The organism is Janthinobacterium sp. GW821-FHT03A03 (genome assembly GCF_059421435.1).
In genome coordinates, this window is record NZ_JBWKUZ010000011.1 from 69,302 (window position 1) to 162,550 (window position 93,249).

At 64.8% G+C, this 93,249-nt stretch carries 80 protein-coding genes and 1 pseudogene (1 of these 81 running past the window's edge); 32 read left to right on the forward strand and 49 right to left on the reverse strand.

The genetic code is table 11. From position 1 onward, the window contains the following. From AC07VI_RS19360 to AC07VI_RS19375, 4 genes are all read right to left on the reverse strand, one after another. A protein-coding gene (locus AC07VI_RS19360) for an ABC transporter ATP-binding protein (RefSeq protein ID WP_076571170.1) crosses the window boundary here: on the reverse strand, window positions 1–157 show its 5' portion. It extends 566 nt beyond the left edge of the window; the window shows 157 of its 723 coding nt (coding positions 1–157); its start codon is at window positions 155–157; its stop codon lies off the left edge, out of view. Between the two features lie 10 nt (window positions 158–167). Beyond that, window positions 168–2,111: a branched-chain amino acid ABC transporter ATP-binding protein/permease gene (locus AC07VI_RS19365; RefSeq protein ID WP_086148051.1), complete on the reverse strand. Its 1,944-nt coding sequence runs from the start codon at window positions 2,109–2,111 to the stop codon at window positions 168–170. A gap of 7 nt (window positions 2,112–2,118) precedes the next feature. Next, entirely contained in the window at window positions 2,119–3,009 is an 891-nt protein-coding gene (locus tag AC07VI_RS19370) for a branched-chain amino acid ABC transporter permease (protein ID WP_086148052.1), read from the reverse strand. 85 nt (window positions 3,010–3,094) lie between these two features. Beyond that, on the reverse strand, window positions 3,095–4,252 hold the full coding sequence (locus AC07VI_RS19375; protein WP_076571165.1) for an ABC transporter substrate-binding protein: 1,158 nt from the start codon (window positions 4,250–4,252) through the stop codon (window positions 3,095–3,097). A gap of 379 nt (window positions 4,253–4,631) precedes the next feature. On the opposite strand from AC07VI_RS19375, the gene AC07VI_RS19380 reads away from it, so the two are divergent. Both AC07VI_RS19380 and AC07VI_RS19385 read left to right on the forward strand, forming a co-directional pair. Continuing rightward, on the forward strand, window positions 4,632–5,540 hold the full coding sequence (locus AC07VI_RS19380; RefSeq protein WP_492994646.1) for a hypothetical protein: 909 nt from the start codon (window positions 4,632–4,634) through the stop codon (window positions 5,538–5,540). A gap of 24 nt (window positions 5,541–5,564) precedes the next feature. Continuing rightward, entirely contained in the window at window positions 5,565–5,978 is a 414-nt protein-coding gene (locus AC07VI_RS19385) for a hypothetical protein (RefSeq protein ID WP_086148054.1), read from the forward strand. Between the two features lie 9 nt (window positions 5,979–5,987). Here AC07VI_RS19385 and AC07VI_RS19390 read toward each other — a convergent pair whose 3' ends face one another. Together AC07VI_RS19390 and AC07VI_RS19395 are read right to left on the reverse strand one after the other, a co-directional pair. Beyond that, complete coding sequence (locus AC07VI_RS19390) at window positions 5,988–6,476, reverse strand: tetratricopeptide repeat protein (protein ID WP_492994648.1); 489 nt, start codon at window positions 6,474–6,476, stop codon at window positions 5,988–5,990. Then, window positions 6,473–8,515 carry a bifunctional 2',3'-cyclic-nucleotide 2'-phosphodiesterase/3'-nucleotidase gene (locus AC07VI_RS19395; RefSeq protein ID WP_492994650.1) on the reverse strand — a complete coding sequence of 681 codons (2,043 nt, stop codon included), beginning with the start codon at window positions 8,513–8,515 and terminating at the stop codon, window positions 6,473–6,475. The genes AC07VI_RS19390 and AC07VI_RS19395 overlap by 4 nt, the downstream gene beginning before the upstream one ends. Here AC07VI_RS19395 and AC07VI_RS19400 point away from each other — a divergent pair. The 4 genes from AC07VI_RS19400 to lysS all read left to right on the forward strand — a co-directional run bounded on the left by AC07VI_RS19400 (window position 8,510) and on the right by lysS (window position 12,089). Then, window positions 8,510–8,800 (forward strand): hypothetical protein, encoded by a 291-nt coding sequence (locus AC07VI_RS19400; protein ID WP_492996399.1) that lies wholly within the window; start codon window positions 8,510–8,512, stop codon window positions 8,798–8,800. The two genes, AC07VI_RS19395 and AC07VI_RS19400, sit on opposite strands and share 6 nt — an antisense overlap. Next, window positions 8,717–9,821, forward strand: a protein-coding gene (gene prfB / locus AC07VI_RS19405; RefSeq protein ID WP_139143151.1) for a peptide chain release factor 2 whose coding sequence is annotated in 2 segments (ribosomal slippage) — window positions 8,717–8,797 and window positions 8,799–9,821 — 1,104 coding nt in all. Because the reading frame shifts where the segments join, the coding sequence is not laid out codon by codon here. The genes AC07VI_RS19400 and prfB overlap by 84 nt, the downstream gene beginning before the upstream one ends. 2 nt (window positions 9,822–9,823) lie before the next feature. Continuing rightward, window positions 9,824–10,531, forward strand: a complete 708-nt coding sequence (locus AC07VI_RS19410; protein WP_086148384.1) for an HAD family hydrolase — start codon at window positions 9,824–9,826, stop codon at window positions 10,529–10,531. 28 nt (window positions 10,532–10,559) lie between these two features. Continuing rightward, window positions 10,560–12,089, forward strand: a complete 1,530-nt coding sequence (lysS, locus tag AC07VI_RS19415) for a lysine--tRNA ligase (protein ID WP_086148385.1) — start codon at window positions 10,560–10,562, stop codon at window positions 12,087–12,089. A 243-nt stretch (window positions 12,090–12,332) separates the two neighbouring features. Here the strand turns inward: lysS and ppnN are convergent, their stop codons facing one another. After that, on the reverse strand, window positions 12,333–13,703 hold the full coding sequence (gene ppnN / locus AC07VI_RS19420) for a nucleotide 5'-monophosphate nucleosidase PpnN (RefSeq protein ID WP_086148386.1): 1,371 nt from the start codon (window positions 13,701–13,703) through the stop codon (window positions 12,333–12,335). A gap of 367 nt (window positions 13,704–14,070) precedes the next feature. Between ppnN and AC07VI_RS19425 the strand changes: the two genes are divergently transcribed. The 4 genes from AC07VI_RS19425 (at window position 14,071) to AC07VI_RS19440 (ending at window position 18,432) form a co-directional block, all read left to right on the forward strand. After that, window positions 14,071–15,519 carry a peptide MFS transporter gene (locus tag AC07VI_RS19425; RefSeq protein WP_436543773.1) on the forward strand — a complete coding sequence of 483 codons (1,449 nt, stop codon included), beginning with the start codon at window positions 14,071–14,073 and terminating at the stop codon, window positions 15,517–15,519. A 131-nt stretch (window positions 15,520–15,650) separates the two neighbouring features. Next, window positions 15,651–16,328, forward strand: coding sequence for a UPF0149 family protein (locus tag AC07VI_RS19430; RefSeq protein WP_492994653.1), 678 nt, complete (start codon window positions 15,651–15,653; stop codon window positions 16,326–16,328). A 12-nt stretch (window positions 16,329–16,340) separates the two neighbouring features. Then, a complete protein-coding gene (locus AC07VI_RS19435) occupies window positions 16,341–18,035 on the forward strand; it encodes a hypothetical protein (RefSeq protein WP_492994655.1) in 1,695 nt (564 codons plus the stop codon). A 13-nt stretch (window positions 18,036–18,048) separates the two neighbouring features. Then, entirely contained in the window at window positions 18,049–18,432 is a 384-nt protein-coding gene (locus AC07VI_RS19440) for a hypothetical protein (RefSeq protein WP_099375638.1), read from the forward strand. A gap of 9 nt (window positions 18,433–18,441) precedes the next feature. Here the strand turns inward: AC07VI_RS19440 and AC07VI_RS19445 are convergent, their stop codons facing one another. From AC07VI_RS19445 to AC07VI_RS19465, 5 genes are all read right to left on the reverse strand, one after another. Next, complete coding sequence (locus tag AC07VI_RS19445) at window positions 18,442–20,946, reverse strand: TonB-dependent siderophore receptor (protein WP_086148391.1); 2,505 nt, start codon at window positions 20,944–20,946, stop codon at window positions 18,442–18,444. 99 nt (window positions 20,947–21,045) lie between these two features. Further along, entirely contained in the window at window positions 21,046–22,047 is a 1,002-nt protein-coding gene (locus AC07VI_RS19450) for a FecR domain-containing protein (protein WP_492994658.1), read from the reverse strand. Continuing rightward, the gene (locus tag AC07VI_RS19455) at window positions 22,040–22,561 is read right to left on the reverse strand and encodes a sigma-70 family RNA polymerase sigma factor (protein ID WP_492994660.1); all 522 of its coding nucleotides are present in this window, start codon (window positions 22,559–22,561) and stop codon (window positions 22,040–22,042) included. The genes AC07VI_RS19450 and AC07VI_RS19455 overlap by 8 nt, the downstream gene beginning before the upstream one ends. A 109-nt stretch (window positions 22,562–22,670) precedes the next feature. Further along, window positions 22,671–23,171 carry a GNAT family N-acetyltransferase gene (locus tag AC07VI_RS19460; RefSeq protein WP_157792268.1) on the reverse strand — a complete coding sequence of 167 codons (501 nt, stop codon included), beginning with the start codon at window positions 23,169–23,171 and terminating at the stop codon, window positions 22,671–22,673. 98 nt (window positions 23,172–23,269) lie between these two features. After that, a complete protein-coding gene (locus AC07VI_RS19465; protein WP_086148268.1) occupies window positions 23,270–23,497 on the reverse strand; it encodes a hypothetical protein in 228 nt (75 codons plus the stop codon). A 185-nt stretch (window positions 23,498–23,682) separates the two neighbouring features. Here AC07VI_RS19465 and AC07VI_RS19470 point away from each other — a divergent pair, with 185 nt between their 5' ends. Both AC07VI_RS19470 and AC07VI_RS19475 read left to right on the forward strand, forming a co-directional pair. After that, the gene (locus AC07VI_RS19470; protein WP_492994663.1) at window positions 23,683–24,828 is read left to right on the forward strand and encodes a prenyltransferase/squalene oxidase repeat-containing protein; all 1,146 of its coding nucleotides are present in this window, start codon (window positions 23,683–23,685) and stop codon (window positions 24,826–24,828) included. Beyond that, entirely contained in the window at window positions 24,821–25,768 is a 948-nt protein-coding gene (locus tag AC07VI_RS19475) for an AAC(3) family N-acetyltransferase (RefSeq protein ID WP_157792270.1), read from the forward strand. Before AC07VI_RS19470 ends, AC07VI_RS19475 begins: the two co-directional genes overlap by 8 nt. On the opposite strand, the gene hepB is transcribed toward AC07VI_RS19475, so the two are convergent. Both hepB and AC07VI_RS19485 read right to left on the reverse strand, forming a co-directional pair. Next, window positions 25,751–28,627 carry a heparin/heparin-sulfate lyase HepB gene (gene hepB, locus AC07VI_RS19480; RefSeq protein ID WP_492994665.1) on the reverse strand — a complete coding sequence of 959 codons (2,877 nt, stop codon included), beginning with the start codon at window positions 28,625–28,627 and terminating at the stop codon, window positions 25,751–25,753. The two genes, AC07VI_RS19475 and hepB, sit on opposite strands and share 18 nt — an antisense overlap. Before the next feature lie 171 nt (window positions 28,628–28,798). After that, window positions 28,799–31,060, reverse strand: a complete 2,262-nt coding sequence (locus tag AC07VI_RS19485; RefSeq protein WP_099375643.1) for an OPT family oligopeptide transporter — start codon at window positions 31,058–31,060, stop codon at window positions 28,799–28,801. A gap of 212 nt (window positions 31,061–31,272) precedes the next feature. On the opposite strand from AC07VI_RS19485, the gene AC07VI_RS19490 reads away from it, so the two are divergent. After that, a complete protein-coding gene (locus tag AC07VI_RS19490) occupies window positions 31,273–33,597 on the forward strand; it encodes a penicillin-binding protein 1A (RefSeq protein WP_492994668.1) in 2,325 nt (774 codons plus the stop codon). A 44-nt stretch (window positions 33,598–33,641) separates the two neighbouring features. Here AC07VI_RS19490 and AC07VI_RS19495 read toward each other — a convergent pair whose 3' ends face one another. After that, entirely contained in the window at window positions 33,642–34,298 is a 657-nt protein-coding gene (locus AC07VI_RS19495) for a TetR/AcrR family transcriptional regulator (protein ID WP_226935932.1), read from the reverse strand. Window positions 34,299–34,661: 363 nt separating this feature from the next. Here AC07VI_RS19495 and AC07VI_RS19500 point away from each other — a divergent pair, with 363 nt between their 5' ends. After that, window positions 34,662–35,576 carry a lipase family alpha/beta hydrolase gene (locus AC07VI_RS19500; RefSeq protein WP_492994670.1) on the forward strand — a complete coding sequence of 305 codons (915 nt, stop codon included), beginning with the start codon at window positions 34,662–34,664 and terminating at the stop codon, window positions 35,574–35,576. A 10-nt stretch (window positions 35,577–35,586) separates the two neighbouring features. Beyond that, window positions 35,587–36,507 carry a lipase secretion chaperone gene (locus tag AC07VI_RS19505; protein WP_492994672.1) on the forward strand — a complete coding sequence of 307 codons (921 nt, stop codon included), beginning with the start codon at window positions 35,587–35,589 and terminating at the stop codon, window positions 36,505–36,507. Window positions 36,508–36,510: 3 nt separating this feature from the next. On the opposite strand, the gene AC07VI_RS19510 is transcribed toward AC07VI_RS19505, so the two are convergent. The 4 genes from AC07VI_RS19510 to AC07VI_RS19525 form a co-directional block, all read right to left on the reverse strand. Continuing rightward, window positions 36,511–39,276 carry an ATP-binding protein gene (locus tag AC07VI_RS19510; RefSeq protein WP_492994674.1) on the reverse strand — a complete coding sequence of 922 codons (2,766 nt, stop codon included), beginning with the start codon at window positions 39,274–39,276 and terminating at the stop codon, window positions 36,511–36,513. A 51-nt stretch (window positions 39,277–39,327) separates the two neighbouring features. Beyond that, a complete protein-coding gene (locus tag AC07VI_RS19515; protein ID WP_099375648.1) occupies window positions 39,328–40,374 on the reverse strand; it encodes a putative bifunctional diguanylate cyclase/phosphodiesterase in 1,047 nt (348 codons plus the stop codon). Then, on the reverse strand, window positions 40,374–40,595 hold the full coding sequence (locus AC07VI_RS19520; RefSeq protein WP_099420110.1) for a hypothetical protein: 222 nt from the start codon (window positions 40,593–40,595) through the stop codon (window positions 40,374–40,376). Before AC07VI_RS19520 ends, AC07VI_RS19515 begins: the two co-directional genes overlap by 1 nt. A gap of 344 nt (window positions 40,596–40,939) precedes the next feature. After that, window positions 40,940–42,703 carry a methyl-accepting chemotaxis protein gene (locus AC07VI_RS19525; RefSeq protein WP_492994677.1) on the reverse strand — a complete coding sequence of 588 codons (1,764 nt, stop codon included), beginning with the start codon at window positions 42,701–42,703 and terminating at the stop codon, window positions 40,940–40,942. Between the two features lie 340 nt (window positions 42,704–43,043). On the opposite strand from AC07VI_RS19525, the gene AC07VI_RS19530 reads away from it, so the two are divergent. From AC07VI_RS19530 to AC07VI_RS19560, 7 genes are all read left to right on the forward strand, one after another. Further along, window positions 43,044–43,988: a 5'-nucleotidase gene (locus AC07VI_RS19530; RefSeq protein ID WP_492994678.1), complete on the forward strand. Its 945-nt coding sequence runs from the start codon at window positions 43,044–43,046 to the stop codon at window positions 43,986–43,988. A gap of 87 nt (window positions 43,989–44,075) precedes the next feature. Then, window positions 44,076–47,519 carry a transcription-repair coupling factor gene (gene mfd, locus AC07VI_RS19535; RefSeq protein WP_086147847.1) on the forward strand — a complete coding sequence of 1,148 codons (3,444 nt, stop codon included), beginning with the start codon at window positions 44,076–44,078 and terminating at the stop codon, window positions 47,517–47,519. 55 nt (window positions 47,520–47,574) lie between these two features. Further along, on the forward strand, window positions 47,575–48,417 hold the full coding sequence (serB, locus tag AC07VI_RS19540) for a phosphoserine phosphatase SerB (RefSeq protein ID WP_492996346.1): 843 nt from the start codon (window positions 47,575–47,577) through the stop codon (window positions 48,415–48,417). A gap of 121 nt (window positions 48,418–48,538) precedes the next feature. Further along, window positions 48,539–49,267, forward strand: coding sequence for a nucleotidyltransferase domain-containing protein (locus tag AC07VI_RS19545; RefSeq protein ID WP_139842615.1), 729 nt, complete (start codon window positions 48,539–48,541; stop codon window positions 49,265–49,267). After that, window positions 49,264–50,187, forward strand: a complete 924-nt coding sequence (locus tag AC07VI_RS19550; protein ID WP_086147845.1) for a TIGR04222 domain-containing membrane protein — start codon at window positions 49,264–49,266, stop codon at window positions 50,185–50,187. Before AC07VI_RS19545 ends, AC07VI_RS19550 begins: the two co-directional genes overlap by 4 nt. 1 nt (window position 50,188) lies before the next feature. Beyond that, a complete protein-coding gene (locus tag AC07VI_RS19555; RefSeq protein WP_157792271.1) occupies window positions 50,189–51,031 on the forward strand; it encodes an MbnB/TglH/ChrH family RiPP precursor modification enzyme in 843 nt (280 codons plus the stop codon). Then, window positions 51,028–51,285: a hypothetical protein gene (locus tag AC07VI_RS19560; protein ID WP_492994681.1), complete on the forward strand. Its 258-nt coding sequence runs from the start codon at window positions 51,028–51,030 to the stop codon at window positions 51,283–51,285. The genes AC07VI_RS19555 and AC07VI_RS19560 overlap by 4 nt, the downstream gene beginning before the upstream one ends. 10 nt (window positions 51,286–51,295) lie before the next feature. Here AC07VI_RS19560 and AC07VI_RS19565 read toward each other — a convergent pair whose 3' ends face one another. After that, window positions 51,296–53,167 (reverse strand): serine hydrolase domain-containing protein, encoded by a 1,872-nt coding sequence (locus tag AC07VI_RS19565; RefSeq protein WP_492994683.1) that lies wholly within the window; start codon window positions 53,165–53,167, stop codon window positions 51,296–51,298. A gap of 84 nt (window positions 53,168–53,251) precedes the next feature. On the opposite strand from AC07VI_RS19565, the gene AC07VI_RS19570 reads away from it, so the two are divergent. Further along, window positions 53,252–53,614, forward strand: coding sequence for a DUF4870 family protein (locus AC07VI_RS19570; protein ID WP_492994685.1), 363 nt, complete (start codon window positions 53,252–53,254; stop codon window positions 53,612–53,614). 48 nt (window positions 53,615–53,662) lie between these two features. Here the strand turns inward: AC07VI_RS19570 and AC07VI_RS19575 are convergent, their stop codons facing one another. The 4 genes from AC07VI_RS19575 to phaC all read right to left on the reverse strand — a co-directional run bounded on the left by AC07VI_RS19575 (window position 53,663) and on the right by phaC (window position 59,025). Then, entirely contained in the window at window positions 53,663–54,829 is a 1,167-nt protein-coding gene (locus AC07VI_RS19575; protein ID WP_086147840.1) for a cystathionine beta-lyase, read from the reverse strand. Between the two features lie 115 nt (window positions 54,830–54,944). Further along, window positions 54,945–56,300, reverse strand: coding sequence for a 30S ribosomal protein S12 methylthiotransferase RimO (rimO, locus tag AC07VI_RS19580; protein WP_172404871.1), 1,356 nt, complete (start codon window positions 56,298–56,300; stop codon window positions 54,945–54,947). Between the two features lie 212 nt (window positions 56,301–56,512). Then, a complete protein-coding gene (phaR, locus tag AC07VI_RS19585) occupies window positions 56,513–57,076 on the reverse strand; it encodes a polyhydroxyalkanoate synthesis repressor PhaR (protein ID WP_071323205.1) in 564 nt (187 codons plus the stop codon). Window positions 57,077–57,300: 224 nt separating this feature from the next. Continuing rightward, a complete protein-coding gene (phaC, locus tag AC07VI_RS19590) occupies window positions 57,301–59,025 on the reverse strand; it encodes a class I poly(R)-hydroxyalkanoic acid synthase (RefSeq protein WP_099375657.1) in 1,725 nt (574 codons plus the stop codon). 164 nt (window positions 59,026–59,189) lie between these two features. Between phaC and AC07VI_RS19595 the strand changes: the two genes are divergently transcribed. Beyond that, entirely contained in the window at window positions 59,190–59,423 is a 234-nt protein-coding gene (locus AC07VI_RS19595; protein ID WP_319017179.1) for a hypothetical protein, read from the forward strand. A gap of 16 nt (window positions 59,424–59,439) precedes the next feature. Here the strand turns inward: AC07VI_RS19595 and pgeF are convergent, their stop codons facing one another. Together pgeF and AC07VI_RS19605 are read right to left on the reverse strand one after the other, a co-directional pair. Further along, entirely contained in the window at window positions 59,440–60,225 is a 786-nt protein-coding gene (gene pgeF / locus AC07VI_RS19600) for a peptidoglycan editing factor PgeF (RefSeq protein WP_086147837.1), read from the reverse strand. Next, window positions 60,225–61,250 carry an RluA family pseudouridine synthase gene (locus AC07VI_RS19605; protein ID WP_034781141.1) on the reverse strand — a complete coding sequence of 342 codons (1,026 nt, stop codon included), beginning with the start codon at window positions 61,248–61,250 and terminating at the stop codon, window positions 60,225–60,227. Before AC07VI_RS19605 ends, pgeF begins: the two co-directional genes overlap by 1 nt. 89 nt (window positions 61,251–61,339) lie before the next feature. On the opposite strand from AC07VI_RS19605, the gene AC07VI_RS19610 reads away from it, so the two are divergent. Further along, entirely contained in the window at window positions 61,340–62,143 is an 804-nt protein-coding gene (locus tag AC07VI_RS19610) for an outer membrane protein assembly factor BamD (protein WP_086147836.1), read from the forward strand. 142 nt (window positions 62,144–62,285) lie between these two features. Here AC07VI_RS19610 and yaaA read toward each other — a convergent pair whose 3' ends face one another. Next, on the reverse strand, window positions 62,286–63,056 hold the full coding sequence (yaaA, locus tag AC07VI_RS19615) for a peroxide stress protein YaaA (RefSeq protein WP_086147835.1): 771 nt from the start codon (window positions 63,054–63,056) through the stop codon (window positions 62,286–62,288). Between the two features lie 30 nt (window positions 63,057–63,086). Between yaaA and AC07VI_RS19620 the strand changes: the two genes are divergently transcribed. From AC07VI_RS19620 to AC07VI_RS19630, 3 genes are all read left to right on the forward strand, one after another. Beyond that, the gene (locus tag AC07VI_RS19620) at window positions 63,087–63,521 is read left to right on the forward strand and encodes a putative toxin-antitoxin system toxin component, PIN family (protein WP_086147834.1); all 435 of its coding nucleotides are present in this window, start codon (window positions 63,087–63,089) and stop codon (window positions 63,519–63,521) included. A gap of 83 nt (window positions 63,522–63,604) precedes the next feature. Continuing rightward, window positions 63,605–64,783 carry a pyridoxal phosphate-dependent aminotransferase gene (locus AC07VI_RS19625; RefSeq protein WP_492994689.1) on the forward strand — a complete coding sequence of 393 codons (1,179 nt, stop codon included), beginning with the start codon at window positions 63,605–63,607 and terminating at the stop codon, window positions 64,781–64,783. Between the two features lie 41 nt (window positions 64,784–64,824). Further along, window positions 64,825–65,928: an HD-GYP domain-containing protein gene (locus AC07VI_RS19630; protein ID WP_086147832.1), complete on the forward strand. Its 1,104-nt coding sequence runs from the start codon at window positions 64,825–64,827 to the stop codon at window positions 65,926–65,928. A 42-nt stretch (window positions 65,929–65,970) separates the two neighbouring features. On the opposite strand, the gene AC07VI_RS19635 is transcribed toward AC07VI_RS19630, so the two are convergent. From AC07VI_RS19635 to AC07VI_RS19740, 22 genes are all read right to left on the reverse strand, one after another. Continuing rightward, entirely contained in the window at window positions 65,971–66,429 is a 459-nt protein-coding gene (locus tag AC07VI_RS19635; RefSeq protein ID WP_492994691.1) for a nuclear transport factor 2 family protein, read from the reverse strand. Window positions 66,430–66,656: 227 nt separating this feature from the next. Continuing rightward, window positions 66,657–67,328 (reverse strand): DUF2625 family protein, encoded by a 672-nt coding sequence (locus tag AC07VI_RS19640; RefSeq protein ID WP_086147830.1) that lies wholly within the window; start codon window positions 67,326–67,328, stop codon window positions 66,657–66,659. Between the two features lie 171 nt (window positions 67,329–67,499). Next, window positions 67,500–68,597 (reverse strand): serine hydrolase domain-containing protein, encoded by a 1,098-nt coding sequence (locus AC07VI_RS19645; protein ID WP_216356404.1) that lies wholly within the window; start codon window positions 68,595–68,597, stop codon window positions 67,500–67,502. A 43-nt stretch (window positions 68,598–68,640) separates the two neighbouring features. Next, complete coding sequence (locus tag AC07VI_RS19650; RefSeq protein ID WP_086147829.1) at window positions 68,641–69,543, reverse strand: alpha/beta hydrolase; 903 nt, start codon at window positions 69,541–69,543, stop codon at window positions 68,641–68,643. A 103-nt stretch (window positions 69,544–69,646) separates the two neighbouring features. After that, window positions 69,647–70,063: a hypothetical protein gene (locus tag AC07VI_RS19655; RefSeq protein ID WP_086147828.1), complete on the reverse strand. Its 417-nt coding sequence runs from the start codon at window positions 70,061–70,063 to the stop codon at window positions 69,647–69,649. 133 nt (window positions 70,064–70,196) lie between these two features. Next, window positions 70,197–70,691 carry a hypothetical protein gene (locus AC07VI_RS19660; protein WP_492994695.1) on the reverse strand — a complete coding sequence of 165 codons (495 nt, stop codon included), beginning with the start codon at window positions 70,689–70,691 and terminating at the stop codon, window positions 70,197–70,199. Between the two features lie 134 nt (window positions 70,692–70,825). Further along, window positions 70,826–71,926 (reverse strand): tetratricopeptide repeat protein, encoded by a 1,101-nt coding sequence (locus AC07VI_RS19665; protein ID WP_492994697.1) that lies wholly within the window; start codon window positions 71,924–71,926, stop codon window positions 70,826–70,828. A 17-nt stretch (window positions 71,927–71,943) separates the two neighbouring features. Then, a complete protein-coding gene (locus tag AC07VI_RS19670) occupies window positions 71,944–72,858 on the reverse strand; it encodes an ExeA family protein (protein WP_099420123.1) in 915 nt (304 codons plus the stop codon). Next, complete coding sequence (mshL, locus tag AC07VI_RS19675) at window positions 72,859–74,646, reverse strand: pilus (MSHA type) biogenesis protein MshL (protein ID WP_086147824.1); 1,788 nt, start codon at window positions 74,644–74,646, stop codon at window positions 72,859–72,861. It abuts the gene before it with no gap. Window positions 74,647–74,659: 13 nt separating this feature from the next. Beyond that, a complete protein-coding gene (locus AC07VI_RS19680; protein WP_226935929.1) occupies window positions 74,660–75,058 on the reverse strand; it encodes an MSHA biogenesis protein MshK in 399 nt (132 codons plus the stop codon). Continuing rightward, window positions 75,043–75,777, reverse strand: a complete 735-nt coding sequence (locus AC07VI_RS19685) for a type II secretion system protein M (protein WP_099420124.1) — start codon at window positions 75,775–75,777, stop codon at window positions 75,043–75,045. Before AC07VI_RS19685 ends, AC07VI_RS19680 begins: the two co-directional genes overlap by 16 nt. Continuing rightward, entirely contained in the window at window positions 75,774–76,490 is a 717-nt protein-coding gene (locus tag AC07VI_RS19690; RefSeq protein WP_492994700.1) for an MSHA biogenesis protein MshA, read from the reverse strand. Before AC07VI_RS19690 ends, AC07VI_RS19685 begins: the two co-directional genes overlap by 4 nt. Further along, window positions 76,487–77,431 (reverse strand): type IV pilus biogenesis protein PilM, encoded by a 945-nt coding sequence (gene pilM / locus AC07VI_RS19695; protein WP_086147820.1) that lies wholly within the window; start codon window positions 77,429–77,431, stop codon window positions 76,487–76,489. The genes AC07VI_RS19690 and pilM overlap by 4 nt, the downstream gene beginning before the upstream one ends. Window positions 77,432–77,599: 168 nt before the next feature. Further along, window positions 77,600–81,337 (reverse strand): LamG-like jellyroll fold domain-containing protein, encoded by a 3,738-nt coding sequence (locus tag AC07VI_RS19700; protein WP_492994703.1) that lies wholly within the window; start codon window positions 81,335–81,337, stop codon window positions 77,600–77,602. Between the two features lie 23 nt (window positions 81,338–81,360). Further along, a complete protein-coding gene (locus AC07VI_RS19705) occupies window positions 81,361–81,816 on the reverse strand; it encodes an agglutinin biogenesis protein MshP (protein ID WP_226935927.1) in 456 nt (151 codons plus the stop codon). Next, complete coding sequence (locus tag AC07VI_RS19710) at window positions 81,813–82,712, reverse strand: prepilin-type N-terminal cleavage/methylation domain-containing protein (RefSeq protein ID WP_492994705.1); 900 nt, start codon at window positions 82,710–82,712, stop codon at window positions 81,813–81,815. The genes AC07VI_RS19705 and AC07VI_RS19710 overlap by 4 nt, the downstream gene beginning before the upstream one ends. Beyond that, complete coding sequence (locus tag AC07VI_RS19715; protein WP_086147817.1) at window positions 82,709–83,329, reverse strand: prepilin-type N-terminal cleavage/methylation domain-containing protein; 621 nt, start codon at window positions 83,327–83,329, stop codon at window positions 82,709–82,711. The genes AC07VI_RS19710 and AC07VI_RS19715 overlap by 4 nt, the downstream gene beginning before the upstream one ends. Next, on the reverse strand, window positions 83,316–83,894 hold the full coding sequence (locus tag AC07VI_RS19720) for a pilus assembly FimT family protein (protein WP_099375663.1): 579 nt from the start codon (window positions 83,892–83,894) through the stop codon (window positions 83,316–83,318). The genes AC07VI_RS19715 and AC07VI_RS19720 overlap by 14 nt, the downstream gene beginning before the upstream one ends. 126 nt (window positions 83,895–84,020) lie before the next feature. Beyond that, window positions 84,021–84,488 carry a type II secretion system protein gene (locus AC07VI_RS19725; protein ID WP_086147851.1) on the reverse strand — a complete coding sequence of 156 codons (468 nt, stop codon included), beginning with the start codon at window positions 84,486–84,488 and terminating at the stop codon, window positions 84,021–84,023. Window positions 84,489–84,547: 59 nt separating this feature from the next. Next, window positions 84,548–85,066 carry a type IV pilin protein gene (locus AC07VI_RS19730; protein ID WP_492994708.1) on the reverse strand — a complete coding sequence of 173 codons (519 nt, stop codon included), beginning with the start codon at window positions 85,064–85,066 and terminating at the stop codon, window positions 84,548–84,550. 29 nt (window positions 85,067–85,095) lie between these two features. Then, window positions 85,096–86,328 (reverse strand): type II secretion system F family protein, encoded by a 1,233-nt coding sequence (locus AC07VI_RS19735; RefSeq protein WP_099375664.1) that lies wholly within the window; start codon window positions 86,326–86,328, stop codon window positions 85,096–85,098. Between the two features lies 1 nt (window position 86,329). Further along, entirely contained in the window at window positions 86,330–88,033 is a 1,704-nt protein-coding gene (locus AC07VI_RS19740; RefSeq protein WP_086147813.1) for a GspE/PulE family protein, read from the reverse strand. 171 nt (window positions 88,034–88,204) lie between these two features. Between AC07VI_RS19740 and AC07VI_RS19745 the strand changes: the two genes are divergently transcribed. The 4 genes and pseudogenes from AC07VI_RS19745 to AC07VI_RS19760 form a co-directional block, all read left to right on the forward strand. Continuing rightward, window positions 88,205–88,972: an ABC transporter ATP-binding protein gene (locus tag AC07VI_RS19745; RefSeq protein ID WP_492994711.1), complete on the forward strand. Its 768-nt coding sequence runs from the start codon at window positions 88,205–88,207 to the stop codon at window positions 88,970–88,972. After that, window positions 88,969–90,573, forward strand: coding sequence for an ExeA family protein (locus AC07VI_RS19750; protein WP_492994713.1), 1,605 nt, complete (start codon window positions 88,969–88,971; stop codon window positions 90,571–90,573). The genes AC07VI_RS19745 and AC07VI_RS19750 overlap by 4 nt, the downstream gene beginning before the upstream one ends. A 122-nt stretch (window positions 90,574–90,695) precedes the next feature. Next, window positions 90,696–92,663, forward strand: coding sequence for a type II secretion system protein GspD (locus tag AC07VI_RS19755; protein ID WP_099375666.1), 1,968 nt, complete (start codon window positions 90,696–90,698; stop codon window positions 92,661–92,663). Then, window positions 92,660–93,249, forward strand: a pseudogene (locus AC07VI_RS19760) (hypothetical protein); the annotation flags it as partial. The gene AC07VI_RS19755 and the pseudogene AC07VI_RS19760, both read left to right, overlap by 4 nt.

The window sequence follows — 93,249 nt, forward strand, 5'->3', positions numbered from 1 at the left end:
GTTTGAGCATGCCGGAAATGGCGCGCATGGTGGTGGTCTTGCCGGCGCCGTTCGAGCCGATCAGGGTCACCAGCTTGCCTTTCGGGACTTCCAGCGAAATGCCGTGCAGGACTTCGACTTTGCCGTAGGCGGCGTGCAGATTGTTAATGGTCAGCATGGTCTTCCTCTCAGTGGGCCGCAGGGCTCAGGGTGTCGGCGCTGCCGCCCAGGTAGGCTTCGATCACTTTCGGATCGCTCTGGACAAGCGCGGGCGCGCCTTCGGCGATCTTCTGGCCGAAATCGAGCACCGTCACCACGTCCGACAGGGCCATCACCACGTCCATGTGGTGCTCGATCAGGATGATGGTGATGCCGTGCTCGCGGATCTTGCGGATGATGGCCATCAGCTCCTTGATGTCGGGCGCCGTCAGGCCCGCCGCCGGCTCGTCGAGCAGCAGCAGGCGCGGGTTGAGGCCCAGCGCGCGGCCGATTTCCAGCAGCCGCTGCTTGCCGTACGGCAAATTGCGCGCCTCTTCGTTGGCCAGGTCGGCCAGGCCGACGAACTCGAGGATGCTGGCGGCCCGCTCGCGCGCGGCCGCCTCTTCGCGCTTATAGCGCGGCGTGTGCAGCATCACGTCCAGCATGGTCGATCTGAAGGTGTTGTGCAGGCCCACCAGCACGTTTTCGGTGGCCGTCATCTCGCCGAACAGCTGCACGTTCTGGAAGGTGCGCGCCACGCCGCCCAGGGCGATTTCGGACGGCGTGCGGCCGGAAATGACGGCGCCCGCAAATTCGACCTTGCCCGCCGTCGGCTTGTAGATGCCCGTGAGCACATTCATCATCGTGCTCTTGCCCGAGCCGTTCGGCCCGATCAAGCCGTGCACGGAGCCTTGCGTGACGTTCAGGTCCACCTGGTTCAGCGCTTTCAGGCCGCCGAACTGCATCAGGGCCTGGTCCACGCGCAGCAGGGTCGCACCCTGCGCTCCCCCTTGCGCATGATCAAATGGCGCCACGCCGTGCGAAGCGACGGCCTGCACATGGCCCCGGCCCTTGCCGATAAAGCTCATCAAAAAGCCGACGATGCCGTCCTGCAGGTAGTAGACGACGAACAAGGTCATCAGGCCGAAGATGGTCAAACGCCAGTCGACCATGTTGTCGAGCTTGTAAGAATACGCGGCCAGGCCGATGGTGGCGACCAGCGGCACGAGCACGCCGCGCACGGTGGAGCGCTTTTTCGCCAGCATGAAGGCGGAGCCGATCACGCCCAGCACGGCGGCGGCCACGGCGATCTTGCGGAACAGCTCGATGTCGGCCAGCAGGCTGGGCAGCATGACGACGATCAAAGCGCCGATCAGCGCGCCCGAGCGCGTCTTGCGCCCGCCCATGATGACGGCCAGCAGGAACAAGATCGTCAGTTCGAAGTTGTAGGTATTGGGCGAGATGTATTCTTCCGAATACGCATACAGGCTGCCGGCCAGGCCCGCGAAGCCGGCGCTGATGACGAAGGCGTAGACCTTGTAGCGGTAGACGGACACGCCCATGCAGTCCGAGGCGATGGGGCTGTCGCGCAGCGCCTCGAAGGCGCGTCCCAGGTTCGACTTCAGGATGCGGTGCACGACGACGAGCGAAATGACCATCAGCGCGGCCACCATGTAGTAGTACTCGATTTCCGTCAGCTTGTGGCCGAACAGCACGGGTTTGTGGATCTTGATGCCCATCGGGCCTTCCGTCAGGAAGCTCATCTCGTTGATCAGGATTTGCACGATGGTGCCAAAGGCCAGCGTGACCATGGCCAGGTAGGGTCCCGTCACGCGCAGGGCCGGCAAGGCCAGGATGGCGCCGAACAGGGCCGCGCCCGCGATGCTGGCGGGGATGGCCAGCCAGAACGACACGCCCAGCTTGAACACCAGCACGCCCGTGGCATACGAGCCGATGCCGAACAGGCCGGCGTGGCCCAGCGACACCTGTCCCGTGTAGCCGACGACGATGTCCAGGCCGAACAGCAATATGGCGTAGATCAGGATGGTCTCGGCCAGGTGGATGTAGTAGGGATTCGGAATGACGACGGGGAACAGCACCAGCGCGGCCAGTCCCGCCGCGCTCAGCGCCAGCATGGTGATTTTCTTGTTCATGTGGTCCTCAGACTTTCTTGATCGCGGCTTTGCCGAACAGGCCGGACGGCTTGACGGCCAGCACCAGCAGCAACAGCAGCAGGCCTGGCACTTCCTTGTAGCCCGTGGAGATGTAATAGCCGGTGGTCGTCTCGGCGATGCCCAGTATCAGGCCGCCGACGATGGCGCCCACGCCCGAGGTCAGCCCGCCGATGATGGCCACGGCGAAGGCCTTCAGGCCCAGCGAGGCGCCCATGGTGGCCCCCGTCAGGGTCAGCGGCGCCACCAGCACGCCCGCGAAGGCGGCCGTGGCCGACGACAGCGCATAGGAAAAGGTGATGACCATGCCCGTATTGATGCCCATCAAACCGGCCGCGTCGCGGTCATTGGCCGTCGCCACGACGGCCTTGCCGTAGATGGACTTGCGGTTGAAGAGCTCGACAGCCAGCATGATGGCCAGCGCGCCGACGATGACGGCCACCTGCATCGGCTGCACGTTCGCGCCCAGCACCTTGAACGGCGCGGCCGACAGCGGCGACGGGAAGGTCAGGTCATCCTTGCCCCAGATGTTTTCCGCCACGTTCTTGAAGATGATGGCCAGCGCGATGGTCGACATGATCCAGCCGAATTCGGACTTGATCTTGATGGCCGGCCGCACGCCTATCCACTCGACGAACACGCCCTGCAGGGCGCCGAAGGCGATGACGATGGGGATCATCAGCAGGTAGCTCATGTAGGGGCCGCCATGGATGGTGCCCACCAGGGACAGGCCCACGAGCGCGCCCAGCATCAGCGATTCGCCCTGGCCGAAGTTGAGGGTGCCGGACGTGGCAAAGGTCAGCTGGTAGCCGAAGGCGATGACGGCATAGATCATGCCCAGCGCGATGCCGCTGAAGACGAGCTGCAGGAAGATTTCCATGGTATTCCCCGGAAGACGGTCGATAAAAAAATGGCCAGTCCTGATTCCTCAAGGCTGGCCATGGCGCGGCAGGTATCGGCCGGGATTATTTGGCGAGGACGACCTTGCCGTCCTTGACTTCGCCAAACACGGTCAGCTCGGCCGTGATCGCCTCATGGTTGGTCTTGCTGAACGGCTTGTTGTAGGTGGTGACGGCGCCTTCCACCTTCTCATTCAGGTTTTCCAGCGCGGCGCGCACTTTCGGGCCATCCGTGCCGCCCGCCTGCTTGAAGGCCGCGGCCAGCAGGTAGATGGAATCGTAGCCCTGCGCGGCCGAGACGGCCGACGGCATGCGGCCGCCCGACGGCTTGTAGGCGGCCACATAGGCGTCGATGAAGGCCTTGCGCTTGGGCGTGCTGGCGTCCTGGATGAAGGTTTGCGGCATGCGCGTGCCATTGCCGTTCTTGCCCGCGTTGTCGATGAAATTGCCCATGGCCAGGGTCCAGCTGCCGATCAGCGGCACTTTCCAGCCCAGTTTTTCCATGCCGTTGGCGATCTGCGCCAGTTCCGGGCCGATGCCGTAGGTCAGCACCACTTCCGCACCCGCCTGCTTGGCTTTCAGCAGCTGGGCCGTCATGTCGACGTCCTTGATGTTGTATTTTTCAACGGCGACGGGCTTGATGCCCTTCTTGTCGAGCGCCTTCTCCAGGTCTTCGCGGCCCAGCTGGCCGTAATTGGTGGAATCGGCCAGGATCGCCACTTTCTTGAACTTGCGGTTCTCGATCGCCTCATGCACGATCATGCCGGACTGGATAGTGTCATTGGCCGCATTGCGGAAAATGTAGTTTTCCGGCTGGTCGGCGAACTGCTTGGTGACGATGGAGCCCGTCGCCACATTGTTCATGACGGGAATCTTGGCTTCCTGGTAGAAGCGCTGCGAAGCGAGGGCCACGCCCGTATTGATGTAGCCGACGGTGGCGGCGACCTTTTCCTTGTTGATCAGTTCCTGCGCGATCTGCACGCCGCGTTCATTCTTCGCTTCGTCATCGCGCTCGATCAGCAGCAAGGAACGGCCCAGCACGCCGCCCTTGGCATTGATTTCCGCGACGGCCAGCTTGACGCCGTCGCGCATCGACACGCCCATCGGCGCGGAACCGCCCGTGAACGGACCGGACACGCCGATCTTGATGGGGTCGGCTGCGACTGCCGCTTGCGAGAAACCCAAAACCAAACTTGCCACGAGCAATTTCTGTTTCAAATTCATTGTCATCTCCTCTGTTACAACGTTTTTAATGCCACTTATTTTTATAGTCGTACGCTGGATAACCGCCCCATCGATAAATCATTGTAGGTGAGTAAACATGCCCCAGCAACAACTACATATGACGCGTCGCAACATGCATAAAAGCCCCGATTGCTTGCGCGCTGTCAGTCTTTTGTAAGGAAAATATGCGGAAAATTGACGCCCCCCTGTTTCATCGGGCAACAATCCTGTGGCAAAACGCGACAGGCAAACTGGCGGGCCCGGCAATTGCGCGGCCCGCTGATCTGGCGCAATACCGACACTGTCCAGAATGCTATGGTCAGCAATGCCGGCGCGTGCGCGCGGGTCCAATCAGCCACTGCTACCGCATGGAGGCCATATGCAGCGCCCGTCGAACCCGTCCATTTCCACCCTGTTTCTTTGCACCAGCACCAGCCTGCTGCTGGGCGGCTGCGCCACCAATCTGGCGCCCGTGCGCAGCTTCGCCGAGCAGACGCAAAAGATGTCGCTCCACTTCGAACCCATGCTCGCGGGCGGCGTGCACAGCTGCATGGACAAGGCCATGCGCAAGCGTTTGATCCTGGCCGAGCGTTTCGATGCGCAAGCCAGTGAACAGGCGGCGCGCGCCGATTGCGCCGCGATCGCGCAGGCGAGCATGTCGATTGCCGGCCTGAACGACGTCCTGCTGCGCTATGCGCACACGCTGGCGGCGCTGGCCGATGACAAGCTGCCCGTCTACAAGGAAGAGTTTGCCGGGCTCGGCGATTCACTGGGCGGCCTGGCGCAGCCCGGCGCCGGCGCGCCCCTGCTCGATGCGGACAAGCTGTCCAGGGTCGTCAAGCTCAGCGAGCACCTGAGCCGCCTGGCCACCCAGCGCCTGCAGAAGTCGGCCCTGCGCGAACTGCTCGACGAGCAGGAAGCCGTCAACATCGTCAGCGATGCGCTCAAGGAATACGCGCAGCGCAGCTACCGCGCCGGCTTGCAGGATGAATTGCGCGACCTGGCGCAGCTGCGCGGCGCCGTCGACAACGCCGCGCCGCGTGAGCCGCTGGCCGCCAACTACATCCGCACGCACTTGCACCTGGAAGGCCGGCAGCTGCAGGACCGAGAAAAGATCGTCGCCGCATACGTGGCCGCCGTCGACGCGCTGCAAGCGAGCGTGGCCGCGCTGCGGGCCAATCTCGACCAGCCGCAGGCGCCGGAACTGGCGCGGCAGCTGGCGCTGTTCTCGCAGCACGTCGAGACGCTGCAAAAACAGGCTGTCTTCTACGGTCCAGCCCGCTGGTAAGCGGCGCGCACACAGGAGTATCCCATGGCCCCACTGACCGAACTGACAAAAGACCAAAGCTACGCCATCGCCGACAGCCTGGCGCAGGCGTCGAGCCTGGTGCTGGAATTGCGCATCCGCGAACGCGAGGCGCTGGCGCCGGACGAGCGCGCGTTGCTGGAGCAATATGAAAATCACCTGGACCAGATGGTGGCCCTGTTCCGCGCGTATGGCATTTATCTGACGGCCGAAGGGGCGCAGCAGGCGCGCGGCGATATCGAGGCCGCCATTGCCAGGGGCAAGCAACAGCTCAAGCGCGTCGCCGACATCAAGGCCGCCATCGGTGCGGCGGCCAGGCTGGTCGACCTGGGCGCGGCCATCCTGTCGCGCGACCCGTTTGCCATCGGCGAGGCGGCTGCCAGCCTGCGGGCCAGGCCGAAAAAGGACGAAGCGGCGTAGCCGCCTGCCTCAGGGTTCGGGCGGGCGGTGCCCCATCGCGTGCGTGGCCATCTTCAGGTACAGGAAAGACTGCGCCTCGTTGTGCGCATAGCCCATCCGCCCTTCGGCCAGGGCCACGGATTTCTGCTGCAGCGCTTCCGGGTATGCCAGGTCGCAGGCGGCGTCGAGCCAGCGGCGCGCCCGGGCTTCATCTGTATCGGCCAGCATGTTCGCCACGATGAACATGGCCGGCGCCACGCCCCGTTGCGCGGCCAGTTCCAGCCAGCGCAGCGCGGCGGCGCCGTCCTGCGGGCCGCCCATGCCGTTCTTGTACATCAGGCCCAGGTAGTACGCGGCCGCACCGCTGCCCTGCCCCGCCTCCCGTTCAAACAGGATGCGTGCCTGCGGCTGGGTCGCGGCTCCCGCGCGCATCAGGACCTTGGCCTGGGCCGTGAGGTCCGGCCCTGCCGCTGCCAGCGGCGATACGGCCAGGGCGATGGCAAACAACCATGCCTTCATTTCGACAGGTCGAGCTGATACAGCGCAAAGCCCTTGCCCGCGCCATCATCAAGCTTGAGCTGCGTCACGTTATCGATGCCGGCCGCCCTGGCCAGGTCGATCACGTTCGGCGCCGAGTGGAACACCACCGGGCCCTTGGTGGCGGCTTTGGCGAAGGTCCAGCTGCGCGCCGCGCCGTTCTTCGCCCGCGTCAGGTTTTTTTCTTGCGTCACATAGGCGATCAAGAGTTCTCGGTTGTTGTCGGGCGAAGCCACCACCGTCTTGCTGCCGTCGAGGCCGGGGAAATTGCCGCCGCCGCTGGCGCGGTAGTTATTTGTCGCGATGAGGAATTCCTGGCTGGCATCGACCGGCTTGCCCTTGTAGCTCAGCGCCTGGATGCGCCGGCCCGGCGGCTGCGTGACGTCGATCTGGTAGCGCACGTCGGCGCTGGTGAGCGTATCGAAGTTGTAGCTCGGGTGGGCCGTGTTGACCAGTTCCTGCGGCTCGGTCTTGTTGACATCGATGGTATTGAAGCGCCGCGCCGACTGCTCCAGCCAGGCCTGCAGTTCCGCGCCGTTCATCTTCACGCCGTACAGCGCGTTCGGATACAGATACAGGTCGGCCGCGTTGTTCAGCGCCACATTGCCCGCCTTGACGTCCGTGTAGTCGGACACGCCGGCCGAGCCGCTCTTGAATGGCGACGACATCGACAGCACGGGCAAGTGCGCGTATTGGGGCAGGTTCGCCTTCACATACGCGGCGAGATAGCTCGATTGCGCCTGGTTCACCACTTCGATGGCGCTGACGTCGCCCACGTCGGCAAAATACGTCGACATGCGGAAATCCGTGGCGCCGACCGGTGTCTGCACATAGGCGATCGTGGCAGCATGTTCTTCCGCCACAAGTGTGGCGATGGCTGGATCGGGAGTGACATAACTTTTGTCCGCGTTCTGGATGCCGCGCGCTTCCACCGTCGTGGCGCTCTTGTCGATCACCCACCGCGTGCCGTCGTGGCGCAGGGAGAAGCCGATCACGCCCAGGTGCTTGCCCCACAGGTTGGCCATCACGGTGGGCACGCCGTTGACCAGGCCACGGGCCTTGTCGACGCCGGGCAGATTAAACTGCGGCACCGTGCTGGCCGCGTTCGGGAACAGCTGGTGCGAATGGCCGATCAGCATGGCGTCCACGCCCGGCACTTGCGCCAGGTAGTAATTGCCGTTTTCCATGGTGGGCGAGTACGGGCTGTCATCGAGGCCGCCGTGCGAAATGGCCACCACCAGCTCGGCGCCTTTCGCGCGCATCTCAGGAATGAATTTTTCCGCCGTCTCGCGCACGCCTTGCGTGTAGACGCGCCCTTCCAGCCAGCGCTTGTCCCAGGCCATGATGGTGGGCGGCGCGAAGCTGATGATGCCCACCTTCACCGTGGCGGCGATGGCCTTGCCATCGGGGCCGGTGGCCGTGATCTGCTTGTCGATGATGTGGTATGGCGCAAACAGGGGCTTGCCCGTCCTGACGCTGTAGACGTTGGCCAGCACTTGCGGGAACGCGGGACCGGCGCAGCGCGGCTTGCCGGCATCGACGCTGTCGACGTCAAAGCGGTTGCCCGTCACCTGGCTCAAAAACGCCAGGCCGTAGTTGAATTCGTGGTTGCCGATGCCGCCGCCGTCGACCTTCAGCAGGTTCATCGCCTTGTAGATGGCCAGGGTCTGGTCGCAGGCCAGCGGTTTGACCAAGGCCTGGTAGTCGGCCAGGGCCGTGCCCTGGATGGTGTCGCCGTTGTCGAGCAAAAGATTGTTCGGAAATTGCGCGCGCGCCTGGGCGATCAGGGCCGCCGTGCGTTCCAGGCCGATCGACGGCTCCGCCTGCAGCTTGTAGTAATCATAACTGAGCACGTTCGCATGCAAGTCCGTCGTCTCCAGCAGGGCCAGGGTGGCGCTGCTGCCCGCCGGCGCGGCCAGCGGCCGGGCCGGGCCGGTGGCCGCGGGCGGCAAGGCGCCGCAGCCGGCCAGCAGCAGCGGCAGCAGGGCGAGACGGGGGAGTTGGCGCAAGGGTTGGTGCATGAGAATTCCTCTGGAAAGACAATATCGCCAGCATCATACGCAGCGCTCTCGCCATCATCAAGGCAAAAATATTGTCGCAAATACAGCAAAAACGTCATTTTATTACCCCGCGCGGCGGCAATTGCGCCGCGGCGGCAGCGGAAACGCGCCGCGCTCGCGTATAATTCAGGGTTTGATTTCACCATAGAAGACCAGAACATTATGGAAGCCGAACGCATCAATATCATCTCCGCCCTGCTCAACGACCTGACGGTCCGCGAAGCCGAACTTCGGAGGTATCTTTGACTTCACTGTCAAGTCGGAGAAACTAGAGCAAGTCAACGAAGAGCTGGAAGACCCTACCGTCTGGAACGATCCCAAGCGCGCTCAGGACCTCGGTAAAGAGAAGAAGGCGCTGGAAGCCATCGTCTTCACGCTCGCCAAGGCCGATGCCGACCTGCGCGACACCCGCGACCTGTTCGACATGGCCCGCGAAGAAGGCGATGACGAGACGCTCGAAGCGATCGAGCAGGACGTGCAGGAAATCCGCAAGGTCATCGAAAGCATGGAATTCCGCCGGATGTTCAACAATCCGATGGACCCGAACAACTGCTTCATCGATATCCAGGCAGGCGCCGGCGGCACGGAAGCCCAGGACTGGGCTTCGATGCTGCTGCGCCAGTACCTGCGCTATTGCGAACGCAAGGGTTTTAAAGTTGAAATCCTCGAGCAGTCCGACGGCGAGGTAGCCGGCATCAAGACGGCCACCCTGAAGGTCGAGGGCGACCACGCCTACGGCTTCCTGCGCACGGAAACGGGCGTGCACCGCCTGGTGCGCAAGTCGCCGTTCGACTCGGCCAACGGCCGCCATACGTCGTTTACGTCGCTGTTCGTGTATCCGGAAGTCGACGATTCGATCGAGATCGACGTCAACCCGGCCGATATCCGCGTCGATACCTACCGCGCGTCGGGCGCCGGCGGTCAGCACATCAACAAGACCGACTCCGCCGTCCGCATGACCCACGCGCCGACCGGCATCGTGGTGCAGTGCCAGAACGACCGTTCGCAGCACCGCAACCGCGCCGAAGCGATGGAAATGCTGAAAGCGAAACTGTACGAGCATGAACTGCGCAAGCGCATGAGCGAGCAGCAAAAGCTGGAAGACTCGAAGACGGACGTGGGCTGGGGTCACCAGATCCGCTCCTACGTGCTGGACCAGTCGCGCATCAAGGACTTGCGCACCGGTTTCGAGACGGGCAATACCAAGGGCGTGCTCGATGGCGACATCGACGACTTCATCTCCGCCTCGCTCAAGCAAGGCGTGTAAGGATGAACGCCTCCGCTCCGGCTCCGGCGCAGCGTGCCTTCCTGTTCGACATGGATGGCACGATCGTCGACAACATGGCCTTCCACACGCGCTCGTGGCTGGCGTTCTTTGAACGCCAGGGCCGGACGCTGGACGCGGACGCCTTTTTCCGCGACACGGCCGGGCGCCATGGCCGCGAAATCATCGCCAAATACCTGGGCGAGGATGCCGACCACGTCACCCTGCTGGCCGAAAAGGAAGTCGTTTACCGCGACATGTATGGCCCGCACCTGGCCACCGTCGCCGGTTTCGACGCCCTGACGGCCAGCGCGCGCGACAATCAGGTGGCGCTGGTGGTCGGTTCGGCGGCGCCGACGGAAAACATCGACTTCACGCTCGACGGCCTGGACCTGCGCCGGCGTTTCGACGCCATCGTCGGCGCCTCGGATGTGGAGCGGGGCAAGCCGCATCCCGACGTATTTCTCAAGGGCGCGCGGCTGGCCGGCGCCCTGCCCGAGCACTGCATCGTCTTCGAAGACGCGCCGCTGGGCGTGGAAGCGGCGCGCCGCGCCGGCATGCGGGCGGTGGTGCTGACCACCACCCTGCCGGCCGCAGCATTTGCCGGCTTCGACAACGTCATCTGCATCGCACCGGATTTCAGCCAACTCGATGTCGAGGCGCTGTTCGCCAGCCAGCCGGCAGCGTTTGCCGCCGGCACGCCAACGACATAACCATCAATCATCAATCAAGAAGAACACCATGACTACGGATATCCAAGAACAAGCCGCCGCCCCCGATGAAAACAAGATCATCGCCGAGCGCCGCGCCAAGCTGGCCGCACTGCGCGAACAAGGCGTCGCCTTCCCGAACGATTTCCGCCCCGAGCACAAGGCGGCCGACCTGCACGCGCAATACGACGGCAAGTCGCGCGAGGAACTGGAAGAAAACCCCGTACACGTGGTGCTGGCCGGCCGCATGATGCTCAAGCGCGAAGCGGGCAAGAAAGCCGCCTTCGCCACCCTGCAGGACGCTTCCGGCCCGAAGGCCGACGGCCGCATCCAGATCTACGCCACGCTCGACCTCACCGGCGAAGCGGCCATGGCCGCCCTGCACCACTATGACCTGGGCGATATCCTGGGCGTGCAAGGCACGCTGTTCAAGACCAAGACGGACGAACTGACCATCAAGGTCACCGAACTGCGCCTGATCACCAAGTCGCTGCGCCCGCTGCCGGACAAATTCCACGGCCTGGCCGACCAGGAAACGAAGTACCGCCAGCGCTACGTCGACCTGATCATGAACGAAGAGACGCGCCGCACCTTCAAGGCCCGTACCGCCGCCATCTCGTCGATCCGCCGCTTCATGGAAAAGAACGAGTTCATGGAAGTGGAAACGCCGATGCTGCACACGATTCCCGGCGGCGCCGCAGCCAAGCCGTTCATCACGCACCACAATGCGCTCGACATGCAGATGTTCCTGCGCATCGCGCCCGAACTGTACCTGAAGCGCCTGGTCGTGGGCGGCTTCGACCGCGTGTTCGAGATCAACCGCAACTTCCGCAATGAAGGCGTGTCGATCCGTCACAACCCTGAATTCACGATGATGGAATTCTACGCGGCCTACACCGACTACAAATGGCTGATGGACTTCACCGAAGCCGTCATCCGCCAGGCCGCCATCGACGCGCACGGCACCGCCACCCTGACCTACGGCGGCCGCGAGCTGGACCTGGCAAAACCGTTCCACCGCCTGACCATCGTCGAAGCGATCAACAAGTACGCTCCAGGCTACACCGCCGTGCAGCTGAACGATGCCGAATTCATCAAGGAAGAGCTGAAAAAATTCGGCGTCAAGCCGTTCGCCACGGCCGGCCTGGGCGCGCTGCAACTGGCGCTGTTCGAAGAGACGGCTGAAGCGCAGCTGTGGGAACCGACCTACATCATCGACTACCCGGTCGAAGTGTCGCCGCTGGCGCGCGCTTCCGACACGGTGGCCGGCATCACGGAACGCTTCGAGCTGTTCATGGTGGGCCGCGAAATCGCCAACGGCTTCTCCGAGTTGAACGACGCGGAAGACCAGTCGGCCCGCTTCCTGGCGCAAGTGGCCGCCAAGGATGCCGGCGATGAAGAGGCGATGTTCTACGACGCCGACTACATCCGCGCGCTGGAATACGGCATGCCGCCAGCCGGCGGCTGCGGCATCGGCATCGACCGTTTGATGATGATCATCACCGATTCGCCGAACATCCGCGACGTATTGCTGTTCCCGCACCTGCGCCGCGAAGAATGATGAACACCTGAAAAATCTGCTGCGCGTCGCGATTTGCGGGCTGCGATGCTCACTGCCTCGGCGGCCCCGTGCCCAGCACAGTTGCGCTTCTTAGCCGCAACTCCCATTTGCTCGCGACGACTTTTCAGGCGTTCGATGCTTCAAGGCAAAAAAAGCCGCCTGATCTTGCGATCAGGCGGCTTTTTTTAACCCCAACGGCAAAACCCGGGGTCAGACCCGGCGGGTCTGATCCCGGCAGTCACATTACTGTACAACCGTATAACACGGCACATACGCCGTGCCTGCCAATTTCATGCGGTGCTGCGCCACGAACGACGCCAGCAGCGCATCCATCGGGCCCATGATGTCCTTGTCGCCGTGGATTTCGAAGTTGCCGTGTTCCTCGATCGAGCGGATGCCGTCATCCTTGACGTTGCCCGCCACCACGCCCGAAAACGCGCGGCGCAGCTGGGCCGCCAGCAAGTGCGTGGCCTGGTTCTTGTGCAGGCTCAGGTTGCGCATGTTTTCATGCGTGGGCTGGAACGGCTTCTGGAATTCGTGGTCGATTCTCAAGAGCCAATTGAAATAATAGGCGTCGCTGTGGGCCTTGCGGAATTCGCGCACCTGGCGTATGCCGTCGAGCATTTCACGCGCCACCAGTTCCGGGTCGTCGATGATGATCTTATAGCGCTGCTGCGCTTCCGGCCCCAGCGTATCGCTGATGAACTGGTTAATCTGCACGAAATACTCGCGCGACGTTTCCGGGCCCGTGAAGATCAGCGGGAATGGAATTTCCGCATTGTCCGGGTGCAACAAAATGCCGAGGATATACAAAATCTCTTCGGCCGTGCCCGCGCCGCCGGGGAAGACGACGATGCCGTGGCCGGCGCGCACGAACGCTTCCAGCCGTTTTTCGATGTCCGGCATGATGACGAGGTCATTGACGATGGGGTTGGGCGACTCGGCGGCGATGATGCCCGGCTCGGTGATGCCCAGGTAGCGTCCATTGTGCAGGCGCTGCTTGGCGTGGCCGATGGTGGCGCCCTTCATGGGGCCCTTCATGGCGCCGGGGCCGCAGCCCGTGCAGATGTCGAGGCCGCGCAAGCCCAGCTGGTAGCCCACTTCCTTCGAATAATTGTATTCGGCGCGGTTGATCGAGTGACCGCCCCAGCACACCACCAGATTCGGGTTGAGCTGGGTTTGCAGCACGTTGGCGTTGCGCAGGATGTGGAAGACGGCGTCCGTCACGCCTTCCGTGCTCTGCAAATCGAATTTCGGGTTGCCCGTCACTTCATCGCTGACGAAGATAATGTCGCGCAAGACGGCAAACAGATGCTCATGGATGCCCTTGATCATCTTGCCGTCGACAAAGGCGATGGCCGGCGCACCCTTGATGTCGAGCTTGATGCCGCGCTCGCGCTGGATGATGGAGATTTCAAACGATTGATATCGCTCAAGCAGGGCGCGCCCATCGTCGATGGTGCTGCCGCAATTCAAGACCGCCAGCGCGCAGCGGCGGAAGGTGTTGTACAGGCCGCCCTGGCTGGTGTCGAGCAGTTTATTGACTTCCGTCTTGGAGAGCACGTCCAGGCGGCCTTCCGGTGAAACCAGAGTATCGATAACGTCGTGTTCCATAATGCGAAAAATCCTTTAAAAATCGATCCTCGAAGATGTTGCACCCTCAATATACGACAAGTCAGGCAAGTTGTGCTGTGCCGCCGCAAAATCGCCGGGGCCGTCCTTGCCCGCAAACCGGTTTGACCAATATGAAACAGTCATTCTTGCTAATGCGAATCGAAATCTTCGCTCAGCGCAATTTGTAGATTAGAATGCCAGCCTATTGGAATTCCCGTGCGTGAGGTTCTTCATGAGAGTCCCCGCCGCCCGCAGGCTTCCATAAGTTTGTTTTATCGATCGACTATAATAATTTTTCAGGAGGAACCGCATGAGCGGTGCGACTACGCCCAACAAGGAAGCCGTTATTCCCGAGTTCAAGCAGATTATGGGCCATCCGAGCCCATTGTGGATGTTGTTCATGACTGAATTCTGGGAACGCTTCGCGTTCTACGGAGTTCGCTGGGCGCTGGTACTGTACATCGTGGCCCAGTTCCACGGCGGCGACGGTTCGGGACAGGCAGCGGCCAACCTGACCTACGGTTCCTTCCTCGCGCTGGTGTACGCCGGCGCCCTGTTCGGCGGCTACATCGCCGACCGCGTCATCGGCTACCAGCGCTCCATCCTGCTGGGCGCCATCTTCATGGCTGCCGGCCTGTTCTGCATCTCCGTGCCGAACCAGGACATCTTCAACCTGGGCCTGGCCACGATGATCGTCGGTAACGGCATGTTCAAGCCGAACATCTCGACCATGGTCGGCAAGCTGTACACGACCGCCGATCCGCGCCGCGACAGCGGCTTCACGATCTTCTACATGGGCATCAACATGGGCGCCATGGTCGCGCCCGTCTTTACCCAGTGGCTGGCCGAGTCGATCTTCGGCACCAGCGCCATGCCGTCGTACAAGATGGTGTTCATGGCGTCCGGTTTCGGCATGCTGATCAGCCTGGTATGGTTCTTCATCGGCCGCCGCGCCCTGAAGGGCATCGGCGCGCCGGAAGCCGGTTCCGGCAGCCCGATGCGCGTCGTCTGGGTGGCCGTCGGTTCCCTGTGCGTGATCCCGCTGATGTACTTCCTGCTGACCGTCGGCGCTGAAAAGCTGCAAATCGTCCTGACCGTGCTGTTCGTCGGCCTGGCCGTCATGCTGATGATCGAAGGCATACGCAACGGTAAAATTGCGCGCGACCGCGTCATCGCCATGCTGCTGATCTTTGTCTTCAACATCCTGTTCTGGATGTTCTTCGAACAGGCAGGCAGCTCGTTTACCTTCCTGGCAGACAAGATCGTCAACCGCGACCTGGGCTTCTGGATCTTCCCGACCGCCTACTTCCAGACCGTCAACTCGGTCGCCATCATCGTCTTCGCGCCCATCATCGCCGCCGTCTGGGTCTTCCTGGCGCGCCACAACGTCAATCCGTCGATCCCGCGCAAATTCGGCCTGGGCTTGCTGGGCAATGCGCTGGCCTTCGGCCTGCTGATCTTCGCTCTGTCGAGCTTGGTTGGCGCCGACAACAAGATCCCGTTCTGGACCCTGACCACCGTCTACGTGCTGCAATCGATCGGCGAGCTGTGCCTGTCGCCTATCGGCCTGTCGATGGTCACCAAGCTGGCGCCGGTGCGCCTGGTGGGCCTGGGCATGGGCGGCTGGTTCCTGTCGACCGGTATCGGCAACAACCTGTCGGGCATCTTCGCCAGCCACGTCAGCGGCGAAAGCGGCATGTCGGTGCAGTCGGCCCTGTCCGGCTACACCTTCGGCTTTTGGTCCCTGCTGGGCGCCGGCGTCGTGCTGTTCCTGATCGCACCGCTGATCAACAAACTGATGCACGGCGTGAAGTAAGCGTCTTGTTGTAGATCAGAACGGCGGCCCGCGGGCCGCCGTTTTTCATTGCGGCGCCGGTTTTTGCCCTGGCGGGCGGTACAATACTGCCATGGCCAGCGGCCACCCGACCAACACCGAAAAAGAATCCCATGTCCAGCATTTCCACCACCACGCCCCTCTCCGACGACGAATACGCCGAACTCGACACCCTGCTGGCCGCGCCCGCGCTGGCCAGCCGCGCCATGGACGTGTCGATGCTGGAAGGTTTTCTGACCGCCGTCGCCCTGAGCCCGAAACAAATTGCAGTTGAGCAATGGTTACCCTGGGTCTGGGACAAGGCGGCGGGCAGCGCCGCGCCCGCGCCCGACGCCGCCAGCGAACGGGCGGCCGGCCTGGCGCAGCGCCACCACGCCTACATGGTCGAATGGCTGGCGAAGGACCCGGACAGCTTCGAGCCCATCTACGTCTGCGGCCCCGAATGGAGCGTGCCCGCCTGGTGCGCCGGTTTTGTCCTTGGCACGGCCCTGGACAAGCCCCAGTGGGCGGCCCTGGCCGTGAGCCACCCGCAGTACCTGGCGCCCATCCAGCACCTGGCCACGGCCGCCGAACTCGATGACGACGCGGCCGAAACGGCCATGGATGGCGTCATTCCCGCCGTCATCGCCATCAACGCCGCCTGGGCGCGCCAGCGCCACCTGAAACAAAGCCAGCCCGGCGCCACCGTCTTGCGTGAACTGCCGAAAACGGGCCGCAACGACCCCTGCCACTGCGGCAGCGGCAAAAAGTACAAGAAATGCTGTGCCGACGCCGATAGCGCGGCCGGCTAAGGACGCATCTCCTTGCGCCAGCTGCTGACGGCCGTCCTGCGCTTCCTGCTGCGCCACGCGCTGCAGTTCGCCCTGTTCATCGTCATCCTGCTGGCCGGCCGCCTGCTGCTGGCCGACTGGCGCGCCTACAGCGCCGGCAGCGAGGCTGTCGCCGCGCTCGGGCTGGCCGCCGATAACGCCGATAGCCACGGCACTGGTCTGGCCGAGGCGGCCACGGCCAGGGTCAACGCCCTGGCGCACGCCTCGCACGCGGCCGTCGCCGCCCGCCGGACAGAAGTGCAGGCGCAACTGGCGGCCTTGCGCGCGCGCCAGCAAGCGTCGCTGTTCACCCTCCCCCTGCCCGCGCCCGATACGCTGGCCCGCCATGCGCAGGACGAAGCGGCGCGCCGCGTGGAAATCGAAGTGCTGGCGCAGGAGGCGCGTTACTTGAGCGCCCTGCAGGCGGCGATCAGCGGCGAGGATGCGCGCCAGACGCTGGCGCGCCTGCATGCGCAACACGTCAGCGCGTATGCGGCGCTGCAAGGAAATCTACGTCAGCGCCGGCAGCTGGAAGCGCTGCATCCTGTCGCGGCGCGCCTGCCCGGCAGCGACGCCCATGCGCAGCTGTCGCGTCTCGAAGGGGAAGGCCAGCGCTTGCGCGAGATCAACCTGCAAGCCTATCAAGCCTGGCTGGCACAGCGCGCGCGCACCAGCAATGCTGCCCGACCCGCCCCGTTTGCCATCGACGAGCAAGCCTTGAGCGGCGTGCTGGCGCCCGTACAAAAGGCGATTGCGGCAAGCGAGGAACAACTGGCGCGCAACTGGATCGCCCGCTGGCGCGCTCCCGTCATGGACGTGGCGCCCACGGCCGCCCTGCTGGTGCTGTCGGCCATCCTGCTGCCCGTGGCCATCAAGGCCTTCTTTTACTTCGTGCTGGCGCCCGTCGCTTCGCGCCTGGAACCCTTGTCCATCGCGCGCGCGCTGAACGTCACGGCCAGCGCGCCCCCCTCGCCGCCCGATGGCCAGTCGCGCATCTCCGCCGTCTCGCAGGCATTGCAACTGCAGCCGGGCCAGCGGATGCTGATCCATCCCGAATACCTGCAATCGTCGCCCGTCGGCACGCATAAACGCACGCAGTGGCTGCTGGACTGGCGCTTTCCATTGACGAGTCTGGCCGCCGGCATGGCGGCGCTGACGCGGCTGGAAAGCGATACGGCGGCATCCGTGACGATATCCGCCAGCGACGACCCGCTGCTGGAAGTGGCCGTCGTGCGCCTGCCTGCCGGCAGCGCCCTCGTATTCCAGCCAAGGGGACTCGTGGGCCTGGTCTGCGACGCGGACCAGCCGCTGGCGATATCGAGCCACTGGCGCCTGGGCAGCCTGCATGCCTGGCTCACCCTGCAGCTGCGCTTCATCGTCTTTCGCGGCCCCGTCACCCTGATCGTGCGCGGCTGCCGCGGCGTGCGTCTGGAACGGGCCGGCCAGGGCCGCTCCATCAGCCAGTCCGCCACCCTGGGCTTTACTACCGGCGTGCTGTACTCGACGATGCGCAGCGAAACCTTCCTGCCCTACCTGCGCGGCCGGCAGGCGCTGCTCAACGACCGCTTCGACGGCGACAACGGCGTCTACCTGTACGAAGAAACCCCGCGCCACGGCAAGCAGCCGGGCAAGGCGGGCAGCTGGTTCGAGGGTTTTACGGACGCCATCTTGAAAGTGTTCGGCATCTAGCCGAGGAAACCTTATGAACGACTTTCTGTTTGCCGATTTTCTCGAGGACCACGCCGTGTATGCGGCGGTTGAGGCGTACTGGCAGGCGCGCCTGGCCTTCCTCGACGGCCGGTGCGCGCCGTATCTGCGCACCGCGTTTGCCAACGGCCAGCCGTTTTATGACGGCAATCCCATCGTCAACCTGGCCGACCGCGACGCCGGCAAGGCGGCGCGCATCGTGCAGCAGTGCCCGCAGGAGTTCGGCGCCTGCTACACGAGCTTCGGGCAAGCCATCGAGCTGGCCGGCAGCGATGGGCACCTTCGTCCGGCGCGGGAAAAGGTCATCGTGCTGACCTTGACGCAGGCGACGGCGCAGCGCGCCGGGGATGAACTGCGCGCCTGGTTTGATGCGGCGTAAGGCTGCGCGCTACCAGAGGTAGGCTACGCGCACACCGACATTGCGCTGCTCGCCATAGTTACAGGCGCGCGCCGAGAAACACGAGGCGACATGGTATTTGTCGAACAGGTTCTTCACCGTCATGCTCACGCTCAGGCCGCGCCAGCCGCTGCGCGCCTGCCCCAGGTCATAGCGCAGCGACAGGTCGGCCAAGGTGAACGCCGGCGCCTGGAAGGTGTTCTCCGCGTCGCCCCAGCTGGCGCCCACGTGGCGCACGCCGGCGCCGGCCGACAGGCCGCGCAAGCTGCCGGCGAAGGCGTAGTCGGCCCAGGCGGATGCCATCTGCCTGGGCACTTCATAGGGCGACTTGCCCTGCACGTTCGTGCCCCACATGTCCGGATTCGCCTTCGTCACTTTCAGGGGATTGTAGGTGAGGGACGCCAGCAGTTTCAGCTGGCTGTTCGGCTGCGCCGCCACTTCCAGTTCGATGCCGCGCGAGCGCACCTCCCCCTGCTGGATCGAGAAATTCGGATCGTCCGGGTCCGTCGTCAGCACGTTCTGGCGGCGCAGTTCGAATGCGGCGGCCGTCACGGACAAATGCGCGCCAGGCGCGTATTTCACGCCGACTTCCACTTGCCGGGCCGTTTCCGGCTCGAACGGACGCTCAAGGCGGTCGGCGCCGGAGACGGGCGAGAACGATTCGCTGTAGCTGGCGTAAGGCGCCAGGCCGTTCGCCGCCAGGTAAGTGACGCCGGCGCGGCCCGTGAATGCCCCGGGCTTGCGCAAAGTCGTGCTCGACGGCGATACCAGCAGATTGCGCTGTTCCTGGCGCGTCCAGTCCTGGCGCCCGCCCACGGTGAAGACCCAGTTGCGGTACTGCGCACGGTCTTGCAGGTAGGCGCCCAGCTGACGGTTACGCTCGCGGCGCAGGGCATCGGGCGCCAGCGCCGCCAGGTCCAGCGCGCCGCCGTAAACGGGGCGGTAGATAGCGATCTGCGGCCCGTCGGCGATATACGAACTGAACGAAGTACTGCTGCGGCTGTAGTCGATGCCGGCAACGACCTCATGGCGCAGCGCGCCCGTCGCCACCTGGCCCGTCACGCTGGTGTCGAGCGAGTACACGCTGCCCTTGCCGTCGCGCGTATCGATCTCGCGGTTGCTGATCGCATGGTCGATTAAATTGCCATAACGAAACATATACTGTTCATGATTATCCGCATGCAGGTAGCGGAAATTCTGCCGGAGCGTCCACCCGCCGTCAAACGTGTGGCGCGCCGCGTAGCCGGCAGAGGCGACGCTTGTCTCCTCGTGGTCGAAGCCGGGTTCCCCCAGGAAGCGCGTCAGCGGCAGGCGGCCATTCGGATTGCTGCCATTCAAGGCCTCCCACTGCACGTTCGACGATTGCATGGCGCGATTCTTCTGGAAAAAGCCCAGCAAGGTGACGCTGGTGCGGGCGCTTGGCGCCCACGTCAGGCTGGGCGCCAGATAATAGCGGTCGTCCTTCATGTAGTCGATCTGCTGGTCCGCCTGGCGCGCCAGCCCCACCAGGCGGTACTGCAGGCTGCCGTCGTCGGCCAGCTGGCCGCCCACGTCGAGGGCCAGCTGCCTGCGGGCGTAACTGCCGAGCGACACTTCGACCTGGTTCACTTGGTCCGCCGCGGGGCGCTTGGCAACGAAATTGACGATGCCGCCCGGCGCATTCTGGCCGTACAACACGGACGAGGGCCCCTTGAGCACTTCCACGCGCTCGGCGCCATACGGCTCCACGCCGAAGAAGCCCAGCGTCCCCATGGGCATCAGGCGCATGCCGTCAAGGTAGAACGCCCCCGAAAACTGGCTGAAGCCGCGCACCGACAGGCTGTCGTCGGCGGGATTGGCGCCTGCCGTGTTGCTGCGCAAGCCGGCCGTGTACTGGATGGCGTCGTTCAGGGTGCGCACGCCCTGGTCATCCATGCGGTCGCGCGTGATGACGGACACCGATTGCGGCACTTCCAGCAAGGATGCATCGGTCTTGGTGGCGGTGCTGGCCCGCCGCGCCACATAGCCGCTGACCTTGCCCCAGGGGTTTTCCGCTTCCCCCTGCGCGCTGACGGTCACGGGCGCCATCGTCTGCACGCCATCGGCCGCCGCGCCGGTAGCGGACGCGGTGGCGGCGCGCAAGGCATAGCCGCCTCCGGCCGTGCGCACGGCGGCGAGTCCCGTGCCGGCCAGCGCCCGCGCCAGCGCGTCGTCCACCGTATAACTGCCGCTGACGCCGCCGCTGCGCAGCCCTTCCGTTGCCGCCGAGCCAAAGGCGAGCAGCAAACCCGCTTCACGCCCGAGCCGATTCAATGTCGCTTCCAGCGGCCCGGCCGGGATGGCATAGCGGCGCAGGACCTCGGCCTGCCCGGCCGTTTGCGCCAGCGCCGGCGCGCCGGCCAGGCCGGCCAGTGCGCCCAGGCACAGCGCATGCACCAGGTGGGCGAGCGGTTTCATGGCCAACAGGCCCGGTGCGCGCAAGCGCGTGGAGGGATGGAATGTGCTGCGATCGTTCATGGCATGCCTTCGTATCATGGATGGGTGGAACGGGCCAAAACCTGGGCCCTCACTTCCCTTGACAAGACAGCGGGCAAAAACAGTCCATGTATTTTCAGTTTATTTTTTCGCGGCGCGCGGCCGCACCGTGACCCAGTAGCGCGTCAGATAATGGAGTTCGACGGGCAAGGCTTGCGTCAGCGCCAGCAGTACCTTGTCGGTATCGGCCAGCGGATAGACGCCCGACACCAGCAGATGCGCGAGCGCCGGGTCGCATCCCAGGTGGCCGCGCCGGTGGCGCGACAACTCCAGCAGGAAGGCGTCCAGGCGCATGTGCGCGGCGACCAGCATGCCGTCAACCCAGGCGCCCGCGCCGGCGTCGAGCGCCTGCGCCGCGCCCGCGCCGGCGCGGCTAAAACTGCCCTCCTCGCCCGCCTGCAGCACGCGCGGCTGGCCCTGGGCCGCGGCGGGCCGCAGCTCGACGGCCCCTTCCAGCACGCCGACCCGCACGAAGCCGTCGTGCTGGCGCACGATGAAACGCGTGCCCAGCGCCCGCGCCGCGCCATCGACGGTGTGCACGAAGAAGGGCCGCCGCTGCGCATCGGGCGCCGTCTGCAGCAGTACCTCGCCGCGCAGCAGCCGCACCGCGCGCGCGCCGGCGTCATAGTGCAGTTTGATGGCGCTATCGGTATTGAGCACCAGCGTGCCGCCGTCCGGCAGGCGCACCGTGCGCCGCTCGCCCGTGGCCGTGCTGGCGTCGGCGTGCCACGACTGCCAGGCGGGTGCCTGGCGCAACAGGGCGGCGCTGCCGCCCACGACCACCAGCGCCGTCAGCAGGCGCACCGCGCGGCGCCGCCGCGCGCCCGCAGGCGCGGCCAGGGCGGCGCTGGCCAACGGCAGCGGAATGCCGGCCAACTGGCCGCTGACCGCCTCGATGCGCTGCCAGGCCCGTTCATGTTCGGCGTCCTCGGCGCGCCAGCGCTGCCACGCACTGAGCTGTGCGGCAGTGGCGTCGCCGCCGTGCAGCGCCAGCCACCACTGCACGGCCCGCCGCGCCACGGCAGGCGCCACGCGGGCGGCCGCAGCCGCGCCGCCCAGCGGAACCGGCATCTCGTCATCCATCGTGCTGCTCCGGGAAAAAGCAGCGCAGGGCCGCCCTGGCCAGATGGCGCTTGACGGTGGACAGGGAAATGCCCAGTTCGGCCGCGACCTCCTGCTGCCCCATGCCGTCGAGCTGCACCAGCAGGAAGGCTTGCCTGGCCTGTGCGGGCAAAGCGGCCAGGCGCCGGTCCAGCTCCACCAGCCGTTCGAGGAACATCAAACGCACCTCGGGCGGCGGCGCCACCGGTTCCGGCATCAGGGCAAGGGCATCGAGGTAGGCTTGCTCGATGGCGCGCCGGCGCACATGGTTGATCAGCAGGTTGCGGGCGATGGTCGTCAGGTAAGCACGCGGCTCCTGCACGCCCTGCATGCCCTGCGGCGCGAGCACGCGCAGGAAGGTGGCCTGCGCCAGGTCGGCCGCGTCGAAAGCGTTGCCCACCTTGCGCTGCAGCCAGCCGCGCAGCCAGCCGTGGTGCTGGCGATACAGCATGGCGATGTCATCGTATGCATGCAAAGAAAAGTGGTCGGCGGACATGGAGCGGCGAGTCTGGCGCATAGCGCAAACTTAATGAGAATTATTCTCAATTATAGGCAGAAGTGGGCAGCTCGGCAAGATAGCGGCTGCAGCGGCCACGGCAAGCGGCTCAATCCGGTCTGAAGTCAGCCTGCAGCAAGCCATAGACGTGCAGGTCGACAAATACGCCATTCAAGCATTCCGCCTGCCGCAACACGCCTTCATGCATAAATCCCAGCCGTTCGGCCAGCGCCCTGCTGGCGTGATTGGCGGCCGCGCACTGCAATTCGATGCGGTGCAATTGCAGCGCGCCAAACGCGTGCGCGAGGACGGCGCGCACCGCCGCGCCGGCGATGCCCCGGCCCTGGAACTGCTGCCCCAGGTAATAGCCGATGCGGGCATTGCGCTGCGCCGTGTCGATGTCTTTCAGGCGGATGCTGCCGCACAAGGCCGTGCCGGAGAAAACATGCCATTCCAGTACCCCGCCGCTGGCGGCGCGGGCGGCGGCGGCCTGCAGATAGGCCAGCGCCTCGCCGAATGCGTCGAGCTGCGCCACGGCGGGCAGGTAAGCTTTCAAGTGCGCGCGGTTGCGCGCCACCAGTTCGGCGAGGGCTTCGGCGTGTTCAGGCAAAGTTGGAACAATAGAAATATCAGGAAATGCTGAAGGAGTCAGATGCATATGTCCCCGGCGGGCCGGTAAAGTGAAAGAAGAAGCACGCAGCGGTATCGCTACGCCGCAATCGAATGCGATACGCTCAGCCACTCGCCCGGTTGCAGATTCGCCGCCGCCTCGCGCGTGGCCAGCACGCTGTCGGGATCCAGGTCGGAGCGTTTCAACTTATAGGAATAGGCAAAATCGTCGGCATCGAATGCCTGCCCCGCCTTGACATAGTACTTGAAGCCGACGAAGGAGTCGGGATTGGTGACGACTGTGTATGCAAGCGTGACGCTGTTCATGGCGGGCCTCGTCGACGGTGGTGAGGCATCCATTATGCGCCTATGCTGGCCGCGGCGGTCGATGGAAGAACCTTGCGGCAAGTCAATGGCCATGCCGGCCGCCGGCGCTACAGTAGCGTGAGTCCACTCCTACCGCACTTCCCGCCGCCATGCGCACACTGCTCAGTACCATCAGGAACACCGTGATGCCGCCAGTCAGGCTCACGGCGGCGGCGCGCGCCGAGCGCCTGGCGGACCGGCGCGGGCTGCCCGCCAGCGATCCCGGGCCGCAAGCCGTCATCGACGCCTGCACGGCCTGGCTGGGCGCGGCGCAGGACCATTCCAGCTCAAACGACGGCGGCGTGGCCCGCGACTACAGCCTGCTGACGGGCTGGTCGAGCTCCTACCCGGAGACCACCGGCTACATCATCCCCACCATGATCGCCGTGGCCCGGCGCACCGGCGACGCCGCCCTGCACGAACGGGCGCGCCGCATGCTCGATTGGTGCGTGGCCATCCAGTTCCCCGCAGGCGGCTTCCAGGGCGGCAAGATCGATTCGACGCCGCGCGTGCCCGTCACCTTCAACACGGGCCAGATCCTGCTGGGCCTGGCGGCGGGCGTGGCGGCGTACGGCGCGGCCTACGAGGACGCCCTGCACCGCGCGGCACGCTGGCTGCGCGACAGCCAGGACGCCGACGGCTGCTGGCGCCGGCATCCCACGCCGTTCGCCAGGCCCGGCGACAAGGCCTACGAAACCCACGTGGCGTGGGGCCTGTTCGAGGCAGACCGCGCCGCGCCCGGCCACGGCTACGGCGCGGCCGGCCTGCGCCAGGTCGACTGGGCACTGACCCGCCAGCAGCCGAACGGCTGGTTCGCATCGAACTGCCTGGACGAGCCGCTCAAGCCCCTGAGCCATACCATCGGCTACGTCTTGCGCGGCCTGCTCGAAGCGCAGCGCTTTTCCGCGCGCGCCGACCTGCTGGACGCCGCCGTGCGCACCGGTACGGGCGTGGCCAATGCCGTGGCCGATGATGGCTACCTGCCCGGCCGGCTCGACCACGCGTTTCTGCCCGGCGCCGACTTCGCCTGTCTCACGGGTTCGGCGCAAAACGCGCATTGTTTGTTCCTGCTGTATCAGCGCACGGGCGAGCGCCGCTTTCTCGACGCGGCGCGCCGCCTGAACGGCTTCGTGCGGCGCACGGTCGTCATCGACGGCCCGGCGCACGTGCGCGGCGGCGTGAAGGGCGCGTTTCCCGTCGACGGCGATTACGGCGCCTGGGCTTACCTGAATTGGGCCGCCAAGTTCTGCATCGATGCCAACCTGCTGGAACTGGAAGTTGGCGATGCTTGAGCGGGCCAGGCGCGCCGCCAGGACTGCGCTGGAAACGTGGCGCCGCGCCGTCAGCGCCCGGCACGTGCGCCACGGCGCTCGCCATGTGACGCGCGCCGGCCTGGCGGCCGATCTGGCGCGGCTGGGCGTCGCGCCGGGCGACACCCTGTTCATCCATTCATCCTTGCGCAGCCTCGGTTACGTGGAAGGCGGCGCGGCGGCCGTGATAGGCGCCCTGCAGGACGCCGTCGGTGCGCAAGGCACCTTGCTGCTGCCCACCTATTATCTGCCCGGCGGCACGGTGCGCGCCACCTGCGCCATGAAAGAGTATGTGTTCGACCCGCGCCGTCACGGCACCAGCATGGGCCGCCTGCCCGAAGCCTTCCTCGCCAGCGCCGGCATCCACCGCAGCATCCACCCGACCCATTCCGTGTCCGCGTGGGGCCGCCATGCGGCCGGCCTCACCGAGGGGCATCACCGCGCGCCGTCGATCTTCGGCGCAGGCTCGCCATGGCAGCGCTTCATCGGCTGCACCCAGGCGAAAGTGCTGGGCCTGGGCATTTCCATGGGCCCGGTGACGTTCTATCACGCGCTGGAAGACGCCATGGGCGACGCCTTTCCCGTGCCCGTATGGGAAGACGAGACAAAGCTGCTGGCCTGCCTGGATCACGCCGGCCGGCGCTGCGAGGTGCCCGTGCGCCCCTTCGATCCCGCCATCGCCCGGCGCCGCATCGACCAGCCGGGCCGCGGCGACTTGCGCGACTATTTTGCGCGCGAATTCGACGCCGCCGGCTTGCGCGTCAACGGGCAAGTGGGCGAGGCGGCGTCGTGGGCCATTCCGGCGCAGGCGTTTCATGAGCACCTGCGCCAGCTGGCATCCGAACACGTGACGATCTACGCCACAGCCGGTGAACTGGCGGCGCGGCCCGTCGCCGATGGCGCCTTACGGCACGGCCGGTGAGGCTGGCAAGGCCGCCGCGCGCGCCGCGCCCGTCCCGCTGCGCTGCAAATCGTATACGCCTGCGCCGCTGGCGATGAAGTACAGGGTGCCCGCCTCGGCATTGACCTCATCCTCGATGGGAGCGCCCGTGCCGCGCTTGCGGACAGTCCAGCGCCCCTCCTGCAAATCCGTCACCAGCACCTGCATGGACGCCGCTTGCGCCGGCAACTCGACTGTGACAAGCCCGCCGAGCGGCAGGCCGCTCCGGGAAAACAGCACCACGCGGTCCTTGATCTGCACGCCGGCCAGCAGCGGCGAGGCGATGGCCGTCGTGGGCAGCGCTGGCAGCGCGCTGCCGGCATCCATCACCTGCATGACATTGAGGAACAAGTCCGTTTCGCCGGCGGCCGGCGGCGACACTTCCAGCCGCCAGGCGCCCGCTTCCTCGGTCGAATAGTCCGCTTCGGGCTGGATAGGATAATTGGTGCCGCCGACGCTGAACTCATTGCCGCTGCCGCCCACCTTGGCCAGCACGGCATTCGCCGGCAGCAGGGTGCGGTTGATCAGCTTGCCGTTGTACTGGTAGCGATGGTTGTAGTCCCACTCCGTGCGGCGGACCACCGCGGTGTCGCCGGCGATCTCGGGCTCGGACTGGCTGTGCAGCAGCCAGGTCTTCCTGAATCCCGCATCGCTGGCGCTGACCCTGTCGAAGACGACCAGGGCGGCCGGGTGATCCCCGTCCTTGAGATTGAGGAACACGAACGAGCGCTGGAACTGGCGCACCTTGCTGCTGTACGCGGCCGTCAGGTCGCCCTTGATGTAGCTGAAGTCCGGCGCCTGCGCCTGGGGGCCGGACTGGTGCCGGAGGACCGTGGCCACCTTGTAGCCGTTGGCCAGTTCCGCCAGGGTTTGCGGCTCCTCGCCAGGAAAGCGCTGTCCGCCGTCATTGGCATAACCGTCAAAACTCTCGCTGGGGTCATACACCAGCATCGTGTTATGCGCGATGCTGCGCTTGTGATAGTTCATGTCGTGCGCGCTGCCGTATTCCAGGACAATGGCGGGATCGGCGACATCCCTGCCGCTGTAAATGCCCGAATCGATGGCCAGGCCGCCCTTGTAGTAAATCTGGAAATGCCCGGCGTCGTAATGCTCGTGGTTGCCGAACCAGTCGCCGCCCAGCTTCATCGTGGCCACCACATGGCCGGACTGCGCCTGCATGCCATCGGTCCAGCCCGTGCGGGCGATCATCAGGCCGGCCGGGTCCGGAAAATACTTGGTCAACGGCAAGGTGGCGGGACTGGGCGTGCTGTCCATGGCCGTGTTGCCCAGCAGCACAGGCCACAGGCTGTCCCGGGGATGGATAAAGCTGGTCGACTGCTGCGACGACTGCGTCAGGTACTCGTGCTTCAGGGTGGGATTGTTGTAATAGGCCGCCGGCAGCAGGAAGGCCAGCGGTTCGCTCCAGTATTGCGTGCTGTTGGTGTACGAGGAATGGTAGACGTCGCCATCGCGCATCCATTGCCCGTCGGGGCGGCGCGCATACAGCCAATGATACGGCGTCATCTGCTGCACGGGATCGAACACGGGAGCGGCGCCCATGCGCCGGAACAGCCATGCGGCGTACATGTCCGCCAGGAAGCGCACCGTGCCGTAGGATGCCCCCTGATGAAAGGCTTGCGCCGCGTAGGCATAGTTGCGCGGCGCAATATAGTCGGCAAAGAAGCGCCCGGCAACAATGTTGTAGACCAGCGGCGCCTCGTCATAAAAGGCGATGGCGGCCGACAGCTGGTCGCGCAGCAGCTGGTTGTCGCTGCCATGGCCCACGACGACGCCCTGGCGCGAGGGCGGAAAGCCGATTTCCATCGTCGCGGCGATCTGCGTGAAGCGCGTGACGACATAGGCGCGCTGCTGCGCGCTCATCAGCCTGTAGCACCAGTCATACACCATGGCGCTGGCCAGGATGATGTCGCCTTTTTCGTTCGGGTGGCTATCCCCGGGCGAAAAGCGTACGGCCGCCAGGTAGTCGAGCAGCATTTGCACGGCTTCGCCGCCCCGCTGCGCCGACGCCGGCGCGCCACCGCCTTCATACAGCAGCGAGAACAGCGCCTTCGCCTTGATCCGGCTCACGACTTCGGTCTGGTGGTTCGTCGCGGCCGGGCCGCCTGGCACGAACGGCGGCAGCGCAACCACGGCCGGCGCCTGGATAAACGCATGCAGGACCGTGCGGTGCTGCACCATCTCGGCCGCATTCGACTCGAAACGGCCGCGTATGGCGGCCAGGTCTCCCACCCGGGCAAACAGGCGCGGATGCTCGCCTGGCGGCGGCAGCACGGCGGGCAGCGGGTACGCGCCATAGCCTTGCGGGACAAAGTCGGCGAGCGCCGTCACCAGCAGGCAATCGATGCCCACGCCGCCGTCACGGTACTTGAGCTTGAGTTCGCGCGCGCCGGCCGCCAGCCAGCGCGTGACGGGCACCCAGGTCCACTGCGCGGCCTGGCCGGCGATGAACGGCACCGCTACGCTGGCATAGGCGCCGTTGTCGAGCGCCAGGTACAGCGAGGCGGCGTCCGCCGCCGGCGCCAGCACGCGCAGCCAGACCGTGTAGTTGCCGGCGCGGGGCACGGCCACGCTGTACGACAGCTCGGCCGCCGCGCCCGGCGTATCGGCGCGCGCCAGGTCCGCCGGCGTGGACAGGTAGCTGCCGCCGGAAACCACATTGCTGCCGAGATACTCTTGCGTCCACGGACCGCCTGGCGCCCCGGCTTCCGCCTCGAACATGGCTTCGACGGGAAAAGACGCCGCCTGCAGCGCGGGACTGGCCGCCAGCAAGGCGACATGGATCAAATATTGCAACTTGTGACGGTATCGCAGCTTGAACATTCCTGGCACCCCATTTTGTTGTATTTTAAATATCAGCAACAATACACCATGCGGCGTCAGTCCGATTGTATTTTTACAACAAATACCGGCGGCGGCCCGCCGCGCGCATAAAAAAAACCGCCCGGTATCACCCCCGGGCGGTTTTGGCTGGCAATGCGGACCGGCCGCGCGCTATGCCTGCGGCGCCTTCTTCTCGCGCGCCACGAGGTACAGCAGCACGATGATGGCCGCATACGGCAGCAGCGACAGCGCATCCGCATTCAAGCCCGCGTAGAAAGGGTTGCCGTGCTCGGCCCAGTCGGCCATCATCTGGTCGAAGTGCGTCAGCACGCCCGCCGTGATGGCGATGATGATGCCGGCCAGCGCGCCGCCGGCGATGTAGCCGGAGGCCAGCAGCACGCCCGAACTGCGGTCGCCCGCCAGCTGGCGCTCTTCTTCATTGAGCTTGGCGTTGTGTTCCAGCTTGTTGTTGCGGCGGTCCGCCAGCCAGCGCACCAGGCCGCCCACGAAGATCGGCAGGGTCGAGGACAGCGGCAGGTACACGCCCACCGAAAACGCCAGCGACGGGATGCCGGCCATTTCCAGCACCACGGCGATCATCACGCCGAACAGCACCAGGGTCCACGGCAGCTGCTGGTCGAGGATGCCCTTGATGATGTAGGACATCAGCACGGCCTTGGGCGCATCGTACTTTTTCACTTCCGAGCCGTCCGGACGCTTGCTGTAGTGGCCATTGATGCCCGGGTCCACCAGGTAAGCCAGCTGGCCGTCTTCCTTGACGAAGTACTTGCCGGCCGGGCCGCCCACGGTGTCCGTCTTTTGCCAGACTTTATATGTATTGTGGTCGGCCTCGGCTTGCGGGCCATGCAGCTCGCCCGTCACCGTCAGCTTCGATGCGTCCACCGTCAGGCCGGGCGCCACCTGCGCGGCCGGCACGTAGACGGTGCTCGCCTCGTTCAGCTTGAGCAGGATCGGACCGAGGATCAGCGCCGACGACAAGGCGCCGGCCAGGATCGCGTACTGCTGCAGGCGCGGCGTGGCGCCCACCAGGTAGCCGGTTTTCAAGTCTTGCGACGTGGTGCCCGCATTGCTGGCGGCGATGCAGACGATGGCGCCCACCGACAGGGCAGTCACATAGTAACGCCCGCCCGTCCAGCCCATGATGAGGAAGATCAAACAGGTAAACAGCAAGGTGGCCACGGCCATGCCGGAGATCGGATTCGACGAGGAGCCGATTTCACCCGTCAGGCGCGACGACACGGTGGCGAACAGGAAGCCGAAGACGAGGATCAGCAGCGCGCCGAGGAAGTTCATGTGCAGCGGCGTGGCGAAGGTGATCACGGCGATGATGGACAGGCAGCCGATGACGACCCATTTCAGGGGGATATCCTGGTCTGTGCGCAGGGTGGAGTCGCTCTTGACGCCCTTGCCGATGCCCTTCAGGCCGGCCGACAGGCTGCGCCAGATCATGGGCATGGCGCGCACCAGGGAAATGAGGCCGCCGGCGGCCACGGCGCCCGCGCCGATGTACAGCACGTAGGCGCTGCGCACGTCGTCGGCGCCCATTTCGCTGATCAATTTGGTGCCCGGCGAGAGCACGGTGGTCAGGCTGTCGCCGAAGAACTTGATCATCGGGATCAAGAGCAGGTAGGACAGCACGCCGCCGGCCGCCATGGTGGCGGCGATGCGCGGGCCGATGATGTAGCCCACGCCCAGGAGCTCCGGCGAAATCTCGGCGCCGATGGAGCCGCCCTTGAGCGGCGCGGCAAATTCCACGCCCGGCGTGTCCTTCCAGCCCTTGAACGAGATATTGAAGACTTTATACAGCAAGCCGACGGCAAAACCGCCGAAGATGATCTTGGCGCGGCGCTTGGCGTCCAGCGCGGCGGCCGAATCCTTCTCGATGCTTTCGCCGGCGGCGATGCGCGATTCTTCCGTGGCGGCCGCCTTGAGCACTTCCGCGCACGCCGTCCCCTCGGGGAACTTGAGTTCCTTGTGCTGGTCGACGATCATGGTGCGGCGCATGGGGATCATCATCAGGATGCCCAGCAGGCCGCCGAGGACACCGACCAGCATGACTCTGGAGATTTCCAGGTCGAAGCCGAGGATCAAAATGGCGGGCATGGTCACGCCCAGGCCGAAGGCCAGCGATTCGCCGGCCGAACCGGCCGTTTGCGTGATGCTGTTTTCCAGGATCGAGGAATCCTTGCCGCCCACCTTCTTGGCCAGGCCGAACAGGGTGATGGCGATCACGGCGACGGGAATCGAGGCGCTGACGGTCAGGCCCACCTTCAGCACCAGGTAGAGCGAGGAGGCGCCAAAGACCATCCCCAGGATGACGCCCATGAACAGCGCGCGGAAAGTCATTTCGGGCAATTTGGCGTCGGCCGGAATATACGGCTTCATGGCGCTCGGTGTTGCATCTTTTGCCATATAAAGTTCCTTAGTCTTGTAAAATAAACAGCCCGGATCGACGTCCGGGCTATTTTCTTGAAGCCGTGACTATCGCACAGCCGCGTTTCGATGAAAAGGTTTTTTGCTCCCGGTCCCGGCGCCTGGCCCCGCCGCCCGGCCCGCATGGGAAGCGCCGGCGCATTGGTCTATAATCGCTGCCACCGTGCCCTGCACGCTACCGTGAGACTGCCTTGACTGCCCAACGATCCGGATTTCCCTGGCCTTCGCGCCGCGCCACCGTGCGCGGCTTCATCATCGCCGGCTGCGCCGCGCTGGCCGCCGCCGTGCTGCTGGCAGCTTATCTGTTCCTGTACGTGCGCCCGCGCCTGCCCGAGCTGGGCGTCATCACCGATTACCAGCCGAAGATCCCGCTGCGCGTGTACACGGCCGACAAGGTGCTGATCGGCGAATTCGGCGAGGAGCACCGCGACTTCGTGCCGATTGCGCAAGTGCCCGACATGATGAAAAAAGCCCTGCTGGCCATCGAGGACAGCCGCTTCTACGAACACCACGGCATCGACTTCGTGCGCGCCGGCGGCGCCGTGCTGTCGAACCTGCGCCACGGCTTCGGCCACGGCGGCGGCTCCACCATCACCATGCAGGTGGCGCGCAATTTCTTCCTGACGCGCGAAAAAGTCGCCTCGCGCAAGCTCAATGAAATCATGCTGGCCCTGAAAATCGAAGCGGCCCTGTCGAAAGAGCAGATTCTCGAGCTGTACATGAACCAGATGTACCTGGGCCAGCGCTCGTTCGGCTTTGGCAGCGCGGCGCAGACGTATTTCGGCAAGCCGCTGAATGAATTGTCGATCGCGGAAATGGCCATGCTGGCCGGTTTGCCGCAAAACCCATCGCGCCACAACCCGATCAGCAATCCGAAAAAGGCCCATGCGCGCCAGAAGCTGGTATTGAAACGCATGCGCGAACTCGATTACATCAGCGAAGGCCAGTACCAGCAGGCGCTGGCGCAGCCGCTGCATTTCAACAGCCGCGGCAAGCAGGGTTTCGACACGCACGCCGAATACGTGGCCGAACTGGCGCGCCAGGCCGTCTACGCGCAGTTCAAGGAAGACAGCTACACCAAGGGCATCAGCGTCTATACGACGATACTGAAAGCCGACCAGGACGCGGCCTACGCCTCGACGCGCCGCAACGTCATCGCCTACGACCAGCGCCACGGCTACCGCGGCCCGGAAACCTTCATCGACCTGCCGGCGGACGCAGAACAGCGCGACGACGCCATCGATGCTGCGCTGCAAAAACGCCCGGACAGCGACGGCCTGATCGCCGCCGTCGTCACGGAAGTGGCCAGCGGCAAGGTGGTGGCCGACACGGGCGACGGCGACGCCAAGGCCATCACGGGCGAAGGCTTGCGCTTCGCCGCCCCTGCCCTATCGAGCAAGGCGAGCGCCGGCATCAGGCTGCGCCCGGGCGCCGTGATCCGCATCAGCCAGGATGGCAAGGGCAACTGGGCCATCACGCAAGTGCCGCTGGTGGCCGCCGCCTTCGTCTCGCTCGACGCGGACACGGGCGCCTACCACGCCATGGTGGGCGGCTTCGATTACAACCTGCAAAAGTTCAACCACGTCACGCAGGCCTGGCGCCAGCCCGGTTCGGCCATGAAGCCCTTCGTGTATTCGGCGGCGCTGGAAAAAGGCTTTTCGCCGGCCACCCTGATCAACGACGTGCCTTTGGAGATGCAGGCGGGCGGCAAGGTGTGGGCGCCGCAGAATGACGACTTCAAGTTCGACGGCCCCATCACCATGCGCTATGCGCTGGCGCAATCGAAGAACGTGGCCTCCGTGCGCATCCTGCGCGCGCTGGGCGTGGCGTACACGCATGACTTCCTGGAAAAATTCGGCTTCGACCCGGCCCGCCAGCCGAACAATCTGACCATGGCGCTGGGCACCGGTTCCGTCACGCCCGTGCAGATGGCGGGCGCCTACGCCCTGTTCGCCAATGGCGGGCACCAGGTGGAACCGTATTTGATCGACCGCATCGTCGACGCCAGGGGCACGGTATTGGTGCAGACCAAGCCGCCCACGCCGAACGACGACAAGACCCTGGCGCTGGACCCGCGCAACGCCTTCGTCATGGACAGCATGCTGCGCGAAGTGGCGCGCACGGGCACGGGCGCGGCGGCGACGAAAAGACTGGGCCGCAGCGACATCGCCGGCAAGACCGGCACCACCAGCGACGCCGTCGACGGCTGGTTCGCCGGCTACAGCGGCGGCATCGTGGCGGTGGCATGGATGGGCTATGACGAGCCCAAGTCCTTGGGCGGGCGCGAATTCGGCGCCACCCTGGCCATGCCGATCTGGATCGACTACATGCGCACGGCCCTGGCGACGCGCCCGCCAATCGCGCGCGCCGTGCCGGCCGGGCTGAGCCAGGTCGACGGCGAGTGGCTGTACGACGAATTCATCGACATGAACGGCGTGAAAACGCTGGACATGGATGTGGAGACGCCGACGGATCCGGCGGCGCTGCCGGAGACGGTGCCGGTGGAAACCAACTAGTGAAAAAGCCAGGAGCGATCCTGGCTTTTTTTACGGCGGCGTTTTTACGGCGCCTTGAGCATGCTCAAATATCCGCGCACCGTCTGCACCGTGCTGTCGGCAAAATCGTCGACGTTGACCTTCGCCGCGCGGTACTTCCAGCGTTTCACGTACCAGTCCTGGAACAGGGCCAGGCAGTGGGCAGCCAGCAAGGTGGGGTCGCCCTGCGGCTTCGGCTCGATTTCGGCGATGGTGGCGGCGATCAGGGTCTGCACGTACAGCTCGGAATTTTTCGCCATGCTGCGCTGCTCCACCTGGAGCACGCGCGAATCCATGAAGACAAAATAAAACCACGGCTGCAGCACTTCAGACAGATAGATCGACGAGCGTATCATCGCTTCCAGACGGTCCAGCGGCGACTTCACGTCGGCAAACAGCAGCGGCAAGGCTTGCGTGGCGTGGCGCACCACGTCCTCGATCATTTCGGCCAGTTGATCCTTGCTGGTGATGTAGCCATACAGGCCGCCCATCGACAACCCCGTTTCGCGGCACAGGTCGCGCAAGCTCATGGCGCGGAAACCCACGTCATTGGCCAGGCGGAAAGTGGCGACGAAGATGCGTTCGAGATTTTCCAGCGCCGGCTTGCGGCGCTTGACGCCGATGCGCTCCGCGTGGCGGTCAAGAATATATTCCCAGATGTTTTCGCCATTTAAGGGCGTCATCTGCTGAAACTGTTCAAAATTAAAATGGGTCGACAAGTGCATTCCCAAGTAACGGTATATGAGCAATGTCAATGCAGGTTCAGCAAGCGGCGCTGCACGACGGCGGGACTGGTGATGCGGGCCGATTATAGCTCAGGAAAACAACTATTTGACTTTTCAACTATACGACGGGCGCACAAGCAACGCCAAATTCCCCTATATATTGCGCTGCATCATGCAATTCGAATGCAATTTAAATGCAGCAATGCTACATTTCAAAAACCGAGCGCTCGCTATATTTAATGCATCGATAGAATGTGCAGCAGGCACCCGGTAATCGCTACAGCATCGACATTTCCACTATTCAATAATAACGGAGACAAAATGAAGACTCGCTTCTGGCAACTGCTATCGACCCTGCTGCTCGCTCTCGCCGTCCTGCCCGCCAGCGCCGGCGCCGCCGGCTACACGCAAACCAAATACCCTATCGTGCTCGTGCACGGCCTGTTCGGCTTCGACAAGCTGGGACCCGTCGACTATTTCTATGGCATCCCCGCCGCCCTGCGCAGCGGCGGCGCGCAGGTGTATGTGACCACCGTCTCGGCCGCCAACAGCACGGAAGTGCGCGGCGAGCAGCTGCTGTCGCAGGTGCGGCAAATCCTCGCCGCCACGGGAGCAAGCAAAGTCAACTTGATCGGCCACAGCCACGGCGGCCCCACGGCGCGCTATGTCGCGTCCGTGCGGCCCGACCTGGTGGCCTCCGTCACCAGCGTGGCCGGCGTCAACAAGGGTTCGACAGTCGCCGATATCCTCGTCGGCGCCATCCCCAACACCAGCGGCGCGCTGGGCAATGCGCTCGCCTCCCTGATCGGCATTTTGTCGGGCAACAAGGGCTTGCCGCAAAATGCGGGCGCCTCGCTCGCATCCCTGTCCACGGCCGGCTCGCTGGCTTTTAACCGCCGCCACCCGCAAGGCATCCCCACCACCGCTTGCGGCGAAGGCGCCTACCAGGTGCAAGGCGTGTACTATTTTTCGTGGAGCGGCGCGCAACCGTACACGAACGTGCTCGACGTGGGCGACCCGCTGCTGGCCGCCATCAGCCTGGCCTTCGGCGGCGTCAGGAACGATGGCCTGGTCAGCAGCTGCTCCAGCCACCTGGGCAAGGTGATCCGCGACGACTACGCCATGAACCACCTCGATGAAGTCAATCAGTTCGTCGGCATCGTCAACCTGTTCGAAACGAACCCCGTCACCGTCTTCCGCCAGCAGGCCAACCGCCTGCAAGGCCTGGGACTGTAAGGAGCGGCGCATGCACGCGAAATGGATCATCGGCGGCGGCCTGGCGGCCCTGGCACTGTATCTGGCGCTGCGGCCGGGAGAACCGCCCGCCCCGCCGCCGGAAAAGGCGGAGCCGGACCTGTTCGCGTTCGTGCGCTCGATGCAAGGCACGCGGCCCGACGGCAACGTGACGGTGGCCCCCGGCGACAAGCTGGTGGTCGACGCGGAACTGGGCCACCTGTTCGACTACTACCTGGCGGGCCTCGGCGAAAAGCCGCTGGCCGCCGTCCGCAGCCAGATCGAGGCGGAACTGGACCGGCGCCTGGCGCCCGTCCCTGCCCGCGAAGCGAAGCGCCTGCTGGGCGCGTACCTGGCCTACCGGCAGGCGCTGGCTGGCGCCGAGCAGGCCTTGCCCCCCCAGCCCGATGCGGCCCTGGCCGCCAGCGCGCGTCTGCAAGCGATGCGCGCGCTGCGCGGCAATTATTTTACGCCCGAGGAAAGCGCGGGCCTGTTCGGCGCCAGCGACGCCTATGACGACGACGCCGTGGCGCGCATGGCGATCCTCGGCGACACCTCGCTCGACGAGGCGCAGCGCCAGGCAAAACTGGCCGCGCTGGATCAGAAAATGCCGCCGGCCCAGCGCGCTGCGCGCGACGCGCCGCTGCAGGTGGCCAGGCTGGATGAATCGGTCAAAGCGCTGCGCGCCCAGGGCGGCGGCGAAAATGAAGTCTACCGCCTGCGCGCCGGCACCTTCACGCCGGCAGCGGCGGCGCGGCTGGCGGAACTGGACCGCGAGGAATCGCAGTGGCAGCAGCGCATCATCGCCTATCAGGCGCAAAAGGCGCAGCAGGCCGGCCTGCACGGCGGCGCACAGGATGCGGCGGCCCTGCAGCAGCTGCGCGACGCCAGCTTCACGCCGGAGGAACAGCGCCGTCTGGGTGCCTACGAATAGCGCTCAAGCCAGCTGCGCCAGCAAAGCTGCCGCCGCCATCACGTCCGTGGTGTCGCGCCCCTGCCGGAAGCCGGCATGGACCGGGGCCAGCACGGCATGCGCGGCGGCGGCGAGGCCCTGCGCCTGCATCACGGCCGCCAGGCTGGTGGCGCAGCGCAGCTCCCAGCCCGGCGCCTGCTGGCCCCGGGCCAGCTGCAGCGCTTCTTCCAGCTGCCTGCGCACCGCTTCCAGGCCGGCCGCATCGTCTTGCGCCAGCGCCCGCCAGCGGTGGTGCGCGTCGCGGCGCAGTACTTCCGGCGCGCTCCATGGCGCCATGCCCGTGCGCGCGCGCCGCAGCGCCTGGCTATCGGCGGCGGCGTCGTGCAGGGTGGCCATCAAATCGATCTGTATCGGCCAGCTGCGCACGCAAGGCCAGGGAAATTCCGTCACCGTATCGCCCGCATCGAGCAGCCGCTGGTAGGCGGCGCCCCAGGCGCTCCAGTACAGCAAGCCATAGCGGGCCGCATGCTCGCAGAGCAGGCAGGTCCAGGCATGCGCCAGCCCCCGCTGCCCGCACCACAGGGCGACGGGAATGGCATTGATGGCCAGCGCGACGCACAGGGTGACGCCATTGTGCCCGAAGCCCACCGTCACCGCCTCGCGCACCAGCGCCAGGGCGTCGTCGGGGCAGCCCTGCATCCACAGGCAGCGCGCCAGCGTGCCGCGCAGGCAGACCTGGTGATCAGCCAGCAAGGCATTGTTGAAGCCGCGCTGTCCGGCGCCGTCGGGATGCGCGAGCACCATGCGCGCCAGCGCCGCCGACCGCGCGTACCGTCCGCGCAAATATTCGCCCGCCGAACGCATGCGCGCCAGCACCAGGCCGTCGCGCGCTTCGCATAGGGCGGCCAGCTGTTCCACATAACTGTCGGCGCGCTGGAAATCGGCCAGCTTCAGGCTGCAGACCCACATGCCGCAAATCGCATCAAAGCGGCGGCGGCCATCGTCCGTGCGCATGGCCAGCGCATAACCGCGCTGGAACGAACGCAGCATGGTGCCGGTAACGCCCTGCGTATGCAGCAGCAGGTGCGCCAGCGAGGCATGCAGCTGCATCTCGCTGCCGGGGTCGTCCAGTGCATGCGCGGCCATGCGCTCGAGCGCCCGCTCGACGCGCACGCGGTATTCATCCATCAGCGACAGCTGATAGAACAGGGTTTGCGCGGCCAGCGTCAGGGCCACGCCCAGCGCCACGTCGCCCTCCTCGCCGAAAGCCCAGTCGATGGCGGCGCGCAGGTCATCGACATGGCGGCCGTAGCGCGCGCTCCAGTGCTCCGGCGGCATGCTCTCCCAGTCGGCGGCGATGCATCCGGCCAGGCCCAGGCAGTGGCGCGCATGGCGCAGCAGCACGGCGCCGGCATTCCCGCCCGCCGCCAGCTGCGCCGCGGCATAGGCGCGCGTGGTGTCGAGCAGCCGGTAATACACGTGCTGGCAGCAAAATTCGATGCTGACGAGGGACTTGGCCGCCAGGTCGGCCAGCGTGTCGAACACATCGCAGCCCGCCACGGCGCTGGCCGACCCCAGGCGGAAGCGGCTCTTGAACACGCTCAGCGCCTGCAGCACCTGGCGCTCTTGCGCGTCGAGCAAGCCATAGCTCCAGTCCAGGGTGGCGCGCAGGGTCTGGTGGCGCAAGGGCATGTTGCGCGCGCCGCGCGTGAGCAGGCGAAAACGGTCGTCGAGCTGGCGGCGCAATTCGTGCAAGCCGAAATGGCCGATGCGCCCGGCCGCCAGCTCCAGCGCCAGCGGGATGCCGTCAAGGCGCCGGCAGATGTCCACCACCACGGGCACATCGGCGTCGGCCAGCACGAAAGCATCGTCGACAGCCGCGCAGCGTTCGCAGAACAGCTGCACCGCGGCGAAATGGCGGGCCGCCGCCGCGTCGGGCACGGCATCGGCCGGCGGCAATTCCAGCGCGGGCAGGCGCTGCAGCTGCTCGCTGGTGATGCGCAGCGGCTCGCGGCTGGTGGCCAGCAGGTGCAGCAGCGGCGCGCCCTTGAGCAAGGCGTCGGCCAGCGTGGCGGCCGCGCCGATCACGTGCTCGCAGTTATCGAGCACGATCAGCATGTGGCGCGGGCGCAGGTAGGCCAGCAAGACCGGCATGGCGTCGCCGGCCGGCACCGCCACCCCCAGCGCCGTGGCCAGCGCCAGCGGCACCAGGCGGCCTTCTTCCAGCGGCGACAGGTCGACGAAGCACGCGCCATCGGCATAGCGGCGCAGCACGCGCGTGGCCAGGACGACGGCCAGGGTGGTCTTGCCGATGCCACCCGGGCCGGCAATGCACAGCAGGCGCAATTGCAGCAGCTGGTTGGCCATCGTTTGCAGCACCTCGGCGCGGCCCAGCATGCGCGTCAGCACGACGGGCAGGTTATGCCGCGGCTCGGCACCCGCCGCACCGGGCGCCGGCCGGCCCGTGTTCGCCAGCGGCGCCAGGAAGCCGTAGCCGCGCCCGGGAATGGTGGTGATGTAGCGCTGGCCATCGCGGCCATCGCCCAGCGCCTTGCGCAACGCCGCCAGGTGCACGCGCAAGGTCGCGTCGTCGACCACGGCATTGGGCCAGACTATGCTCACCAGTTCATGCTTGTCGACGATGTCGCCGGCGCGTTCCAGCAGGGCCAGCAGCAAGTCCATGGCCCGGCTGCCCAGGCGCAGCGCGCGATCGCCCTCGAACAGCACGCGTTCAAGCGGCAAAAGGCGAAACGGGCCGAAGACATAGGCCGGGACGGGACTGTTTATCATTCTTGCGTGGGGAAGAAAGTGTTAAAGCATGCGGCTTGCAGTGGCCATATTCTACTGAGCATCCACGCCAGGCCCCATGGCCCCATGTTTCGGCGCTGTTACATGGCCGGCCGGCACGCCAGCGGCCAGCAATGCGGCCACCTCGGCCGCGGATGCCGGGCGGTGCAGGAAATAGCCTTGAACCTGCGGGCAGCCCAGCCGCCGCAGCCGCGCCAGCTGCCGGGCGTTTTCCACGCCTTCGGCCAACACCTGCAAGCCCAGGCCGCGCGCCAGCGCAATGGTCGAGGCGACGATCACGGTGTCACTATCTGCGCTGCCTGCGCTGCCCAGGTCGCGGATGAAGCAGCGGTCGATCTTGATGGTGTGAATCGGCAGCATCCTGACATGGCTGAGTCCCGAATGGCCGGTGCCATAGTCATCGAGCGAAATGGCCAGGCCCAGCGCACGCAGCCGGCGCAAGCCCTGCGTCGCCTGCGCCATGTCGTCAATGCAGCAGCTTTCCGTCACCTCCAGCTCCAGCAGGCCGGGCGCGATGGCGTGGCGCTGCAGGCAGCCAAAGACGAAGTCCGGCAAGTGCGGCTGGCACAGCTGGCGCGCCGAGATATTCACCGCGACTGGCACCAAAGGCAGGCCCGCCGCGCGCCACTGCGCCAGCTGGCGGCAAGCCGCATCGATGCCCCAGTTGCCCAGCGCGACGATGGCGTCAGTCTGCTCGGCCAGGCCGATGAATTCGTTCGGGTAGACCAGGCCGTGGCGCGGATGCTCCCAGCGCAGCAGCGCTTCCAGGCCGACCAGGCGCAGCTGCGCCGTGTCGAACTTGCCCTGGTAGTGAAAGCGGAATTCGCCGTCGGCGATGGCGCCGTCCAGGCGCGCCCGCAATTGCCGGCTGCGCGCCGATGCCGGGGGTTGGCCGCTGCGCCCATCCTGCGCCCGCCACGGCACGGCGCAGCCCAGCGCCAGCGCCGCCAGTGCCACCGGCGCCACATGGCGCGGCTGCGCGCCGTCCAGCCAGATGCCCAGCAGCAAGCAGGCGGCCAGCGCGGCGCACAGCAGCGCGCGCGCGCGCGGGCCGCGCCAGAACCTTGCCAGGCGCGCCACTAGGCCAGCTGGCGCGGCACGGCCGGCGCGCTCCGGCGCGGCACGGCGTCAGCCGGCCCCTGGCGCAGGCGAAATACGCTGACCACCTGCAGCAGGTTCGCCGCCTCGATTTTCGGATGTTTATCATCGATCACGTCGCGCATGCCCAGTGCGGCGGTCGCCAGCAGCAGCAAGGTCAACAAGGAGCAGCGCAGGCGCGTGCCGATTTTCATATTTGCCATCTGTATTCGCATCCTTCAATGTGGTGCATCGGCCATCGCGCCGCTCTCGCATGCAAGGCTGACGGCAATGGCTGCCGCCTGCCACGAATGGCCGGACGCAGCAGGCGGAAGGGTCAGCCGGGATGTGGCCGAGGCGGGAACAAGGGTGGTACGGCAGGCAGTGTGAGTTATCTCACAAGCAATGTCGCGTTAAGTTTTGAAAAGATTTGCTTAGATGGCAAAACAGCTATTTATATAACGCTGTTTTTTTAATAAGGATGAGCCGCAGTGCGAGCCTGCGCGCACATGCAAAAACGGCCGCGCATGGCGGCCGTCCGAAAGCGTGCGCTGACGCCGTCAAGCCGTCAGAACACTTCCCACTCGTCGTCGCGCGGCGCGCTCTGGCGCTGGGACGGCACGGCGTGCAGGGCCGGGCGGCCAGCGGGGCGGCGCGATGCCGGACGCTTCGGCGCCGCGCCGGCCAGCACGGCGCGCGGCGCGGCCGGCTTGGCATTCGCGTTTGCGCGCGCGGCAGGCGCCTGCGCGCCATCGAGCTTGAAGACGCTGACCACGCCGGCCAGCTGGCCCGATTGCTCCTGCAGCGATTCAGCGGCCGCCGCCGCCTCTTCCACCAGGGCCGCATTTTGCTGCGTCACCTGGTCCATCTGGCCGATGGCCTGGTTGATCTGGTCGATGCCCGAGCTCTGCTCCTGCGTGGCCAGGCTGATTTCCGCCATGATGTCCGTCACGCGCTGCACGCTGGTGACGATTTCCGCCATCGTGCTGCCCGCCTCGGCCACCAGCTTGCTGCCCGCGTCCACCGCTTCCACCGAGTCGCCGATCAGCGTCTTGATTTCTTTCGCCGCGCCAGCGGATCGTTGGGCCAGATTACGCACTTCGGAGGCCACGACGGCAAAGCCGCGCCCCTGTTCGCCCGCCCGCGCCGCTTCCACGGCTGCATTCAGGGCCAAAATGTTCGTCTGGAAGGCGATGCCGTCGATGACGGAGATGATGTCGACGATCTTGCGCGAGGAATCGTTGATGGCGTCCATGGTGTCGACCACCTTGCCCACCACCTCGCCGCCCTTGACGGCCACGCCCGAGGCGCTGCGCGCCAGCTGGTTGGCCTGCTGGGCGTTATCGGCGTTCTGCCGCACGGTGGAGGTCAGTTCCTCCATCGACGACGCCGTCTCTTCCAGCGAACTGGCCTGTTCTTCCGTGCGCGAGGACAGGTCCAGGTTGCCGCTGGCAATTTCCGACGACGCCGTGGCGATCGTCTCCGTGCCGCTGCGCACCTGGCTGACGATATTCACCAGGCTGGCGTTCATGTCTTTCAGCGCCTGCAGCAGCTGGCCCGTTTCTTCCGTCGTGTGCACCTCGATATGGCTCGTCAGGTCGCCCGACGCCACCGTCTGCGCCACTTTCACGGCCGAATTGATCGGCTGCGTGATGGCCCGCGTGATGTAGGCGGCGCAGCCGATGCCCAGCGCCGAAGCCAGCAGCCCGAGGATCAGCATCAGGCTTTCCGAACGGATCACGGCCGCGCTGCCTTCCTTGACGCTGGCGTCGGCCACGCCGTTATTGAGCTTGATGATTTCATTGAGCGAGGCCTCGGCCTTGCCGAACAGGCCGCGCGAATCCAGGTAGGTCTTGTAGAAGGCCACGAACAGCTCTTTCTGCCGTTGCTCGTCGCGGTTATCGGCCAGCTGGCGCAGGATGGCGCGCACCTTGTCGTCCTCGCCCTTCCAGGCGGCCCATTCCTCCAGGAAACGCTTCCACAGCACGGCTTCCTCGGGCGTTTGCGGCAGCGGTTCGTACAGCTTGCGGCCCGCCTCGATATTGCTCCAGGCCTTGGTGCGCAGCTGCAGCGCTTCCGCGAACTTGTCTTGCGACTGGTAATTGTTTTCATAGATGGCGGCCGTCAGGGTGGCGGCAGCGACGGCCGTCTGACCCTCGTTCATCATCATCAGGCCCTGGATCGACGGCAGGCGCACCACGCCGATTTCATTGACGGCGTTGCCCACGGTGGCGATGCCCGTGTAGCCGCAGACGCCAACCACGAGCAGGGCCGCCATCATCACGGCGACGAGGGTCGCCAACTTCCACTTGATCAGTAAATTCTTAAACATCGCGGTATCCTTTATTAGTCAAAACGGCTGCTGGCAAGGTTGAGGCTGGCATGTTCGGGTAGAACGGCTGACACTTGTATAAAGGTGGCGGGGTTGGGGCGTACGCTTCGTTACAATTGGCGAGAATTCATAACTGGAAGCATAGTGGAAAATACGCGCGCTGGCTGCTACATACTTGATACAAGACAAGATTTCTTTCTTTACTGTGGCGCGCCTTGTACAGAAGCATCCCAGATTGCCGCAATGTCATGCTTTAACAGGAAAAAATCGCCGCGCGCCCCTATTGGCTACGCAGTTGATAGTCGTATAAGATGAGCAGCAGGCAAACAACAGGCAGACCATGGCTTATCCTATCGAACACAAACTGGTGATCGGCGTCGCGTCCAGCGCGCTGTTCGACCTGTCCGAATCGCACCAGGTCTACCTCGACAGCGGCCCCGAGGAATACCGCAAGTACCAGGAAACGCACATCGACACGGTACTGCCGCGCGGCGTGGCCTTCCCCTTCATCCGCCGCTTCCTGGCCATCAACAAGCACTATCCGCGCCAGTCGCCCGTGGAAGTGGTGCTGTTTTCGCGCAATTCACCGGAAACGGGCTTGCGCGTCATGCACTCGATCGCCCATTACGGCCTCGATATCTCGCGCGCCGCCTTCATGACGGGCAAGCCGCCCTACCCCTACCTGCCCGCCTTCAACGCCTCGCTGTTCCTCAGCGCGAATGAGGACGACGTGCGCAGCGCCCTGGCCTGCGACTATCCGGCCGGGCTGGTGCTGCCGTCGCGCACGGAGGACGACGAAAGCGACGAGGAGCTGCGCGTGGCCTTCGACTTCGACGGCGTGATCGCCGACGACGAGGCGGAAACCGTGTTCAAGCGCAACAATGACGTCGATGAATTCCACGCCCATGAAACGCTGAACGTGGGCACGCCGCACCGCCCCGGTCCGCTGGCCGGCCTGTTCCAGAAGCTGGCCGCCATGCAGCGCCTGGAAGAGAAGGCGCAGCGGCGCGACCCCGGCTACAAGAAGATCCTGCGCATCGCCATCATCACGGCGCGCAACGCGCCCTCGCACGAACGGGTCGTGACGACCCTGAAAAGCTGGGGCGTGGCGGCCGACGAGACGTTTTTCCTCGGCGGCATGGACAAGTCGCGCGTGCTGGCCGTGTTCAAGCCGCATATCTTCTTCGACGACCAGTTGAGCCACCTCAAATCGGCGGGCGGCACGATACCGATGGTGCATGTCCCGTTCGGCATTGCGAATAGGCGCGCGGGCGATGGTCTATAATCTCGCCTGTCAGCGCCGTCACTGGCGGCGCGGCGCGCACCACAGCTGTTCCACTCAACTGCCTCTGCCACTAGTGTCATCGCCTGCATGTCCTTAGACTTAACAAAAGCCCTCCCCAAGCCCGGCAACCGCTATGCGCTGCCCGCCCTGTATGGTTCATCCGACGCCCATGCCCTGGCGCTGGCCGCGCTGGCACTGAAAGCGCGTGGCCAGATGCTGGCCGTGGTGGTGGCGCAGGCCAGCGACGGCCAGCGCCTGCTCGATGAAATTCCGTGGTTTGGCGGCACGCAGCTGCGCTGCCATCTGCTGCCGGACTGGGAAACCCTGCCCTATGACGCCTTTTCGCCGCACCAGGACCTGGTCTCCGAACGCCTGGCCACCCTGCACGAAATCCAGACGCGCCAGTGCGACGTGCTGATCGTGCCGGCCACCACGGCGCTGGTGCGCCTGGCGCCGCCGTCCTTTTTGGCCGCCTACACCTTCTTCTTCAAGAAGGGCGAAACGCTGGACGAGGCGCGCCTGAAGTCGCAGCTGACACTGGCCGGCTACAGCCACGTGTCGCAAGTGATGTCGCCGGGCGAATACTCGGTGCGCGGCGGCCTGCTCGACCTGTTCCCCATGGGGTCCGCCCTGCCCTACCGGCTCGACCTGTTCGGCGACACCATCGAAACCATCCGCACGTTTGACGCCGACACCCAGCGCTCGCTGTATCCCGTGCACGAAGTGCGGCTGCTGCCGGGCCGCGAATTTCCCATGGACGAGGCGGCCCGCACCACCTTCCGCAACCGCTGGCGCGAACAGTTCGAGGGCGACCCGTCGCGCTCGGTCGTCTACAAGGACATCAGCAGCGGCATCGCCTCGGCCGGCATCGAATATTATTTACCGCTGTTCTTCGAGCAGACGGCCACCCTGTTCGACTACCTGCCGCCGGACGCCTCGCTGGCCCTGGTGGGCGAGATCGACGCCGCCATCGGGCGCTTCTGGACCGATACGCAGTCGCGCTACCGCTTTTTAAAAGCCGACCGCGAGCGGCCGATTTTGCCGCCCGAAGCGCTGTTCCTGTCCGACGAGCAGTTCTTCGGCCTGGCCAAGCCGTACCCGCGCCTGGCCATCACGAAATCGAACGACGCGCTGGCGTCCGAACTGTCGGCGCCGATTCCCAACATCGCCGTCAACCGCCGCGCCGACGACCCGCTGGCCAACCTGCGCAGCTACCTGCTGCAAGCGGGCCGCCGCGTGATGATCTGCGCCGAATCGAACGGCCGCCGCGAAACCCTGCAGCAGTACTTCAGCGAATACGATCTGCACCTGGCGCCCGTGGAAGGCAGCGACGGCTTTTTGCAATCAAGCGCCAAGCTGATGCTGGGCGTGGCGCCGCTGCATGCCGGCTTTGAACTGTTCACGCCGGACGGCAATCTGGCCTTCATCACGGAGACGGAGCTGTATGCCGGTTCCGGCCGCCGCGTCGGCAGCAAGAAACAGGAAGGCGTGACGCAGGTCGAGTCGATGGTGCGCGACCTGTCGGAACTCAAGATCGGCGACCCCGTCGTGCACATCAACCACGGCATCGGGCGCTACATGGGCCTGACCAGCATGGACCTGGGCGAAGGCGAGACGGAATTTTTGCACCTCGAATACGCCAAGGACACCAAGCTGTACGTGCCCGTGTCGCAGCTGCACGTCATTTCCCGCTATTCGGGCGCCTCGCCGGAAGACGCGCCGCTGCACTCGCTCGGCTCGGGCCAGTGGGAAAAAGCCAAGAAACGCGCGGCCGAACAGGTGCGCGACACGGCCGCCGAGCTGCTCAACCTGTATGCGCGCCGCGCGCTGCGCCAGGGCCACTCGTTCGAATTCTCGTCGCACGACTACCAGCGCTTCGCCGACAGCTTCGGCTTCGACGAAACGCCGGACCAGGCCGAAGCCATCCGCAACGTCATCAAGGACATGACCTCCGGCAAACCGATGGACCGCCTCGTATGCGGCGACGTCGGCTTCGGCAAGACGGAAGTAGCCTTGCGCGCCGCCTTCATCGCCGTCATGGGCGGCAAACAGGTGGCGATACTGGCGCCCACCACCCTGCTGGCCGAGCAGCACGCGCAAACCTTCGCCGACCGCTTCGCCGACTGGCCCGTGCGCATCGCGGAATTGTCGCGCTTTCGCAGCGGCAAGGAGATCACGCAGGCGTTCAAGGGCATGGCCGACGGCACCATCGACATCGTCATCGGCACGCACAAGCTGCTGTCCGATGATGTGAAGTTTACCCGTCTGGGCCTGGTCATCATTGACGAAGAACACAGGTTCGGCGTGCGCCAGAAGGAAGCCTTGAAGGCCTTGCGCGCGGAAGTGGACGTGCTGACCCTGACGGCCACGCCGATCCCGCGCACCCTGGGCATGGCGCTGGAAGGCTTGCGCGACTTTTCCATCATCGCCACGGCGCCACAAAAGCGCCTGGCCATCAAGACGTTTGTCCGCAGCGAGGGCGAAGCCATCATCCGCGAAGCGTGTTTGCGCGAACTCAAGCGCGGTGGCCAGATCTACTTCCTGCACAACGAGGTGGAAACCATCCAGAACCGCCTGGCCATGCTGACCGAACTGCTGCCCGAGGCGCGCATCGCCGTGGCGCACGGCCAGATGCACGAGCGCGACCTGGAAAAGGTCATGCGCGACTTCGTCGCCCAGCGCTTCAATATTTTGCTGTGCACGACGATCATCGAGACGGGCATCGACGTGCCGACGGCGAACACCATCATCATGCACCGCGCCGACAAGTTCGGCCTGGCGCAGCTGCACCAGCTGCGCGGCCGCGTGGGCCGCTCGCATCACCAGGCCTACGCCTACCTGCTGGTGCACGACGTGCAGGGCCTGTCGAAGCTGGCGCAGCGCCGCCTGGACGCCATCCAGCAGATGGAAGAACTGGGCAGCGGCTTTTACCTGGCCATGCACGACCTGGAAATCCGCGGCGCCGGCGAGGTGCTGGGCGAGAGCCAGTCGGGCGAGATGACGGAAATCGGCTTCCAGCTGTATTCGGACATGCTCAACGAAGCCGTGCGCTCGCTGAAGGCCGGCAAGGAGCCGGACCTGGCCGCGCCGCTGGCGTCGACCACCGAGATCAACCTGCACGTGCCGGCCCTGCTGCCGGCCGACTTCTGCGGCGACGTGCACGAGCGCCTGTCGATCTACAAGCGCCTGGCCAACTGCGCCACGCAAGAGAAGATCGACGATATCCAGGAAGAGCTGATCGACCGCTTCGGCAAGCTGCCCGACGCCGTCAAGGCGCTGGTCGAGACGCACCGATTGCGCATCGCGGCGAAAACCGTGGGCATCGTCAAGATCGACGTGCATGGCGAGGCGGCCACCCTGCAATTCATGGCCAAGCCGCCCATCGATCCGATGCGCATCATCGGCCTGATCCAGAAAAACCGCCACATCAAGCTGCATGGCCAGGACAAGCTGAAAATCACGGCCGCCATGCCGGACCTGGCCGCGCGCGTGACGCAGATCAAGACCACCATCAAGCAATTGACGGTGTAGACCATTCATATCATTTATGCAGGCCTGACCCATGACCAACACGACTTCCATCACCATGAACCTGATCCTGCAGGGCCTGGGCGGCGACAGCGCCCGCCTCGAGCGCATCGCGGCCCTGGCCGCGCCGACCTCCGTCACGCGCCTGGGGCCGAACGCCGTGCGCTGCGAGCAGATCGCCTATTCGCCCGCGCTGCGCCCCACCATCGAAGTGGCGGCGCAGGCGGCGCAGCTGGACGCCACCTACATGATGGGCCAGCGCGAACTGAGTGAATTCAAGCTGGTGGCGATGGACATGGATTCGACCCTGATCACCATCGAGTGCATCGATGAAATCGCCGACATGCAGGGCCTCAAACCGCAGGTGGCGGCCATCACGGAAGCGGCCATGCGGGGCGAACTCGATTTCGCCGCCAGTTTGAAGCAGCGCGTGGCCCTGCTCGAAGGCCTGGACGCGTCGGCCCTGCAGCGCGTCTACGATGAACGCCTGCAGCTGTCGCCGGGCGCCGAAACCATGCTGGCGGCCGTGCAAAAGGCAGGCCTGAAGACGCTGCTGGTGTCGGGCGGCTTTACTTTCTTCACGCAGCGCCTGAAGGAGCGCCTGGGCCTCGATTACACGCATGCGAACGAACTGGAAATCGTCGACGGCAAGCTGACGGGCAAGGTGTTGGGCGGCATCGTCGACGCCGAGGAAAAGCAGCGCACCGTGGAGCGCGTATGCGCCGAGATGGGTATTGCGCCATCGCAAGCCATCGTCATGGGCGACGGCGCCAACGATTTGAAAATGATGGGCATCGCCGGCCTGTCCGTGGCCTTCCGCGCCAAGCCCGTGGTGCGCTCGCAGGCGGACGTGGCGCTGAACTTTGTGGGCCTTGACGGCTTGCTCAACGTATTGAGCTAAACCGGGCTGGCCTGGGCCGGCGCTCTCTGGCGCGGGAACGGACGGTGCGCGCACGATGGCATAAGTTTGCTATATTGCAAACTTATGCGCATCGCGCCAGCCCTCCGTGAAAGAACACCGCATGCCGCCACCGCTGCCAGAAGAAATACAACGCCACCTGGATGTGTTCGTCGCCGCTGCGCAAAACGCTTTTGGCGCCAACCTGGCCGCCGCCGTGCTGTTTGGCTCGGCCGCCGATGGCCAGCTGCGCGCCACGTCCGACGTCAACCTGCTGTTGCTGCTCAAGCGCTTTACGCCGCAGGCGGCCGACGCGCTGCGCAGCCCCTTGCGCCTGGCACACGCCGCCATCGATTTGCAGGTGATGTTCTTGCAAGAAAACGAACTGGCCGATGCCGCCGACGCCTTCGCCGTCAAATTTGCCGACATCATCGCGCGCCACCGGGTCTTGCTGGGCAATAATCCTTTCGCCAGCCTGCACACCAGCCGCGACGCCGTGCTGCGCCGGCTGCGGCAAGTGCTGCTGAACCAGCAACTGCGCATGCGCGAACGCTATCTGCTCCTGAGCGTGAACGAAGAACAGCTGGCCGGCGCCATCGCCGACGCGGCCGGCCCCTTGCGCTCGGCCGCCGCCTCGCTGGCGCAGCTGGAGGGCAAGCCCGCGCTGTCCGGCAAGCAGGCGCTCGAAGCGTTTGTCGACCAGCTGGGCGAACCATCGCTGCACGCAGCCCTGCAAGCGATGTCGACGGCGCGCGAAACGGCGCGCCTGGCGCCGGGGCAGGCGCTGCCCGCCTTCACGGGCCTGATGACGATTACCGAACACCTGCGCGAACACGCGGAGACCATGCGGTGAGCGGCGTCAATCCGTTCGACTGGAGCGGGCCCTGGTTCCTGCTGGCCTACCTGATCTTCGGCCTGCTCGTGTACTACGGCGTGCGCGAACTGCTGATCCGCATCGAATTGCGCAATCCGCATGCCCGGCTGGCGCTGGCCGACGATCCCTACCGCATCGCCTTCCTGCGCGGCGGCGCCCTCGAAGCCGTGAAAATCGCCGCCATCGTGCTGGTCGACCGGGGCTTGCTGCGCGCCGACGGCCCGCTGCTGGAAACGGCCAGCGCCGACAGCCTGCGCTTCGCCAGCCACGACATCGAACGCGACGTGCTGCGGCTGTACCTGGGCCGCCAGGGCCACAGCCGGGAACTGGCCGTGCAGGCCGGGACGCTGCCCGCGTGCCGCGCCTACCAGGAGACCCTGACGCAGCAGGAATTGCTGGTCGGCCCGCCGCTGCTGCGCCGGCGCGAACGCCTCACCCGGCCCGCGCACTGGCTGCTGCTGACGGTGGCCGTCACCAAGGCCGTCATCGCCATCGGCCGCCAGCACTACAAGCTGCTGTTCCTGGCGCTGCTGCTGGCGATATTCCTGCTGATGCTGCGCGGCTTGCGCACCCAGGCGACCAGCTGGAGCGCGCAGCGGCTGCTGAGCGACTTGCGCATGCTGTTTGGCCGCCTGAACATGCGCGCGTCGCGCCTGCAGGCGGGCAGCAACAGCGCCGACATGGCGCTGCTGGCCGCCATCTTCGGCATCGGCGCCCTGCCCCCGTCCGTGTATGCCTACGTCGCCGGGCTGTATCCGGTACCGCGGCAAGGCACCGGCGGCGACTCCTCGTCCGGCGGCTCGGGCGACTCGGGCGGCTCCTCATCGGGCGATGGCGGCGGCGATGGCGGCGGCAGCGGCTGCGGCGGTTGCGGCGGTGGCGGCGGCTGTGGCAGTTGAGTTGAGGGCAGCGCGCGACCGCGTCGGCCTGGGCTGGCGCGGCGAACTGGCTGCCGGTATTTTGTCCAACCTGGCGCGGATCGACGTGCTGGAAGTGATCGCCGACGATTATTACCGCGCCTCGCGCGCCGGCATCGCCGCCCTGGGCAGCCTGGCGCGCCAGGTGCCGCTCAGCCTGCACGGCGTCGGCATGGGGCTGGCCTCGACGATACCCGCCGAGCCGCGCCGGCTGCACGCGATGGCGCGCCTGATGAAGATGGTGCAGGCAGAGTCGTGGTCCGAGCACCTGAGCTTCGTGCGCGCCGGCGGCGTCGAGATCGGCCACCTGGCCGCGCCGCCGCGCACGCCGCACAGCGCGGCCGGCGCCATCGCCAATATCGCGCTGGCCACGCGCATCGTCGGCAGCGCGCCGCTGATGGAAAACATCGCCACCCTGGTCCAGCCGCCCGCCAGCACGCTGGACGAAGCGCAGTGGCTGGCGCGCATCCTTGACGGCGCGCAAGTGCCGCTGCTGCTGGACCTGCATAATCTGTATGCGAACGCCGTCAATTTTGGCGAAGAGCCGGAGCAGATGCTGCTGCGCCTGCCCCTGGCCAGGGTCGGCGCCGTGCACCTGAGCGGCGGGCACTGGATCGATGCGCCGGGCGGCGGCCAGCGGCTGCTGGACGACCATCTGCACGATGTGCCGCCCGCCGTCTTCGAGCTGTTGACCGTGCTGGCGCGCCACGCGCCGCAACCGTTGACGGTGATCGTCGAACGCGACGGCAATTACCCGTCATTCGAGCATGTGCTGGACCAGCTGGAACTGGCGCGCGCGGCCTTGCGCGCGGGGCGCAGCGCATGAGTTCTCCCGCCCTGGAAACCTATCTGGCCAGGCTGTACACGGACGACGCCGTGCGTGACGCCTTCCTGCTCGAACCCCGTGCGCAAGCGCTGCTGCATGGCTTGTCGCCGCAGGAAGCGGACGCGCTGGCCGCGATGGACCGCGTCGGCCTGCGGCTGGCGGCGGCCAGCTACGGCGCCAAGCGCGCCGCGCGCGGCACGCTGGAAAAGCCGGCGCAACGCTGGTGGCGCCGCCTGCTGCGAGTGCGGCGCTGAGCGCCCGCGGCTACAGATGCCACAAACGCAGCGGCAGCAAGCCCCACCAGGCCAGCACCAGCAGCAGTTGCAGCGCCGCCAGCAAGGCCAGCCAATCCCATGTCGCCAATGTGCCCGATTCGGCCGCCGCGCCGCGGCTGCGCCAGCAGCGCGCCAGGCCGAACGCCATGGCCAGCGGCAGCGCGCCCGTCGCCAGCGCCAGCAGCACGCTGGCGACCGTCACGTCGCCCAGGCGCAGGAAGGACTGGAAATAGAAAAACGGCAGCGGCAGGAGCAGCGCCAGCAGCGACAGCAAGGGCGCGAACAGATGGTCGCCCCGTCCCAGGCCGCGCCGCGCGGCGCGCCAGGCGCCCACCAGCAGCACGTACAGCAAGCCGGCGGCGCCCAGGGCCAGGCTGCCCCACAGCACCAGCATGCGCAGCATCGAGGCCCGTTCATAGCTGCGCAAGCCGTCGCTGAGGATATGCTTGCCATCTTCCTGCATCAGCACGTGCGACGGCGTGCTGCGGTCGCTGGCGCGGAACAGCAGGCCGCCCACCGGTTCCAGTTCCCTGGGTTCGCCCTGGAACGGAATCAGGAACAGCGCTTCGCCATCCCACTTGACGCGCGTAAAACCGAAGACGGCATCGACCCAGGCCATGCTGGCCATGGGACTGGGCGACGGCACGTAGACGCCCTGCCAGTTTTCCACCGTGGGCGCGGGGGTGCCGCGCGGGGCCGGCGCGCGCAGCGGCAGCTCCAGGTCGCGCAGCAGCAGGCGGTTGAAGCGTTCATAGTCGGCATGCTCGGCATCCGTATTGAAGGCCACGAAAAACGCGCTGTCCTGCTCCGGATAGATGCACAGCATGGCGCGAAAACCGACGGCCGTGCCCGGGTGGCAGGCACCCACCACGTTGTGGCGGTCGCGCATGGCCAGCGCCAGGCCGTGGCCCGTCGCCAGGCCCGCCTGCGCCGCATCCGTGCCGGCCGGCTCGGACAAGGCGCCCATCAGGGCCAGGTCGATGAACTGCGCGCCCTGCAGCTTGCCGTCGCCCATTAAAAACTGCGCCAGCTTGCCCATGTCGGCCGCCGTGGTGGTAAATTGCGCGGCCGGGCGCAGATACTGCGGCACGGCCGGCTGCGCCGCGCCATGCTCGAAGTAGCCCATGGCCAGGCGCGGGTCCGCGTGCGCGCCTGTCTGGCTGACAAAGCCAAACGTGCTGTCCGCCATGCCCAGCGGCTGCAGCAGCTGCGCATCGAGGTAGCGTTCATACGGCTGGCCCGTGACTTTTTCGATCACCATGCCCAGCAAGCCATAGCCCATGTTCGAGTAGGCATAGCGGCTGCCGGGCCGCGTGCGCACGCGCAGCAGATTGCCGCCGCCGTCAAAAGCGCCGGCCAGCGGCGTGTCCGGCGCCGGGTGCAGGCTGAACGCCTGCCAGAAGCGGGCGTTGTCCAGGCCGGACGTATGCGCCAGCAGGTGGCGGATGCGCACGGGGTCGCTTGCCAGCCACGGGTTTTTCAGCGCCAGTTCCGGCAGCACCTGCTGCAAGGGCGTATCGAGCGTGAGCTTGTCTTCGCTGACCAGGCGCAGCACGCCCAGCGCCAGCGCCACCTTGCCCACGGAACCCACCTGCACGCGCGTGTCCGCCTGCATGGGGACTTGTCTGGCGGCATCGCGCAGGCCGGAGGCGCCGACTTTGACTGTGCCATCAGGCAAGACTTCACTCCAGACGGCGCCCGCCAGCCCCTCCTCCTTCAAGCCGGCGGCAAACTCCGCTTCCAGGGTGCCGCCGGCGGCATGCGCCGCCGTGGTGCACCACAGCAGCAAGGCCGGCACGGCGCGGCGCAGCCAAAACCTGGCGCGCGCGGCCAGGGTGGAATATTGATTTCGTTTTAACAATGTATTCTGCCTTTTTGCCATGGACGGCGCTCCCGCGCCGCTTTGCTTGTTACAATTAAAAATTGAGCAACGACGGGAGGCTTCATGTCACAAGATATTATTTTGGATACCCAACTCCAGCAGACCAGGAACCTGGCCTGGTGGCTGTACCTGATACATGGCGCCAGCTTCGTGTTTTCGCTGGGCGCGTTTTCCTTCATTCCGCTCATCATCAATTACGTGAAGCGGGACGAGGCGGCCGGGACCTTCGTCTACAGCCATCACAGCTGGATGATCCGTTCCTTCTGGTGGTATCTGGCCTGGGTCGTCCTCGGCGCCGTGCTGTGGGTCACCATCATCGGCATTCCGCTGGCCTTCGTCGTCTGGGGCGTGGCCTGGCTGTGGAAAGCGTATCGTTTGCTGCGCGGCTTCCTCGACCTGAACAACAACAGCCCCGTGCCCATGTAAAGCCAGCACTTGCCATTCTGGCAAGCCTTTGCGCTTGCCCGCCACGCGCTACATCGCCGCGAACGCCCGTTCGATATCGGCGATCAGATCCTGCGGCTCTTCCAGTCCCACGTTCAGGCGCACCAGCTGGCCCGGCAGCTGCCAGCCCTTGCGCATGGCGGCGATGCGGTACGGCATCACCAGGCTGTTCGCGCCGCCCCAGCTGTAGCCTATCTTGAACAATTGCAGGGCATCGACGAAGCGGTCCGTCTGCTGCTCCGTGTAGCGGGCATCGAACAGCACGGAAAACAGGCCGCCCGCGCCCGTGAAATCGCGCTGCCAGATGGCGTGGCCCGGGCAATCGGCAAAAGCCGGATGCAGCACCGTGGCAATTTCACTCCTGCCCTTGAGCCAGGCGGCCACCGTGCGCGCGCCCCTGTCGTGGGCGTCGAAGCGCAGCTTCATCGTGGGCAAGCCGCGCAGCACCAGGTAGGCGTCGTCCGCCCCCACGCCCATGCCCAGACGCATGTGCGCCTGCGCCAGGCGCTCGTGCAGCGCCCGCTCGCGCGTGATGAGCGCGCCCATCAGCACGTCGGAGCCGCCCGACTGGTATTTCGTCAGCGCCTGCATGATGATGTCCACGCCCAGGTCGAAGCCGCGCAGGGCCAGGCCGGCCGACCAGGTATTGTCCAAAGCGACGAGCACGCCGCGCGCATGGGCGGCCGCGCAGATGGCGGGCAAATCCGGCACTTCCATGGTCACGGAGCCCGGTGCTTCCGTCCAGATGAGCTTGGTATTCTCCTGGATCAATGCCGCGATGCCGGCGCCGATGAGCGGATCGTAATAGCGGGCCGTGATGCCGAAATCCTGCGCCAGCCAGCGTCCCAGTTCGCGGTTCGGGTTGTAGATATTTTCGGGAAGCAATACATCGTCGCCCGTTTTCAGCAGGGCAAAGTCCGCCATGGCGATGGCCGCCAGTCCCGACGGCGCCAGCAGGCAGTGATTTCCCCCTTCGATCCCGGCCAGCCGCGCTTCCAGCGTGAACGTGGTGGGCGTGCCGTGCAAGCCATAGGTATAGGCGTTCTTTTCTTTCCAGTCGCCCGAGCGCATGGCCGCCACGTCCTTGAACAGCACGGTCGACGCGTGATGGATGGCGTTGGGAAAGGCGGCAAAACCTTGCGGCGCCTGGTAATCGCTGTGGATCAGCGCGGTCTGCGGGGATTTGGGTGTGGTCATGGCATCGTCGGCAAATAAAAAAGGCGGATCAGCCTGTGCTGGTCCGCCTTGATTGTAAGGGCTTATGCCCTTGCCTGCCGTACGTCTGACAGAGTGTTACACCTGCGAAAAATATTTATTCCGCAGCGCCCCACAGGTCGTGCGCGTCCGCTGAAGTAATTTTCACATCAACGAACTGGCCGACGGCCAGCTTGCGGTGCGGCTCGAACGGCGGTTTGACGTAGACGACGCCGTCGATTTCGGGCGCGTCGGCGGACGAGCGGCCCACGCCGCCGGAGCGGGTGACTTCATCGATGAGCACGCGCACGGTCTTGCCGACCTTGGCCTGCAGGCGTTTCTTGGAAATTTCTTCCTGCAGCAGCATGACGCGGCCGCGGCGCTCTTCGCGCACTTCTTCCGGCACGGGATTGGCGATTTCATTGGCCGTCGCGCCTTCCACCGGGGAATAGGCGAAGCAGCCGAGGCGGTCGATCTGCGCTTCCTTGAGGAAGTCGAGCAGGTACTCGAATTCCGCTTCCGTTTCGCCAGGGAAACCGGCGATGAAAGTCGAGCGTATCGTCAGGTCCGGGTTGATGGCGCGCCAGGCCTGGATGCGGTCGAGGTTTTTCTCGCCGCTGGCCGGGCGCTTCATGCGTTTCAATACGTCAGGGTGCGCATGCTGCATCGGGATGTCGAGGTAAGGCAGGATGTGGCCGCCGCTCATCATCGGGATGATCTGGTCCACGTGCGGGTACGGGTACACATAGTGCAAACGCACCCAGGCGCCGTAGGACTTGGCCAGTTCGCCCAGCGCTTCCGTCAGCTGCGTCATGTGGGTTTTCACGGGACGGCCGTTCCAGAAGCCGGAGCGGAATTTCACGTCCACGCCATAGGCCGAGGTATCCTGCGAAATGACCAGCAATTCCTTGACGCCGGACTTGAACAGGTTTTCCGCTTCCATCATCAGTTCGCCGATCGGGCGCGAAACGAGGTCGCCGCGCATGGACGGGATGATGCAGAAACTGCAACGATGGTTGCAGCCTTCGGAAATCTTCAGGTAGGCGTAGTGCTTCGGCGTCAGCTTGACGCCCTGCGGCGGCACCAGGTCGAGGAAAGGCGCATGCGGTTTCGGCAGGTGCAAATGGACGGAATCCATCACCTCGGCCAGCGCGTGCGGGCCCGTGACGGACAGCACTTTCGGGTGCACCTTCATGATGATGTCGTCGCCGGCAGCATCTTTCTTGGCGCCCAGGCAGCCGGTGACGATCACTTTGCCGTTTTCGGCCAGCGCTTCGCCGATGGCGTCGAGCGACTCTTGCACGGCGGCGTCGATGAAACCGCAGGTATTGACGATCACCAGATCGGCGCCAGCGTAGGATTTCGCCGTTTCGTAGCCTTCGGCGCGCAGCTGGGTCAGGATTTGTTCGGAATCGACCAGTGCTTTCGGGCAGCCGAGCGAGACAAAGCCCACTTTCGGCGCCGCACCTGGCATGGCCAGCATGGCCTCGGGCTGGGCGGAAGGAACGGGAATACGGTGAATTTCAGACATAGTTGGCAGCTAGTAAAATGGTGAGGCGAATCGGCTATTGTACCCCGAGCCGCCCCTTGCCGGCAGAACTATGCTGCGAATGACACAGATTCGATATCAAAAATAGATGTGTTGAGGCGTATGGGCAGCATTGCCGCCCATCGCCTTGCCTCTGCTTACTTCTTGTCCGTCGGCGGGACGGGCGGGACAAACGGGAACGTGCCGAACAGATTCTTGCTCTGGCTCTGCATCTGTTCCTGCATCTGCACGAACAGGCTCTTGCTCTGGTCGATGTAGTTGTTCATCATGCCCTGCATCATCGGGCCCTGGACGTTCATGAACTGGGTCCACATTTCCGGGCTGAATGGCTTGCCTTCGAAGCTGCCGGCCGAGGTGCCCGTGAACTTGTGCTGGATGTCCGTGAACGCCTGCACGTTCTTTTCCAGGTAGGAACCCATCATGCCCTGCATGGCGTGGCCATAGTAGCGGATGATCTGCGACAACACGCCACTGGAAAACATGGGCACGCCGCTGGCTTCCTCTTCCAGGATGATCTGCAGCAAGATGCTGCGGGTCAGATCTTCGCTGGACTTGGCATCGACGACGGTGAATTCCTCATTGTCCAACACCAGCTGCTTGACGTCCGTCAAGGTGATGTAGGAACTGGTTTGCGTGTCGTACAGACGGCGGTTCGGGTATTTTTTAATCAGGCGGTCTATACTTTTTTTTGCACTACTCATCACAAGTTCCACTTATTGCGCCGCAGCGCATACTGAGTTGATCCGAAAAAAAAGCGAACGTGGGTCCGCTTTCGCACCTGCCTACGTTTTCCATTATAGAGTGGAAAACGGCTCCATTGCACATCAGGGTAGTAGATTCCCGCATTTATTGCAACGCAACTAAAAGTAGATTATTGACAAGACCGGAGATTACGCCGGCCTTGTCCGGCAAAACGCTTTGTGAATTAATCCGCCCTGACTTTAACATACCGGCCCGGCGCCGCCTCGATCGGCGCGTAGCGCTTGTTGCCGGGCTTGCCGGGCGCCTTGACGTCGGCACCGCCATGTTCGGCCAAAAAGGCCGCCCATTCCGGCCACCAGCTGCCCGCGTGCTCGGTCGCGCCGGCCATCCATTGCTCGGCGCTCAGGGGCTTGGCCTTTGCCGTGCGCGCGCCTTTGCCTGCGTCATTGCTCCAGTAGCTGCGCTTTTTCTTCGACGCCGGGTTGATCACGCCGGCGATATGGCCGGAAGCGCCGAGAATAAAACGGTTGGCTTTCGGCTTTTTCGGGTTCAGCAGGGCCGTGCTGGCGTAGGCCGCGCCCCAGGGCACGATATGGTCTTCGCGCGAGCCATAGATGAAGGCGGGCGCGTCGATGCTGCTCAGGTCGACCTTTTCGCCGGCCACCGTCAGCTTGCCCGGCACTTTCAGGCTGTTTTCCAGGTAGGTGTTGCGCAGATACCAGCAGAACATGGGGCCCGGCAAGCCCGTGCCGTCGCTGTTCCAGTACAGCAGATCGAAAGCGGGCGGCTCCTTGCCCTTCAAGTAATTCGACTGCACGTAATTCCACACGAGGTCGTTCGGGCGCAGGCTGGAAAAGGTGCTGCCCAGGTCGCGTCCGGTCATCAGGCCGCCCTTGGCCAGCGTCTGTTCGCGCAGCGCCACTTGCGGTTCGTCAATAAAGACGTCGAGCGCGCCCGTGTCGCAGAAGTCGAGGAAGGTGGTCAGCAGGGTCAGGCTGGCGGCCGGATTCTCGCCGCGCGCCTGGAGCACGGCCAGCGCCGTCGAGACGATGGTGCCGCCCACGCAGAAGCCGAACATGTTCAGCTTGTCCTGGCCGGAGATGTCCTGCACCACCCGGATGGCTTCGATCACGCCCTGCTCCACGTAATCGTCCCACGTCAGGTGCTGCATGCTCAGGTCAGGATTGCGCCAGGACATGAGGAACACGGTATTGCCCTGCTCCACCGCGTAGCGCACGAGCGAGTTTTCCGGCTGCAAGTCAAGGATATAGAATTTATTGATGCACGGCGGCACCATCAACAGCGGCCGCTGGTGTACCGTGGGCGTGCCTGGGGTGTACTGGATCAGCTGGAACAGCGCGTTTTCAAACACCACCGTGCCCGGCGTGGTGGCCACGTTGCGGCCCACTTCGAAGGCCGATTCGTCGGACTGCGAAATGCGGCCCTTCTGCATGTCGGCCAGCATATTGCTCAAGCCCTTGGCCAGGCTTTCGCCCTTGGTCTCGATCAGGGTCTGCTGGGCGTCGGGATTGGTGGCGAGAAAGTTGGCAGGCGACATGGCGTCGACGATTTGCTGTACCGCAAAGGCGATCTTTTGCTTCTGGTGCGGCGTCGCTTCCACGGCGTTGGCCATGGCGGTGAGAAATTCCGCGTTCAGCAGGTAGGCGGCCGCGTTGAAGGCCGACAGGGGACTCGCATGCCAGGCGGGGGCGGCGAAGCGGCGGTCCTTCAGCTCCGGCGTCTTGCCGGCCATGAAGTCCGCCCACAAGCCCGTCAGCTTGGCCACGTAGGCGTTTTTCAGTTGCTCGATCACTTCCGGCTTGATGCTGGCGCCGGCGTCCTGCAAAATGCCGGCAATCGGATTGCTGGCCGGCTGCGGTACCATGTTGAACCATGTCTTCCACTGCTCAGGATTGCTGATCTGCGCCATCCATTCCTTGGTCATCATTTGAGGATCGGGCATATTCATAGATAGTTAAGTCCATTCAAAATTGAGGGACGCCGGACAAAACCTGCTGCGCGTGGGTTTTGTCCGGCGTCGCAAACGTCGTCAAAAATAAATATTCACTTCCGGATCAACTGCATGCAAACCTTTACTGACTGCCACTACTCATGATGCTCATGACCGCTGTTGCCTGGATCTATGTCGTCGGCCTCATGGCGCTGACGGAACCTTCCATCGTCGCCGGGGTGATGACCTTCGTGCTGTACTGCGTCATCCCGCTGTCCATCCTATTCTATCTGACGGGTTCGCGGCGACGCAAACGCAAAGCTGAGCACGCCGCCGAACGGCAGGCGCGCGCCCTCGCCTCAGCAGACGATAAAACAAAAACGGCAGACACATAAGTGCCTGCCGTGCAGATTATTTGCGCCAGATCAAACTGGCCTGTCTTCCCGTGACGCCGTCGCGCCGGTACGAGTAAAACTGCGCCGCATCGCTGACGGTGCAGTACTCGCCGCCGGCCACCTGCGCCACGCCGTCACGCAGCAGCATGGTGCGCGCCAGCGCATAGATGTCGGCCAGGTACTTGCCCGGCTTGCCGGCGACGGCGGCAAACGCAGCGGACAACACTTGTCGCTCGGCATCGTCGCGCGCGCCGTCGCGGAATGCCTGCAGCACCTCCTGCCCCACTTCGAATTGCTGTGGACCTATGGCCGGCCCCAGCCAGGCGAGGATCTCCGTCGCGCCCTGCGCCCGCATGCCGTCCAGCGTGCGCTGCAAGACGCCGTTGGCCAGGCCGCGCCAGCCCGCGTGGGCCGCGCCGACGACGAGCCCATCGCTTGAGCTGAACAGCACGGGCAGGCAATCGGCCGTCATCACCACGCACACGGCGCCCGCCTGCGTGGCGACGCTGGCGTCCGCATCGGGCACGCAACCGCGCAGGCTGGCCGCGTCGGCAACGGCCACGCCATGCACCTGCGACAGCCAGGCCGGCTCGGCCGGCAAGACTGCCGCCAGCCGCGCGCGGTTGGCCGCCACGCGAACAGGATCGTCGCCCACGTGCGTGCCGAGGTTCAAGCCGCCGCCGCCCTGCCCGTCGCCATATGGCTCCTGGCTGACGCCGCCCGCGCGCACGGTCGCCAGCGCGCCCACGTTGGCGGGCAAGCCCGGCCAATGGGGAATAATGCAAGGCAACGGTGCTGTCATCAGACCTGTTCCGGCTCGGGAATGCCGGCCGTGGCGATCAGTTGCGCGAAATCATCGGCCAGCGGCACGATCCATTCGCACGCTTCCAGCGTGCCCGGATGCACGAGGCCCAGGCGGCGCGCCTGCAAGGCCTGGCGCGAGAAGACGGACACCAGGTGCTGCTTGCCGTACACGTAATCGCCGACGAGCGCAAAGCCCAGGTGCTGCATGTGCACGCGGATCTGGTGCGTGCGGCCTGTTTCCAGGCGGCATTGCATCAGGCTCACGGGACGGCGGTCGAGTTCGCCGCTGCCGATCAATTCATAGTGCGTGATGGCGGGCTTGGCGGTGAAATTCTCCGACACAGCCATCTTGACCCGGTCGCGCGGGTGGCGCGCGATGGACGCGTCGATGGTGCCCGCCATTTTCGGCGTGCCCCACACGAGCGCGAAATACTCGCGCTTGACGGTGCGCGCCTGCAGCTGGCGCACCAGGTCCGTTTGCGAGGCCAGGGTCTTGCCGACGACCATCAGGCCGCTGGTATCCTTGTCCAGGCGGTGCACGATGCCGGCGCGCGGCACGCCGGCCAGCTGCGGACAGTGGTGCAGCAGGCCGTTGAGCAGGGTGCCCGACCAGTTGCCGGGGCCGGGATGCACGACCAGTCCGGCCGGTTTGTTGATGACGATGATATGCTCATCTTCGTGCACGATGTTCAATTCCATCGCTTCCGGCTTAAAAGCCTCGTCTTCCGGCGCGCTTTGCGGCAGAATGACGATCTTCTCGTCGCCATAGGCGGTCATGTTGCGTTTGGCAACTTTTCCGTCGACGGTCACGAAACCGGCTTCCAGCCACAATTGCAAGCGGCTGCGCGAGTATTGCGGCACCAGCTGGGCGATGACTTTATCGAGGCGGTGGCCGCAGGCGTCCGGCGTCAGTTCCAATGTAATCGGGGCCATTTCCTCGAAGACGTCGTCGGCGGCAAAATCGCCGTCAAACGCCTCTTCGGCGGCATGGTCAGAAAGGGAGTCAAACGCGGGGTCAGCCAAATTAGGCTTCGGAGTTAATATCACAGCATTCCCATCGGCTATAATCAGCCTATTGTAAAATCTTGGTTAAAACCTTCTTGCAAAACGTCATGCAAAAAAAATTATCGTTGGTAGTCGCTTCAGTCGTTCTGCTCGGCATGTCCGCTTGCAGCTTGTTGCCTGAAAAAGTGGATGAGACCAAAAACTGGTCCGTTACGAAATTATACTCGGAGGCGCGTGAAGAAATGGCCGGGCAGCACTATGAAGCTGCAATCGGCCTGTTCCAGAAGCTGGAGGCTAACTATCCTTTCGGCAACTATGCTCTGCAAGCGCAGATGGAGATCGCTTACGCGTATTATAAGTCGGGAGACCAGGCGCAGGCACTGGCCGCCGTCGAACGCTTCATCAAGTTGCATCCGAACCACGCCAATGTGGACTATATGTACTACTTGCGGGGTCTGATCAGCTTTAACGACCAGATCAGCTTCCTGAACTTCCTGTACGAGCAAGATCCGACCGAGCGCGACCCGAAAGCGACGCGCGAAGCGTTTGCGGCCTTCAAGCAACTGGTCGACAAGTTTCCAAATAGTAAATATGCGCCCGATTCGCTGGCCCGCATGAACTATCTGATCGATGCCATGGCGAAATATGAAGTGCACGTGGCGCGCTATTACTACCGCCGCGGCGCCTACCTGGCCGCCGCCAACCGCGCGCAAACGACGGTGAGCGACTTCCGCGCCTCGCCGGCCATCGAAGAAGCGCTGTTCATCATGTACCGCTCGTACGACAAGCTGGGCTTGACCGACCTGCGCGACGATACCTTGCGCGTGCTGACCAAGAACTACCCGAACACGGCATTCCTCAGCCCGGAAGGGGTGAACAAGGAACGCAAGTGGTGGAAATTCTGGCAGTAAAATGAAAAAACCGGAGCTTGCTCCGGTTTTTTTCTTGCGTCAGCCCCAAAAGCAAGGACCGGGGTCGTTCGCTGCGCGATTGGAATGCGTCCCACTGGGACGCATTCCCCCGTCGGGTACGACCCCAGCATTTGCTTCAGGGTTACTCGCCGACCTTGCGCCGGAACACCCAGCTGGTGTCGTTCGACGCTTCCGGCACGAAACCGTAGCCATCCACATCGAACTGCTTGAGCTGCTCGGGATCGCGGATGTTGTTGACGGCCGCATAGCGGGCCAGCATGCCGCGCGCGCGCTTGGCGTAGAACGAGATGATTTTATATTTGCCGTTCTTCCAGTCCTCGAACACGGGCGCGATGACGGGCACGTCCAGCTGGCGCGGCTTGACGGATTTGAAATATTCTTCGGAAGCAAGATTGACCAGCACTTGCGCGCCCTGCTCCTTCGCTGTACGGTTCAGGCCGTTGGTGATGGTGTCGCCCCAGAACGCATACAAATCCTTGCCGCGCGCGGTCGACAGGCGCGTGCCCATTTCCAGGCGGTGCGGGTGGATCAGGTCCAGCGGGCGCAGCAAGCCGTACAGGCCCGATAAAATGCGCACGCGCGACTGGGCATAGTCGAGCTGGGCCGGCTGCAGGCTGCGCGCCTCGAAACCGGCATACACGTCGCCATTGAAGGCCATGATGGCCTGGCGCGCCTCCTCCAGCTGCGGGGTCCAGGATGCGTAGCGGGCCACGTTGAGCGCGGACAAGGCGTCGGAAATGCCCATCAGGCTGCCCACTTCGGCGGGCGAAAACTGGCGCATGCGGGCGATCAGCTGGGCGGAATGGTCGAGGAAATCGGGGGTGCTGTGCAACGTGGTCGTTGGCGGCGTCTCCAGGTCGAGACTCTTGGCGGGCGAAAGCACGATCAACATAAATTATCACTACAGAATAGAATTGCCGACATGATACCTGCTCCACAAAAACTCGTCCTCGACACCAACGTCTGCCTCGACCTGTTCGTCTTCAACGACCCGCGCTGGGCGGGCCTGCTGGCGGCCATGGAAAGCGGCGCCGTGCACGCCATCACGCGCGAAGATTGCCGCGCGGAATATCTTGTCGTATTGCATTACAAGCACCTGCCGCTCGATGAAGCCAGCCGCGCTGTCGCCGCCGCCCGCTTCGACGCCCACATCAGCGTCGTGGCGCCGCCCGTCTCCGGCGTGCGCCTGCCCGTCTGCACGGACAAGGATGACCAGAAATTCCTCGAACTGGCGCGCGACGCCAACGCCGACATCCTCATCACCAAGGACAAGGCCTTGCTGAAACTGGCCCGCAAGACGGCCAAGGCCGGCATGTTCAGGATCATGCTGCCGGAAGGCTGGGCATTGCCCGGCTGAGCCGCCAAAGCCCCGCACGCAACGAGGCGCGCTGCGCTAGAATGGGAAACGTTTCCACTTTCCGCACCGCGCCCCTACCGTTCATGAACAGCCCGTCCCTGCCCCACCTGACTCCCGCCCTGACCACCCGTTTGCCCGCCGTGGGCACCACCGTGTTTACCCGCATGTCCGGCCTGGCGGCCCGGCATGGCGCCGTCAACCTGGGCCAGGGCTTTCCCGACTTCGATTGCGACCCGGCCCTGGTCGATCTCGTCAGCAACGCCATGCGCGCCGGCCACAATCAGTATCCGCTGATGACGGGCGCCGCGCCCCTGCGCGAGGCCATCGCCGCGAAGATCGCCAGCCTGTACGGCCACGGCTATGACGCGGGCGCGGAAATCACCGTCACGGCCGGCGCCACGCAGGCGCTGACCACGGCGATTTTGTGCTGCGTGCACCCGGGCGACGAAGTCATCGTCATCGAGCCGGCCTACGACAGCTATTTGCCCGCCATCGCGCTGGCCGGCGGCGTGCCCGTGCTGGTGGCCATGGAAGTGAGCGAACAGGGCTACAGCGTGCCGTGGGACAAGCTGGCCGCCGCCGTCAGCAGCAAGACGCGCTTGATCATCATCAACACGCCGCACAACCCGACGGGCACGATCCTGCGCCCCGCCGACGTGGCGGCGCTGGCCGACATCGTGCGCGGCACGCAAATTTTGATTTTGTCCGACGAGGTGTACGAACACATGGTGTACGACGGCGTGCGCCATGAGTCGCTCGCGCGCAACCCTGAACTGGCGGCGCGCAGCTTCATCGTGTCCAGCTTCGGCAAGACGTATCACGTGACAGGCTGGAAAGTCGGCTATGTGGCGGCGCCCGCGGCCCTGACGGCCGAGTTTCGCAAGGTGCACCAGTACAACGTGTTTACCGTCAACACGCCGATGCAGCACGGCATCGCCGGCTACATGGCCGATCCGCAGCCCTGCCTGGACTTGCCCGCGTTCTACCAGCGCAAGCGCGACTTGTTCCGCGACGGCCTGGCCGGCAGCCGCTTTACCCTGCTGCCGGCGGACGGCACGTATTTCCAGTGCGTGCGTTACGATGCCATTTCGCAAGAGCCTGAAGCGCAGTTCGCCGAATGGCTGACGGCGGAAATCAAGGTGGCCGCCATCCCCGTCTCCGCGTTTTACGCGCAGAGCAAGGAGTCGGGCATCGTGCGTTTCTGTTTTGCCAAGAAAGACGAGACCTTGCGCCTGGCGCTGGAGCGCCTGCGCAGCATTTAACGACAGTACTGCCCCGCCCCGGCGGAGCAAAGGATGACAGCATGGTACAGCGTCGCATCGGCCCGGCCGACCTGGTTCCGGGCGAACCCCTGCCCTGGGATTTGTTTCTGGCTGACCATAGTGCCGGCCCGCAACTGCGCAAGGGGCAGATCATCACGGACGGCGCCCAGCTGGGCCGGCTGATGCAGCTGGGCCTGTACGTGGGCGCGCCCGACCAGCCATCCGTCTTGCGCCTGCTCAATGAAGCGGCGCAGCGCCTGGAACGGCTGCTGCTGGACATGCGCGGCGAAAGCAATGCCGAGCGCGACGTGCGCGACATCGCCCGAGAACTGCTGCGCGCCCTCGAGCACGATGCCGACATTGCCCTGGCCAGCATCCTGCTGAACCAGATCGCCGGCAGCTACGCCGTGCGCCACTGCATCGAAACGGCGCTGCTGGCCATGCTGGTGGGCCGCAGCATGCACAAGTCCCACGATGAGCTATTGCTGATCGGCGCGGCCGCGCTGACGATGAACGTGGGCATGCTGCGCCACCACGACAGCTTCCAGGACCGGCGCGGCCCCCTGAATGACGAGGAAATGCGCATCGTGCGCCAGCACCCGCAGGAAAGCTCGGAATTGCTGCGCTGCGCCGGCGTCGATGACGAGGAATGGCTCAGTTGCGTGCTGCTGCACCATGAAAACGACGACGGCAGCGGCTACCCGCAAGGGCGCACGGCCGATGAAATCCTGCAAAACGCCAAGCTGATCGGCCTGGCCGACCGCTATTGCGCCCGCGTCTCGGCGCGCAACTACCGGCGCTCCATCGTGCCCGACCAGGCGCTGCAGCACATCTTCCTCGACCAGGGCGTGCCCATCGACCCGCTGCTGGGCGAACAGTTCGTCAAGCTGCTGGGCAAATATCCGCCCGGCACATTAGTCCGCCTGCGCAACGGCGAACTGGGGGTGGTGACGCAGCGGGGCGCCGCCCTGGTCCACCCGCTCAGCGACCCGCTGGGTGCGCCCCTGGCCGCCGCCGACCTGTCGCAAATGACGCCGCGCAACACGGGCGAGAGCCAGTTCGCCATCGTCTCGTCGCTGCATGAAGACGACGCCGGCGTGCATTTCAGCATGCGCAATGTGTGGGGCGACGAGGCGCGGCTCTAGCCTGGCTGGACGCCGCCGGAGCCAGCGCCGCACAGTGTTATTTCACGGTTTAGGCGGACGGATGCCCGTGTACTGTGCGCTGACGAGCAGCCATTGCTTGTCGACAAGCCGGGCGACATAGCCGGCGCGCATGGCGAAGGTGCGGGCCGCCCCTTCCTGGTCGAGCCGGTAGGACAGCCGGGCCGAGATGAGCGCCGTATCGCCCAAGAGGCGCACCGCCGGTTCATCGACCTGGACTTGCGGACCCGGCCGCTTCTGCTCCGGCGCATAGAAGGACAGCATTTTTTCACGGCCGTCCACCTCGCCGACGGGCGATATTTCCACATAATTCTCGGCCGTGATGGCTTTCAAGGCGGCTTGATCGAAGCTGCTCTGGGCCTGCGCATGGCGCTGCACCAGGGCCAGCAGTTCGGTGTCGGCGGGCGCCGCCTGCGCGCCACCGATCACGCCCAAGGCGCAGAGCAGGCAGGTGGAAAGAAGATGCGAAAGGGGCAATTTCATGCGTGTTCATCCTGGTCATGGTCGTTGGGAAGCGTCCGGTGATGACTGCGGCAGTATCGAACGCCCGCTTGCGGGCCGCGCATCACGAGAAGGCCCACTGCATGCTACCTGCTTGCCCTTTTATATAGCATGCCATTGCGACAAAACGCCGGATTGCTGGATTGAAATGCCATGTTCAGGCTCGGGATGCGCATGGCGATGCGTTCAGATATGCCCGCAGCCCTGCCTCAGCGCCCGCTCGCAGGCGCATCCAGCAACTTCTGTTGCAGATCAAGGTTAAGCGCCCACTGCTCTTGCACGGGAATGGCGCGCCGCGAACTGGTCTTGAGGGAACCCTCTTGCGTCCACAGGAATGGATAAAAATTCAGGCATAGCTCGCCGGCCAAGGGCAATTCGGGCAATTCGTCAAAGTCCTCCGCGTCGCCAGGCTGGCGGCCGTAAAACTGCCGCAGCTGGCTGGTAAAGGCCCACTCGACAAACGTCGTGAAGCCGATCTCCAGCGCTTCCCACTCCAGCGTTTCGGGGGCAAGGTAATACATATTGCCCTGATCAGCCCCGAGCGCGCCGCCGTTGATGGCAAAAAAGCCGCCCAGCACGTCATCGGCGACCAGCAGAAAACCGTCGGCCTTGCCTTTGTTCCAGGCGGCAATATCCCGCCCCAGCCTGGCATGTCCCGACCCCAGTATGCGCAGCCAGCCGTCATCCACCAGGATGCCCCCCGTTTCATAGGCTATCGCCCCCAGGGCAGAACGCGTGGTGACCTGCAAGCTCAGCAGCACATCCTCCCTGCCGGCCGAGGGCGGCAGCAATTCCACCGGCAAGTCGGCCTCGGCGGCCCATTGCCTGATCAGGGGAAACGCCGGGTCTTCGCTATCGAGTAATTCATTCAATGTACGCATGTAATCTGACCTTATCGATGCGCGCTCGCGGCAGTCCGGGAGCGCAAGGGCGCTGCGGACATTGCCGCTTCGGCGCTATTGTTTTTCGCACACTGCCGGCCGCGACAACATGCCGCATCCGCGTGGCCCACAGCCGCAACCTTCGGCACTGATGATGCCGGAGCAATCTGACTATCTCACAAGATTGCTATTCATCACTATTTCCCTTATTTTTATTTCAAAATAGTAGTGCAGCGCGCTATCTTCGCTGAACTGATTTTCCAGGACGACAACATCGACATCTTTTTCAGGAAAATAGACCTTGATCGAAGCAAACCCCAATCCTTTTCCAGAGTGCCCGATGTATTGAACAGCTGTTTTATCGCTCACATACACACCGTAGCCATATCCCACATCTTCAGTGCCAAAAGCCACATGCTGGCTGGATATGCTGTAGTCAGTCATCAGCCTATAGCTGGCCGGTTTTAAGATCTTTCCGTTGTGAAGCTTATCATCCCAGACAGCCAAGTCCTTGGCATTGGAAACGATGCCTCCGGCTGGCATGAAACCGAGCCAGCCTGCCCCCTGCACGGGATGCGCCTTTAACTCGAACACATTGTTTGAATTGACATAGCCCTTGATGACATTGTTATTCTTGTCTTCCTCATAGCAAAAACTGTTGTGCATCCCCAGTTCCTTGAACAAGTCATTGGCTGCCTCGATATACGTTTTCCCGCTGACTTTTTCAAAAATAGTGCCCAGCATGGTGTAGGTCGTCACGCCATACAGGAAGTCCGTTCCGGGCTTGAAGCGCAGCGGCTTGTCGACGTCGGTTATTCCTGCCGAAAAGTTCAGCAATTGATGCACGGTCACTTCGTCGGCCCAGGCCTGCGGCAGATCGGGCAAATATCGTCTGACGGGACGGTGCAAATCAATGTTGCCTTTTTCAACTTCCCTCAAGATCAGCACGGCCGTAACCTGCTTGCTATTCGACATGATCCTGAAATTATCCTCCAGCCGCAATGGTATTTTGTTTTCCACATCCGCATACCCAAAGGCTTTTGAATATGTCGTCTTGCCGTTTTTCGTGATGAGGATGACGCCATTAAAACTTCTTGGACTTGTTGCCTGGATCAAGCGATCAATTTCCGCGGCGTAGCCATCTGTCTTTTCCGCATGCGCATTATTGCCAAGCTGCGCATGCACGCACGTCGGGATGGTCAACAAGAAGGAAAGCGCCAACATCATCAGTGATGAAGTCATTCTTTTGCCAGCATCTGTCGTTTTCATGGAGATATCCCGGCTTGGTTTATTATTTCCAGTGAAACCAGTTTCAGTTCGAGGACTTCAGGTAGGCCCGCAAGCCATGCGTGAGCACAAACGGAAACACGCTCGCATGGTCTTCGTCCTCGAATACGCGCAAGCGCGTTTTCAGATTCGGAAACTTGCGCGATTTCAGCTTGCCGTCGAACTCGCGCAAGTCGGCCACCATGTCGGCGTCTTCCTCCGAGCGCGAACGCTTCTTGCCTGCCGCCAACTTTTCCAGGCCGCCGATGCCGAAGAACACGGACGCGGGCAAGTCCTTGTGGCTGCCCGCATACGCCTGCTCGCGGTCGAACATGACGCCGGCGTCGTACCACAGCGAGGGACTGCCGAGGATGTAGTGCTCGAAGGTGCGCGGTTCCGTCAGCAGCAATTGCAGGCCCAGCAGGCTGCCGTACGAGTGGCCGATAAACACCTTGCGCTGCATGTTTACGCGGTAGTGTTGCGCGATGAAGGGAAACACCTCGCCCGAGACGAACTGGCCATAGGCCGCCGCTTCGCCGAACGCCGGCTGGCGCCCCGGCATGTCCGAGCGGTAATCGTGCTTGCGCGGCGTGGTGGGCGTGTAATCGCGGCGGCGGCTGTACACGCCGCCATCGCCGTTGGCATACGACAGGCCGACCACCACCACCTCTTCCATGCCCGCATGCTTGTTCAGGCGCTGCGCGATATTGCGCACGACGGGAAACGCATAATTGGCATCGACGACGAACAGCACAGGATAGCGTTTATTCCCCTGCCGATAGGAATCGGGCAAGGCCACGTACACCTGGTAGTCGCGCTTCAATCCTTGCGCGCGGATGTCGCGCACCTCGGTATTGTCAAGAACGTAGCTGGCAGGCGCGCTGGCGGGGGCGGCCAGGGCATTGTTGAGCAGGCAGCAGAGTGCGAGCAGCAGGCTGAAGGATTTCAAACGGAGTTCCTTGAGGTAGTCAGTGATGGCGCGATGATATCAACAATCTGAAACAGAAATGATATTGTTCCAATCATGCCAAAAATACATCCGCGCTACAACATCAAAACTCGCCCGCCATGAGCAAGTCTTCCGGCAAGGTCTCGGGCATGAGGGCCAGCAGCGCTGGCGGGATATATTGCGCGGCTTGCCGCTCGTCTTCCGCCAGGCATGAAAAATCGACGATGAAATGTGCGATATGGCTCAGATACTGCTCGACCAGCTTGCGATACGGCTCGCTGACGCGTTCTGCCTTCAACTCCAGCAGCGTGGCATGGGCGCGCTGGAGGAAAATGGGGATCACGTAATAGTTCTTGCTCAGGAACAGGCCCGTCACCTGGTTGACATGGCACACCAGCGCATACGTCGGGCTGGCCAAGCGGTAACACTGGTCCGGACACAGGCGCGGCGAATTGATATGTTCCTGGTAGCGCCTGATTTCCCGGCGCGCCTCTTTCGCCCCCTCGCGTTCATTGCGCACGGCGCGTCCTTTCAATCTTGTTCACTAGCAATATCCGCCACATGCAGGGGGGGGGAACGCGAGCAGGTCGCCGCAGCTGGCCGCCGCATGCCGCGGATGGTTCGCGATGGTGCCGCGGCAGCAGCCCTCGTCTTCATCGATGCCGGTCACCTGCCCCCACATCCGTTCGCACTGGCCGTCGCCGCGCGCCATCCCCGGCGGCGAAGCGGAACACGCGTTTCACGCAGGCGCCGACGGGCAGCGCCTCGCGTACCGCGGCCGGCGGCGGCTCGCTATCCGTCAAATAGCGGGAAAGCCAGACGGCGTCTTCCGGGTAATAGCCCTGTTCGGCAAACGCGGGAAACGGATTGTCCTTGAAACGCTCCCAGTGTCCCGCCCCGCCATCCCGCTGCGCGCCCCAGCCACAGGGCAAGTCATGCAACTCTGCCAGCAAGTCATCTCTTCGTAGCATGTCTGCCAGACAGACAATCTTGACTGAACTCAACAGCGTTTCATTTGAGGCGGCGTGAAATTGCCAATCCCCTTCGTAGTCATGGGACACCAGGACGATGGGAGCGCCGTTCCAGACCTCCGTGGTCGTGAAGCTGGCCGTATTCGGGGCATCGGGGAATGTCCAGGCAAAGCTCATCTTGCCCTGTCCACGGATACATTCGTTTCAATTGGGGCAGCGGCAGTCCATAACGCCGGCAACGCCGCCGACAGCACGCGCGTTCGTATCGTGCCCGCCCCGCCTGCCAACGGCGGCGCCGCAATCGGCCGCACTTACCTGGCCGCCGCCAGCTGCACCAGCTTGCGCTCGACAAAGGCCTGCAGCTGGGGCGACAGGGTTTGCAAGCCCCTGGCCCGCTCGAACGCCTGGCGCGCCTGGGCCGGATGGTTGTTCGCTTGCAATGCTATCCCCAGGCCCATCCACCAGACGCTGTTGTCGGGCGCCGCCTGCAGGGCCTGCTGATAGTGCTCGGACGCTTCGCGGTAGCGCTGTTCGCGCTGCAGCACGCCGGCCAGGAAGGCGTGGTATTCGCCGTTGTCGGCGGCGTACGGCAGGCTGCGCGTCAGGGTGTCGAGCGCGGCCGCGCCGCCGTTGGCCTTGTCCAGCTGCAGACGGGCCAGCATCATGGCCTGCGCCGGCTGTTTCGGGTCCAGTGCCAGGCTCAGCTGCAACTGGCGCGCCGCTTCATCGGGGCGCTGCGCTTCGAGCAGCAGGCGCACCAGGGTTTCGCGCGCGCCCTGGTGGCGCGGGTCCAGCTGCAGGGTCTGCTGCAAACCGAGCAACGCTTCGGCCACGCGGCCGTCCTGCAACTGGGCCAGCGCGCGCCGGTATTCATTCTCCACGCGCTGCTGCGGCGTGACTTGTTTTCCGTCAATAATGCGTTCGCTGGCGGCGGGCGCGGCCGCCCTTACCGCCACCTTGGCCACGGGCGCCTCGGCAGGCCTGGCCGGCTTTCCAGTGATGCGGCGGATCTCGGCATCGCGCATCTTGGCGGACGCAACCGTCTCCCCGGCCTGGAGTACCGGCTCGGGTGCCAGCGGCGCCGCGGCAACCGGCGCAGGCGCAGGGCTCACGACTGGCGCAGCGGCAGGTGCAGGGGCGGACACCGGCGCGGGGATCGGCGCGGGGACCGGCGCCGCCGCCGGCGGCGTGCTGGCCACGCTGACCAGCACGGGCGGCACGGCCGGGCGCTTCAGGTAGACCCAGCCCAGGGCGATGGCCACCGCCGTCAGGCCGGCCGCGCCGCCGAACACCAGCGCGCGCGACACGCCCCGCTCGCGTTCGGGCACGGAGCGGATGCCGCCCGCGTCGCCGCGTCCGTCGGCGGTGCCGCGGGCGTCGAGGTCTTGCAACATCTTGTTAATCAGGCTCATCTACAGGCTCATCTTCGTCATCGGTTCAATAAAGTCCAGCTCAGGCCGCAGGCGGCGGCCAGCACGCCGGTGCCCGCCAGCCAGGGCCAGGGGCGGCGCCAGGGCGCTTGCCAGAAGCGCGGCTTGCTGGCCAGGGTGTCGCTGGCGGCCAGCGCCACGTGGCGGCCGCTGACCTGCTGCCGGCCTTCGCCATACGCCACCATCAGCGCCTTGTGCGCCATGATGTTGATCAGGCGCGGAATGCCGCCGGAAGCCTGGTACAGCTTGCTCACGCCGCCGCGGCTGAACAGGCGCGCGCCATCGAAACCGGCCACGCGCAAACGGTGCGCCACATAAAAATCCACGTCGTCGCGCGACAAGGGTCCCAGGTGATAGTGAAAAGTGATGCGCTGCGCCAGCTGGCGGATTTCCGGCAGGGCCAGCTTGACGTCCAGTTCCGGCTGGCCGAACAGCACGATCTGCAGCAGCTTGCGCTTTTCCGTTTCCAGGTTCGTCAGCAGGCGCAACGCTTCCAGGCTGTCGACGGGAATGGCTTGCGCCTCGTCCACGCACAGCAGCACGCGCTTGCCCTGCGCCGCCAGGTTGAGCAGGCGCAAGTTGAGAGACTTGAGCAATTGATGCTGATCAGCATCTTTCTCCAGCAATACGTCAAGATCGTCGGCAAGGGCCAGGATCAGCGAACGGGGCGGCAAGTTCGGATTCGGGATGTAGGCGGTGACGAATTCCGGCCCCAGCGACTGCATGAACTTGCGACAAAGAAACGTTTTACCGGTGCCCACTTCGCCAGTGATCTTGATGAAGCCCTCGCCATTGCGCGCCGCCACCAGCAAGGTGTTGAGCGCCTTTTGCGATTGCGGGCCATTGAAGAAGAAACTGGTATCGGGCGTGAGGCCGAACGGCGCCTCGCGCAAGCCGAAATGGGCCTGGTACATTTAGCGCCGCTCCGACGGCCGGCGCGGGTCGAGCGCCTCGATGCGCTTGCCCGCATCGAGCAAGTCCTCGTTCCAGCTGCTGGCGCCTTCAACGATGGTGGGCTTGATCAGCACCACCAGTTCGCGCTTCTGTATCACCTGCCCCGTGTTGCGGAACAGCGCGCCCAGCACGGGAATATCGCCCGCGCCCGGCACTTGCGAACGGTCCGAGGTGGTGGCCTGGCGCATCAGGCCGCCGATGGCGACGATGCGCCCATCCTGGCTGCGCACCATGCTGTCCATCTCGGAGGTGCTGGACGCGGCCAGCGGCAGTTTCAGCGAACCGGCGCTGCCCAGGTCGATTTGCTTGTTGACGGTGGTGACCTGGCTGACGGATGGATGCACGTGCAGGATGATGTTGCCCTGCTCGTCAATCTGCGGCGTCACGTCCAGCACCACGCCGGAAAAGAAAGGCTGCAGGGTGACGTTCGGGCTGGAGGTGGTGCCGCCCGTGGTGCCGGTGGAGGTCACGGTGGTGCTCACGCCCGTGACGAAGAATTCGTCCGTGCCTATCTTCAGCACGGCCTTCTGGTTGTTCATGGTGGCGATGCGCGGACTCGACAGCACGTGCACGGCCCCCTGCGACTCCAGGAACGTAATCATGGCGGCGAAATTGGCCGTCTGGAATGCCAGGCCGAACATCGAGCCGGCCGCATTTGCCGCCGAACTGAGGCCAAAGCCGCTGCTGGCCGTCAGGCCGCTGCCATTCGTCATGTTCGGCGGCTGGCCGCCGTTGAACGGCAGCGGCGCCAGGGTGCCGCCCGGCTGGATGAAGCCCGTCGAGATGCGGTTCGTGTGGCCGCTCTTGATCGAGGCGAACGATGCCCAGTTGATGCCCGTCTGGAAATTATCGTTCAATTCCACTTCGAGAATCTTGGCTTCCAGGATCACCTGGCGGTCCACCGACAGCTGCGTTGCCTTCAGGTACAGATCCACGGCGCGCAACTCATCGGGCATGCCGCGCACGACGACGACGCCGGACTGCGGGCTGATCACCACCTTGCGGCCATCGGCCGTGCCGCCGATGATGGCGCCCAGCGAGTCTTTCAGTTCGGCCCAGAAATTGCTTTCGGACGTGGTGCTCAGATTGGAACTGTCCTGCACCACTTGCTGGCCCGACTGGCCCGGCTGCTGCGGCAGGTTCTGCTGCGCCTGCTGGTTGCCGTTGTTCGCGCTCTGGCCGCTGGTGCTGGTGCCGGCGTTCGCTACCGACGTCGAGGAAACGCGCAGGTTCGACATGCCCTTGCGGTTGCCCGTCAGGTAGTTGACCTGGAACATGCGGGTTTGCATGGTGAGCGGCCGTATCGTAATGCGCGTGCCGTCGACCTTGTAGTCATAGCCATACAGCTCGCGCACGGCATCGAGCGCCTCGAACAGGGTCACATCTTTCAGGTTGGCGGAAACAGTGCCCTGCACATCAGGATGCACGAGCATGTTGTAACGCGTGCCGCTGACGAGCGAGTGAAAGAACTGGCGTGCCGGGACGTTGTTGAAAGCGACGTTAAAGCGCTCGTCGAGCACGCCGCGCGCCTTGGGCAGCTGCGCGGCCAGCGCGGACGCCGGCGGCAGCAGCGCGTTTTCCACGGCCGCCGACTGCGCCGCCGGGCCGGTGGTGGCCGCTGCGCCCGCCACCTGCTCCTTGATCGCATTGTAGGTGTCGCGCTTCACCGGCGCGACGTTGCAGGCGCACAAACCCGCTGCAAGTCCCAGGACGCCCGCCCGCTTGCTTATTTCAAATATCTTCCGCATTCCCGCCTTGTGTTTATTGGGTGACATGAACCTGTTTCCTTCGCACATGCATTGCATCATTCGCATCGACCGCCTTCGGATACAGCCGCAGCGTTTCCAGGGTCTTGCCGCGCCGCAACGTCACGCTCGCCTCGCCGATGCCGACGACGACTGCGCCGTCGAGCTTGTCGCCCGCGCGCACGCTGCGCCCGTCGATCACGGCCAGGCGCCGCCCGCCAGGCTGATTGGCAATCAACACCGATTGCAGCTGCGGCCGCGCCGCGCCGGCAGTCGCCGCGCCGCCCTGGACGGGCGGTGCATCAGGCGGCCGCGTGGGGTCGGCCAGCGCCTGGGCAAACGCCCCCGGCGCCAGCGCCAGCAGCGCGCCCGCAAGGGCGATACGGCAACGGGCGCGCATCACAGCGCGATCCATTTCTCGTCCAGGCTGAGCGTGTACAAGGTCAGGCTCAGCGTGGCATTCGGGTACTGCTCGACTTGCATGTTGACCTTGCCCCAAAACACATGGGCAGGCATGGCCTCCACGGCATCCATATAATTCACCATATCCAGATAATTTCCGCGCAAGACAATTTCCACGCCATGACGGTACAGCACGGCAGGCGACTTCGCCGGCTCGGACTGCGCCGGCGCTGGCCCGGCCGGCGCGGGAGTGGCGGCAGACGCGGCCGCCGGCAACGGCGCCTTTGCATCCACATGGCCGCCCTGTCCCATGGCGCCGGAAGGCAGCGTGGTCAGCGACACCAGGCGCAGGTTGGCCTGCTGTTTCAGCAACTGCTGCAGCATCGGCACGATGCGCTCCGGCGCCACCAGGCCATGTTGCGTCGACTGCAAGGCATGCCGTTTCTGCTGCACTTCCTGCCGGATCCGTTCGAGCCGGACGCGGTCCTGCTGGTCCGGGTCGCCCGCATGCGCGGCCATCCTTTGCGCCACCTCAACATCGGTGGCCGCGACGGCCTGCTGCCGCTGGGCAATCGTATCGGCCAGCGCCTTGCGCCGGGCTGACTGTGGATCGACGAACAGATAAACGACCATGAAAATCAGCAGCGCCGCACTGGCGCCAAAGACCATGGCCCGTTCGCGCACGCTGAGCGCATCAAATTTCAGGGCAAATTTTTGCCATTGCTGTTTCATTCCTTGACCGTCCCCGCGCCGCTGGCCGGGGCCGCCGACGATTGCAAACTGAATTCGATAAAACGCGGCGCCGATGCCGCCACGGCAGCGGCCGGCGCAACGCCCAGCAACGCCGGCACAGCGGCCGGCAACGCCGGCGCCGGCGAGGAAGTCTGCGCAGCAAGCTGCGCGCTGGCCATGTCCAGGCGCGCAAACGATTTCCCCCGCAGCACCGGTTCTCGGGACAAGGCGAGGATGTACTGCGGCAGCAAGTCCGGCTGCATCACCCGTCCCTGCAAGCCGATCTCCTTGCCCGCGCCGGCGATGCTCGCGCCCGTCAGCCACAAGCCAGTCACCCTGGCGCGCGCGAAGGCGCGGAAATAGTCGGCATAGCCGTTTGTATTGCCCAGTTCGCCGCCCTGCAGAATCTGCCCGGCTTCCAGCAAGGCGCCGCGGTCGGCTTCGGCCTGGCGCAGCGCGCCGGCGATCAGCGGGTCCTTGCCGGGTACGGGAAACCGTGCAAACACGTCCGCCCGACGCGCCTCGCGCGCGTCGAGCATGCGCTTGGCGTCGGCCGCCGCCTGCTCCAGCGCGGCCACCTGGTGCGCGCCATACCAGACCAGCGCGGCACTGGCGGCGGCGATCAGCCCCAGCCACCGCAGCAAGCCCGCTGCCGACAGCGCCTGCTTCTGTTTTTCAAAGGCCGGGTTGAACAGATTGATTTGCTGGCTCACGCTGGCATCTCCTCCTGCCGCAGGGCCGCACCCAGGGCCAGGAAAAAGCGCGCCTGGCCGGCAGGGGGCAGCAGCTCCGGCACCCTGGAAAAATCAAACAGGGCCGCCAGGTCCAGCGCCTCGACCGGCATGTACAGATTGTCCGCAAGGTAGGCATGCAGGCCATCGCTGCCGGTGGGCGCGAGTACCAGCCTGGCAACGGTAATAAAATGGAATTGACGGTCGAAATGGTCAAAGGAACGCTGCAGTTCCAGCGTGATCTTGTCGTAATACTGCTGCCGCTGGGCGTCGCCGGCATCGGCCAGCTGCGCCACGGTCACGTCGATGCGGCGCGCCAGGTACAGCTCCCCGTCGAACGTCACGGTCAGCAGCCCGCCTTCGCCATCGAAAGACAGCATGGCCAGGCCGCGGCCCTGCGTCTCCATCAAGCCGGCGATATTTCGCTGCGCCATTTCCGGGATATCGATGACCGACAGGGCAATCTTGCATGCGCCATACAGCGCCTGGCGCTGGGCAACGGCGCCGTTGCGCGCCGCGACGGCGAACAGCGATTGCGCGCGGCCCGGTCCGTTCTTGTCGCCAGGAATATCGACGACATCGACGGTGGCGTCCGCCGCGGGAAAGTCGAGCATGTCCTTCAGGCGCCAGCGGACGGCCGTCCTGAGCTCTTCCGGCGGCACGTTGGGCGCGTCGACCGTCAGCAGCTGATACTCGCCCGCACCGAGCAAGGTGGTGTTGCGGTAAGACTGGGCCTGCACATCCCGGTTCAATTTTTCCAGGGTGGCCGATGGCAGCGGCTTGCGACCGGCATACATGACCGCCGCCTGCACCAGCGGCTTGTCATCCGCCCGCCGTTTGACCACGGCGGCGCACACACCTTCCGCCGAAAATGATGTCGCCAGCCAACCCTCGTGTTTTTTTGCTTTTGCGAATAAACCCATGCCACCGATCCAGATAATGAAATGCTACGACAGCGGTGCCGCCCGAATGATGCATTGAATCAATTTTAATTCATAGCAGGTATGAACAGGTTAAAAAAGAAACAATTGACAACATATTTTCAGGAAAACGCCACGAATGTCACGGCAGGCCGAAAAATCGCGCGCCCTTCAATAAATTTCGCGCATGTACAACATGACGTCGCTCTTGAACGTGCCGATGGTCTGGCGCGCCTGTCCCGGCAGGTAGGGTATCAGCGACTGCAGCGTGAGCGTGCCCTTTTTCGTCACCGGCGCGGCGGGCTTGGCCATCAGCAGGCTGCCGCTGCCCTGCTGCAGCAAGCCGCTGTCGAGCGGCAAGGTGGTGGCGGCCGGCAACTGCGCATCCGTCAGGTTGAGGTAATCCTTCAGGGCGAAATTCTTGCGCAGCAGGGCCGTGCATGTGTCCAGCGTATTGATGGCAAACGCGCTGCCGTTCCAGTATTGCGCCGCCAGCGGCACCGGCAGCGCGCGCTGTTCCGAGCCATACATATTGTTGATCCGCAAGCGGCCATGACGCAGGCTGGTATCGCCGACGGCGACGCTGGCGGCGGGCGCGACCGCGAGGCCATTCACGCTGGAAATGAGCGCACCGTCGCTGTCGCTGATGCCCACCACCAGCGAAAAATCGTCATACGGGCCATCCTGGCCGCTGGCCAGCCGGTTAAAGCTGTGCAGCACCGTGATGCCGGTCGCGCCGCTTGGAATGTCCTGCTGCAAGCCAGGCGCGGCCAGCGTAATGGTGCCGGCGCCGGCAGTGCCGGCCTGCACGGTGTAGATGGCGCTGTCGCCGCCGAACTTGATCAGTTCCCCCGCCGACAGGCCGCCGCTGCCGGTCACCGCCACTTGCGTGCTGCCGGACGCATAGGCGGCGCCGTCCGTCGTGTAGGAACGCCCGCTGCGCCCCTGGTTCCACGCGAAGGCGGGCAAGGCCGGCGCCAGGCGGCTGATGGCCAGCGCCGTGCCGGCATTGGCCGCGCCCACGCTGACGCTGGCGAGTGCGGGATAGCCGCTGCCATAGCGCGCGAGGATCTGGTTGTTGTAGCTCAATGCCGTTGCGCCCAGCACGATGCCCAGTTCGCGCTGGCCCATGTAGGTAAAGTCGCCGCAGGCGGCGGTCAGGGCGCCCGTGAGCGCGTAGTGGTCAGGAAAAAAGCGGCCGAAGACGGGCACCGGGGTTTGCGCCTGGTTGGCGATATTGCAGCCGAACTTGCCATTGACGGCCGTATTGCTGCTGCTGCCGATCACGCAGTCGCCGGGCTGGTCGACGCTGGTGTAGGAATTGTCGAGCACCGCCTCGGGCAGCATGCGGAAGGTGCCGACATCGCCGTAGCTCACGCCGCCGTTGCTGGCCAGGCCGCTGGCCAGCACCGCCTGCCCCAGCGGGAACGGGCTGGCATTGGCCGTCGATGCGAGGCGGTCGGTGTAGTCGCTGGCACTGAGGAAACCGGTGATTTTCTGGCCGGCGGCGGAATTGTCGACCAGCGGCGTGCCGTTATAGCCAGCGGCCGCGGCAGCGCCCAGGGTGAACGGGGCGCCGGCCGCCAGACTGGGTGTGCCGCTCAGCCCGCTGTTGCTCATATTGGAGCTGAGCGTAAACTGCTGTGGCCGCACTGCAAAACTATCGGTCGAGCAACCCACATTGGCGGTGCCGCACACGGCCGCGGTGCAAGTGACGCGCACGCGCACGTCGCGGTAGGCGCTGTACCGGGGCGCCACGGCGCTGATGGCGCTGGCCGGGATGCTCACGCTCGTGCTCGAATAGCCGGCCGTGAACGCCACCAGCCCCAGCGGAATCACCGCCGTCTGGGTAAGCGGGCAGTTATTCGCCCCCAGCGCCACGCCGGTGGCGGTATTGGCCAGCAAATCGACCGTCGCCGCGCCCGCAAAATTCGATTCCAGGCTGGCATCGGTCTTCAGCTTGACCAGGTCGAGCTTGAAGGCCGTGTCGGCCAGCTTGGTATTGAGCCGCGCATAGCTCAGGCTGCTGGTGCTGGGCACGCAACGGGGCGACGTCGCCTCGCAGGCGTTGAAGCGCGCCACGGCGCACGCCTTGATCACCAGCGACTGGTCTTCCTGTTCCGTGAACTGCCCATCCGTTACATTCACGCTGACGGTGGCCGCCGTGCCGCTGCTCAGGCCAAACACCGCCTGGTACTCGCCGTTGAACAGATAGGTCGCCACGCCGTCGTTCAGCGTGCCGTTGGCAAGCACGCCATAGCCCGAAATCAGGGCCCAGTCGCCGATGCCGTTCGAGGTACTCAGCTGGATTTGCGTGGTGTTGTTCGGCATCACGATATTATTGTGATTGACGTCATGCGCCGTGACCGTCACCGTGCTTTGCTGGCAGGTCAGGCCGGTGCCCGTATTCGTCACCGCATAATGGTTCAGGCAGCCCGCCTGGCTGAGATTCTGGTCGCGCTGCACCAGCGCCAGTCCGCCCTCGTAGTTATAGGCGCGCAATTCGTCGATGGCGCCGTCGCTGGAGTTGCCGCTGCCGTTCTGCCCCGTGAATGCGCTGCGGTTGTCGCCGATAAACAGCGTCCCGATGCGCGGCGACACCACTGCCGCCGTGGTAAACGCCGTCTCCTTTTGCAGCACGCCGTCGATGTATATGCGCAAGTGGTCGCTGTTGGCGGCGGCCAGCGCATTGAAGCTCCAGCTCACGGCGATATGCTTCCAGGTGCCGGCGGCCACCGTGTTGGCGGCCGTTTCCACCGCACGCTGGTTGCCCAGGCTATCCGTGACGACGAAGCGCAAGGCGCCCGTGCTGCGCCGCACAAGGAAAAACCATTCATTGTTCATCTGTGTCGCGTCGAGCAGCTGCGCATCGCGCGCGCCGCTGCCGGACCAGGCCGTATTGGCCTTGTACCAGAACGTGATGGTGCCGGCGCCGCCCATGGTGCCGGGCACGGACAGGGCGCTGTCGATGGCGTCGATGGCCGCGGCGCTGGTATTGAGGGGAAAGCTGGCGGCACGGCAGACGCGGCCGGCGGCGATGGTCTGCGCGCCGCCCAGCACCGTGCCGTCGCGGCCGTTGCCGCTGGAATCGCTAACTTGCCCCGGCGTATTGTTCCAGCTGGGCTGCTCCATGCGGTATTCGATCACGGGACGGGGAATATAGAACTTGATGGCAGAATTACTGACGGGAAAGCCTGTCTGCGGCGTGTCGTAATCGTTGCTGTCGGCTTGCCAGCCGATCTGTCCCAGCTTGGCGGAAGGCCCCGCCACTGCCGCGCCGTACTGGTAGATGAATTCGCCGTTTTCCTGCAGGATCAATTGCAGGCTGTAGGAGCCGGTCGGATTGGCGCCCGTGGTCCACTCCGGCACATTATTCCACGTCACGACAAAACTGCGGTACGGCGCCGTGCCGATGGTGGCGTAGCTGACATAGCAGGTGGCGCGGCTGGCGCAGGCGGTATTGTAGGAGGGCAATTCCAGCTTCGAGGTGGGGTCGAGATCATTGCCATAGATGCGCATGGTGTAATTCAGGCTGCTGTCCGGGTACGGCAGCGTCTGGACGGGGCTGCCGTAGCCGCACGTGACGTTGTTGTTGAACTGCACCCGGCCATTCGTCATCACGCGCAAGCTGCTGAAGGCCACGCCTGAATACATGAAGCTGAATCCGATGGGCAAGGCGTCGCTGAGGGTGTCGTCAAGGATGGGCGGCGTGGTGCCGCAGCCGGTGGCGCCATTGAATTTGTATGGCGAGGTGTTGTAGCCGAGCCTGGCATGATTGCTGGCGTCGACCCAGTTGTAGGCAAAACTGGTATTGGCGTACGTCACCGCGTGTGCCGGCGTGCAGCACAGCATGGCCAGCAAGGCCAGGCGCCCCAGTGCATGTATCCATACTGCCGTGACTGCCTGCATGTCGCTCCTTTGGTTTGCCTCGCCTAAAACTCCGCCTGCACGACGCGCTGCACGTAATCGGGATGGTTGGTGGCGTTGGCGGTGGCGCAAACGCCGCCAACGGGCTGATTGCAGCCCGTGGCGATCACCTGGTAGCGCGGCACCGCGCCCGCCGTCTGCGTACAGCGCACGGTGACGGAAAAACCGTTCAAGGCGCCAGCCGCGGGCAAGGCAAAATCGCGGCTGGCGGCGCAACTGTTATTGACGCGCTGCTGATACACCCCCCACTCCATGCCGGCCCGGGCCGCCTGGTAGGCGCGCGCACCCTGCACGTCGAGCGCCGATTCGGCATGCTGCATGGTCGAAATGGAAACCAGCGCCGCGCCCAGCGCGGACAGCACCAGCAGCAGAAAGATGGCGGTGATGATGCTGAAGCCGCGCGCCGGGCGGCATGCGGGGCGGCGGCGCGGCATGGGGATGGCGGTAGCGGGTTTCGTCATGGCGAATTATTGACCTGTGCCTGCTGCACCAGCGTGATCTGGCCGGCATTGCCGCCGGGCGCGCCCAGGGTCAGGCCGATGCTGACCAGGCCGCGCTGCACATTGGGCAGCGTCGTGAAGGAAAAACCGCAGCCGGCGACCTGCATCGCCATCAGCGCCGCCGACGGCGCGCTATTGAGGGGCGCGGCGGTGGCGCTCACCGGCTGGACGGGCTGGATCGCATAGCCCGCATAGCGGGTCAGCGTGCCCGTGCCGTTCGCATTCGGCGCGCAGTGATAGGTCACTACCGTACTGACCACCTGAAAACGATAGCTGAGGGAAGGCATGGATGGCGTTTGCGCGACAAAGGGGTTATTGGCCAGCGTGACATTGTTGCCGCTGATGGAGGCGACCTGGGCGCGATTGCATTGCCCGCTGCAGTTATAGGCATCCACGGGAGGCTGGTCGCCCAGATTATTGACGACGATAAAGTCGCCGGCCACGATGGTCTGCAAGCCGGCAGGCACGGCGCCGACGATGCTAAACACATTGGCGGTGGCGCCCGGCGTGCTGGGATCGAAGGCCAGCACATTGCCCGGTGTCAAGCTGAGGTTGTCGTCTTCCGACAGATAGCGGCCGCCCGTCTTGGTCAGCAGCAGCTCCAGATAGCTGCCGCTCCCGTTGCTCGTCACGCGCACGCTGTTGGGCAGCGCCAGGCGCACGTCGCGCGCGATGCGGCGCGACGCCATATCGGCGGCATCGGCCAGTTCGGCCCGGGCGGCCACGTCCAGGTAGCCTTGCACGGGCGCGCGGATGAATACCGTCACCATGCCGGCCACGACGGCCGTGATGATGATGACCACGATCAGTTCGATCAGGGTGAAACCGCGCTGCCGGGGGCGTGCAAAAGTCGTCATGGGACGGCATTGCCTGCGTAGCGCGCGCGGTAGCCTGCCAGCACCAGTTGCTGATTCGCGCCGTAAGTCACGGTGACCGTGATGCGCAGCACATTCATATTGACGGGCGTGGCGTCCGAAGGCAAGGTGGCGCCTGCCGGCCCCAATCCCGCATCAGGGCTGACGGTCACGCTTACCGCATAGCCCGCAGGAAAGCTGCTGCCGGCCGCATCGCTCGTGTAGTTTACGGGCGTATCGAACGCGCGCACGTAGTCGCTGACATTGTAATAGGGCCGCCCCGTGGCGGGCGCCGTCGCGCTGACATTCTGCGGCGTGTTGCAGCCGGTGGGATTGGCGGCACTGAGCGGCGCGGCATTCGTCGCCGCATCTGCGGCCGGATCGGCGGCCGGATTGCAAAACGTGAAGCGCGCCATGGCCACCTCTTCCAGCATGCCCTCGGCCAGCGCCAGCGCCTGCTTGCGCAATTGCGGGTCGGCGCTGCTCGCCGTGGTGCGGGTAAAAATCTGCAGCAACCCCAGCACGGCGATGGAGACGATGACAATGAAGATGACCAGTTCGATCAGGGTCACGCCGCGCTGCCCTGCCCTGCGCAAGACGGCTATCCTAGTAATGGACATAGCCCGTCTCCCCTTCGACGATGATGTTGCGCGTCATGCCGCCGCCGACGACGCCGATACTGACGCGCGCGGGAAAGGTCGAGACGGGCTCGGCGTCGCCCGCCTTGAAAGGACGCCCCAGGGCGTTGAAATAAAAAGAGGCGGCCTCCGCCGGCACGCTGTAGCTGATATTGCCGGGCGCCGCTTCGCACAGCCACGCCGCGCTATTGGCGCAGGCGGCCAAGGTGGCTTTGCGGCCGCTGTTGCCGCCAGCGGGCGGCAAGACGCGGTTGGGCGCGTCGCAGGCTGTATTGAAACACAGGGCGATGCGCGCGCCGTCGAGCTGCACGAAGACGGGCCGGTTTTGCGCGATCGCCAGTTTTTGCCCATAGCGCAGCATGCTCACGTTCTGATCGGCAAAGCTGCGCGCATCAAAACTGTCTTGCTGGAAGAAACGGGGAGCGGCGACGGCAGCCAGCAGCCCGCCCACCACCAGCACGGCGATCAGTTCGACCAGGGTGAAGCCGCGCTGCAGGCGCCCACGGTTGGCAGGCCCGGCAAATATCAAACCTGCTGGAGACAGCATCGTGTACTCGCACCTATGGCAATGAGCGGCATGCCGGCTGAAACATGCCTGGAAGAATGAAAAACGCCTGGCGAACCAGGCGGATTGCATGCGGCGCGACCTGCCGCTGCATGCAGATTCACGTCATTAACAACTGGCAAGAACAGGCGCGACGCCCACCGCCGCCGCCGCAGTCGCCGTAGCGACAGTGTAAGTAAACGCGCAGGTAAGGTGGTTGGGATCGGCGGCGATCGATACCGGCGCCGTGCCCGAGACATTGTAGTCGCCCAAGCCACCGGCAGCCAGCACGATGCCGGCCGCATCAGGATAACCGTTCACCATGGTGATGGTCGTACCTTCCATTACCACAGGAGGAATTACTCCGACGGCAGCATTGTTGACCAGCCATTGCGCATGGGCCAGGGAAGCGGCGGCCTGCACCGTAGCGCGAGCGCCGTTGATTTTCGCCAGGCGCGCATCGGCCGACAGATTGACAAAGCGGGGAATCGCGGTGGCCGCCAGAATGCCCAGGATGACGATGACGACGACTAACTCGATCAGCGTAAAGCCCGCTTGGCCACCTTGTTGAAAACGACGAATTGACTGCAGTTTCATGCTGATCTCCAAAAAATCAAAAAACAATGCTGGCAAAATTTGCCGGCAGAATAAAAGAACTATTTCAGCCCGCCCGCACCACCAAGCTGTATCAGCGCCACTTCGGGCGCATCCACCGGGGTTGAGGGCTGGGCCCGGGTAGCGGAGGCTTGCCGCAAGCTTACCTTGAATTGAAGCAACTCGGAACGGCCAAGGCCGAAAGTGTTGCCTCGATTTAATACATATATCAATTCTGCATTACTTCTATCAAAAAACCAATGTCTTTGGGGAAGTTTTTCCAGCTCCGGCGCCGCATATTCCCCAAAATAGTTGGGCGGCTTCTCGGCCAGCCAATCGAAGGGATTTTGTCCGGCCAGCGCAGGCAACGCATTTTGCCGGTCAGCCGCATACAATTCCAGCACTTTCATGCGCAGCCCCGCGCGCAGCGCCAGCACCGTTTGCTGCACGGCGACCCGCTCTGCTTCGTGCTGGTATGCCACCAGCCGGCTCAGCAGCATGGTCGCCAGCACGGCAATGACAGACACGGCAACGGCCAGTTCAAACAGGGTAAAGCCCGCCTGCCCCGCCTTGCCGGCCACGCTGTTGTTTTTTGGCGAAAGGCATGACCTCATTTATGCAGCGCAACCTTGCCCAGATCCCACACCGGCAAGAAGATGCCCAGCGCCAGCACCAGCACCATGGCGCCAAGAAAGGCGATCAGGATGGGTTCGATCTGCGCGGACAAGGTCTTCAATTCGTAATCCACTTCCCGTTCGTACATCTGGGCGATTTCATTCATCAAATCATCGAGTGAACCGGACTCTTCGCCGACGGCGATCATCTGCAGCACCACCGGCGTGAAGACGCCCGCCGCCACCGAGGTGCGCAGGATGCTGTCGCCGCGCTCGACGCCGTCGCGCATCTGTTCCACGCGGGCGCACAGATAGGCGTTGTCCACCGTTTGCGACACCACCGTCAGCGCCTGCACGATGGGCACGCCGCTGGTGCTCGACAAGGCGAAGCTGCGCGCAAAACGCGCCATGGTGCCTTTCAGGATGATCTTCCCTGCAATGGGAAAACGCAACTTGTAGCGGTCCCACGCATAACGGCCCCTGACCGTGCGCAGCCAGGCCCGGAAAGCGGCTATCGCGCCGATAGTCAGCAGCAGCAGCAAAGGCCAATACGCCACCATGAAGGCCGAGGTGGCGATCAGGATGCGCGTCATCAAGGGCAATTCGGCGTTAAAGGTGGCGAACACTTGCACGAACTGCGGAATCACGAACATATTCACAATGACCATGGCGATGATCATGGCCACGATCACGAAACTGGGGTAGCGCGTGGCCGACTTGACGCGCGCGCGCATGTCGCGGTCGAATTCCAGGTGGTCGAACAGGCGCAGGAAGACTTCATCGAGGCGCCCCGTCATCTCGCCCACGCGCACCATCGACAGGTAAAACGGCGTAAATACGCCGGGGTGGCGCGCCATGGCGGCCGACAGTTCGCGGCCCGCGTCCAGCGATTCGCGCACGTCCTTGATGACGCGGCCGAATGCGGGGCTGATGGCGGACTCCTGCAGGCCGGCCAGGCCGCGCATGATGGGCACGCCCGCCTTGAGCAGGGTGTACAGCTGGCGGCTGAACAATTGCACGTCCATCGAGCTGACTTTTTTCTCCGTCAGCCGTTGCCACCAGCCGATATCGGCGCCGGTGGTGGCGGCCTTTCGGGTCGCCAGGATTTCCACCGGCGTCGCGCCCGTGGAAAACAATTGATCGGCCACGGCGCCGCTGTCGGCGCCTTCCATCACGCCGGTCAGCAGGTCGCCGCTGGCGTTGCGCGCCTTGTAGGAGAAAAATGGCACCTCAATCCTCGCTCTGGTTGCTGATGCGCATCGCTTCCATCACCGTCGTACGGCCGGCAACCACCAGCTGCACGGCATGGCGGCGCAAGGTGGCGCCCGCCATCTGCGCCGTCGCCACCTTCATGAAGTGGGAAGGGTCGGCATGGTTGGCCGCGTCGGCCACGGCGCGCGTGATTTCCAGCAATTCGTACACGCCCGTGCGGCCCCGGTAACCCATGCCATTGCAATGCGAGCAGCCCTTGCCGTGGAAATACTGGTTGCGCTCGACCAGCTCGCCCAGTTCCAGGCGCAGCCATTCGTACTCGTTGGGCGTGGGCGCGTACGGCGTGCTGCAGCTTTCGCAGATCACGCGCACCAGGCGCTGCGCCAGCACGGCTTGCAGCGAGCTGCCCACCATGTAGCGGGGCACGCCCATGTCCATCAGGCGCAGCGGCGTGCTGATGGCGTCGTTCGTATGCAGGGTCGACAGCACCAGGTGACCCGTCATGGCGGCGCGCAAGCCGATCTGCGCCGTTTCCTGGTCGCGCATCTCGCCCACCAGCACGATATCGGGATCCTGCCGCAGGGCCGAGCGCAGCACGCGGGCAAAATTGAGCTCGATCTTGTCGTTGACCTGCACCTGGTTGATGCCGGACAAGCGGTACTCGACGGGGTCTTCCACCGTGATCAGCTTTTTCTCCACGGAATTGAGTTCGGACAAGGCGCAATACAGGGTCGTCGTCTTGCCGCTGCCCGTCGGCCCCGTCACCAGCACGAGGCCGTTCGGACGGCTGACGATGGCGCGGAACTGTTCCACCAGCGCGGGCGGCATGCCGATGGCGTCCAGGCGCAGGGTCGTGCCGCCCTGGTTCAGCAAGCGCATCACCACCGATTCGCCGTACTGCGTCGGCATGGTCGAGATACGCACGTCGATGCGCTGGTTTTTCACGCGGATGGCGAAACGGCCGTCCTGCGGCAGGCGCTTCTCGGAAATGTCGAGGTCCGACATCAGCTTGAGCCGCAGCGCCAGCGAGCTGGCGATCTTGCTGTCCGCTTCCGTCTGCAGGTGCAGCACGCCGTCGATGCGGAAGCGGATCTGCAGCCGGCCTTCCTGCGGCTCGATGTGGATGTCGGAGGCGCGCACCTGCGTGGCGTCCTCGAACACCGATTGCAGCAGCTTGACGATGGGCGCCTCTTCCAGGCCAGGATTGACGGCCAGCGCGCCGAAGTCGACGGAGACGTCGCCCAGGTCCTGCTCCAGCTCGCGCGTCAGCGTGGAAATGTCTTCCGTGCGGCGGTAGATGCGGTCGATGGCCGCCAGCACTTCCGTTTCATTGACCACGGCCAGCTCGATATGGCGCTTGACCAGGCGCGAAATCTCGTCATAGGCAAACAGGTCGGTGGGGTCCGACATGCCGACCAGCAAGCCATCGCGCCGGTCTTCCAGCACCAGCGCGCGGAAGCGGCGCGCCTGGGTTTCCGGCAGCAGGCGCACCAGCTCGGGATTGATGTTGAAAAACTTCAGGTTGATGTAGGGAATGTCGAGCTGGCGCGCCAGCGCGCCGGAAATCTGCTCTTCCGTGACAAAGCCGTGCTCGACAAAAACGCGGCCCAGCTTGCGCCCCGAGCGCTTCTGTTCCGTCAAGGCCTCGCCCAACTGTTGTTCGGTCAGCAATTTCTGCTGCACCAGGATTTCCCCGAGCCGGACTTTCTCTGGCCTTGCCATGTTTACTCCTCGACAAACAAATTCGACAGACGATGCACGCCCGCGGCGCGCGCTGGTATTTTATTCCAGAACCTGTTGTTTCTTAAAGAAAATACATTTCACGGCTTGATTTTCACGCATTTCGCCACTCAGCAAGGAAACACTTGCCGGGCGCCGGCACGCATGGCAATAATGGCATTCATTCACCGTCCGCCCTGCCCCCTACGCCCCATGAATGCCTGCGCCATCGAGTTTCATAACGTGCACAAACAGCTGGCCGGCAGCCCCGTCCTGCGCGGCGTCGACCTGCAGGTGCGCGCGGGCGAGCTGTTCGGCCTGGTAGGCGTGAACGGCGCGGGCAAGACCACCCTGCTCAAATGCCTGTTCGATTTCTGCACGCCGGACCAGGGCGCCATCGCCATCTTCGGCCAGGCGCACGGACACAGTGCGGCGCGCCAGCCGCTGTCTTTCCTGCCGGAACGTTTCCAGGCGCCGTATTACCTGACGGGCGGCGATTTCCTGCGCTACCTGTCGCGCCTGCACAATGTACGCCATGACGAAGCGGCGGTACAGCAGCTTATCGCGGTGCTGGATCTGGCGCCCGACGCCTTGCGGCGCCCCGCGCGCGATTATTCGAAGGGCATGATGCAGAAACTGGGGCTGGCTGCCTGCTTGCTATCGGGCAAGCAACAACTGGTGCTCGATGAACCGATGAGCGGACTCGACCCGAAAGCCAGGGCCAGGTTCAAGCAGGTGCTGCGCGAGGCGCGGACGCAGGGCCGCGGCGCCCTGCTCACCTCGCATGCGCTGGCCGACGTGGAAGAGCTGTGCGACCGCATGGCCATCCTGCACGCAGGGCGCATGCTGTTTACGGGCACGCCGGCCGAATGCCGCGCGCGCCACGGCGGTGCGGCCGACGCCAGCCTGGAGCAGGCGTTCTTGAATTGCATCGCGGCATGAATGCGGACGCGCGCACCGCTGCGGACAGCCGCTACGCGCCATCGCCGCACGGCATGTATCTGCGCCACTTCGGCTTGCGCACGGCGCCGTTCGGCATCACGCCGGACCCCGCCTTCTTTTATACCGGCAATACGCGCGGCGCCCTGCTCGACGCGCTGCTGTACGCCGTCACGCAAGGCGAAGGCATCATCAAGCTGACGGGAGAGGTGGGCAGCGGCAAGACCATGCTGTGCCGCATGCTGGCCGAACGGCTGCCAGCCCACGTCGACGTGCTGTACCTGCCCAACCCCGGCCTGGCGCCCGATGAAGTCGCGCACGCCATCGCCGCCGAACTGGGCCTGGAGCTGCCGCCATGCCGCGCCGACGAAGTGCTGCGCGCCCTGCACGAGGAACTCATCAGCCGGCATGCGGCGGGCCGCCAAGTGCTGCTGCTGGCCGAAGAGGCGCAAGCCATGCCGGTGGACACGCTGGAAGCGCTGCGCCTGCTGACGAATCTGGAAACGGCCAGCCACAAGCTGCTGCAGATCGTGCTGTTCGGCCAGCCGGAACTCGAGCGCACGCTGGATTTGCCGCAGCTGCGGCAATTGAAGGAACGCATCACCCACAGTTTCACGGTGCCGCGCCTGCCGCCCGCCCTGCTGGACGACTACCTGGCATGCCGCCTGGCGGCAGCGGGCCGCGCCGCGCCGCTCGTCTTTGAAGCGGCGGCGCTGCGCCAGCTGGCCCGCGCCTCGCAGGGCATCGTGCGGCGGATCAATATCCTCGCCGACAAAGCCCTGCTGGCCGCCTATGCCGACGACGCCGGACGCATCGACGCGCGCCACCTGCGCCTGGCGATCGCCGACAGCCCGTTTCGCCCCGTTCCCTGGCATGCGGGCATGCCGCTGGCGCGCGCCTTGATCGCCGTCATGCTGCTGCTGGCCGGCGCACTGCTGTGGCAATGGCTGGCGCCCCGCAGCGCCGCGCCGGCCGCAGCGCCAGCACGGCCTGCCGCGCCCACGCATGTGCCAACCCAAGCCATGACAGCGGACGCCGCGCCCCTGGCCGCGTCAGCGCCAGCCAGGGCGCCGGCGGACAGCCCGACAAGCGCCCAGGCCGGTGTGCCGGGCGATGCGGCCGGCGAACTGGCGCCCGAGGCAAGCCGCGCGCCGGCAGACGCACCGGCAGACGCGCCGATAGACGCCAGGGCAGACGCCAAGGCAGACGTCCAGGCAGCGGCACTCGCGCGACGGCCGGCGCCCACGCCGCTGCTCGACAGCAGTCTGGCCGCATCGCAGGCATGGCTGGCGCGCCAGGCGCCGCAGCAACTGGTGCTGCAGATTGCCAGCATCCCTGCCACGGACACGGCGGCGGCGGAAGCGTTCCTGCAACAGGCGCGGCTGGCCATCGGCCTGGGCGACATCCACGTGTTCCGCGTTCAGCAAACCAGGCCCGGAGCGATGGCGCCGCGCCTGACCATCGTCTATGGCAGCTTCGCCGACCGCGCCAGCGCCGAAGCCGTTTGGGCGCGGCTGGCGACGGCGTCGCCGCAGAAACTATTGCTGAGCAACATAGACAGTATCCGCACGGAAATGAAACCCGTTTCCCAGCGAAAACCTTGACGTGGCGGGGGTCAACTTTATTTCTGCATATTCCCTCCCTGGCCTGCACATACGATTGCTTTTAGAGGATCATGGTGGTTAAAATTACAAAAGCACAACACGACTTCAAGGGCGAACTTTTCATGACTCAACACCCTATTCCTGTGCTGGCCTCTTGCGTCACCGTTGCCTGCTGCGTCATGCTGGCAGCTTGCGCCTCGCATCAGATGCCCCTGTCGCCCGGGCATCTGAATGCGCCGCCGCCCCCTGCGGGCGCCATTCCCGAGCCCGTGCAGCAAAGCAGCGTGCTGGCCGCGCCATTGCCTGCGGCCAAGGCCGAAACCTACAGCGTCACCGTGCACAAGGTGCCCGTGCAGTCGCTGCTGTTCGCACTCGCGCGCGACGCCGGCATGAATGTCGACATCCACCCGCAGATCGAAGGCAGCGTGACGCTCAACGCGCTCAACCAGACCTTGCCGCAGCTGCTCACGCGTATCAGCAAGCAAGTCGATATGCGCTACGAAATCGACGGCAAGAACCTGCTCGTGCTGCCGGATGCGCCCGTGTGGCGCAACTACAAGGTCGATTACGTCAACATGGCGCGCAGCACCAACAGCAGCGTAAACATCGCCACGCAGATTTCCACGGCGGGCGGCGGCTCGAACAACGCCAGCAATCCGGTCGGCGGCACGCAAGGCAGCGGCGGCAACGGCAATAACAATTCGACTACCCTGGTGGTGAATCGTTCAGAAAATAATTTCTGGTACAGCCTGGAAAGGAATATCCGCGACCTGCTGCGCGAAACCACGCTCAACGATGTGCAGGTCGACCCGCTGGCGCAACTGAACCAGCAACTGGCGAACGCCCAGGGCAGTGCCCAGGGCCAGCCGGGCCAGCCAGGACAGGTCCAGGGCGGCAATGCGCCGGCGGCCGGCGGCGCGGGCCAGTATGGCGGCCAATACGCTGGCCAGCCCGGCGCCCAGCCCCCCATGCCGTCGGGCGGCCAGTATGCGCCGGGCCAGCAGCAGGGCAATGCGTCGCCGGCCCAGCCCACCGACGCGAACGGCATGCCGCTGTTAAAACTGGCCAACAAGGGCAGTCCCTCGTCGGTGGTGGTGAATGCCGAAGGGGGGCTGATCGCCGTGCGGGCCACGGGCCGCCAGCACGAGAAGATCGCCGCATTCCTCGACGTCGTGCTGCACAGCGCCAAGCGGCAGGTGCTGATCGAGGCCACCATCATCGAGGTGCGCCTGAGCAACGAGTACCAGCAAGGTATCAACTGGTCGCGCCTGACGGGCAACCTGAGCCTGAACCAGAGCCGCGTCGGCACCCAACCCCTGCCCAGCGGCGTCCTGCCGGGTACCTCGCCCGGCATCTTCGTGCTCAACTACATGAAGGACAGTTTCAGCACGACCATCCAGCTGCTCGAATCGTTCGGCAAGGTAAAAGTGCTGTCCAGTCCCAAGATCAGCGTGCTGAACAACCAGACGGCCATGCTGAAAGTGGTCGACAACAATGTCTTCTTTACCATCAAGGTGACGCCCGCCGTGATCAGTTCGACAGGCACCGTCACCACGCCGGCCACCTATGAGTCGAAACTGGAAACCGTGCCCGTCGGCTTCGTCATGAGCGTCACGCCGCAGATTTCCGACAGCGACGAGGTCACGCTCAATGTGCGCCCCACCATCACGCGCATCGTCGGCTACGTGCAGGACCCGAATCCCGCCCTGACCTCGGCCAGCGTGCAGAGCCGCGTGCCCGTGATCCAGGCGCGCGAACTGGAGTCGATCATGAAGGTCGGCAACGGCCAGATCGCCGTGATGGGCGGCCTGATGCAGGATTCCGTCGATAACGCCAAGGACGGCGTGCCCGGCCTGTCCAGCCTGCCCCTGGTTGGCAATCTATTTACTTATCGCAACGAAGCGAGCAGCAAGACGGAGCTGGTGATCTTCATGCGCCCCGTAGTGGTCAAGGACGCCAGCATCGACGGCGATTACCGCGACTACCGCTACCTGCTGCCCGACCAGGCTCCGCTCAACAAGCAGCCCTACGCCGACGGACCGGCGCCCGCCGCCGCGCCGCAGGCCCGCCTGCAGGGAGATTTGCCATGAGCTTGCTCATGCAGGCGCTGAAGAAGGCCGAGCGCGCCAAGCAGAACAGCCTGCCGGACGAGGAGCTGGAAAAACCGTCCGAGGCCTACGACCAGGTGCTGGAACTGGCGCCGGCCGATGCCGTGCCGCTGCGCCCCGCACCGGTGGCGCCAGCGCCGCCGGCAAGCGGCCTGAGCCTGGAACCGCTGGGCGATGCCCCGTCACCGCCGCCAGCGCCAGCGCCGCCGCCCCAGCCGGGGCCAGCGCCTGAACCGGGCGCGTCCCAGCCGGACGCGGGACCGCGGCCCGAAGCGCCGCGCCCGCGTAGCGAGCCGCCGCCGGCCCGGCCACGCGCCGCGGCCGGCGCCAGCCGCAGCAAGACGCCGCCCAAGGGGCCCACGGGGCCCATCAGCGTCGACCCGGCCACCGTGCGCCTGGCCGTGCTGCTGGCCATCCTGCTGCTGGTGGCCGGATCGATGGCGTACTGGTACTGGCGCGCCAGCAGCAGTCCCGGCGCGGGCGCCAACCTGCCCGGCGTGCCCATGCCCCTGACGGACGCCCCCGGCGCAGCCGGCGCGGCCGGCCCCATCGTGGTGCTGCCCGCGGC

Bases quoted from the DNA above. Each gene is read 5' to 3' on its own strand.
- AC07VI_RS19365 (WP_086148051.1), bottom strand. From the start codon at position 2,111: ATGAACAAGAAAATCACCATGCTGGCGCTGAGCGCGGCGGGACTGGCC.
- AC07VI_RS19370 (WP_086148052.1), bottom strand. From the start codon at position 3,009: ATGGAAATCTTCCTGCAGCTCGTCTTCAGCGGCATCGCGCTGGGCATG.
- AC07VI_RS19375 (WP_076571165.1), bottom strand. From the start codon at position 4,252: ATGAATTTGAAACAGAAATTGCTCGTGGCAAGTTTGGTTTTGGGTTTC.
- AC07VI_RS19380 (WP_492994646.1), top strand. From the start codon at position 4,632: ATGCAGCGCCCGTCGAACCCGTCCATTTCCACCCTGTTTCTTTGCACC.
- AC07VI_RS19385 (WP_086148054.1), top strand. From the start codon at position 5,565: ATGGCCCCACTGACCGAACTGACAAAAGACCAAAGCTACGCCATCGCC.
- AC07VI_RS19390 (WP_492994648.1), bottom strand. From the start codon at position 6,476: ATGAAGGCATGGTTGTTTGCCATCGCCCTGGCCGTATCGCCGCTGGCA.
- AC07VI_RS19395 (WP_492994650.1), bottom strand. From the start codon at position 8,515: ATGCACCAACCCTTGCGCCAACTCCCCCGTCTCGCCCTGCTGCCGCTG.
- AC07VI_RS19410 (WP_086148384.1), top strand. From the start codon at position 9,824: ATGAACGCCTCCGCTCCGGCTCCGGCGCAGCGTGCCTTCCTGTTCGAC.
- lysS (WP_086148385.1), top strand. From the start codon at position 10,560: ATGACTACGGATATCCAAGAACAAGCCGCCGCCCCCGATGAAAACAAG.
- ppnN (WP_086148386.1), bottom strand. From the start codon at position 13,703: ATGGAACACGACGTTATCGATACTCTGGTTTCACCGGAAGGCCGCCTG.
- AC07VI_RS19425 (WP_436543773.1), top strand. From the start codon at position 14,071: ATGGGCCATCCGAGCCCATTGTGGATGTTGTTCATGACTGAATTCTGG.
- AC07VI_RS19430 (WP_492994653.1), top strand. From the start codon at position 15,651: ATGTCCAGCATTTCCACCACCACGCCCCTCTCCGACGACGAATACGCC.
- AC07VI_RS19440 (WP_099375638.1), top strand. From the start codon at position 18,049: ATGAACGACTTTCTGTTTGCCGATTTTCTCGAGGACCACGCCGTGTAT.
- AC07VI_RS19445 (WP_086148391.1), bottom strand. From the start codon at position 20,946: ATGAACGATCGCAGCACATTCCATCCCTCCACGCGCTTGCGCGCACCG.
- AC07VI_RS19450 (WP_492994658.1), bottom strand. From the start codon at position 22,047: ATGGATGACGAGATGCCGGTTCCGCTGGGCGGCGCGGCTGCGGCCGCC.
- AC07VI_RS19455 (WP_492994660.1), bottom strand. From the start codon at position 22,561: ATGTCCGCCGACCACTTTTCTTTGCATGCATACGATGACATCGCCATG.
- AC07VI_RS19465 (WP_086148268.1), bottom strand. From the start codon at position 23,497: ATGAACAGCGTCACGCTTGCATACACAGTCGTCACCAATCCCGACTCC.
- AC07VI_RS19470 (WP_492994663.1), top strand. From the start codon at position 23,683: ATGCCGCCAGTCAGGCTCACGGCGGCGGCGCGCGCCGAGCGCCTGGCG.
- AC07VI_RS19475 (WP_157792270.1), top strand. From the start codon at position 24,821: ATGCTTGAGCGGGCCAGGCGCGCCGCCAGGACTGCGCTGGAAACGTGG.
- hepB (WP_492994665.1), bottom strand. From the start codon at position 28,627: ATGTTCAAGCTGCGATACCGTCACAAGTTGCAATATTTGATCCATGTC.
- AC07VI_RS19485 (WP_099375643.1), bottom strand. From the start codon at position 31,060: ATGGCAAAAGATGCAACACCGAGCGCCATGAAGCCGTATATTCCGGCC.
- AC07VI_RS19495 (WP_226935932.1), bottom strand. From the start codon at position 34,298: ATGACGCCCTTAAATGGCGAAAACATCTGGGAATATATTCTTGACCGC.
- AC07VI_RS19500 (WP_492994670.1), top strand. From the start codon at position 34,662: ATGAAGACTCGCTTCTGGCAACTGCTATCGACCCTGCTGCTCGCTCTC.
- AC07VI_RS19505 (WP_492994672.1), top strand. From the start codon at position 35,587: ATGCACGCGAAATGGATCATCGGCGGCGGCCTGGCGGCCCTGGCACTG.
- AC07VI_RS19510 (WP_492994674.1), bottom strand. From the start codon at position 39,276: ATGATAAACAGTCCCGTCCCGGCCTATGTCTTCGGCCCGTTTCGCCTT.
- AC07VI_RS19520 (WP_099420110.1), bottom strand. From the start codon at position 40,595: ATGGCAAATATGAAAATCGGCACGCGCCTGCGCTGCTCCTTGTTGACC.
- AC07VI_RS19525 (WP_492994677.1), bottom strand. From the start codon at position 42,703: ATGTTTAAGAATTTACTGATCAAGTGGAAGTTGGCGACCCTCGTCGCC.
- AC07VI_RS19530 (WP_492994678.1), top strand. From the start codon at position 43,044: ATGGCTTATCCTATCGAACACAAACTGGTGATCGGCGTCGCGTCCAGC.
- mfd (WP_086147847.1), top strand. From the start codon at position 44,076: ATGTCCTTAGACTTAACAAAAGCCCTCCCCAAGCCCGGCAACCGCTAT.
- serB (WP_492996346.1), top strand. From the start codon at position 47,575: ATGAACCTGATCCTGCAGGGCCTGGGCGGCGACAGCGCCCGCCTCGAG.
- AC07VI_RS19545 (WP_139842615.1), top strand. From the start codon at position 48,539: ATGCCGCCACCGCTGCCAGAAGAAATACAACGCCACCTGGATGTGTTC.
- AC07VI_RS19560 (WP_492994681.1), top strand. From the start codon at position 51,028: ATGAGTTCTCCCGCCCTGGAAACCTATCTGGCCAGGCTGTACACGGAC.
- AC07VI_RS19570 (WP_492994685.1), top strand. From the start codon at position 53,252: ATGTCACAAGATATTATTTTGGATACCCAACTCCAGCAGACCAGGAAC.
- AC07VI_RS19575 (WP_086147840.1), bottom strand. From the start codon at position 54,829: ATGACCACACCCAAATCCCCGCAGACCGCGCTGATCCACAGCGATTAC.
- rimO (WP_172404871.1), bottom strand. From the start codon at position 56,300: ATGCCAGGTGCGGCGCCGAAAGTGGGCTTTGTCTCGCTCGGCTGCCCG.
- phaR (WP_071323205.1), bottom strand. From the start codon at position 57,076: ATGAGTAGTGCAAAAAAAAGTATAGACCGCCTGATTAAAAAATACCCG.
- phaC (WP_099375657.1), bottom strand. From the start codon at position 59,025: ATGATGACCAAGGAATGGATGGCGCAGATCAGCAATCCTGAGCAGTGG.
- AC07VI_RS19595 (WP_319017179.1), top strand. From the start codon at position 59,190: ATGATGCTCATGACCGCTGTTGCCTGGATCTATGTCGTCGGCCTCATG.
- pgeF (WP_086147837.1), bottom strand. From the start codon at position 60,225: ATGACAGCACCGTTGCCTTGCATTATTCCCCATTGGCCGGGCTTGCCC.
- AC07VI_RS19610 (WP_086147836.1), top strand. From the start codon at position 61,340: ATGCAAAAAAAATTATCGTTGGTAGTCGCTTCAGTCGTTCTGCTCGGC.
- yaaA (WP_086147835.1), bottom strand. From the start codon at position 63,056: ATGTTGATCGTGCTTTCGCCCGCCAAGAGTCTCGACCTGGAGACGCCG.
- AC07VI_RS19620 (WP_086147834.1), top strand. From the start codon at position 63,087: ATGATACCTGCTCCACAAAAACTCGTCCTCGACACCAACGTCTGCCTC.
- AC07VI_RS19625 (WP_492994689.1), top strand. From the start codon at position 63,605: ATGAACAGCCCGTCCCTGCCCCACCTGACTCCCGCCCTGACCACCCGT.
- AC07VI_RS19630 (WP_086147832.1), top strand. From the start codon at position 64,825: ATGGTACAGCGTCGCATCGGCCCGGCCGACCTGGTTCCGGGCGAACCC.
- AC07VI_RS19635 (WP_492994691.1), bottom strand. From the start codon at position 66,429: ATGAAATTGCCCCTTTCGCATCTTCTTTCCACCTGCCTGCTCTGCGCC.
- AC07VI_RS19640 (WP_086147830.1), bottom strand. From the start codon at position 67,328: ATGCGTACATTGAATGAATTACTCGATAGCGAAGACCCGGCGTTTCCC.
- AC07VI_RS19645 (WP_216356404.1), bottom strand. From the start codon at position 68,597: ATGAAAACGACAGATGCTGGCAAAAGAATGACTTCATCACTGATGATG.
- AC07VI_RS19660 (WP_492994695.1), bottom strand. From the start codon at position 70,691: ATGAGCTTTGCCTGGACATTCCCCGATGCCCCGAATACGGCCAGCTTC.
- AC07VI_RS19665 (WP_492994697.1), bottom strand. From the start codon at position 71,926: ATGAGCCTGATTAACAAGATGTTGCAAGACCTCGACGCCCGCGGCACC.
- AC07VI_RS19670 (WP_099420123.1), bottom strand. From the start codon at position 72,858: ATGTACCAGGCCCATTTCGGCTTGCGCGAGGCGCCGTTCGGCCTCACG.
- mshL (WP_086147824.1), bottom strand. From the start codon at position 74,646: ATGCGGAAGATATTTGAAATAAGCAAGCGGGCGGGCGTCCTGGGACTT.
- AC07VI_RS19680 (WP_226935929.1), bottom strand. From the start codon at position 75,058: ATGGATCGCGCTGTGATGCGCGCCCGTTGCCGTATCGCCCTTGCGGGC.
- AC07VI_RS19685 (WP_099420124.1), bottom strand. From the start codon at position 75,777: ATGAAACAGCAATGGCAAAAATTTGCCCTGAAATTTGATGCGCTCAGC.
- pilM (WP_086147820.1), bottom strand. From the start codon at position 77,431: ATGGGTTTATTCGCAAAAGCAAAAAAACACGAGGGTTGGCTGGCGACA.
- AC07VI_RS19700 (WP_492994703.1), bottom strand. From the start codon at position 81,337: ATGCAGGCAGTCACGGCAGTATGGATACATGCACTGGGGCGCCTGGCC.
- AC07VI_RS19705 (WP_226935927.1), bottom strand. From the start codon at position 81,816: ATGACGAAACCCGCTACCGCCATCCCCATGCCGCGCCGCCGCCCCGCA.
- AC07VI_RS19710 (WP_492994705.1), bottom strand. From the start codon at position 82,712: ATGACGACTTTTGCACGCCCCCGGCAGCGCGGTTTCACCCTGATCGAA.
- AC07VI_RS19715 (WP_086147817.1), bottom strand. From the start codon at position 83,329: ATGTCCATTACTAGGATAGCCGTCTTGCGCAGGGCAGGGCAGCGCGGC.
- AC07VI_RS19720 (WP_099375663.1), bottom strand. From the start codon at position 83,894: ATGCTGTCTCCAGCAGGTTTGATATTTGCCGGGCCTGCCAACCGTGGG.
- AC07VI_RS19725 (WP_086147851.1), bottom strand. From the start codon at position 84,488: ATGAAACTGCAGTCAATTCGTCGTTTTCAACAAGGTGGCCAAGCGGGC.
- AC07VI_RS19740 (WP_086147813.1), bottom strand. From the start codon at position 88,033: ATGGCAAGGCCAGAGAAAGTCCGGCTCGGGGAAATCCTGGTGCAGCAG.
- AC07VI_RS19745 (WP_492994711.1), top strand. From the start codon at position 88,205: ATGGCATTCATTCACCGTCCGCCCTGCCCCCTACGCCCCATGAATGCC.
- AC07VI_RS19750 (WP_492994713.1), top strand. From the start codon at position 88,969: ATGAATGCGGACGCGCGCACCGCTGCGGACAGCCGCTACGCGCCATCG.
- AC07VI_RS19755 (WP_099375666.1), top strand. From the start codon at position 90,696: ATGACTCAACACCCTATTCCTGTGCTGGCCTCTTGCGTCACCGTTGCC.